We start from the raw sequence: 102,405 nt of genomic DNA on the forward strand, positions 1-102,405 counted from the left end.
ACAACGGTGCGCGTACATCCGGCGTCACCCTCGTCCCGGCATCGTGGCCGCGTCCGATCGAGCGACAGAATCGCGATCGGCATGCTCCTGATATGGGAGCACGATGGTTAACAATCAATGAGCAGCCCCGCCGCCCGATCGTCTCACGGGCCGGCGGAGCGTGTCGTATCGTCCGTCACGGCGCCGGAGCGGCTCTCCGGGCCGACGCGGCGACGGGCGGCGTCACCGCGCCGGGCCGCCGGCGGTCGCACCGTAGTTCGGCACGGCGCGGTCGTTGAGCTCCGCGTTGCCGTCCTTGGCCGAGCGGTCGATGCCGCGACCCCGAACCGGGCCGATCGAACCGGTCGTCAGGTCGTCGTAGGCGTACGGGGCCGGACGCTCGGTGAAGAAGCTCGACGGCTTCTCGCCTCGAACCGACGAGATGTTCTGAGCGAGAGCGGGTGAAGAGATCGCGCCGATTCCCAAGACGATGGCGGCGATGGTGGAACTGATACGAGTGTTCATGGCACAATCCTACTAGGCTTGCGCGGTCTCCGTCGAATGGCGGCTGGCCGTGACTTGTTGGGTGTCCCTGAGTTAGGCTCGCATCTCCTGGAATGACGTGCCATTTCGCACGACCTCATCGAGGATTTCCGCCCTATAGCTTCTGCGACCCGAGCATCGATGAAGGGCGAGGCATTCGGCTGCGCGGCAAGCCTTGCGCACGCGGCCGGGTCCGCCGCCTGAGCGAGTCTCCGGCGCGCAACACCTCGTCTTTTCCTGCGAAACCGGGCGGCGGCGACTCCAAAACCGTCAAGGTTTGGCTATCAGGCTGATCCGGCCACCCCGTGATTGATCATCGTCATGCTGTCCGTCTCCCGCGCCGTCGTTTCGAAGCACCGTGAGATTTCCGCGCTGCTCGCGACCTATGCCATGTTCCTCAGCGGCGTCCTGATCCTCGCCTGGGCGGCCTGAACCTTCGGCCGAGGGCGGCTTAGGGTCTGGGCCGGGCGCGGCCGCCCGACCGCGTCCGGCACCGGATGCGGTCGAGGCAGGATGTGGGGGCGATTCGGAGCGCCGAGGCGATCGGGACGGGTTTCAGCGGCCGCACAGGGCGGCGAAGGCGGCCGGTTGCGGCGCGCCGCCCTCCGACAGGCGGGTCGGCGTGCACAGGCCCGGATTGGCGCCGCAATAGCCGCCGAAGCTGAAGCGGGTCGCGGAGCCGGGCGGGGCGGGGGTCAGGCCGCTGGCGGTCACGACGACGACGGAGCCGGGCTCATCGAGGGTGAGGCAGGCCTGCGGGCTGGCTTGGCGCGTGCAGACCCGGACCTCGCCGTCGACGAGGGTGATGACCGACCGGCCGCCGGTCGTCCAGACATCGAACACCGTCCCCCGGACACCGATCGTCGCGACGGGCGTCTTGATCTCGTAGGCCTTCTTGTCGAGGTCGCCGGTCACGAACCGGTAGCTGCCCTTCAGCAGGTTGAGCGCCACCTTTCCGGCCGGCCGTTCCTCCGAATAGACGTACTGGTTGAGCGCGATGCGCGCGTTCGGCCCGATCGAGAGGTTGGTCTGGTCGAGGAAGACGATCTTGGCGAGGCTGTCCGCGCCGGTCTGCACCGCCTCGTCCCGGAACACCTTCTCGCCCTCGGCGAGGGCATTCTTCTGAGCGCCCTTGAGGCGGGACACGTCGTTCTTCACGACCGTCGTCGCACCGATCTGCTGGGCCGAGGCGGGGCCCGGAAGGCCGAGCGCGAGGCCGCCGGCCAAGCCGGCGAAACAGATCCGTCTGACGAGACTCATCGCGGCGCGGTCCATCGGAAGTCGCGCCATCGTAGACGCGAAACCCGAGGCGGCGGCAACGGTCCCGGCGGCTTTTCCCGCCGGTGTTGCAAATCGACGGCGCGCGTGACCCAGGTTCGAGGTCTCCGCTGAACGTCGCCGGTCTTCGGGGCAGGAGGACCGGAGCATCGTCTTTTTCCGAAAGCCGGCGGCCACCTTTCGGGACGATGCTAAGGCCGGTAGAGGTCGCGCGGATCGGCCCCGATCTGGCGCCGGAGGGTTGCCAGCGCCTCCGGCGGCAGGGCCTCGATCCAGGCCCGGAAGCGGCGGTGATCGGGCCTGTCCCGGGCGCCGGGGGGCGGCGTCTCCCCCAGGGCCTCGTAGGCGGCCGCGTAGGTCGCGGGGCGATTGACCGTCGCCGACCGGGTCCGGCCCCTGGCAAGGCCGCTCGCCCGCGCCCCGAGCCAGAACAGGCGGTCGCCGATCTCGTCCAGCGGCCGGGGCGTCAGCGCCCAGTGGCCGAACAGGGCAAAGGCCGGCGGCAGGAAGAGGTAGCCGCTGGCATCGACGAAGCGGTCGGGATCCTCCTCGGGAAGCGGCAGGACGGTCAGGTCGGGGCGCCGCAGCCGGCGGGCGGCCGTGACGATCCCGCAGCGGTCGAACCCGACCCGGAGCGCCGCCGCGAGGCAGCTCTCGATGTGGTCCGGATCGTACCAGCACCCGGCATCGAGGAAGCCGATCGCCGTGTAGCCCCGCGCCGCCGCGAGCAGGCCGCCGACCGCCCAGGCCGCGCGGGAGCCCGCGCCGGCTCCGCCGAGGCGGATGTGATCGGCGACCAGAGCATCCAACCCGTCCTGCGCCGGGCCGTCGGCGATCAGGATGTGGTCCGCCGCCACGGTCTGGCGCGCCACCGAGGCGATGCAGCGCCGAAGCGCCTCGGGGTCCCGCGTCTCGGGGGCGTCCGAGCGGTAGGCCGTCACCACGGCGATCCGCGGGGCGCGGTCCTTCAGCGTCCCGGTCCAGAGGGAGGCGCGGGCCCGCAACCGGTCGTGGGCGTGGTCGCGGTTGGCGCGCACCCGTTCGCGGGTCGGCGGATCGAGGGTTTCGCGCGACAGGAGGATCGCGCAGGCGACGAGGCAGTCCATGTCGCGGCCCGCCCAGTAGGCGTTGACTGCGAACTCGTCGAGGAGCCCGACCGTGTAGATCCAGGGCTGGAGGAACAGGCCGGCCTCGGGGGGAGGACGCCCGAGCCCGCGCGCCGCGGCGGCGAGGCCGCGGTCCCATTCGCCGCGCTGCCGGCAGATCAGGGCCGCGGCGTGCAGCGCCTCGACGCGCTCCGGCACGGTCGCGCTCGCGCGGTCGAGCAGGGCCAGGACGTCGTCCGTCGGCGCCCCCTGCCGCGCCATCAGCTTGCCGGCATTGAACAGGCTCTCGAACACCTCCTCGTCCCAGAAGCCGAGTTCGGCCCGCGCGCGGTAGGCCTCGATCGCCCGCTCGAACTGCCCGGAATCGCGCAGGCTCTGGGCGAGGTAGAAGGTGTAGCGGGCGCGCAGGAACGGGTCGTCCTCGCCCGCCAGCGCCGCCTCCAGCAGGACGGCGTCCCGGGCGAACTTCTGCGGATCGCGCGAGCGCGCCCCGTCGCCGCCGTAGACGATGGCGAGCTCCGTCGCCACGCCGTGGGACCGCACCGTGCCCGGGATGTCGAGGAACTCGTGCAGGACCGACCGGTAGCGGAAGGCGAGGCGGTTCGAGACGAGCTGCGGCCGGCGGTACACCGCGCCCCCGTGACGGATGTCGAGGTCGTAGACATCCGCAGTCAGGCCGGCCTTGAACGCCGCCGGGTCGAACCCCGCCGCGACGGCGAGCCGGTCGTCGGCGTCGATCACCAGGGCGTAGTCGATCGCCGGATCCTGCCGGAGCATCGCGAGGGCGGCGCTGCGGTTGTGGGCGAAGTCCCGCCACGGCTCCTCGGCCACCGTGCCGGGAATCCCGTGGCGGGCGAGATAGGCCCGCACGATCTCCGGCGTCCCGTCCGTCGAGCCGGTATCGACGACGACGGCGCCGTCGATGAGGGGCCGGACGCTGTCGAGGCAGCGCTCCACGACATGCGCCTCGTCCCTGACAATCATGCACAGGCCGATCGTCGGCATCCGTCCGTTCCCCGACACCCCGTCCCTCGATCGGGCGACGGCGCCCGTGCCGGAACCTGCCCGCGAAGCCGGTGCCGGGCCCGACGAATCACGGCCGGCGACCATCGGCAAGAGCTCCGTCTTCGGCTCCCTCTTCCTGCCGCTGTCCCGAAATCCCTCGCGGCCCTGTTGCGGCCCGCCCACACATCGCGGCCTTCTCGCCGAATTCCCCTGCGGAAGACGGCCGTCGCCGACAATGTTCGGCTTCATGGGAGCGGGGCGGGACGGTAATGTCCGCCCGCAGTCCCTCCGGCAAACCAACAACGATACGATCACGCCGCCGGAAAGGCTGCCTCCGCGCGGGGCTGTTCCGATCAGGAAAAGCTCTTCACCGGAGCGCGCAGGTTCGGGCCCGAGGATGCACGGTCGACGGGTCCGTTTCGTCGGTGGAAGCATCGGCTATGCGTGAGACACATTGAAAAATAAGGCTCGAACCCGGCCCGCGATTGAAGAACGCGGGGTCGGGGCCGGGCGGTTCGGCGTGGAGCCAGGCCGGCAGGCCCGGCGCGCGAGACGGGGTTGGGGGCATGGCTCAGCACAAGCGCGACGCGCTGCTTACGACCGTCTTCGTCGGAAGCGCCGTCTTCGCCCTGTTGCTCCAGGGCGCGCCGGCATGGCCGGCCGGCGGCGGGGCCGGCGGGCGGACGTCGGGCGACGGGCTCAGCAACGGCAGGCCCGGCGCCGACGCGCCCGCCGGCAGCGCCGACCCCGACGGCAGCCTCGGCAATTCCGGGGCCGGCGGCGGCGGCAACGGCGGCGGCCCCGGCCTCGCCGGCGGGGCCGGCGGGAGCGGCTACACCTATCCCGAGGGCGACGGACCGCTGGTCGCGAGCCCGGGCGGCACGGGCGGGGCCGGGGGCACGGACAGTTCACGGAACGGCGGCGACGGCAGCGATGCGCCGTCGTTCTCAACGAGCGGCGCGGGCGGCGGCGGCGGCGGTGCGAGCGGCAACGGCGTCGCCGGCCAGGCGCAGATCGACAATACGGGTGTGCTGACCGGCGGCGACGGCGGCCGGGGCGGCGGGGCGGTCAACTACGACACGGCGCAGCCCGGCAGCTTCCAGGGCGGCGGCGGCGGCAATGGCGGCGGCACGGCGCGGGCCGAGGGCGGGACCGCGGGCGGCGGCGGCGCGGGCGGCATCGGCGTCTTCCTGTCGGGCCGCAGCCCCTTCACCAACGCGGCCGAGGGCACGGTCGCCGGCGGGGCCGGCGGCAGCGGCGGCAGCCTCGGCTTCCCCGGACAGGCGCCGGGCACCGTGCTCGGCGCGGCCGGCGAGGGCGGCGCCGGGTTCTTCGGAGCGGCCGGCGCGAGCCTGACCAATGCCGGCACCATCACCGGCGGCACCGGTGGCGTCGGTGCCGTCGGCGCGCCCGGCCTCGTCGAGATCACGGGACCCTCGGGGGCGCCGGTCGCCACCGGCGGAACCGGTGGGACGGGCGGCATCGGCGGCCGCGGCGGGACGGGCGTGCAGCTCATCGGCGCGGACGGCTTCAGCAACACCGGCACCCTGGCCGGCGGCGCGGGCGGCGTCGGCGGCACGGGCGGCGAGGTCGGCGGCCGCGGTGAAGGGCCGGCCGCCCCGCCCGAGGCCACCGGCGGCACGGGCGGCCTCGGCGGGACGGGGGGAACCGGGCTGCGGATCGTCGGCGGAACCGCCCTCGGCAATGCCGGGACCGTGCGCGGCGGAGAGGGCGGGCAGGGCGGCGACGGCGGCCTGCCGGGCTTCGGCCTGGGAGGTCCGGGCGGGGCCGGCGGTCCGGGCGGCGCGGGGGGCGTCGGGACGCAGGTCACCGGTGCCGACTTTACCAATTCCGGCCTCATCGCCGGCGGCACCGGCGGCACGGGCGGGGCCTTCGGCGCGCAGATCCCCACGGTGGAACCCGACGCGAGCGGCGTCGCCGGGATCGGCGGCACCGGCGGCACCGGTCTCCTGATCGAGGGCGCGACCCGCTTCACCAACGCCGCCACCGGCCGCATCGCGGGCGGCGCGGGCGGGACCGCCGGCGGCGCGGGCGGCACCGGCGCCGCGGGCGGGATCGGCGTGCTCGCCCCCACCGGCGGCACCCTGATCAATGCCGGGACGATCACCGGCGGCGCGGGAGCCTCCGGCGCGAGCGGCGCCGCGGGAAGCGGGGGCTTCGGCGGGACGGCCGTCGTCGGGGCCGGCCTCGCCATCGTCAATTCGGGCGTCATCGCGGTCGGCGCCGGCGCCACCGGGCCCGCCGCGGCGGAGACGGGCCGGGCCATCAGCTTCACCGGCGGGCTCAACAGCCTCACCCTGACCGCGACCGGGCAGATCGACGGGGCGGTCGTCGCCTTCAGCGCCGCCGACCGGCTCATCCTCGGCGGCGCCACCGACGGGACCTTTTCCGCGGCGGCGATCGGTGCGCAGTACCAGAATTTCGGCGTGTTCCAGAAGGTCGATGCGGGCACCTGGACGCTCACCGGGACGACGCCGTCGGCGACGGCGTGGCAGGTGCTGGGCGGGACGCTGGCGATCAGTGCGGACGCCAATCTCGGCGCGCCCTCCGGCGGCGTCCTGCTCGACGGCGGGACGCTCCGGGCCACCGCCGGCCTCGCGACGGCGCGGACGCTCACCCTGGGCGCGGCCGGTGGGGCGATCCAGGCGGATCCGGGCGTGGCTCTGGTCGCAAGCGGGCCGCTCGTCGGCGCGGGCGGGCTGACCAAGACCGGGACCGGCACCCTGACCCTGACCGGCGCCAACACCTATACCGGCGCGACGCGGATCGAGGCCGGGACGCTGGCACTCGCGGGCTCGGGCACGATCGCCCCATCGAGCGGGGTCGCCCTGGCCGGCGGCGCCACCTTCGACCTTGCCGGGCTCACCGGCGGCGGCACCGCCATCCGGAGCCTCGGCGACAGCGAAGCGGGCCAGGCCGGCACGGTGGTGCTCGGGGCCAACCGTCTGACCCTGACGGATGCCTCCGGCACGTTTTCCGGCGGCATCACCGGCTCCGGCGGGCTGACGCTCGCCGGCGGCAGCCAGACGCTGGCGGGGGCGAACACCTTCGGCGGGACGACGATCGTGGCCGGCGGCACGCTGACGCTCGCAGGCACCGGATCGCTCGCCTCCTCCGTGACGACGCAGGCCGGGGGCTCGTTCGCCAACGCCGGGACGGTAGGCGGCGGCCTCACCAATGCCGGCTCCACCACCAACGACGGCACCCTCGCCGGGCCGGTCGCCAACAGTGGCAGCTTCGTCAACCGCGGCACGGCCGGCGCGCTGACGAGCAGCGCGGGCACGGTGACCAACACCGGCACGCTCGACGGCGCGGTGATCATCACCGGCGGCAGCCTCGCCCTCGGTCCCGGCAGCCTCGTCACCGGCGCGCTGACGAACGGCGCCGCGGTGACGGCGCAAGGGCGGATCGCCGGGCCGGTCACGAACGCGGCCGGGGCGAGCTTCACGCTCTCCGGAGCGCTCGCCGACCTTACCGCCCTGAGCAATGCCGGCACGGTCAACCTGGCGGGCAACGGGCTCGGCATCGGCACCCTGACCGGAGAGGGCGGGGTGATCCAGAACGGGGCCGCCGCGGCGGCGACGCTGACGCTGGGCTCGGGCAGCAGCACCGGGACCGTGCTGCAGGACGGGTCGGGCGGCGCGCTGTCCCTGGCGAAGGTCGGGGCCGGAACGCTGACGCTCTCGGGCGCCAACACCTATTCGGGCGGCACGGCGCTCAACGGCGGCACCGTCCGCGTGTCGAGCGACGCCAACCTCGGCGCGGCGACGGGGGGCCTGAGCTTCGGCGGCGGCGCGCTGGCGACGGGGGCCGACTTCACCACCGGCCGCGCGCTGAACCTCGGTCCGTCGGGCGGCGCGCTGGCGCCGGATGCGGGTACGAGCCTCACCCTGACCGGCGTGGTCGGCGGACCCGGCGGGCTCACCGTGGGCGGGGCCGGCCGCGTGGTCCTGACCGGGGCCAACAGCTACGGCGGGGGCACGCTGGTCAATGCCGGCGCCACCCTGCAGCTCGGCGACGGCGGCACGGCCGGCGCGATCACCGGCAACGTCGTGACCAACGGCACGCTCACCCTCAACCGCTCCGACCGGCTGGACTTGGCCGGCGTCATCTCCGGTGCGGGCACCCTGAACCAGTCGGGCGCGGGCGTCACGGTGCTCACCGGCCGCAACGGGCCCGGCGCCCAATTCACCGGCACCGCCGCCGTCAATGCCGGCACGCTGGCGATCAACGGCACCTTCGGCGACACCGCCGGCAACGCCGCGCGCCTCGCCGTCAATGCCGGCGGCACCCTGCAGGGGTCCGGCACGATCGCCGGCTCGGTCGCCGTCAACGGCGGCACCGTCTCGGCCGGCAACTCGCCGGGCACGCTGACGGTCGCCGGCAGCTACACCCTCAATCCCGGCTCGACCTCGCTGTTCGAGTTCGGCTCACCCGGCATCGTCGGGGGGCCAAGCAACGACCTCATCAATGTCGGCGGCAATCTTGGGCTCGGCGGCAGGCTCAGCCTCGTCTCGGCGGCCGGCGCCGCGGCCGCGCCGGTCTCGGGCGCCTACCGGCTGTTCAACTACGGCGGCACGGTCTCGGGCGCCTTCGACGGCGTCACCACGCCGGGGGCCGGCACCAGCGCCCTCGTCTACACCGACATCCCGGCCCAGGTGAACGTGCTCATCACCAACGGCAACCAGTCGGTCCAGCTCTGGGACGGCGCCGACACCACCGGCGCGGCGGCGGGCGGCCAGGGCGGCGCCAGCACCTGGAGCGCGGGCGGCACCAACTGGACGCGCCTGCCCGGCGGGCAGATCAACGACCTCTGGCGCTCCGGCGTCGGCCTGTTCGGCGGCAGCGCCGGCACGGTGACGGTGACCGGCGCGCAGGCCGTGCAGGGCCTGCAATTCACGGTGGACGGCTACCGCCTCGCCGGACCGGGCGCGCTCGTCCTGACCGGCGATCCCTTCACCACGGCGGGCCAGAGCTTCGTCACCGTCGATGCGGGCGTCTCCGCCACCATCGCCACCGGGCTGACCGGAGGGGCGGCGGGGATCGGCCTGCGCAAGCTCGGGTCCGGCACGCTGACGCTCGCGGGCGCCGGCACCTATACCGGCGCGACGACGGTCGAGGCCGGCACGCTGGCCCTCGCGGCAGGCGGCACGCTGACCTCCTCCGTGACGACGCAGGCCGGGGGCAGCTTCGCCAACGCCGGGACGGTGGGCGGCGGCCTGACCAATGCCGGCTCCGCCAGCAACGACGGCACCCTCGCCGGGCCGATCGCCAACACCGGCAGCTTCGTCAACCGCGGCAGGATCGGCGCGCTGACGAGCAGCGCGGGCACCGTGACCAACACCGGCACGCTCGACGGCGCGGTGACGATCACCGGCGGCAGCCTCGCCCTCGGTCCCGGCAGCCTCGTCACCGGCGCGCTGACGAACGGCGCCGCGGTGACGGCGCAGGGCCGGATCGCCGGGCCGGTCACGAACGCGGCCGGGGCGAGCTTCACGCTCTCCGGAGCGCTCGCCGACCTTACCGCCCTGACCAATGCCGGCACGGTCAGCCTGGCCGGCAACGGGCTCGGCATCGGCACCCTGACCGGAGAGGGCGGGGTGATCCAGAACGGGGCCGCCACGGCGGCGACGCTGACGCTGGGCTCGGGCAGCACCACCGGGACCGTGCTGCAGGACGGCGCGGGCGGCGGCGCGCTGTCCCTGGCGAAGGTCGGGGCCGGCACGCTGACCCTGACCGGAACGAGCACCTATGGCGGCGGGACCACGGTGGCGGGCGGCACGCTGGCGCTCGGAGGGCCGGGCGCGGCCGGCGGCGGCGCCGTCGCGCTCGAGACCGGCACGCGGCTCGCCTTCCTCGGCAGCGGCTACACGGTGGAGAACGCCATCCGCCTCGCCGGCCCCGGCCTCGCGACGATCGAGTCCGGCCCGGGAACGGTCGCCCTGTCGGGCCCGATCTCCGGCGCGGGCGCCCTGGAGAAGGCCGGCCTCGGCACGCTGGTCGTGTCCGGCACCGGCACCTATGCCGGCGCCACCGCGGTCACCGCCGGCATCCTCCAGGTCGACGGGGCGCTCACCGGGTCGTCGGCCCTGACGGTCGGGCCCGGCGCGGGCCTGACCGGAACCGGCCGGGTCGGCGCGCTCACGGTCCAGTCCGGCGGGTTCGTGGCGCCCGGCAACGCGGCCAACCCCACCGGCACGCTGACCGCGGAGGGGCCGGTGGTGCTCGGGTCGGGCTCCACCCTGGCGACGACCCTGTCGCTGACGGCGGCGAGCCGGCTCGTCACGCCCTCGACCGCCACGATCGCCTCCGGGGGCATCCTGCAGATCACGCCGTCGACCCTGGCCTACATTACGCCGGTGCGGCTGCCGATCCTGGTGGCGAGCGCGGGGCTGACCGGCCAGTTCACCTCCGTCCGCTTCACCGCACCGGTGCGCGGCCTGCAGCCGGTCGTCGGCTACGATGCGGGCAGCGCCTACATCCAGTTCGGCGAGACGGAGCCCGGCCGGCCGACCGAGCCGGGGCGGGACCTGACGAGCGCGATCGCCTCGGCGCAAGGCCTGGCGCGGGACCGCTTCGGCGCCTTCGTGACGCAGCGCATCCTCGGCAGCGTGCTCACCGGCTTCAACCAGCAGATCAGCTGCGGCGACTGCTTCAGCGGCTTCGGCATGGCCGGGTCCTACAGCGTCGGCGCCCAGGGCCGCAAAGCCCTGACCGAGGAGCTGATCGCCATCGGCGGCTTCGCCTATACCGGCTACGACAGCGGCCGGGTCCGCGTCTCCGGCGGGCCGATCTTCGCCGGCCTGCTGCGCTACGACCCGGCGGGCCTCGGTTCGGCGCGGCCGTTCGTGGATGTCGGCGGCCTGTTCGCGCCGAGCCAGAACACGACCTACAGCCGGGGCTACACCTTCGGGAACATGGCCGGCCAGGGCACCGGGCGGGTCTCGAGCATCGGTGGCTCGGTCTTCGGCCGGGTTGGCGCTGTCGCCCGGCTGTCGCCGCAGGACGAGGTCGCGGCGGCCGTCGAGTACAGCCGCGGCTGGCAGTTTGCCGGCGCCTACAACGAGGGCCTGCTCGCCCCGAACCCCTACGCCCTGGCGAGCCGCGGCGGCACCGACATCATCAACATCGCCAAGATCGGGGGGCAATACACGCACCTGTTCGGCACCGCGATCGAGGCGCAGCTCAATCTCGGCGTCGCCCACGGCTTCGGCCTGAGGAGCGGCCTGCGCGGGACGGTGGCGGACGTGCCCTTCACCACCCCGATCAAGGATCTCACCTGGACGGAATACGGGGCGCGGATCAGCTACCGGCTGCAGCAGGATCTGGCGCTCGACGGCTTCATCCTCGGCACGCTCGGGCCGCAGCCGGTCGGCGACACCATCCACGGCGGCGCCTCGGTGCGCTACGCGTTCTGACGTCTCTTTCGCGCGAGGACCGGCGGACAGGGCCGCGGATGCGGACGAGCGTCCTATCCGCCGGCCGGGCCGCCCTCGGCTGGATCGGCCGGCGCATCGGGCCGGGCCGCCTGCTGGCCGGCGGCCTGCTCCTGCTGATGCTGCTCCTGCGGATCACCGATCCCCCGCCGGTCGAGGCCCTGCGCCTGCGCACCTTCGACGCGCTGCAGGTGCTCTCGCCGCGGGTGCCGCCGGCCGAGCGCCCGGTGGCCATCGTCGATATCGACGAGGCGAGTCTGAAGGAATTCGGCCAGTGGCCGTGGGCGCGCACGCGGCTTGCGGCGATGGCCGGCAAGCTCCAGGAGGCCGGGGCGGCAATCGTCGCCTTCGACATCGTCTTCTCCGAGCCCGACCGCCTGTCGCCGCCGCTCCTCGCCGAGACCCTGCCGGACTTGAGCGAGGCGGCCCGCGCCGACCTGCGGGCGCAGCCCGACAGCGATGGGGTCTTCGCCGACGCGATCGGGCGCATGCCCGTGGTGCTGGGCCAGACCGCCGCGAGCACCCCCATCGCCTGGACGGGGGAGGGGCCGCCGCCGCAGACCGGCACCGCCGTGGTGGGACCGGATTTCGACCCGGCATCGGCGCTCATCGGCTTCCCCGGCCTGATCCGCAACCTGCCGGTGCTGGAGCGGGCCGCCGCGGGGCGGGGCGTCTTCACCATCAGCCCCGAGCGGGACGGCGTGGTGCGGCGGGTGCCGATGGTGCTGCGGGCGGGCGGGACCGTCGTGCCGACGCTGGCGCTCGACATCCTGCGGGTGGCGACCGGGGCCGACACCCTCCTGATCCGCACCGATGAGGCGGGCGTCGTCTCGATCCGCCTGCCCGACCTCACCGTGCCGACCGACCCGCACGGGCAGATCTGGGTGCGCTTCAGCCCGCACGATCCGGGGCTCTATGTCTCGGCCAGGGACGTCCTGAACGGCACGGTCCCGCCCGACCGTGTCCGCGAAAAAATCGTCCTCGTCGGCACCTCGTCCGTCGGCCTGCTCGACAACCGCACCACGCCGCTCGACCGCTCGATGCCGGGCGTCGAGATCCACGCGCAGCTTCTCGAGAACCTGCTGACCGGCACCACCCTCACCGCGCCGAACGAGGCGACCCTGATCGAGGTCGGCGCGACGGCGGCGGTGTCGCTCGCCATCATCCTGTTCGCCCCGATCCTCGGCGCGCTCGGCCTGCTCCTGTTCGGCGGCCTCGTCGCGGCGCAGCTCGCCTTCGTGTCCTGGTACCGGTTCTCGGCGCAGGGCATCCTGTTCGATGCGACCTACCCCCTGCTGACGACCTTCCTCGTCTACCTCACCCTCGTCTTCACCAACTACTTTCGCGAGCAGGCCGGCCGCAAACGGATCCGCACCGCCTTCGGGCGCTACCTGTCGCCGGACCTCGTGGAGCAGCTCGCCCTCTCGCCCGAGCCGCTCCGGCTCGGCGGCGAGGAGCGGCGCCTGACGATCATGTTCTCGGACGTGCGCGGCTTCACCGCCATCGCGGAGTTCTACAAGACCGATCCGGCCGGGCTGACGGCCCTGATGAACCGCTTCCTCACCCCGCTCACCCACGCCATCCTCGACCGGCAGGGGACGATCGACAAGTACATGGGCGACGCGATCATGGCGTTCTGGAACGCGCCGCTGCCCGTCGACGACCACGAGGCCGAAGCCGCCGCGGCCGCCCTCGACATGCTGGCGCGGATGGACGCCCTGAATGCCGCGCGGCGGCGCGAGGCGGAAGCGGGCGGGCATCCGGTCCTGCCGCTGGATATCGGCATCGGCATCAACACCGGGCCCTGCGTCGTCGGCAACATGGGCTCCGACCTGCGCTTCGACTACTCGGTGCTGGGCGACCCCGTGAACGTCGCCTCCCGTCTCGAGGGGCAATCGAAGTTCTACGGGGTGAAGGTCGTCCTCGGCGCGGCGACGGCGGCGGCCATCGCCGACCGCTACCCGGTGCTCGAGATCGATCGCGTCCGGGTGAAGGGCAAGAGCGAGCCCGAGACCCTCTTCACCCTCGTCGGCGACGAGGTCTTTCGGACCTCCGAGCCGTTCGCGACGCTCTCGGCCCGGCACGCGGCGATGATCGGGGCCTACCGCGCCCGGCAGTGGGACGAGACCCACGCGATCGCGCAGGAATGCCGCGCCCTGGCGCAAGGGTTGCGGATCGACGCCCTCTACGCGCTCTACGCCGAGCGCGCCGAGACCTTCGGCCGGGAGCCGCCGCCTGCGGATTGGGACGGCGTCACCATCGCCACCGCGAAGTAGCCGGCGGCACGTCGCTGGGCCGCGGCCTCGGACGACGCGTCCTCGCCCAAAAGCCACGCTGCGCCATATGCTCGTGAAGCGTGGAACGGATGAGGCGATCGTGAGCGTCGGACTGCTAGCCCTCTTGGATGACGTGGTCGCCCTGACGAAGGTCGCGGCCGCCTCGCTGGACGACGTGGCGGCCCAGGCCGCCAAGGCCGGGACCAAGGCGGCCGGCGTCGTGATCGACGACGCCGCGGTCACGCCCCGCTACGTGGTCGGATTCTCGCCGGACCGCGAATTGCCGATCGTCTGGCGCATCGCCCGCGGCTCGCTGATCAACAAGCTGGTGTTCCTGCTGCCGATCGCGCTGCTGCTCAGCGCCTTCGCGCCCTGGGCGATCACGCCGCTCCTGCTGCTCGGCGGCCTCTACCTCGCCTACGAGGGGGCCGAGAAGGTCTACGAGATGATCGTGCCGCACGCCGCCCACGCGCACGAGGCGGAGGCGAAGGCGGGCGCGGCGAACGCGCAGGTGCTGGAGAACCAGCGGGTCTCCGGCGCGATCAAGACCGATTTCATCCTCTCGGCCGAGATCATGGCCATCACCCTGGCGGGCTTGGGCGACGGCACGGTCTGGTCGCGGGCGGTCGTGATGGCCGTCGTCGCCCTCGGCATCACGGTCGCGGTCTACGGGACCGTCGCCCTGATCGTGAAGGCCGACGACATCGGCCTCGCGCTGGCCCGTCGCGGCAGCGGCGTGCTGGCCGCGATCGGCCGCGGGCTGGTGCGCGGCATGCCCGTCTTCCTCAAGGCGCTCGCCGTCCTCGGCACGGCGGCCATGGTGTGGGTCGGCGGCGGCATCATCGTCCACAGCCTCGCGGGCTACGGCTTCGCCGGCCCCGAGCACCTGATCCACGAGGCGGCGGTGGCGGCGGGCCGGGCCGTGCCGGCGATCGGCGGCGCGGTGGAGTGGCTCGTCACCGCGGCGGGCTCGGGCGTGATCGGGCTGATCGCGGGCTTCGCGCTGATCCCGCTGGCCGGCAAGGTTCTGGCACCGGCCTGGCGGGCGGTGATGCGGCTTCTGCCGATGCGCGGGAAGGAGGCCTGACGGACGCCGACGGCGGGGCCGATCCATTCCGCCCCGCTCCGCGCGGAAACGCTCCCGCGCCCGCCGAGTCTTCCCGGACGACCACCGGAACCGCGGAGATCCGACCAACATACGATAACTTTTCCTTAGGTGCCGCCGATTATCCTTTGATGGCTTGAGTGTCCGGCAGCCATGGCTCGGGACAGGCGCGGGGCGGCCGGAACACGATGCGTACAGCACCCGTCACGAAGCTTCTCCCATGAGAAGCGCGCCGGCCGTCCCATCGCCCGGCCCGTCTCCCGCGGAGGGCCGACCGCGCACCGACCGGGCCGCGATCTCGACCAGCCCTGATCCGGCCGCGCAGCCGCCGGTCGAGGACCCGCAGGCGCCCCTGTCCCGGGGAGGACCTGAACGGTGATGCTCGACTTCAACACGCTGCAGGTCGCCAGCATTAGCAGCCGTCTCGCCTTCGTCCTGGTGTTCTTCGTTACCCTGCTGCGGCATCCGCGCGAGATCTATTTCGGGGTCTGGGCCGGCGCGCTGTGCTGCTCGCTGGTGGCCTCACTGATGATGCTGGGCGATCCGCCGAGCGTCCCGCTGAACGCCGTCAAGGGCAGCGTCGTCTACGTCCTGTACGGCGCGAGCCTCGCCACGTCCTGGGCGGGCCTGCGCCTCTTCTACGAGCGGGCGGCCCTCGTTCCGCAGACCCTCGTGCTCGCCCTGGCCTCCGGCCTGCCCTACGGCATCCTGCTGCAGGCCGGGGTGTCGATGTCGTGGTGCCTCACCACGGTGTTCGGCGGCATCGCCCTGAGCACGGGCCTGTGCATCCGGGAGATCCTGAGAACCCCCGCCGCGACGCGCCTGTGGACGCAGTACATCGTCCTCTCGGGCTTCGGCGGGTATTTCGGCGTCTTCGTCCTGTCGATCGGCGTGGTCCATGTCGCGAGCGAGCGCCTCGCCTCGCCCGAGAGCGGCATCTTCTCGCTGCTGTTCGACCTGTGGTGCGGCGTCTTCATCCAGGTCGGCTACCTGGCCATGGTGAGCGAGCGCGCGCATCTGAAGCTCAGCCGCCTGGCCGAAACCGATCCGCTCACCGGGCTGGCGAACCGGCGCGGGCTGTTCGCGGCGATGAGCCGCTGGGCCGGCCGCGCACCGTCCCCGCCGCGCCGCGCGATCCTGCTGGCCGACATCGACCACTTCAAGGCGATCAACGACACCTACGGCCACGATGGCGGCGACGCGGTTCTGATCGGCTTCGCCGAGCGCCTGCGCGGCGTGATGCGCAAGGACGACATCATCGCCCGCTGGGGCGGCGAGGAGTTCCTGGTCGTCCTCGATCAGGCCGACGCCGACGCCACCGCCGCCGCCGCGGTCGCCGAGCGGCTGCGCAGGACGGCGGCCGGTGCGCCCTTCGCGGTGAACGGCGCGGCCGTGACCGTGACCGCCAGCATCGGGGTCTCGATCGTGGCCATCGGCGAGGAGCGGATCGAGCCCGCCCTGTCCCGCGCGGACGCCGCCCTCTACGCCGCCAAGAGGGAGGGCCGCAACCGGGTATGCCTGGACCTGCCGGCCGGCCCGCCCGAGCCGGAGATCGGCGCCGCCCGAGCGGAGCCGCCGTCCGGGCTTCGCGGCGCCATGGACGCCATCCCGATCGTCGGGCCGCCGCGATCCGGGATGGCCTGACAGGATCTCTCACGCCCTCTCGAAACGCAGGCGCCATGTTCGACCGTCTCGTCCCGTCTCCCCCCTGCTCCGGGCGCGCGCCGCGCCGGCGCGTCGCTCTCGCGGCCGCGCTCTGCCTGTTCGCGGCCTCCACCCCCTGTCGGGCGTCGGACACGGCGACCGGGGATGCGTTGACCGGTACGGCGACCGGTGCCGCGACCGGTGCGTTGACCGCCGGGAGCCTCCTCGTCCGCGGCCGGGTCGTCGGCGCCATCCCGGTCGGCCAGTTCTCGCGGGTCGAGCCGATCGGCGGACGCGTCGTCACCCCGGCGCGCCCCCTGCCGGATCTCGACGTGACGTATTTCCTGTCCGATCACGTCGCGGTCGCGGGCCAGGTCGGCGTCGTCTCGACCCGGACCTCGATCCGCGGCTCGCTCATCGGCGACCTGCCGATCGGCACGACCTGGAGCCTCGCCATGACCGGCGCGGTCCAGGTCCATCTCTTCCCCCGCGCCGCCTTCAACCCGTATCTCGGTGCGGGCGCCGGCTACACGCACCCGCTCGCCTACGAGCCTGCGAAGCCGCTCGTCACCGCGATGAAGGCCGACCCGCAACTGGGGCCGATGCTCCAGGCCGGCTTCGACTACCACCTCGTCGGCGAGTGGTACGCCAACATGGAGATCAAGAAGATCTTCCTACCGCCGCAGGTCTCCCGCATCGGCCCCGGCAGCGCGACCGTGCGGCTCGACATGCTGATCATCGGCGCGGGCATCGGCTACCGCTTCTGAGCGGCGGCCGGTCTCAGGCCGGTCCGGCGGGATTCGCCCTCGGGCGCCGGCGGCCGCCAGCCCTGCAGCCAGGAGGTCACGGGATCGACGACGTAGGCCGCGACGGAGGCCGCCCAGGCCCAAGTCCCGGCCCCTGCCCGGATCGACAAGGGGAGGCCGGCCCTCCGCGCGGCCTCGTCCGCGCGGTCCTGTTCGCGCATCGTGGCGGCCACCAGCCGGTCCTCGTGCTCCCGGCACTCGTCGAGGACGTTGCGCTGGGCGCCGGCCCGGCTCTGGCCCGGCGGCTGCCGGGCATAGGCCTCCCGCACGCAGCCGTGCCACGTCTCTTCGAGGGTCTCGAGATCGCGCGTCCCGGCCGCCGCCGGGCCGGCGCCGATCACGGACAAGGCCACGAACGGAGCCAGGAACGGAGCCAGGAACGGAGCAATGAGGAGCTTCGGCGCGTTCATGGCGGCGAGATGCTCCGGAAGCCATCAAGGCCGGCTTAACGGCGTGCCGACCGAGCCGAAGAGTCGATCAAGAAGAGCCGATCAAAAAGCCGTTCGAAGGAACGAGTCCGCCTCACGGTGCTTCCCACCTCCCAACGATCATCGCCGCACCGGGAGACCGCATGGCCCAGGACGTGACCACCTACACCCTCAAACAGGCGCTCGCCGCGCAGGTCGACGACCATATCGAGATCGCGGTCGAGGCGGAGGACGGAACCAAGTTCAAGATCCGCGCGACCTCGGAGCAGCTCGACGCGCTCACCGGCGACCTGGAATCGATCCTCGATGGGGACGACGCGGGGGACGCCGCCTAGAACCGCGACCGACCGGACCGCGTCCGACGGCGCTCTCGATCCGGCCGCCGGTCGGATCGGGGGCGCCGTCGGGCGCGGTCCGCACGAACTTTCCGGGAGAAGCCGGGTTGGGAGACGCAACGCCCCTCGGACAGGACACCCCATGCGGCTCACCACCATCGCCCTGGCTCTGGCGCTGAGCATCCCGACGATCGCCGCGGCCCAGGGCGCCGAGGAAGGGCGGCCCACGCCGCCGAGCCCGAAAGCCTCGGCCACCGGACCGCGGCCGGTGCCCGGCCCGAGCACGGCCGTTCCCCCGGCCGGCACCCCGAACGAGCCGGCGGTCATCGGCGGCACGCCGGGCGCCGTGATCGGCGGCACGCCGACGAGCGGACCGCCCGGCACCGGCGGCACCGCGGGCGGCCCGTCCCTGAGCGGCCAATAGATCCGGACGGCGCGCCGCCGGCACAGCATGGCCGCGCCGCGCATTTGCGATAAGTTCGGGGCATGAGCCCGACCTCGCCCGTTCGCTCCGCCCGCGCGCTCCTCGTCGTCGCGTCCCTGGCCGCATCCTTGGCCGTGCCCTTGGCCGCATCCCTCGCGGCCCCGGCCCGCGCGCAGGCGGTGCCGCCCGCGCCCGAGCCGCCGCCGATCCAGTCGGACGAGGCGCGCCTGCTGCCGGTGCTCGCCAGCCGCGGCATGGTCTCGTCGCAGGACGCGCGCGCCACCCGCGTCGGCGTCGAGATCCTGCGGAAGGGCGGCAACGCCGTGGATGCGGCGGTGGCGGTCGGCTTCGCGCTCGCCGTCACCCTGCCGCGGGCGGGCAATCTCGGCGGCGGCGGCTTCATGATGGTGCACCGGGCCGGGACCAACGAGAATTGGGCGATCGATTACCGCGAGACCGCCCCGGCCGCCGCCACCGCCGACATGTTCCTGAACCCGCAAGGGGAGCCGGACCGCGCCGCCTCCACCCGGACGGGCAAGGCGGTGGGCGTGCCCGGCACGGTGCGGGGCCTCGCCGAGGCCCACCGGCGCTACGGTTCGGGCAAGCTCACCCTGGCCGAGCTGATCGCCCCGGCGGAACGGCTCGCCCGCGACGGCATCCCGGTCGAATCGGGGCTGGCCGATTCCCTGCCGCGGGCTTCGGGGCTCCTCGGGCAATGGCCGTCGAGCCGGGCGGTGTTCTTTGACGGCGACCACGTGCTCCCGCGCGGCGCGATTCTGCGCCAGACCGACCTCGCCGACACCCTGAAGACGATCGCCGAGCGGGGGCCGGACGCCTTCTACGAGGGGCCGATCGCGCAAAAGATCGCGGCGGCGGTGCAGGGCGCGGGCGGGATCATGACGGCGGCCGACCTCGCCGCCTACCGCCCGGAGATCCGCACGCCCGTGCGCGGTCTCTATCGCGGCTACGAGATCGTCTCGATGCCGCCGCCGAGCTCCGGCGGGGTGCATCTGATCGAGATCCTCAACATCCTCGAGGGCTACGACCTCGCCGGCATGGGCGCGGGCAGCGCGGGGGCGCTGCACATCCTCGCCGAGGCGATGAAGCCGGCCTACGCCGACCGCGCCACCTGGCTCGGCGATCCGGCGCGGACCACGGTGCCGGTCGCCGGGCTCACCGCCAAATCCTACGCCGCGACCCTGCGCGAGAAGATCGATCCCGATCGGGCGAAGTCCGCGGCCGAGGTGAGCGCGGGCAACCCGGTTCCGCACGAATCCGACCAGACCACGCATTTCTCGGTGGTGGATGCGGAGGGGAACGCGGTCTCCAACACCTACACCCTGAACTTCTCCTACGGGATCGGGCTCGTCGCCGAGGGGACGGGGGTGCTGCTCAACAACGAGATGGACGATTTCGCCGCCAAGACCGGCGCGCGCAACGCCTACGGCCTCGTCGGCGGCGAGGCCAACGCCGTGGCGCCGGGGGCGCGCCCGCTCTCCTCGATGACGCCCACCTTCGTGTTCCGGGACGGAAGGCTGTTCCTCGTCACCGGCAGCCCCGGCGGCAGCCGCATCATCACGACGGTGCTGCAGGTCATCGTGAACGTGCTCGATTTCCGCATGAACCTCGCCCAGGCCGTCGCGGCGCCGCGCATCCACCACCAGTGGCAGCCCGACGTGCTGATGGTCGAGGAGGGGGTCTCGCCCGACACCCTCGACCTGCTGCGGGCCAAGGGCCACAACGTGAAGGTCGGCGCGACCTCGGGCTCGGCCAATTCGGTCATGGCCGAGGACGGGCTGCTCGCCGGCGCGTCCGATCCGCGCCAGCGGGGGACGCTGGCGGAAGGGCCCTGAAGACGGCGCTTCGGCTATCCGAGACCAGGGCTCTGCCCTGGACCCGCGAAAAGGCTCGCCTTTTCGAAATCCGGACTTTTGCGCGCCAGCCTCTCGATCGCTGCGAGGAGCTCGGCGTCGGTGTCGGAGGGGTGGCCGAACAGGCGTGAGACCGCCACCGGCAGGCGCCACGCCGCGATCGCCTCCCGCGGCAGGCCGCTCGCCGCGCGGTAGCTCGCCACGTACCACGCCGCGATCAGCCGGCGCGCCAGCCGCACGGGGCCGAGTCGGCTGAACCAGGCGGGACCGAACCGGCCGTAGCGCAGCACCAGTTCGGAGCGGGCGACGTCCGCGGCCGGATCACCGGCGGCGGCCTTCTGCCAATCGATCAGCTGCAGCCCCGCGCGGGTCGCGATCACGTTGCCGGGATGCACGTCGCCGTGGCAGAGGCGGTCGCCCGCCGGCAGGCGGTCGAGGGCGGCGAGCGCCGCCTGCCGCAGCGGCTCCGGCACCCGCGCGCCCGCGATCTGCCGACGGAGCAGGGCGTGCAGCGAGGGCAGGCCGGGGGCGGGACAGGCGTGGATCGCGTGCTGGATCCGCGCCACGCGCCGCAGCGCCAGGAGCAGCCCCAACGGATTGCAGGCGTAGCGCGCGGTCATCGGCGGACCGTCGAGGCGCACGAACAGGATGCCGGTGCGCCCGGCCCGGCCGACGAGGCCGAACGCCTCCGGCACCGGCAGGCCGAATCCGTGCGCGAGGCGGCTCGCCGCCAACTCGTTCGCCACCGCCTCCGGCTCGAACGGCTGCCGGTAGAGCTTCACCACCCGGTCCGGCCCCTCGGCGAACACCTCCGAGGAACGGCCGGCCCCGATGCGGTCCGGCCCCGTGCGGGGCGGGCAGGGGACGTGAAGGGACAGGGCGCAGACCATGGATGCCGCTCCGCGCGTGCTCCAAGGAGGGTGCGTTCGCTCGCGAACACCCTCTGCGTCCCCTTGCCCGACAGATACCGATCCGCTCAGCGAGCGTAAACGTCATTTGTTACACAATGTTTCGAGACAAAGCAGCGTATAGATTGCGAGCACCCAGCATAACCCGGGCGGATTATCAGAATTAAATCCTAGAACGGCAGAGAGTATGCTTGGATCACCGCGCGCAGAAACCTGCCGCGCTCCGCCGGTCGTCTTCGCCGGTCTCGAACCGACCTCGGGCGGAAACCCTTGCTGCCGCGGCAGCGTGCCGGGGACGCGCGCGGCGGTCGGTGCGGGATCTCACGTCGGGTGCCGCGGGGAGGCGGCGGGTTTCCGTGCTGCGGCGGTGGGCAAGCGCGGGCACCCGCGATAAAGGAGCGGCATTCTCACGCGGACTAACGATGCTCCTCTTCCGCTCGCTCGCCTTCAACCTCTCGTTCTACGTCGCGACGACCCTGATCGCGGTCTTCGGCATGCCGGCGCTCGCCGCGCGCAGGGGCGTGATCCGGGTGGCGCAGTTCTGGGGCCGCACGGTGATGACCCTGCTGCGGGTCGTCGGCGGGACGCGGGTGGAGTTCCGCGGCCTGGAGAACATCCCGAAGGGTCCGCTGCTGGTGGCGGCCAAGCACCAGTCGGCCCTGGAGACCCTGGCGCTCACCGTGCCGTTCGAGGACTTCGCCTACGTGCTCAAGCGCGAGCTGATGTGGATCCCCGTGATCGGCTGGTATCTCGGCCGGGGCGGCATGGTCCCGATCGACCGCTCCAAGGGCGCCAAGACCATGACCGCGCTGAACGCGGCGGCGGCCGAGGCGATCCGCGACGGGCGCCAGCTCATCATCTTCCCCGAAGGCACCCGCCGCCCGGCCGGGGCGCCGCCGGCCTACAAGCAGGGCGCCTCCCACCTCTACGCCGCGCTGAACGTGCCCTGCCTGCCGGTGGCGCTGAACACCGGCCTCTACTGGCGCCGCCGCGGCTTTCGCCGGATGCCGGGCACGACGGTGATCGAGTTCCTGCCGGTGATCCCGCCGGGCCTGTCCCGCACCGAATTCCTCAACGAGGTCCAGACCCGCATCGAGACCGCCTCCGACGCGCTGCTGGCCGAGGGCCGCGCCGACCTCGCCCGCCACGGCCACCCCGTCGCCGTGGCTATGGGCGGCGCGGCGCCGGCGACGGACACGTCCGGGACGCTGTGAGACCTAGCCGGCGACCGCGTCGCGCAGGGCCGTGCGCAGGGCCGCCAGCGGACGGTGCAGGCGGCCCGTGGCCGGGCGATGGAGCAGCCAGGAGCGGATCACCGGCGCGAAATCCGAGACCGCGACGATCCGCAGGCGGTCGCGCCAGGGGCTGCGGTCGAGCCGCCCCGGGGTGACCAGGGCGAGCCCGAGGCCGCGGGCCGCGAGCGACAGCCGCAGATCCGCGGTCGGCGCCTCGATCCCGACGGTGAAGGGCAGGTTCTCGGCCTCGAACCGGCGGCGCAGGGTGACGCGGTAGCCGCAGCTGTCCTGGCTGAGGATCCAGGGATGGCGTGCGAGGTCGCGCAAAGCCACGCCCTCGGCCACGCCCTCGGGCAGATCGGCCCCGTGCGCGGCCACGACGAGCACCGCCTGCCGGTCGATCGCCTCGGCGGCGAGACCGTCCGGCGGCTCCGCACCGTCCGGCAGGCTGAGGGCGGCGGCATCGATCTGGTTGCGCTGCAGCTGCTCCAGAAGCGGCGCCGACCAGGACATGGTCAGGCGCAGCATCAGTTCGGGAAAGGCCGCCCGCAGGCTGTCGACCGGTGCGGCGAGGAGCGGCTCGGACAGGTCCGGGGTCACGCCCAGCCGCATCTCGCCGCGGACCGCGCCGCCCGGCGCCGCGCCGCTGCGCAGGTCGTCGATCGCCTGGACCACCCGGCGCCCGTGCTCGTAGGCCTCGCGGCCGGCGAGCGTCGGACGCAACGGTTTACCCGGCCGCTCGAACAGGGCGACGCCGAGATGCTCCTCGAGATTCTGCACCCGGCGGGTCACGCCCGGCTGGGTCAGGTTGAGCCGGGTCGCGGCCGCCATGATCGAGCCGGTCTCGACCACGGCGAGGAACGCCTCGATGTCGTGCGTGTTCATGCCGATCTCGCATGATTTTTTGAAATAATATTGATTTGTATCATATTGTCGCCTGCCGCACATCCCCTCCACGGAATTCCCGAGGGAGGGTTCGGATGACACGGCGGATCGATGCGGCGGAGTGGGCCGCCGCGCGGCGGAAGGCGGGGCCGGCACCAATCGCCCTCGGCCAGGGCGTGCCGAGGGCCACGATGTGGCTGATCGCGTTCGCGGTCGGCGTGATCGTCGTCAACGTCACCGCGCCGCAGACTCTCGTCGGAGTGATCGCCCCCGATCTCGGCCTGCCGCCGCGATGGGCGGGCCTCGTCGGCACCGCGCCCCTGCTCGGCTACGCCGCCGGCCTGTTCTTCCTCGTGCCGCTCTCCGACCTGATCGAGAACCGCGGCCTCGTCCTGGCCCTGCTCGCCGCCGCGGTCGCGAGTGCCTTCGCCGCCGCCGTCACCACCGCGGCCCTGCCGTTCCTGGCGCTGCTGTTCCTGCTCGGCGCCGCCTGCTCGTTGATCCAAGTGCTGGTGCCGATCGCCGCCGCCATGGCGCGGGAGGCGGAGCGGGGCCGCGTGGTCGGCGACGTGATGGCCGGCCTGATGGTCGGCATCCTGCTCTCGCGCCCGCTGGCGAGCCTCGTGGCCGACGCGCTCGGCTGGCGCGCCTTCTACCTAATCGCCGGGGCCGCCATGGCGGGGCTCGCGCCGCTGATGCTCTACCGCCTGCCGGTGCGCCGGCCGCAGGTGCGTCTCGGCTACCGCGCCCTCGTCGCCTCCCTGGTCACCCTGGTGCGCACCGAGCCGACCCTGCGCCGGCGGGCGCTGACCGCCGCCCTCGGCATGGCGGCCTTCACCGCCTTCTGGACCGCGGTCGCCCTGCGGCTCGCGCAGGAGCCGTTCGGCTTCGATCATCGCCAGATCGCGCTGTTCGCCCTCGTCGGCGCCAGCGGCGCCGTCGTCACGCCGCTCGCCGGCCGGGCCGGCGACCGCGGCCTCGACCGGCCGCTCCTCGTCGCCGCCCACCTCGCCATCCTCCTCGGCCTCGGCCTCGCCGCCTTGGCCGGAACGCTGGCCTACGGACCGGGCCTGCTGCTTCTCGGCCTCGGTGCGGTGCTGCTCGATATCGGCGTGTTCGTGGACCAGACGCTGGGACGCCGCGCCGTCAACCTGCTCGCCGCCGAGGCGCGGGGGCGGCTCAACGCGCTGTTCGTCGGCATCTTCTTCCTCGGCGGCGCCTGCGGCTCGGCCGTCGCGGGCCTCGCCTGGGCGGCGGGCGGCTGGACTCTCGTCTGCGCCGCCGCCGCCGGCTTCGGCCTGCTGGCCGTGGCCACGGGGTTCCTGCGGACGGGCTTCCTACGTCAGCCGGCCTGACTATCCGCCCCGGTTCGGGCGAAGGCGGCAAGCGCCCTTCGCCCGCATAGGACCAACCGCCGCCGCGGAACGCTCACCCCCGCCCGCCGCGCCGCAACAAAAACACCCCCTGCGCGCCGATCAGGTTCCAGAACCACCACGGCATCGAGAAGCGCATCGGGCGCCCCCGCGCGTCGAGGGCGGTGGCCTTCTCGATGCGGGCGCCGACGTCGCGGCACAGGCCGACGAAGTCGCGGATCGTGCAATGGTGGATGTTGGGGGTCTCGTACCAGGTCTCCGGCATGATCTCGGTGACCGGCATCCGGCCGCGCAAGGCGAGTTCGGCCCGCACCCGCCAATGGCCGAAATTCGGGAACGAGATGATCACCTGCCGCCCGATCCGCAGCAGGTGCTCCAGCACGATGCGCGGGTTGCGGGTCGCTTGGATGGTCTGGGACAGCACCACCACGTCGAAGGCGTCGTCGGGATAGTTGGCGAGATCGGTGTCGGCGTCGCCCTGGATCACCGGCAGGCCGCGGGCGAGGCAGGCGTTGACGCCCTCGCGCGACAGTTCGATGCCGCGGCCGTCGACGCCGCGCCGGTCGCGCAGGAGCGCCAGCAGCGAGCCGTCGCCGCAGCCGATGTCGAGGACGCGCGCGCCCGGCGGCACGAGGCCGAGCACGACGATGTGGTCGATGCGCGCCGCGCCCTCGCCGCGCGGCAGCGCCTCGGCGGCCTCCCACGGCACGCCGGAGGCGGCGTCGGTGAAGCTCTCGCTCATGATCGGAGCCCCCCTCTCAAAGGCCTCTCGCCCGCGCCGCCGCGTCGATGAAGCCTTGGGCCGCGGAGAACATCGCCGGCTCGTCGAGCAGGAAGGCGTCGTGGCCCTTGTCGCTCTCGACCTCCACGAAGGCGACGGGCGCCGCCACCGCGTTCAGCGCGTGGACGATGGCGCGGGAATCGGCGGTCGGGAACAGCCAGTCCGAGGTGAAGGACATCACGCAGAAGCGGGTTTTGGAGCCGCGAAACGCGTGGCCGAGCACGCCGCCATGGTCCTCGGCGAGGTCGAAATAGTCCATCGCCCGCGTGAGATAGAGGTAGGCGTTGGCGTCGAACCGCTCGACGAAGCTGAGGCCCTGGTGGCGCAGGTAGCTCTCGATCTGGAAGTCCGCGTTGAAGGAGAAGGTCGGCGCCGCCCGGTTCTGCAGGCGGCGGCCGAACTTGCGGTGCAGCGCCGGCTCGGAGAGGTAGGTGATGTGCGCGCCCATCCGCGCGACGCCGAGGCCCTTGGCCGGCCGCGTGCCCTCTTCGAGATAGCGCCCGTCGGCCCAGGCGGGGTCGGCCATGATCGCCTGCCGGCCGACCTCGTGGAAGGCGATGTTCTGGGCCGAGTGGCGCGCGCCCGTGGCGATCGGCATCGCGGAGAACACCCGCTCGGGGAAGAGCGAGGCCCATTGCAGCACCTGCATCCCGCCCATCGAGCCGCCGATGCAGAGGAAGAGATCGGGGATGCCGAGCCGGTCGAGCAGCATCGCCTGGGCGCGGACCATGTCGCGGATCGTCACCAGGGGGAAGTCGAGCCCGTAGGGGCGGCCGGTCTCGGGGTTGAGCGAGGCGGGCCCGGTCGAGCCCATGCAGGAGCCGATCACGTTCGAGCAGACGACGAAGTAGCGGTTCGTGTCGACCGGCTTGCCCGGCCCCACCAGCGTCTCCCACCAGCCGGGCTTTCCCGTCACGGGGTGGCGGTGGGCGAAGTGCTGGTCGCCGGTGAGCGCGTGGCAGATCAGCACCGCGTTCGAGCGCTGGGCGTTGAGGGTGCCGGCGGTCTGGTAGGCGATCTGGAACGGCCCGAGGCGCGCGCCGGAATCCATGGCGAGCGGCTCGTCGGCGGAAAACAGCATCACGGGACTGCGCGGGTCGGAGGCCGGCGAGGCCTCGTAGACCGCCCGGCGCGCACCCTCCCGCTGGACGGTCTCGGCGTCGCGCTCGGCGTTCTGGGTGAGGGTGGAATCCATGGCATGTCCCGGGTGCCGGTTCTGGAACCGGTCCCGAGCGGCCCGGCAGACTGGCCCGCCGGTCGAGCGGACGGACCGATGCGCCCGCGCGCGTGTCGTTAAGAGCCTGTCGTTTGGAGCCTGTCTTGGCCGGCTGACAACAGGAGGTAATGTGCGCGTCTCCGAGCGTCAACGCGGCGAGGGGCCGACGCGGAGGGCGGAGAGGGCGGCGGTGCCGCGGCGCACATGCCGTCGCCCTGGTCCTCCGTCGCCGCCGACCGTAAACACGGGTTCGGCTCCCGTCCGGATCCCTCCGCGGACCTTTGGCATGCGCTTCACCACGCGACCCGCCCCGTCCCTCGACAACCTCGCCGAGCTGCGCGCCGAGATCGACCGGATCGACGCCGAGATGCACGCCCTGCTGATCCAGCGCGGCGCGATCATCGACCGGCTGATCGCGGTCAAGCGCCAGCAGGGCTCGGGCTCCGCCTTCCGGCCCGGCCGCGAGGCGGCGATGATGCGCCGCCTCGCCGAGCGCCACCGCGGCCTCTTGCCCCTCGACACGGTGGAGGGGATCTGGCGGGTCATCATCGCCACCTTCACCTGGGTGCAGGCGCCCTTCGCCGTGCATGCCGACATCTCGGCGGGCGATGCCGGGATGCGCGATTCCGCCCGCTTCCATTTCGGCTTCACCGTGCCCTACCGGCCGCATCCGAACTGCGCCGCGGTGATCGAGGCGGTGGCGGGCTCGCGCGGCGACCTCGGCATCTTCCGGCTCGGCAAGGAGACCGGCAAGGAAGCCAAAATCGGCGGCACGGCCCGGCCCTGGTGGGAGAGCCTCGTCGGCGAGGGACGGCCGAAGGTGATCGCCCGGCTGCCCTTCATCGAGCGCCCGTCCCACCCGGCGGGCACGCCGGTCTTCGTCGTCGCCAACCCCCTCGACGACCCGGCGGCGGCGCAGCGCGACTGGGTGCTCCACGCCGTGCGCGCGCCCCGCTTCGCGCCGGAGACGGAGCGGGCGCTGAACGACCTCTACGGCGAGGTGGTCGCGCGCAGCGAGACGGCGGAGGCGGTGAGCCTGCTGCTCGCCGTGCCGGGCGGCGTCGGCGCCCGCCAGCTCGGCGAGGCCCTGGAGCGGGTCGAACCCGGCACCGCGATCCTCGACGAGGTCGGCAGCCACGCCGCCCGGTTCCGGGTGTGAGACCGCGGCGACCCGGACGGATCGCCTGCGGCGGTTCGTCTTCGCGGCGCATCGAGGCATTCCGTGCTATCGATTGCGCGCGACTGATTGTCCCCTGCACGCCGCCCGAGCCTCGGGGGAGCCGTCTCCCTCGGGCGCCAGCGGGCGGCACGGCCCGTCGGAGTTCCCGCGCATGAACCGCCGCCAGACCTTGCGAGCCGGAGCCTCGCTGCTGGGCCTGCTCGCCGCCTCCCGCCTCACCGCCGTGATGGCGGCGCCGGCCTCCGGCGCGGGCTTCGAGGTCCAGAAGTCCGAGGCCGAGTGGCGCGCGATCCTCTCGCCCGCCGCCTACACGGTGCTGCGCGAGCACGGCACCGAGCGGGCCTACACCAGTCCGCTCAACGGCGAGAAGCGTCCGGGCCGGTTTTCCTGCGCCGGCTGCGACCTGCCGCTGTTCTCCTCGAAGACCAAGTTCGACAGCGGCACCGGCTGGCCGAGCTTCTTCGAGCCCCTGCCCGACGCGGTCGGCACGCAGGTCGACACCGCCTACGGCATGCGGCGCACGGAGGTGCATTGCCGCCGCTGCGGCGGCCATCTCGGCCACGTCTTCGACGACGGCCCGAAGCCGACCGGCCTGCGCTACTGCATGAACGGCGTCTCCCTGCGCTTCGAGCCCGCCGCCGGACCGGCCTGACCCGCGGATCACACCTGAGGAGCACGACCATGACGCGCGAACGCTTCCGCCCGCTGACGCCCTACGTCATCGGCGGCCTGGCCGGCCTCGCCCTGCTCGCCGGCGCGGCCCTGCCCCCGGTCTCCGCCGCGGCGGAGGAGGGCGGGCGGCGCCTGCCCGAGGCGGCGATGACGGCCCGGGAGACCGCCAAAGACGCGTCGAAGGGCTCGGGCCTGCGCACGGCGACCTTCGCGGGCGGCTGCTTCTGGGGCGTGCAGGGCGTGTTCCAGCACGTGAAGGGCGTGAAGAGCGCGGTGTCGGGCTATGCCGGCGGCACCCGGGCGAGCGCCCGCTACGACGAGGTCGGCACCGGCCGCACCGGGCACGCGGAAGCGGTGCAGGTCACCTACGACCCGGCGGTAGTCCGCTACGACGAGTTGCTGCAGATCTTCTTCTCGGTGGCGCTCGACCCGACCGAGGTGAACCGGCAGGGGCCGGATACCGGCCGGCAATACCGCTCGGCGCTCTTCCCTGCCGATGCGGAGCAGGCCGAGGTGGCCAAAGCCTACATCGCCCAGATCGATCGCGCGAAGCTGTTCCCGAAGCCGATCGCCACCACGATCGAGTCCGGCGCCTTCTACCCGGCGGAAGCCTACCACCAGGACTACATGACGCTTCACCCGAGCAACAGCTACATCGTCGTCAACGACGCGCCGAAGCTGCGGGACCTGAAGACGCTGTTCCCCGAGCGGGCGAACGCGCAGCCGGTGCTGGTGGGCCGCCCGCCGGCCTGAGCCGATCCTCTCCTCTCTTTGCGGGGAGGAGCTGGAGGTGGGGATGGTGCAGGAGGCACCGCCGAGCCTCGTCCGGAACGACCCCCACCCCTACCCCTCCCCGCAAGGGGGAGGGGCCTCCGAAAAATCACTCCGTCTCGGGCGCGATCTGCTCCAGGCCGCCGACATGGCGCTGGGCGTAGAGCGGCAGGCCGATCTGGCCGATCAGGTCGAGCTGCGTCTCGAGGAAGTCGATATGGCCTTCCTCGTCCTCGGCCAGATCCTCGAACAGCCGCTTGGACACGCGGTCGTTGATCGAATCGCAGTACTTGGCGGCTTCGAGATAGAGCGCGCGCGCCTCGTTCTCGGCGGCGAGATCGCACTCGATGATCTCCTGCACGTTCTGGCCGATCCGCAGCGGGTCGAGCTCCTGCAGGTTCGGGAAGCCGTCGAGGAACAGGATCCGGTCGATGAACCGGTCGGCGTGGTTCATCTCCTCGATCGATTCCTTGCGCCAGAACTTGGCGAGATCGACGTAGCCCCAGTCGTTCAGCAGACGGAAGTGCAGCCAGTACTGGTTGACGGCCGTCAGCTCGCTGCGCAGGCCCCGGTTGAGATACTCGATGACCTTGGCATCGCCCTTCATCCGCCACTCTCCTCGTGAGGCGTCGGGACGAACGACCGCTCGTCTCAGGCTGCGACGCCCTCGGGCTCCCTTGTAGTTTGGAATGATCCCAAACTGCAAGATGCCTCGCAGGCGGTCGAGCAGGCGTGCGCCGGCCCGGCCTCGTCCAGCGCCTTGCGCAGGATCGAGCGGATGGTGCGGGCGCAGCGCCCGCATTTCGGGCTGCAGCCGAGGCAGCCATAGACCTGGGCCGGGGTGCGGGGACAGCTCGGACCCGATTGCAGGCACGCGCGCACCTGTCCGTCGGAGAGGACGTTGCAAGAGCAGACAATCATGCGGGCGATCGCAACCTGTCGTGCCTGTCGAAGGAACCTGCCCGCGAGGGACGGCGGAGCCCGGAGCCTTCCGATCATTCGCGCCGCTCAAGGCCACCGGAAACCGGCCGATTTGAGGCGAGCGCAGATTAGAATGATTGAAAACTTCAAGCTTTTCAGGAATTTAGCGACCGCGGCCGGCTCTGGCAACTCCCGACGGGCACGATTGAATGCGGCGCGAGCCTTCGCCGCGGGACGGCGGGATTCCCGTGAGCCGGCGCATCGACCGGCGCGTCCTAAGCCGAACGTCCTCGCCGACAACGGGAAATCCGATTGCCGGGCGCCGGGCGCGCGGACGGGATCGCTCAGTGCGCCATCAGCACCGGCACGGTCGCGTGCGACAGGATGTGGCTGGTCGGCCCGCCGAAAATCATCTGACGCAGGCGGCTCTGGGTGTAGGCGCCCTTGATCAGGAGGTCGCAGCCGAACGACTCGGCATGGTCGAGGTAGAGTTCGCCGGGGGTGCGGCGGCCGGCGGGCAGGGCCGTGTGGGCGGCCTCGATCCCCTCGCAGGCGAGCGCGCGCGCCACGTCCTCCGCGCTCGGCCCCGGCACCATGCCGCCCTCGGCGCTGAGCACGAGCACGCGCCGGGCCCGGCGCAGGAACGGCATGGCGAAGGCGATCGCCCGCGCCGTCTCGGACGAACCGTTCCAGGCGATCAGGATCGCCTCGCCGAGGCAGGACGGGGCCGTCGGCGGCGCCAGGAGGATCGGGCGCCCGCTCTCGAACAGGGCGGTCTCGAAGGTGGTCATGCGCGGCGCGCCGTCGTCGGCGCCCGGCCGTCCGACCACGGTCGCCGAGAACAGCCGCGCGTACTGGCCGAGGAAGGCGTCGCCCGGCGGCACGTCGGGCTGCCAGCGGTAGCGCGCGCCGGCATTGGCGGCCGCATCCGGGGCGCAGGAGGCGCCGGGTTCGCGCCGGGGCAGGCCGGCCGCCTCCATCGCCGCGACGAAGCGCCGGCCCGCATCCTGCGCCTCGGCCTGGTCGGCCTCCTCGTCGCGCAGCCACGTCATGCCGCCGACCATGTCCACGGGGACGTATTCGGCGAGCGCCGGGCGGAGGGACACGCCCTCGATCAGGCTGCCGAAGCGGCGCGCCACCAGCACCGCCGTGGCGAAGACGGAGGGCAGGGCGTCGTGGAGGGTGACCGGGACGAGCAGGGTCTTCATGGCCGGCCTCCGAGGCGTGCGAGGGGCGTGCGAGGGAGGGAAGGCTAGATCGAAACAGGGCCTGGGAAAACCGCCCCGCACGCGGTCATCCCCGCCCGCGTCGTCGCCCCCTCATCGGCCCGGCGTCACGACGCTTTTCCGCGTCCCGGCGGGGTCGAGCCGGCGGCGGACCAGGCGCGTCAGCGGCCGCTCCACGACTTGATGGGCGAGGAGCGCGGCGGGGAGGGTCAGCGCGACCATCAGGACGAGGCTTTCCCACGGCCCGAGGAGGGACGCGAGACCGGTGCGCAGCAGCCCCTCGCGGACGGCGCGCAGCACGAAGGGGTGCAGCAGGTAGAGGGCGTAGGAGGCATCCCCCAGCCGCTCGGCCGCCGCGAGGACGTAGGCGGTCCAGCCGCCGCGCGCGGCGTCGGTCTGTTCTTCGGGCCGTTCTTCGGGCCGGATTTCGGGCCGATCCCTGCCGAGCACGGCCGCCGCGACGAGGAGGGCGGCGGGCAGGCCCCAGGCGAGGAGGCGCAGGGCCGGCTCGGTGGGGGCCGCGGCGAGCCCGAACAGGCCCGCCGCGGCGAGGGCGGCCCGGGCCGGGGCGGGCAGGCGCAACCCTTCCGCGCGCAGCAGGCCGAGCCCGGCGCCGAGGGCGAATTCGAGGACGATCGGATCGGACCAGAAGGCGAGGGGGACCGGCGGCGCGGGCAGCCACCGCCCGGCGAGGACGACGAGCGCCAGGGCGCCGACGAGCCACGCCACCGCCCCGCGCCGCGAGAGGCCGAGGCCGACGGCGAACAGGGCGTAGAAGGCCATCTCGTAGTTGAGGGTCCAGCCCAGCCCGTAGAGCGGCAGCACCGCCCCGTCGGGCCGGGCCATCGGCCAGAACAGGAAGGAGGCGAGGCTGCGCGCGAGGTCCGGCGCGCCGCCCTCGCCGCTGAGCAGGGCGGGCATCGCCAGACCGAGGGCGAGGTAGAGCCCGGTGACCAGCCAGTAGAGCGGCACGAGGCGGGCGATGCGGTGGGCGACGAAGCGCCCCCGCGCGCCCGGCCGGCCGTAGAGCGGGCCCGCCGCGTGGACGATGATGAAGCCGGAGATGACGAAGAAGATGTCGACCCCCGCCGGCCAGGGCAGCCCGTGGCGCGGGACGAACTCAGTTCCCGTCCGCGCAGCCAGGATCGCGGCCTCGTTCTGCGCGTGATGAACGACGACCATCAGCGCGGCCAGGGCCCGAAGCCCCTGCACGAGGACGAGTTTTCCCCGGATGGGATCGGGACGAAAAAGCCTAGTCAAATTTCGGGAACCAGCCTGGAAGGTCGCCGTTGACGCGTCGAAGTGATCTTCACGGCCTCGACCGGTTCATTCGGTTGTCGAGGCCAGTCCGCATGTCGGTAATCCGATATTTGAGGTTTGATATGCTCAAGAAATACGCTGCCGCGTCCGCTCTCGTCGTCGCCATGGCGACCCCCGCTTTCGCCCAGGTCGGGGGCGATTTCCGCCTGGACGCCATGCAGGCAAATGCCTTCGAGATCCAGTCCGCCCAGATCGCGCTGCAGAAGAGCCGCAACCCGTCGGTGCGGGCCTATGCCCGCGAGGCCCTGCGTGACCATCAGGCCGCCAACGTCGCCCTGGCCGGCGGCGAGCGCAACTACGCCGCCGCCCGTCAGGCCGGCCCCGGCGGTCTCGTCGGCGGCCTGGTCGAGGCGCCGCTCGCCATCGCCGGCGGCGCGGTCGGCGCGGCCACGGGCGTCGCGACCGGCGTGGTCGGCGGCACCCTGCAGGGCGGCCCGGTCGGCGCGATCGAGGGGGCCGGCACCGGCCTGAGCCGCGGCGCGGCCGCCGGCGCCCAGGCCTTCGACGTCGACACCACCGCGGGCACCACCATCGTCCAGCCGAACCCACAGCAGCAGCAGATGCTGGCCGAGCTGAACGCGACCCCGCCCGGCGCCCGCTTCGACCGTCTCTACGGCCGCCAGCAGGTGATGGCGCACCAGATGTCGATCGGCATGACGCAGTCCTACGCCCAGTCCGGCCCGAACCCGGCCCTGCGCAACTACGCCCAGCAGGCCCTGCCGGTGCTCCAGCAGCACTACGCCCAGGCCCAGCGCCTCCCCGGCGCCCGCTGAGGCGCAACGCTCCATCCCGACACGGGTGGGAGGCGGCGGACCGGAAGGTCCGCCGCCTTTTTGTATCGCGGGGGCCAGCCGATACGAGAACGGCGCCTCCGAAAGCCTCGGAGGCGCCTTGCAAGGTGTCCGGCCGTTCGGTCCGGTTACGCCTCGGCGCAGCTGATCAGGGCGGAGGCGGAGAGCGTCTGCCCGTCGCGCTCGACCACCGACCGGAATTCGCCGGTCTTCGGATCGCGGATGCGCAGCTCGCCGGTGACGATGCCGAAATGCGCGCCGTGCAGGTGCAGGCGGCCCGCCTCGACGGCCTCGCGGATGAAATCGAAGGTCATCAGGTTCTCGAGGCTCTGCCCGATCATCGCGTATTCGAGGCGGGTGAGAAAACCCTCCTTGCCCGGGCTGTCGCCGGCCTCCACGAGCTTCGTCTTGGCCGGCTCAACCAGCGAGACCCAGCGGCCGATGAAGTTGCCCGAGGAGAGCGGGTCGGCGCCGAGCCCGGCGGCCTTGATGCCGCCGCAGGTCGCGTGGCCGAGCACGACGATGTGCTTCACCTTCAGGGCCTGGACCGCGAACTCGATCGCCGAGGAGGTGCCGTGATAGGCGTTGTCGCGCTCGGCGGGCGGCACGATGTTGGCCACGTTGCGGATCGTGAAGATCTGGCCGGGCCCGGTGTCGAATATCACCTCCGGGGCGACGCGGCTGTCGCAGCAGCCGATCAGCAGCACCTCGGGCTCCTGGCCCTCCTTGCCGAGCGTCTCGTACTTGCGCCGCTCGCCGGGGAGCCGCTCGCCGAGAAAGCTGCGATACCCATCGGTCAGAACCTGCGGGAACATGGGCGGTTATCCTTTCATCCTTGCTGTCTTGCCACGCGCTAACCGAACGATCCGAACATCGAAACCCATCCCCTCCGGCGGATGCGCCCGCGCACATCCCGTGCAGATCCCGCGCACCCGCGCGATCACCGCGATGTGATCCCGCGGCGCGCCCGGTTCCCGCACGCCGACGCGCTCCACCGCGGATCGCGGCGGAGGGCGGGGGCTCACGCGTCCCGCCACTCGAGGCGGATCGGCTGGTCCGGAACGTCGCCGGAGACGATTCGTTGCGCCAGCGCGGCCAACCCGGCGGGCTCGATCCGCTCGGCCGAGGCGGCGAGTTCGTCGAGCCTCCACCAGCGGGTGCCGCGCACCGGGTTGTCCTCGGTCTCGGCGAGCCGGCTGGTGTCGACGGCGTCGCTCGTGAGCCGGACCACGAAGTAGCGCTCGCGGGCCCAGCGCGGCTTGCGGAACAGGCGGAACGGCCCGTCGCAGACGGCGACGCAGGGGCCGAGTTCCACCTCGGCGACGCCGATCTCCTCCGACAGTTCGCGCCGGCACGCCGCCTCGTGGCTCTCGCCCGGCTCCAGCCCGCCGCCGGGCATGAACCAGAAGCCGCACGCCTCAGGCTTGGCCGGATCGATCGGGCGCACGGCCTCGTACTCGATCAGGAGCAGGCGGTCGGCGGGGTCGAAGACCAAGGCGCGGGCGATGTCGCGCACCGGCAAATCCGCGTCGGGCACATCCGCTGGGCGGTCGGTCACGGGCTTGAACTCCTCACGGCGAAGGGCGGGGCCGGGGCGGATGCGCCGGCGCCCAGATCACGATCGGCAGGCCATAGCTGTCGCGTTCGATCGCGTTGGGAAGCGGCTCGGCCCGGCCCGCGGCGATGTCGCAGGCGGTGACGAGGGCGGCCATGGCGTCGAGATGGTCGTCGGCGCCGACGCCCGGCGGCGGCACCGATCCGACCATCGCCTCCGGCAACCCGGCGGCGATCAGCAGGGCCCGGCGCGCGGACAGACCCTCGGCGCGGGCGGGGCCCTTCTTGCCGGCGCTCAGGCGCCGATCGCCGTTGAGGCGGAAGAAGGCGACCTCCGGATGCACCTCGTGCAGGCGCGCGACGAGATCGGACCGGGCGCGCAGGACTTCGTCGACCGCGCGCACGGCGGGCAGGATGTTCCAGCACTGGATCGAGGGGGCGAAGGGCGGCTCGGATCCCGCTCGCGACAGCGCCTTGGCCGCGTCGTAGCTCGCCGCATAGACCGCCGCGCGGGGCGGCACCGGGAAGACGCTGGCGCGCCCGGCCCCGAGGAGCGCCCGCGCCGCCCGGTCGGCGGAGCGGCCGCCGCCGCCCACCCGGTCGGGCAGGCCGATCGGTACGTCGATGCCGGTGCGGACCGGCGCCTCCGGCCCGTCGAGCAGGTCGATCACCCGCGCGAAGCGGGCGCAGCGCCAGCGCCCTGGATCGTCGAGATCGATCAGGGCCCCCGCCCAGGCGCCGCGGCACCCGTCCAGCCCCGCCACCCAGCGCGCCATCCGCTCGCCCCGATTGCCCCGCGCCCCCGCTTCGGGAATAGCTCTTCCCGCAATCCTTTGCCGCCGTCGAGAGTCACGCGTTGCCCGAAACCGCTCCCAAGGTCGGCCTCCACCTCCTCGATCCGCGGCTGACCGGGTGGGGCTTTCCCCGCTGGGGCAGCGCGGCGGCCGCGGGGCTCGACCTGCATGCCTGCCTCGATGCGCCGCTGCTCCTGGAACCGCAGGCCCCGCCCGCGCTGATCCCGGCCGGCGTCTCGGTGCGGATCGGCGATCCCGGCTGGTGCGGGCTGGTCTTCGCCCGCTCCGGCCTCGGGCACCGGGAGGGCCTCGTCCTCGGCAACGGGACGGGGGTGATCGACGCCGATTACGAGGGGCCGCTCCTGATCTCCGCCTGGAACCGCAACCCGCCCGGCAGCCCGGCCGTGATCCGCATCGAGCCGGGGGAGCGCATCGCGCAGCTCGTCTTCACCCGCGTCCTGCGGCCGGACTTCGAGATCCGCGAGAACGCCGCGGCGCCGGATGCGTCCCCGTCCGGGCGCGGGCAGGGCGGCTTCGGCTCGACCGGCCGGCGCTGAGGCGAGATGTTTTTACCCGGTCTTCGGCTGATCGGTTCGGCCCTCACCCCCGTCATTCCGGGTTCGCTTGTCAGCGCCCCGGAATGACGGGGGAGCCAACATCGAAGGAGGCATCGAAGCCTGGATCAGATCCCGAACATCCGCACCCGGCCATCCGAGAAGCAAGTTCCCCGAAGAGCAAGCTTGGCCATTCCAAGTCTCGCGGACTGATCGGCCAAGCTTCGCCGAAAGAAAGCGCTGCGGGACGATTGAACTCTTCCCATCGTCCTCCGTTGGTTCCTCGCATTCCCCGCGAGACGAACCATGGCCGCTCCCCACGACATCCTCGGCTTCTTCGAGCACCGCACCGACGGCGCCTGGGTCTGCGTGAGGCCGTTCACGCTCAACACCCGCTCCAGCCAGATCGATATCCGGCGCGGCCAGCGCTTCGAGTACGGAAGGCGGGTCGGCGGCCTCGATCTGGCCGAGTATCTCGAACAGCTCGGCTCGCAGTTCGGCTCGTGACCGGAGCACTCCGCGCGCGTCAGGACGGCGGACGTCAGAACCGGTAGGCGGTGCGGCAGGCGCCCCAGTGGCGCCCGAGCACCCGGACCGGCGCATCAACCTCGCGCACCAGGATCGACTGGTGGCCGACCTCGCGCCGGTAGGACTGCACCGTGAACGGCCGGGTCGAGCGTGACGCGGTGATGCCGGTGCGGTCGTCGAAGATGCGCCGGTTGCGGCAGTTGGCGTTGTTCCAGACCGGATCGTCCGGCCGCTGCGGCTGGGACACCTGCGCGTTGTGCACCGGCAGGAAGCCGTTGCGGTCGGTCGGGATGCAGAACAGCATGCGCGAATCGGCCTCCAGCGGGGGCTCGATCAGCGGCGGCAGCAGGCGCTCCAGCGCCGGAACCGCCTGGGTGAGGTATTGCTGCGGGTCGGTGCCGGGGATCGGCCGGTAGGCCGTGTCGAACAGGGCCTCCGGCGTCAGGCGTCCGGCGGCGATCTCCGCCTCCATCACCGCGGCCATGCGCGCGGCCATGCCTTGCGCCGTGGCGATCATCGGCGCGTACTCCGCCTCGATCTCGGCGAGCGCCGCGGCCAGGGCGGCCTCGGCCGAAGGCGCCAATCCCTCGAAGGCGCAGTGCAGGCCCATGGCGCTGACGCCGACGAGCCGGGCCGTCAGCCGTCCGATCCGCTCGATCTCGACCGGGAGCCGCGCTCCGGGCTCGGCGCGCAGCCCCGGCATCGCCGCGATCAGGACGCCGCCGCGGCTCAGATCGATCGTGCGTCCGGTCGCGCCGTCGAGGGTGACGGCGCGCTCGACCGGGTAGCGGTCGAAGCGGCGGCGGTCGCCCATCTCGGTCTGGCGGATCACCGCGACGAAGCGGCGTCCCAGCGCCTCGGTCTGCACCGAGGCCGCCGCGCTCGCGCCCTCGGCCCGCAGGGCGAGGGCATCGACTTCGGTGGCGATCGCCGTCGCGTCGCCCGCGTCGCGGCTCACGCCCGAGACGAAGGCGGCCGCCTGCTGCGCCTCGTCGGCGAGCGCGCCGACCGTCGCGGCCTGGTCCCCGGTCACGCCGCGCACGGTGGCGAAGGCCGGGCGCATGGCATCGACCGCTTCCGCCATCGCGGCGATCGCCGCGCCGGAGGCGTGGGCGCCCTCGCGCAGCCGGGCGATCCGGTTGCGCACGTCCGCGGCGGCGCGGCCGGTCTCGACGGCGAGCGCCTTGACCTCCCCCGCCACCACGGCGAAGCCGCGCCCGGCCTCACCCGCGCGCGCCGCCTCGATCGTCGCGTTGAGCGCCAGCAGGTTGGTCTGCCGCGAGACCGCGGCGATGGTCTCGACGACGCCGGCGATCTCGTCGCCGGCCCGCGCCAGCTCGGCCAGCAGGGCGCGCGCATCGACGGACCAGTCGGCGGCGGTCGTGAGGTGGTGGCCCGCCTCGTCCATGGCGCCGGCGATGCGCGCGGAGGTGGAGGAGAGGATCCGGCTGGTGTCGAGCATGCCCCCCGTCATGCCGGCCGCGCCCTCGGCGGCGGCGGCCAGGCGCTCCATCTGCGCACGGATGCGGCCCACGCCCGCCTGCATGCGGCCGACCTCGTCGCGGGTGGCGGCGATCGCGCCGCCGACCCCGCCGATCGCCCGCATCACGTCGGCCTCGACGACGTCGATCGTGGCGCGATCGGAGGCGCGATCGGAGCGGCGTCCGGTTTCGGCGGGTGCCGATGCGGGTGCCTCGGTCGGACCAATCGAGGACGGCGTGTCCGGGGACACCCGTTCGGATCCGGCGGAGGCGCGCGCGAAGAAACCCATGCGGGTCACGCTGCCGCAACGTCGTTAAAGTTGTCTTGAAGATTTTCGGATCCCGCCGCGCGGCCCGTCGTCTGAACAGGCCGCGCGGCCCTCCCCCGAAATCAGGCGCCGCCCCATTGCATGGTCAGTCCGCCATCGACCACGAGGGTGTGGCCCGTCACGTAATCTGAATCCGCCGACGCGAGATAGAGCGCGGCTCGAGCGATCTCCTCCGGCTGGCCGGCCCGGTGCCACGGGATGCGGTCGAGCGATTGTTCGAGCGTCTCGCTGTGCTCGAACCGGTCGGCGGTCATCGGCGTCTCGATCAGGCCGGGGGCGACGGCGTTGACGTTGATCCGGTCCTCGGCGAGTTCCCGCGACAGGCTGCGGCAGAGCGAGCCGACGCCCGCCTTCGACATGCCGTAGGGCGCGCTGCCCGGCGTCGGCAGGTGCTGGGCGACCGAGGAGACGATCACGATCTTGCCGCCGGCCGGTTTGGCGGCGGCGGCGCGCCGCATCCGGATGAAGGCGCGGGCGCAGAACAGCGGCGCCATCAGGTTGACGCGCAGGATGCGCTCCAGCACCGCGTCGTCCATCTCGGCGACCTCCATGCCGCCCATCGCCTGCCCGGCATTGTTGATCAGGATGTCGAGGGTGCCGAGATCGCGCGCGACGGTCTCGAAGGTCGCGGCGACCGAGGCCGGATCGCCGACATCGTCCCGGATCACGAGCGCCCGGCGGCCGGCCGCCTCGACGCGGGACGCGGTCTCGGCGATGCCCGCCTCGTCGGTGTTGTAGGTGATCGCGACGTCCGCGCCTTCCTGCGCGAACAGGATCGCGGTCGCCCGGCCGATCCCGGAATCGGCGCCGGTGATGAGGGCCCGCTTGCCTTCGAGCTTCATGGGAGATTCCATCTGTGGACGAGCCGCCCTCCGATGGCCGCGCCGGATGGCCGTGCACGGCCGGTCGGGGCATTCCGGAGGTGGCGATTCCGGGGCAATCCGGGCACGGGCGGCCCGGTTCCGAGGCGCAAGCGGAGGCGTTGGAACAGCCTGCCCCTCTGGTGCTTTGTGACCCCAACCGCTCGCGTCAATCCGTTTTGACGCAGGCGGTGTCGAAGCTTAGGTACTGACGACGATGCCCGCCGCCACGGCCCACCTTCTTCCTCCCTCCGACGAGACCGGACCGACGACGCGCGACCGGATCGTGGAGGCGGCGGCCCGCTCGTTCCAGGAGATCGGCTACCAGAAGACGACGGTCGCCGACATCGCCCGCACGCTGAAGATGAGCCCGGCCAACGTCTACCGCTTCTTCGACTCGAAGAAGGCGATCAACGAGGCGGTGGTCGAGAAGCTGACCGGCGAGATCGAGGCGATGATCGCGGCGATCGCCGACGCGCCGAAGCTCGACGCGCCGGAGCGGCTCACCCGGATCATCACCGCGCTCCACGACGATTGCCGCCGCCGGTTCGAGGCGCATCCACGCGTGCACGAGATGGTCGAGGCGGCGATGAGCGAGAGCTGGGGCGTCTGCCAGGCGCATGTCGACCGCATCGGCGCCGTCCTCGCGCGGGTGGTGGCCGACGGCATGCGCGAGGGCGCCTTCGCCGTGGCCGACGCGAAGAGCGCGGCGGCCTGCCTCCAGGCCGGGGTCACCCGCTACTGCCACCCGATGCTGGTCGGCCGCCAGCCCAACACGATCGAGCCGCCGCTGCCGGTGATGATCGCCTTCCTGCTCGGCAGCCTGCGGGCGGCGGGCCGCTGAGGCGGCCGGCCGGGACGCCGCACGGAGACCCGCTACTCCGACGCAGTTCCGGGCGTCGGCGCCGGTTCGGAGAGGACGGGCTGCGGCCCGTCATAGCCCTCGATCACCAGGATGTCGGCCTCGGCGCCGCCCTTCTGCAGGGCGCGGGCCGACTGGTAGAGGTCGGAGTTCCAGCAGGCCAGCGCGTCGTCGTAGCTCGGGAACTCGACGATGACGTTGCGCGCCCGCGCCTGACCCGCCACCGCCTCGAAGGCGCCGCCGCGCACGAGGAAGCGCCCGCCGAAGCGGGCGAAGGCGGCGCCGTTGGCCGCCGCGTAGGCCTTGTAGGCCTCGGCGTCGCTCACATCGACCCGCACGATCCAGTAGCCCTTGGCCATGTCTAAGCGTCCTCCATCTCGGCAACGATTCCTTGGGCGACCGCGCGGGGGTCGTCGGCCCCGGTGATCGGGCGCCCGACCACGACGTGGTCGATCCCCGCCGCCCGCGCCTGACCCGGCGTCATCACCCGCTTCTGGTCGCCGGCCTCCGCGCCCGCCGGGCGGATGCCGGGCGTCACGATCAGCCCCGCCGGCCCGATTCTCTCACGCACCGCGCCCGCCTCGGCCGCCGCGCAGACGATGCCGTCGATGCCGATCGCGGCCGCCTGCTCCGCGCGGCGGGCGACGAGTTCGGCCACGGGAAGCGCATAGCCGGCTTCCGCCGCGTCGGCGTCGTCGTAGGAGGTCAGCACGGTGACCGCGAGGATCTTCAGCCCCGATCCCCGCCCGCGCAGGGCCGCGCGCATGGTCTGCGGATAGGCATGCACCGTCAGGAAGGTCGCCCCCAGGGCGGAGGCCGAGCGCACCCCCTCCTCGACGGTGTTGCCGATGTCATGGAGCTTGAGGTCGAGGAACGTCTTCTTGCCGCTCTTGGCGAGCCGCGCGGCGAAGTCGAGCCCGCCCGCGTAGGCGAGCCGGTAGCCGATCTTGTAGACGGTCGCCGCGTCGCCGATGCGGGCGACGAGCCGCTCGGCCGCCGCCACGTCGGGCAGGTCGAGGGCGACGATCAGGCGGTCGCGGGGGTCTGCACTCTCCGGCATCGGGCTCTCGTCGGTGGGCTGGCCGGGCAGCGATCCTCCCAAGGAGGGCTACCTGTCAACGCCGGAGCCTCCCCAGGAGGCGGGACGGTTTCGCGCGCGAGGAAGGCGGCCGCGCTCCCGACCCCGAGCCGGACGTCGAGGGCGGCCCCTACGACGCTCGGCGGCCGCCGATCGGGATCGGACCGTGCGCGCCCCGCTCGCGGATGGGCGCGCCGATCCGCACGGTCGACGGCAACCGGAACGCGGCGCGTCAGATGTCTTCCCTCCACTCGACCTGACCGTCGGAGAGGCCGTAGCGGGCGCCCACGACCGACACCCTCCCCGCGGTCAGCGCATCCTTGATCACCAGGCTCTGCGTCGTGAGTCGCTTCGCGACGCGGCGCGCGTTGCTCCGCACGGACGCTTCGAGGAGGTCGCCCCCTTGGCTCCTCGCCTCCAGAACCGCCGGCACGATCGGCTGCACCATCTCGCCGATGACGCCGGGGAAGGACGCGTTCTTCTCCACGACATCGACCGCCGCCGCGACCGCGCCGCAGGACTGGTGTCCGAGCACGACGACGAGGGGCACCCCGAGAACGCCGACGGCATACTCGATGCTGCCCAACGCCGCCGTGTCGACCGTGTTGCCGGCGTTGCGCACGATGAACAGCTCGCCGAGCCCGCGCCCGAACAGGATTTCCGGTGAGACCCGGCTGTCGGAGCAGCCGACCAGCACGCAGAACGGGGCTTGGCCGCGGGCCAGTTCGAGACGGCGTTCGCGTCCGTTCGCCGCCAGGGAGGGGGCCTCGTTCCTGAAATTCTCGTTGCCCTCCTTCATGAGCTTGAGCGCGTCGGCGGGGGAAAGCGACGTTCTCGCCGCGGGCGCCGCGGCGCGCACGACGTCGTTCGGCAGGGCCGTCGCGGCGAGGACGCCCACGGCCCCGAGCAGGAGACGTCGGCGGCCGAGATGCGGCGAGGCGGTATCGGCGCAGCAGTCGCAATTGACGTGCATGAAGGCTGGACTCCCCTGGCTCCCGAAGAGCGTTGCCGTCCGCGGGCCGAGTCGGTGGCGCGTCGGACGGCCGAGGCATGTTTTCTATTCCTCGCGACCGCGGCGGCAATCGGCGATCGCTGACAAGTCATCGCGATTGCCAGCGGAAGGATTATCGCGCGCCGCATTCCGCGAACATCTGATTTGCCAGCTTTTCACATCGATGCGGATGGTCGCGACGCCGCTCATCGAGGCGATTCGACGTCCCTCTGACCTGCGGGCCATCGACGATGTCCCTCGCCCTGGCCGCCCATGACCCGCGCCACCTCGGCCCGCAGCACCGGCAGGAGTTCCGCCTCGAACCACGGATTCGTGCGCAGCCAGCCGTTGTTGCGCCAGGAGGGATGCGGCAGCGGCAGCACGCGCGGCCGGGCGGAGGCCGCGAGGATCGCGCGCCAGCCCGCGACCGTCCCGGTGAGGCCGCCCGGCCGCGGCCCGAGATGCCAAGCCTGCGCGTACTGGCCGATCACCAGGATCAGGTCGAGCCGCGGCATCCCGGCGAGGAGGTCGGCCCGCCAGGCCGGCGCGCATTCCCGCCGCGGCGGACGGTCGCCGCCCTTGGCGTCGAGGCCGGGGAAGCAGGCGCCCATCGGCAGGATCGCCACCCGCGTGGGATCGTAGAAGGCCGCCTCGTCGAGCCCGAGCCACGACCGAAGGCGCCGGCCCGACGGGTCGCTGAACGGCACGCCGCTGCGATGCGCCCGGTTGCCCGGCGCCTGGCTCGCGATCAGCAGCCGCGCGGCGGCGCTGCCCTGCACCACCGGCCGCGGCTCGTGCGGCAGAGGGGCGCCGTAGAGAGGCGCGTCGCGGCAGATCCGGCAGGCGCGCAGGCGGGCGGCGGTCGCCTCGAAGGTCTTTTGGCAGGGGGCGGACATCGTCCCGGAAATGGGGCGGGCCGGACACGCGCGCGATGCGTCACCGCGCCCGAGGCGCGTCGGCATGAATCGCGCTGCGTCCTCATACGAGATCCGATTGATCCCTTCGGGAGGGCGGATGTCGGCCTTGCTCAAGCGCCGCGCGGGCTTGCTGATCCGGTTCCCACGCTGATCAAGCGGGAACCGGATCAGAGGTGGCGTTTGAAATCCATCCGCTGGTGGAGGATGCGGATGACCTCGATCACGCCGTCGGCGCCCGTGCGGTAAAACAGGATGTGCGACCCCACGGAGAGCCGACGATAGCCCGCACGGATCTCGTCGGCGGTCCGGCCTCGGGCCGTCCCTTCGGCCAGTCGCGCGAAGCCTTCGGCCAAAAGGCGGACGTAGCGGTCGGCCTGATCCCGACCCCAGCGTTCGGCCGAGTCATCCCAGATCCGGCCGAGATCCGCACGGGCTCTCGGCGAGAGGCGGACGCTCACTCCCGGACCGCGCCTGCACGCTTCTCCCGCAGGAAGGACTCGGTCTCGAAGGGTTCCGGCGGACCGCTCTCCTCACCCTCGATCAGCGCGGCCCGCAGCGTCTCGACGGCGGCCTCCCGCTCTTCGAGGAGGCGAAGCCCGGCACGAACCACCTCGCTCGCGGAGCCGTAGCGCCCCCCCTCGACCTGGCGGTCGATGAACTGCGTGAAGTGCTCGCCGAGCGAGACGGACGTGTTTCGGGTCATCGGCACCCTCCGGGCCGCAAAAGTGTACCCGATCTTGGTATTCCGCAATCCCAATCCGGCCTGCGCTCGGGGTGCCGACCCCGCGACCGCGGCGGCGAACGGCACTCCGAATGGTCGGCGACGAGGGAGCAGGCGGGACGCAGAGTGCGGCGTTCCCCCTCCCGCGTCAGCGGCCAGTCGGGCCATGCGGCGTAGCCGGAGAATCCGAGGCAGGCGTGGCCGGCGCGGTCGCCGGGTGATCCGGCAGCTGACGAGGAAGCTGTCCCGCGGCGCCCCGGCCGCACCGGGGCGGGATCGTCGGCGCAAGCTTGGCACGAATCGCGCGGGCCCTACCTCACCCTCCGCGCGCATCCGGCGCGACCACGGGAGGCTCTCCTTGGCAGGCACGCGCTCGGCACGGTTGGCAGCGGAGGTCGGCCCGAAGACGCCGCAGGTCGTGGTCCTCGTCGGCGCCACCGGCGACCTCTCGCAGCGCAAGCTGCTGCCCGGCCTGTTCCACCTCTACCGGGCCGGCTTCATCCCGGATCTGCGGATCGTCGGCGTGTCGCTCGACGACATCGGCGTCGAGGCGTTCCGCGGGCTCGCCCGCAAGGCCATCGACCAGTTCTTCACCCGTCAGGCCGGCGAGGCGGAATGGACCGCCTTCGCGGAACGGCTCGACTACGTGCCGCTCTCGGCCGGCGCCGGGGCGCTCGCGGCGGCGGTGGCCCGCGCCCGGGACAGCCTGGGCCAGGAGGGTGGGGGCCGGGAGAGTGGGACTCATGAGAGCCGGTGCCTGCACTATCTCAGCGTGCCGCCCGCCGCCGCGCTCACCGTGGTGCGCCTGCTGGCCGAGGCGGATCTGGCGGCGGGCTCGCGCATCATCATGGAGAAGCCGTTCGGCACCGATCTCGCGAGCGCGGTGGCGCTCAACGACCGGCTGCACGCCGTGTTCTCCGAGGATCAGATCTTCCGCATCGACCACTTCCTCGGCAAGGAGCCGGCGCAGAACATCCTCGCCTTCCGCTTCGCCAACGGCCTGTTCGAGCCGATCTGGAACCGCACCTTCATCGACCACGTGCAGATCGACGTGCCGGAGACCCTGGGGCTCGGCACCCGCTCCGCCTTCTACGAGGCGACCGGCGCCTATCGCGACATGGTGGTGACCCACCTGTTCCAGATCCTCGGCTTCATGGCGATGGAGCCGCCGACCTCGCTCGAACCGGGGCCGATCTCGGAAGAGAAGAACAAGGTCTTCCGCTCCATGCTCCCGCTCGATCCGCGGGAGGTGGTGCGCGGGCAATATGCCGGCTACCGGTCCGAGCCCGGCGTCGATCCGCAATCGGACACCGAGACCTTCATCGCCCTCAAGTGCCGCATCGACAACTGGCGCTGGGCCGGGGTGCCGTTCTTCCTGCGCACCGGCAAGCGGATGGCCGAGGGGCAGCGCATCATCTCGATCGCCTTCCGCGAGCCGCCGAAAAGCATGTTCCCGGTCAATTCGGGCGTCGGCGCGCAGGGGCCCGACCACCTCACCTTCGACCTCGCCGACGCCTCGAAGATGTCGCTCTCCTTCTACGGCAAGCGGCCGGGGCCGGGGATGCGGCTCGACAAGCTCTCGCTCCAGTTCAACATGAAGGACACCGGCCTGATGGGCGAGGTGCTGGAGGCCTACGAGCGGCTGATCCTCGACGCCATGCGCGGCGACCACACCCTGTTCACCACGGCCGAGGGCATCGAGCGGCTGTGGGAGGTCTCGACCCCGCTGCTGGAGGCACCGCCGCCGGTGCGACTCTACGCGCCGGGCTCCTGGGGGCCGAAATCGATCCACCAGCTCGTGGCGCCGCAGGCATGGCGCCTGCCCTTCGAGCGGGAATGGCGCAACACCGACGAGCACGGCTGACGGCCGGCCGGCGCACCGCACAGCAACGATTCGCGCGCGCAGGCACCCGATCGGATCCGACGTGATAAACTGGAATAATTCTCAGCTCAGTCTCAGAAAATCCTCCGTCAAGACGGTTGCCGGCTCATCGAAAATGGAGGTCACAAGGAAAACTTGCTCATCGAGCCGATCCGTCTAATCTGGTCCACCAACGATTCGACTGACGGACATCCAGCCGCACGCGCCGCATGAGCCTGACGACTGCCCAGATCCTCGATCTCGCCCCCGACGCGTCGAGCCGCAAGGCCGGGCAGGATCAGGCGAAGCCGCAGAAATGGGCTGGCCTCGGCCGGGCGGGCACGGTGATCTGGGGCGAGATCAAGGGCAGCGGGGCGAGCCCCTACCGCACGGTGGCCGACCTCGCCGGCCCCGCCTCGAAATGCACCTGCCCGAGCCGGAAATTCCCCTGCAAGCACGGTCTCGGCCTGATGCTGGTGGACGCGGCCTCGCCCATCACCGAGGCAGAGCCGCCGGACTGGGCCGCCGCCTGGATGAAGGGGCGCGAGAGCCGCGCCACCGCGGCCGAGACGCGGGCGAAGGAGCCTGCCAAGCCGATCGACGAGAAGGCGCAGGCCAAGCGGCGGCAGGCCCGCGAGGACCGGGTCGCGGCGGCGCTGGACGAGCTCGACCTCTGGCTGCGCGACCTGATGCGGCGCGGGCTCGCCGCCGCGCGCTCCGAGCCCTACGCCTTCTGGGACCGCATGGCCGGACGCCTCGTGGACGGGCAGGCGCCCGGCCTCGCCCGCCGGGTGCGCGCCCTGCCGGGGCTGGTCGCCGCCGCGCCCCAGGCGGGTGCCCCCCGGCCGGAGGCGGCGCTCGGGCTCGGCCTCGGCCGGCTCGCCCTGCTGCTGCGGGCGGCGCGCCGCCTCGACGCGCTCGCCCCCGAGCAGGCGGCGGGCGTGCGCGCCGCGCTCGGCTATCCCGTCACCGCCGAGGAGATGGCGGCCCGGCCGGACCAGGCCGACAGCTGGGCGGTGCTGGCCCACGCGGTCGAGGAGGAGGACCGGCTCACCGCCCGCTCGGTCTGGCTCGTCGGCCGCGCGAGCGGCGCCGTGGCCCAGGTGATCGATTACGGCACCCCCGGTTCGCCCCTGCCGCCGGCGCCGGCCGCCGGCCAGGATTTTTCGGGGGCGCTCGCTTTCCAGCCCGGCGACCCGCCGCTGCGCGCGGTCTTCCGCGAGGGCCGGGCCGGGCCGGCGGCGCAAGCCGTGCTGCCCGGTGCATCGAGCGTCGCGGCGGCGCGGGACGCCTTCGCCGAGGTGCTGGCCCGCGCCCCCTGGTGCGAGCGCTGGCCGGTGCGGCTCGCGCATGTGCGTCTCGGGCGGCTCGCCGCCGCGGGCGGTGGCGCGGGTTTCGCGGCGGGGGACGAGACCGGCTGCCTCGCGCTCGCGGCCGATCCGCGCCTGCCGAGCCTGCTCGCGGTGGCGGCGGGCCGGCCGGTCGACCTGTTCGGCCTCTACGACGGCACCGGCCTCCACCCGCTCGCCCTCGTCGCGCACGGCCGCCTCTACGCCATGCCGGCGCAGGGCGCGCAGCCGGTCCTGCTGCAGGTGGCCTGATGGAGACGGCCGAGTTCCCCGCCGCAACTTCGGCGACCGACGGCTGGGAGCCGACGCTCGCCGCCGCACTCCTCGGGGCCGAGCGCGCCCCGCCCGCTCCCCCGGGACCGCTCGCCGATCTGGTCGCCGAGGCCGATCCCGGCGCCGCCCTGCTGGCGCGGCTCGCCGCGGAGGGCGCGCTTCACCGCGCCGGCACGGGGCTCGGGCCGGAGGCTCTGGCGCCGACCGAGCCGCGCGACGCCTTCGGACCGGAATGCCCGCCCGCCGCCGCGACCCGGCTCTACGGCCTCCTCAGCGAGGGATACAGCGCGCGCGGCCGCGTCGAGGAATGGTTCGCGCTCGCCGCCGCGTCGGGTGTCCGCCCGCCCGCCTGGCTGTTCCAGGCCCTGATGCTCCACCGCGACAGCCTGCCGGCGACCGCCCCCGCCGTCGTCGGCGCCGAGCTCGACTGGCTCGCCCGCGCCTGCGGCGAGGCCCCGGCCCGAGAGGCGGCGGCGGATGGAGCGGAGGCGGCGGACTGGGCGGAGGGGAGCGTGGCCGAGCGCCGCGCCGCCTTCGCCGCCTTCCGCGCCCGCGACCCCGAGGGCGCGCGGGCCGCGCTGGAGCCGGTCTTCCGCAAGGAGAAGGCGGACATCCGCGAGGCCCTGGTCCACGCGCTGGCGACCGGCCTGTCGCCGGCCGACGAGCCCTTCCTCGAAGCCTGCCTCGACGACCGTGCGGGCGGCGTGCGGCTGGCGGCGCAGCACCTGCTGCCGAACCTCGCCGGCTCGCGCTACGCCGCGCGCATGGCGGCCCGCGCCCGCGCCGCGCTGACGATCGAGAGCAAGCGCCGGCTCCTCGGCGGCACCACGCACAGCCTCGTCGTCACCCTGCCGGAGGAGAGCCCGGAGCTCGCCCGCGACGGCGTCGAGGTGAACACCTGGGAGCGGCGCGGCGGCGGCGCCCGCGCCTCCCTGCTGCGGTCGATCCTGGGGCGCGCGCCGCTCGAAGCCTTCGCCGAGCACCCGCCGCGGCTCTGGATCGAGCTGGCCCTGCGCAGCGAGTGGGCCGACCCCGTCTTCCACGGCCTGTTCTCGGCGGCCAAGCGCACCCTCGACCCGGCCTGGTCGGAAGCGATGGCCGACATCACGGCCGAGGCCTACGAGGGCAAGGTCACCGGCGTCCGCCGCACCAACGAGGTGCTCGGGATGTGGGCGGAGGCGCTCGACCTCCTGCCCGACGCCGCCTGGGAGGCCCGCGTCGGCGCGCTGATCCGCGCCCGCAAGATCGAGGTGGTGCTGGCCGTGCTGGCCCAGGGCCCCGAGCACTTTTCGGAGCCCTTCACCGCCACGCTGCTCGACTGGCTCGCCTTCGTCACACGCGGCTCGGACGCCCTGCGGCGCGATCTCGCCAAGCCCTGGGTGATCGCCCGCCTCGGCGACCGGCTCTTTCCGAGCGAGGACGCCGCGGCTGCCGCCGCCGCGATCCTGGCGCGGCTGCCGGAAGAGGACACGGATCGCCTGCGCACGCAGCTCACGGGCTTGACCGGCGTGCTGGACCTGCGCGCCGCGATCCGGCGCGACTTTCGATCGGAGACCACCACAGGGGGGATGGCTCAAGGATGACATCGAGCAACGGAGTCAAGGCCGCGCAGCTGCGTCAGGCCGCCGAGGATGCCTTCGCCGAGGAGATCGCGGCCCTGCGGACCTCCGACGACCGGCCGCGCCCGCCGAACTGGCAGATGTCGCCGCAGGCCGTGGTCACCTATCTCCTGGGGGGCCGGCTCGCCTCCGGTTTCGAGGTGACGCCGAAATATATCGGCGACCGGCGGCTGATGGAGGTCGCGGTGGCCACGCTCGCCACCGACCGGGCGCTGCTGCTCCTCGGCGTGCCGGGCACCGCCAAGAGCTGGGTCAGCGAGCACTTGGCCGCCGCGATCTGCGGCACCTCGCGGCTGATCGTGCAGGGCACCGCCGGCACCAGCGAGGAGGCGATCCGCTACGGCTGGAACTACGCGCTGCTGCTCGCCAAGGGTCCGAGCCGCGAGGCGGTGGTGGGCTCGCCGGTCATGCGGGCGATGTCGGAGGGGCGCATCGCCCGCGTCGAGGAGCTGACCCGCATCCCCTCCGAGACGCAGGACAGCTTCATCACCATCCTCTCGGAAAAGACCCTGCCGATCCCCGAGCTGAACGAGGAGGTGCCGGCGCAGAAGGGCTTCAACCTCATCGCCACCGCCAACAACCGCGACCGCGGCGTCAACGAGCTGTCGAGCGCCCTGAAGCGCCGCTTCAACACCGTGGTTCTGCCGCCGCCGGCCACGATCGAGGCGGAGATCGCCATCGTCGAGAGCCGCGTCGCCTCGCTCGGCCGCGCCTTCGAGATCCCGGCCGAGCCGCCGGGCGCCGAGCAGATCCGCCGCGTCGTCACGATCTTTCGCGAGTTGCGCGAGGGGGTGACCGCGGACGGCAAGAGCAAGGTGAAGCAGCCCTCCGGCACGCTCTCGACCGCGGAGGCGATCAGCGTCGTCGGCAGCGGCCTGGCGCTCGCCGCGCATTTCGGCGACGGCCGCCTCTCGGCCCACGACCTCGTCTCCGGGATCAGCGGCGCCGTGGTGAAGGACCCCGTGCAGGACGCCATCGTCTGGCGCGAGTACCTCGAGACCGTCGTCAAGGAACGCGACGGCTGGAAGGATTTTTACAAGGCCGCCCGCGCGAGCGCGTGAAACTCCCTTGTAACCCTCCCCCCTCTGCGGGGGAGGGTGCCCGCGGAGCGGGCGGGAGAGGGGCAGCGCGACGGTGCCCCTTTCTGCCGGCGTCGGACCAGCGGAAGCGGCGCTCCCCTCTCCCGACCCCCTTCGGGGGTCACCCTCCCCCGCAGAGGGGGGGAGGGAGGACGCGGCGGCTGACGCAGCGCCCGAGCCGCATTCGCCCAACCAACGAGGACGACCATCGCATGAGTCTTCGCGCCGCCACCCCGAGCCGCGATGCCTGACATCCGCCTCTTCGGCATCCGCCATCACGGCCCCGGCTCGGCCCGCTCGCTCCGGGCGGCGCTCGACGCGCTGAACCCCGATTGCCTGCTGATCGAGGGTCCGCCGGACGCCGACGCGCTGATCCCGCTCAGCCTCCAGGAGGGCATGACGCCCCCCGTCGCGCTCCTCGTCTACCGGCCGGACCGGCCGCGGGACTGCGCCTTCTTCCCCTTCGCGGATTTCTCGCCGGAATGGGTGGCGATGCGCCACGGGATCGCGGCGGGCGCGAGCGTCCGCTTCATCGACCTGCCGCACGCGCACCAGCTCGCCGACGGTTTCGGCGTGCCGGAAGACGCTCCGGATGCCGCGCCGATCGACGCGGAGCCGATCGACCCGGAGCCGATCGACCCGGAGCCTCTCGCCGAGGCGACGGACACACCGCCCGAGGACGGGCCGGCCCCGGCGCCCGCCGCGATCCGGCGCGATCCGCTCGGCGAACTCGCCGCCGCCGCGGGCTACCCCGATGGCGAGCGCTGGTGGGACGCCCTGGTCGAGAGCCGCGCGGGCGCCGACGGCGACGTGTTCGCGGCCATCGGCGAGGCGATGACGGCCCTGCGCGAGGGCGCCGAGCCCGACGCGGACGAGGCGTTTCGCGAGGAGGCGCGCGAGGCGCATATGCGCGCGGCGATCCGCAAGGCGGCCAAGGAGGGGTTCGCGCGCATCGCCGTGGTCTGCGGCGCCTGGCACGTGCCGGCGCTCGCCCGCCACGACGCGAAGGGTCAGGCGACGGCCGACGCCGCGACGCTCAAAAACCTGCCCAGGACCAAGGTCGCCGCCGCCTGGGCGCCCTGGTCCTACGAGCGGCTGGCCTTCGCCTCCGGCTACCGCGCCGGGGTGCTCTCGCCGGAATGGTACGACACCCTGTGGCACCACGAGGGGCGCGTCGCCGCCCGCTGGCTCGCCCGCGCCGCCGCCCTGCTGCGGGAGGCCGACCTCGACGCCTCGCCGGCCTCGGTGATCGAGGCGGCCCGCCTCGCCGAGGCGCTCGCGGGCTTCCGCGGCCGGTCCCGGCCCTCCCTCGACGACCTCGACGAGGCGGCCCAGGCCACGCTCTGCTTCGCCGACCCGGCGCCGATGGGGCTGATCCGGCGCAAGCTCGTCATCGGCGAGCGCCTCGGCGCGACCCCGCCGGACAGCCCCGGCACCCCGGTCGAGGCCGATTTCGAGGCGCAGTGCAAGCGCCTGCGCCTCAAGCCCGGCGCGGCGGCGGGCGAGATCACCCTCGACCTGCGGAAGGAAACGGACCTCGCCCGCAGCCATTTCCTCAACCGGCTCGCCCTGATCGGCATCCCCTGGGGCGAGCGGCGCGCGGCGCGGGGCCGCGGCACCTTCAAGGAGGGCTGGTTCCTCTCCTGGCAGCCGGAATGGGTGGTGGAGCTGGTGGCCGCCTCCGCCGAGGGCGGCACCGTCGCCGAGGCCGCCGCCGGCCGGGTCCGGGTCCGGGCCCGCGAGGCGACCCGCGTCGCCGAGCTCTCCGGACTGATCGGCACCCTGCTCGACGCCGACCTCGCCGACGCGAGCGCCGAGGTGATCCGCGCGCTCAACGACCGCGCCGCGGTCTCGGCCGACGTGTTCGACCTGATGGACGCGCTGCCCCCGCTCGCCGAACTCGCCCGCTACGGGTCGGTGCGCTCCTCCGACACCGAGCCGGTGCTCGCCGTCGTGCGGGGCCTCGTGCCCCGGGCCGCCGCCGGGCTGGTCGCCGCCTGCCAGAGCCTCGACGACGACGCGGCGGCGGCGGCCAAGGCGCGCATCGTCGCCGTCTCCGGCGCGGTCGCGCTGATCGAGGAGCCGGAGCTGAGGGCGGTGTGGCAGGAGGCCCTGCGGGCGCTGGCCGACCAGGAGCACGTCCACGGCCGCGTCGTCGGCCGCGCCGTGCGCCTGCTCTTCGACGACCGCGCCATCGCGGCGGACGAGGCCGGCGAGCGCCTGCGCCTCGCCCTGTCGCGCGCCTCGGGCGCGGGGCCGGCCGCCGCCTGGATCGAGGGTTTCCTGGAGGACAGCGGCACGGTGCTGATCCACGGGCGCGAACTGCTCGCGGTGGTCGACGAATGGCTCTGCGGCCTCGACGCGGCGCTGTTCATCGAGCTGCTGCCGCTGGTGCGCCGCACCTTCGCGACCCTGGCGCCGGCCGAGCGCCGGGCGGTCGGCGAGGCCCTGGCCCGACCGGGCGGGGCGGCTTCCGGCGAGGCCGAGAGCGCTCAGGGCTTCGACGCAACGCGTGCGGCAAAAGTGCTGCCGATCCTGCGCCTGCTGCTCGGCCCCGAGCCCTCCGGGGCCGCGGACGAAACCACGGGAGACGCCGCATGAGCGAGGCCGTGAACGGGACCGTGAACGAGACCGAGCGCCTGCGCCGCTGGCGCCTCGTGCTCGGCGGCGGGGCGGCCGAGGGCACCGGCTGCACCCTGACCGAGCGCGACCAGCGCCTCGACCGGGCGATGGGCGCCCTCTACGATTCCGACCGCAAGGGATCTTTAGGCGCCTCCGCCCCCTCCGTGCCGCGCTGGCTCGGCGACATCCGCGACTACTTCCCGGCCTCCGTGGTGCAGGTGATGCAGCGCGACGCCTTCGAGCGGCTCGACCTCAAGCGCATGCTGACCGAGCCGGAGATGCTGGAGGCGGTCCAGCCCGACGTCTCCCTCGTCTCGACCCTGATCTCGATGCGCGGCCTGCTCGGCGGGCGCACGAAGGAGACGGCGCGCCTCGTGGTGCGCAAGGTGGTGGAGGCATTGATGAAGCGGCTGGAGGAGCCGCTGCGGCAGGCGGTGACCGGGGCGATCGACCGCGCCAGCATCAACCGCCGCCCGCGCCACGCCGAGATCGACTGGAACCGCACCATCCGGGCGAACCTGCGCCACTATCAGGCGGAGTACCGCACAATCATCCCGGAAACCCGCCTCGGCCACGGGCGGAAGAGCCGCGGATCGCTCAAGGACGTGATCCTCTGCATCGACCAGTCGGGCTCGATGGCCAATTCCGTGGTCTATTCGAGCATCTTCGGGGCGGTGATGGCCTCGCTGCCCGCGGTCTCGACCCGGCTCGTGGTGTTCGACACCGAGGCGGTCGATCTCTCCGACGAGATGGACGATCCGGTCGAGGTGCTGTTCTCGGTCCAGCTCGGCGGCGGCACCGACATCAACCGGGCGGTCGGCTACTGCGCCTCGCGCATCACCCGGCCCGAGGACACGGTGCTGGTCCTGATCTCCGACCTCTACGAGGGCGGGGTCGAGGCGGGCCTGCTCGCCCAGGCGCAGCGCCTCGTCGGGGCGGGCGTGCAGGTGGTGGCCTTGCTCGCCCTCTCCGACGAGGGCGCACCGGCCTACGACCGGGGGCTCGCCGCGCGGCTCGCGGCGCTCGGCGTGCCCGCCTTCGCCTGCACGCCCGACCTCTTCCCCGACATGATGGCGGCGGCGATCCGCAAGCAGGATCTCAACGCCTGGGCCGCGGGCGCCGGCATCGCCGCGGTCCCGGCCGCCGCCCGCGACGGCTGACCCGGCCCGGTACTCCCGGAAACCGCGTCCCCGAAACCCGCATCCGGGAGTCTCGTCTGCCCCTCGTCCCCGCCCTCTCCGGCCGCCCGCCCCTTCCGGACGCGCCGCTCACCTTCGCGGCGCCGCTCACCTTCGCGCACCGGATCACGGCCAACCTCCACGCGCAGAGGGGGCCGCTCGCGGCGCAAAGGCGGCGCATCCTCACGCTCGGCCTGCCGGTGGTGTGGTTTTGCATCCTGCTCGGCGCGGTCTCGGGCTGGGCGACGGCGGGCGGGCGCCGCACCCTGTCCGCGTTCTGGCGCGACCTGTCCGACTTCGATCCGCTGCCGCTCGCCGCCTATCTCGGGCTGATCACGCTCGCCCTGCTCATCTTCTACGCGCTCCACCCCTGGCTCGCCCGCCGCCGGGTGCGGGCCCTGATGGGGCCGCCGGGCGGCGGCGACGGCCGCGATCCGGGCCACGACCCGGGCCCGGTGCCGGTGCGCTACCGCCTCGACGAGGCCGGGCTGACCCAGACCGCGCCGGATCTCGTCAGCTTCGTGCCCTGGCCGCGCATCGGCGAGCTCGCGGAGGACCGGCACCACCTGTTCCTGCCGACGGAAATCGGCGACGTCCCGATCGTCCTGCCCAAGGCGTCGCTCAGCGCGGAGACCGTCGCGGGCATCCGGCACTGGGTGCGGACCTGCGCCGGCCGGCCCGTCTCCGCTCCGCCGCCGGCCGAACTGGCCGCCGGGCCCGAGGCTTTGCGCGCGACGATGCGCCTGACGGCCGACGAGCGGGTGCCGATCATCCTGCGCAGCCTCGACAACCCTTGGGCCCGCCGCGCCCGGCTCGCCGGCGCCGCCGCGTGGCTCGTCGGCCTGACCCTGCTCTATCTGGCCCTGCTGGCGATGCTCTGGGCGGTCGATCCCTACCGGGTGCCGCTGGCCGACGCGCTGCCGCTCTTCGCCGAGATGGTCGCCGGCGATGTCTGGAAGCCCGCCGCCGTCACCGCGGCGGTCATCGTCCTGTTCTTCGCGGTCCATCCCCGCGCCAGCCGCTGGTTCGCGGGCGATCTCGCCCGTCGGCTCGAGGCCGAGGCGCCGCCCGGCGAGGCCGAGATCGCGGTCAACGAGGCCGGCATCGTCACCGCGAAGGACGGCGCCCATGCCCGCCTCGGCTGGAAGCTGTTCCGCGGGCGCGAACGGGTCGGCGACCTGATGATCCTGCCGATGCGCTGGGACGAGGTGCTGCCCGTGCCGCTGCGGATCTTCGAGCCGGAGGCGCGCGCCCGCGTCGAGGCGCTCGTCGAACGCCACCTCCCGCAGGAGACCCGCGCCCGATGACCGACATCCTCCGCCGTGGCCGCGCGGCTCTTCTCCTGTTCGGCCTGCTCACCATCGTCCCGGCCTGGGCCGAGGAAGCGCCGGAAACCGTCGACGGCGCCGCGACCGAATCGGGCGCGGAGTCGGACGATGGGGACGCCGTTTCCGGTCCGGTCACGCTGCGCCTCGACCAGGGTTTCGTGCTCGACCTTCCGGCGGGCTGGGTGCTGGAGGAGGCGGGCGCGGACCCCGGCGACGGCACCGGGCGACGCGTCGTGCGGATCGTGTGCGAGACCCCGGCCTGCGCCCGCACCAGGGAAGCCTGCACGCTGCGCCTGCGTCCGACAGCGGTCGAGGGCGAGGACGACGCCGCCCGCCTCGCCGGGCTCCACGCCTCCCCGCTCTCCCGCTATGTCCGCCTGCGCGCGGTCCTGAAGAGCACGAGCGCGGGCGCCGCGATCCGCCGCCCGCTCGGGCCGGAGCGATTCGGCCCCCGCGACTGGATCGCGGTCGAGACCGAGGCGGCGCCGCGGTTCAAGTCGGGCCTGTTCGCCGAGACGGTGATCGGCGGCCGCTATTTCGGGGCGATCTGCAAGACCTGCGAGACCGGGGCCGTGCGCCACGAAGCGGCCCGCTCCATCCTCGGAAGCCTGCGGCGGATCGAGCGCTCGGCGGCGCGCTGAGGGTTTTCCCGCATCACGATCAACGGCTTGTCGGCGTCCCGTTTCCGGACCTGCTCGGGAGAGCGGCTGCCCCGCACGCCGCCTGACATTCGGCCGCGACTGTTCAAGGTTTCACGACATGGCAGCCATGTAATCGCCGGGTTGTCGCTCGCCCGCGCCTGCTGTAGCGGACCGCCGGGACCAATAAATTTTTGAGCGGCACGAAAAATAAAATGAACACTGACGATAAACTGCACATTCGTTCCGCCGATATGCAACATAGCGCGCTGCCGATGAACCGGCGGCAAGTCATCGGCGGCGCCCTGGCCGGTCTGGCGGCCACCGCGCTGCCGGGTTCGCCGCTCCTCGCCGCGGGCGAGGCGCGCAAGGTCGATGTCCTGCTGATCGGCGGCGGCATCATGAGCGCGACGCTCGGCGTCTGGCTGCGCGAGCTCGAGCCCGACTGGTCGCTGGAGATGGTCGAGCGGCTCGACGGCGTGGCGCTGGAGAGCTCCAACGGCTGGAACAATGCCGGCACCGGCCACTCGGCGCTGGCCGAGCTGAACTACACGCCGGAGGATTCCAAGGGGAACATCCAGATCGGCAAGGCCGTCGAGATCAACGAGGCCTTCCAGGTCACGCGCCAGTTCATGGCCTGGCAGGTCCGGCAGGGCGTGCTGAAGAACCCGCGCAGCTTCATCAACTCGACCCCGCACATGAGCTTCGTCTGGGGCGACGACAACATCGAATACCTGCGCAAGCGCTACGAGGCGCTCAAGGCGAGCCCGCTCTTTGCCGGGATGGAATTCTCGACCGACCCCGAGCAGCTCAGGAAATGGGTCCCCCTGATGATGGCGGGGCGCGACCCGAAGCAGAAGGTCGCCGCCACTTGGTCGCCCCTCGGCACCGATTGCGAGTGGGGCGAGGTCACCCGCCAGTACATCGCCGCGCTGAAGAGCCGGCCGAAGTTCGACCTGCGCCTCTCGACCGAGGTCGAGAGCTTCGAGCGCAACGGGGACGGCGGCTGGCGCGTCACCTCGAAGAACCTGAAGGACGGCAGCCGGTCCACGGTCGATGCGAAGTTCGTGTTCATCGGCGCGGGCGGCGGCGCGCTGCACCTGCTGCAGGCCTCCGGCATCCCCGAGGCCGACGACTATGCCGGCTTCCCCGTCGGCGGCTCGTTCCTCGTCACCGAGAACCAGGACGTCGCCCTGCGCCACCTCGCCAAGGCCTACGGCAAGGCCTCGGTCGGCTCGCCGCCGATGTCGGTGCCGCACCTCGACACCCGCGTGCTCGACGGCAAGCGCGTGATCCTGTTCGGACCGTTCGCGACCTTCTCGACCAAGTTCCTGAAGGAGGGCTCGTATTTCGACCTGCTGACCTCGACCACCACCAGCAACGTCTGGCCGATGGTCCGCGTCGGCGTCGAGCAGTACCCGCTGATCGAGTACCTCGCCGGCCAGGTGATGCTCTCCGACGAGGACCGCTACCAGGCCCTGCGCGAATACTTCCCCGATGCCAGGAAGGACGAGTGGCGCCTCGTCCAGGCCGGTCAGCGGGTGCAGATCATCAAGCGCGACGCGGAGAAGGGCGGCGTCCTGAAGCTCGGCACCGAGGTGGTGGCGGCCAAGGACGGCAGCATCGCCGCCCTGCTCGGCGCCTCGCCGGGCGCCTCGACCGCCGCGCCGATCATGCTGAACGTGCTCGAAAAAGTGTTCGCCAAGAAGGTCGCGAGCCCGGAATGGCAGGCGAAGATCCGCGAGATCGTGCCGAGCTACGGGACCAAGCTGAACGGCGATCCGCAGCGGGTCTATCAGGAACTCGCCTATACCAGCGAGCACCTGCAGCTCACCCCGCCGCCGCAGATCGGCACCTCGGCCCAGGCTCCCGCCCCGGCCGAGATGGGAACGGTCAAGCCGGTCCCCGACATGGCGCCGTAAGGCGGTCGGGGCCGAAGCGGAACGTGATACGGTTTCCGGCTGATTGGTTCGGTTCAATCCCCACCACCGTCATTCCGGGGCGCTGATAAGCGAACCCGGAATCCACGACTGGGCTCGACGGCCGCTCAGCGACCCATCACGGGTGGATCCCGGGTTCCGCTCCGCGGCCCCGGGATGACGGCAGGCGGCGGTCGAAGGGATCAATCGAACATCGGCTCACGCCTCCGCGTCGGCCCCGTCCTCGATGTAGAGTTCCTCCAGCAGCACCTTGATCACCGCCACCAGCGGCAGGGCGAGGGCCACGCCCCACAGGCCGAACAGCACGCCGAACAGGAGCTGGCCGGCAAAGATCGTCGCCGCCGGCAGGTCGAGGGCGCGGCGCTGGATGAAGGGGGTGAGGCCGTAGCTCTCCGCCGTCTGCACCGCGAGGTAGACGCCGAGCGCCCCGAGCAGCCCGTTCAGCCCCGAGGCGAGGCTGCTCAGCACGATCACCACGCCCGCGATCAGCGGCCCGATGGTCGGCACGAAGGCGAGCAGGCCCGCCTGGAGCCCGAGGATCAGCGCGCCGCCGATGCCGAGGAAGGACAGCCCCGCCCAGGTCAGCAGGAAGATCGCCGCCATGGTCACGAGCTGCCCGAACAGCCAGTGGCGCAGGGTCTCGCCCGACCCGTCGAGGACGCGCGCGCTCTTTTCGCGGTGGCGCGGAGGCACGAGCCGCAGGGCGCCGTCGCGGTAGCTCTTCGGATCGGCGGCGATGGCGATCCCGAGGAAGACGATGACGAGGACGTTGCCGAGCGCGTTGAACAGCGCGATCACCACGGTCGTCGCCGGGCCGAGCACGTTGCCCGCATCCGACAGGAGCGAGCCGGGGCTCTTGAGGGCGCCCGAGGCGAGGCCGGCCAGACCGCCCTCCTTGCGCTCCGATCTGTCCTTGCCCTCGCCGGACTCTTTGCCGGCTTCCTGGCCGGCCCCATGACCGGATCCTTGGCTCGCTCCTTGGCCGGAGCCCTGGGTCGCCGGGGCGGCCTGCGAGAGGTCGATCTCGATGCCGCGCTCCTTCAGCCAGTCGCGCACGGTCTCCGATTGCTGGCGCACCGTGGTGCCGAGGTCACGCGCCTGGCTCGCCAGGGTGGCGCCGCCGAAGGCGGAGAGCCCGATGGCCAGCGCCCCGAGCACGAGGCAGGCGAGCGCGAGGCGCCAGCCCCGCCCGATCGGCAGGACGTGGCCGAGACCGCGGGTCAGCCCGTCGAGGAAGACGGCGAACAGGATGCCGGAGAAGATCAGCAGCAGCGTCGCCGACGCGGTCCAGGCGAGCCAGAGCGCGGCGGCGAAGGCGACGACCGCGATGCCCGCGGCCGCGAGGCGGCGCGCGCCCGGCGGGCTGGATGAGGAAGCCGTCATGAGGTCGGGGTCCGTTCGCGGGTTTCGGGGCCGGCTGGGCCCGGGGCGATCAACGGCCGTCAGGCCCAGGCTTCGGCGGCCGCGGCGTCGGCCTCCGTCGCCTCGACCCAGCCGCCGGTGGTGCCGTCGACGAGGTGCTCGCGCTTCCAGAAGGGGGCGCGGGTCTTGAGGTAGTCCATCAGGAAGTCGGCCGCGGCGAAGGCGGCCTTGCGGTGGGGCGAGGCGGCGACGACGAGGACGATGCCCTCGCCCGGCCGCACCCGTCCGTGGCGGTGGATCACCCGCAGGGCCTGGACCGGCCAGCGGGCGCGCGCCTCCTCCACCACCCGGGCGATCTCGGCCTCGGCCATGCCGGGATAGTGCTCCAGTTCCAGCGCGGCGAGCCGGCCCGCCTCGTCGCGGCACAGGCCGGAGAAGGTCACGACCGCCCCCGCCCGCCCGGCCAGGTCCGCCTCGATCCGGGCGATCTCGGCGGCGGTGTCGAAGGGCTCGGACTGGATGCTGACCGTCATGACCGCCTCGTCGGGAACGCGTACACGGCGTGGACGGACCTGCCCGAGCGTTTTCGCGCAAGCCCGTTACCCCATTTGCCCGTGGGCCTATATGGCTCAAGGATAGGACCGCGCCACCGGCGCCGTTTCGAAGAACAGCGAGCCGCGACGTGACGCCCGACCTGATCCTGCCCTACGAGGGCATCCTGCCCGTCTTCGCCAGCCGCCCCGTCTGGTGCGGGCGCGCCAGCACCGTGATCGGCACCGCCACCCTCGGATCCCAGGCCTGGCTCGGCGACGACAGCGTGATCCGCAGCGACGGCCAGCCGATCACCGCGGGCGACCGCTTCTGGCTCGGCGCGCGCTCCACCGTCCACATCGCCACCGAATCGCTGCCGACCCGGATCGGCGACCGAGTCACGGTCGGCCGCAACGCGGTGGTGCATGCCTGCACCGTCGGCTCGGACGTGGTGATCGAGGACGACGCGATCATCCTCGACGGCGCCACCGTCGGCGACACCGTGCTGATCGAGGCGGGCGCCACGATCTTCCCCCGCTCGACCCTCGAGAGCGGCTTCGCCTATGGCGGCAACCCGGCCAAGCGCCTGCGCCCGGTGACGCCGGAGGAACTGGCCGAGCGGGCCGAGCGCCTGCGCGAGGCCGCCGGCGAGACGGCGAGCCCGCCCGCGCCGGCCGAGCCGCCGGAGACCGACGAGAGCGTGTTCGTGGCCCGCACCGCCCGGCTCTCCGGGCGCATCGCGCTGGGTGCGGGCGTGACGGTGCTGTTCTCCTGCGAACTCTCGGCGGACGTCGGGCCGATCGTGGTCGGCGCCGACACCAACATCCAGGACAACACCGTGATCCGCAGCCGCGGCGAGGGCGTGGTGATCGGGCGCGACACCACCATCGGCCACAACGTGCGCATGGCCGATTGCCGGATCGGCGCCCGCTCCCTCATCGGCATCGGCTCGGTGCTGGCGCCGGGCACGGTGGTGGCCGACGACGTGATGCTGGCCGGCGGCTCGACCACCGATCCGGGCCAGCTCCTGGAGGGCGGCCATCTCTGGGGCGGTCGGCCCGCGCGCATCCTCGGCACGCTCGATCCGAAGAAGCGCGCGCTGATGGCGCATATCGTGGAGGGCTATTGCCGGCACGGGCGCGAGTACCGGCTGCTGCAGGCGCAGGAGGGGTGAGGCGACCCACCCCCTTGGCCACGCACTTGGCCACGCACTTGGCCAACCCCTTGGCCACGCACCATCCCCGGAGATCGACGTCACGATGATGAGCCGTCTCTCGATGCTGACGCTGGGCGGCCGGCGGCGGTTCGACGATCTCAGCGAGCAGGAGATCCTGGCGCTGGCGATCGGGTCGGAGGAGGAGGACGGCCAGATCTACCGCGCCTACGCGGCACGCCTGCGCGCCGACTATCCCCATTCGGCCGCCCTGTTCGACGCGATGGCGGGGGCCGAGGACGAGCACCGCCGCCGCCTGATCGCGCGCTACCAGCAGCGCTTCGGCGATTTCGTCATCCCGATCCGGCGCGAGCACATCGCCGGCTACTACACCCGCAAGCCGGTCTGGCTGATGCGCCATCTCGGGCTCGACCGCGTCCGCGAGGAGGCCGCCGCGATGGAGCGGCAGGCGCGCGACTTCTACCTCGCCGCCGCCCGGCGCTCGACCGACGCCGACACCCGCCGCCTGCTCGGCGACCTCGCCGCGGCGGAGAGCGCGCACGAGCGGACGGCCGAGGCGCTGAGCGAGGAGCATCTCGGCGGACCCGTCCGCGACGAGGAGGACGCGGTCGCCCACCGCCAGTTCGTCCTGACCTGGGTCCAGCCGGGGCTCGCCGGGCTGATGGACGGCTCGGTCTCGACGCTCGCGCCGATCTTCGCCACCGCCTTCGCCACCCAGAACCCGTGGACGACCTTCCTCGTCGGCCTCTCGGCCTCGCTCGGCGCCGGCATCTCGATGGGCTTCACCGAGGCCGCCCACGACGACGGCAAGATCTCCGGGCGCGGCTCGCCGCTCAAGCGCGGCCTCGCCTCCGGCGTGATGACGGCGGTGGGCGGCCTCGGCCACGCGCTGCCCTACCTGATCCCGAACTTCTGGCTGGCGACGAGCATCGCCTTCGCCGTGGTCTTCGTCGAGCTCTGGGCCATCGTCTGGATCCAGAACCGCTACATGGAGACGCCCTTCCTGCGGGCCGCCTTCCAGATCGTGCTCGGCGGCTCCCTCGTGCTGGCGACCGGCATCCTCATCGGCGGCGCCTGAGGCACCGGCCGGCCTACCCGCAGGCGATCTGGTCGCAGCGCCGCATCGCCCCGATCATCTTCGCCAGCGACTTCACGCCGGGATGGCCGAGCACGCCGGTGTTGCCGAGCACGTAGGAGGGCGTCGCGGTGAGCCCGAGATTGGCCGCGACGGTCATGTGCGCGCGCATCGCCTCACGCACGGCGTCGCTGTCGGCGATCTGTTCGAGCTCGGCCCGCGGCACGCCGGTCTTGGCGCCGATCTCGAGGGCCTTGAGCCCGTCGATCTGGCCCTTGGTCGCCAGCAGCTGGCCGTAGAAGGCGAAGGCCGCCGCCGAGCCGAGCTTGCGCTGGACCGCCAGCGAGACCTTGGCGGCCTGGGCCGACATCGGCGACAGGATCGGGTTGTGGACGAGGCCGATCCGCAAGGCCGGATCGCTGGCCGCGAGCGCGGTGACGTCGGCGGCGGCCTTGCGGCACCAGGGACAGTTGTAGTCGAAGAACTCGTAGAGGGTCACCTCGGCCTCGCGCGGCCCGACATAGGTGACGCCCCGCAGTTCCTGGATCTGCCCGGTGATCTCGCCGGGCAGCCGCATGTTGGCGACCGGCCGGCCCTCGTCGTTCTCGACCTTGAAGGTCTGGCCGTAGCTCTGCGCGGCGGCGGGGCCGGCGATCGCGAGGCCGAGCGAGGAGGCGAGGAAGCGGCGGCGGGAGAGGGACATCGGCAACGGACCAGCGGAGGGTGAGGCGGGCCGAGGATAGGGTCAAGAATGGTTTAAGTTCGACTTCCGGCGACGCGATCCGATGGACAGGCACGAGGTCTTGCGTTGGACTATTCGGCGGTCCAGATTTGCTTCAACCTCGTCGCGTGAGGGACTCGGGCGATGCACGTCTCGGTGACGGACGCCAAGGGACAGCTGACCGACTTGGTCCGGCGCGCCGAAGCGGGCGAGGAAATCATCCCGACGCGGCACGGCCATGCCGCCGTCCGCCTTGAGCCGGTCAGGACCGTGCCGGATCGAGCGGCACGCCGGGCCATACTGGACGCGATCAGGACGTCCGTGGCGGCAAAGCCGTCGGCGGGACCGAGCGCGGAGCGCAGTCAGGATTTCCTCTACGGCGCCCCGGAATGACGGTGCAGGCTGTACCGAACCAATCAACCGGAATCCGCATGACAGGCATCCAGATCGGTTCGTGGACGGCAGCCTGCGGCCGGGTTCCTTGCGCCTTGCGAGGCGCATGCATGCTCAGGTGAGCACGTCCAGGCCGTGCTTTCGCACCACCGTCAGGAGCTTCAGGGCCATGCCGCTCGGGCGCTTGGCACCGGTCTCCCACTTCTCGATCGTGCTCTCGCTGGTGTTGAGATAGCGGGCGAAGACCGGCTGGCTGACCTTGTTGGCCTCGCGGATCTGCTTGATCTGGGCCGGCTCGATCGCGTCCGGCACGACCAAGTGGCGCGCATCGAAGTCGCGCATGGTGGCCTTGTCCAGCGCTCCGACCTTGTGCAGCATGACCGCCGAGGCGTGAATCGCCTCGGAGACGTCACTCCTGTACTTACGCTTTGCCGTCATTGCAGATTTCCAGCAGATCCTTGTCAGACACGAGCCTGTCGATTTGCGCTCGATTCAGAGAGGCGTAAGCTTTCGCGAGCAGCTTGAAATCCCTTAGCTCATCGTCATCGATATTATCGCGATCCTTCTTGGCGAAGAGGTATTCGTACACCCAGTGTCGTCCGCTTGGCCCGCCATGACCTCACGAAGAGCCTGACAAAGCTCAGCATCTCCTATGCGTGCCTTGCGGGCGGACCGGGCAAAGACGGCGGTCTTGAAGGCTCGCAGGCGTGTCTCGTCAGAAGGCGGCATCCAAACGACAAGATAGCACCTGGTGCCATCCCCACAAGGGGCGTTCCTGTCTTCGGATCTCTCAAACGGCTTCCGGTTGATCACCTCGGGTTTCGCGCCACCCCGTCATCGCGAGGCGGAGCCGAAGCGATCCAGGGCGCGACGTCTCCGGAAGGGTCGCGCCCTGGATTGCCACGGCTTCGCCTCGCAAGGACGCAGGAGAGACCGAAGCAATCAAGCGGAAACCGGTATCATGCGTAGGGGGCGGTGCCCCTCGTCCTGGGGTGGCGGCCTCGAAGGATCCTCCGAGGCCGTTCGCGCGGCATCTCAGGATGAGAAGCGATTTGGGATCACCTCCGCATCCCGATCCTCACGCGGCCTCCGCCGTCGCCGCCCGCTCCCGCGCGAGCTTCGTCACGCTCACCTGATCGATCTTGCCGGTGCCGAGCATCGGCAGCGCCTCGACGACGACGACCTCGGCGGGGATGGCGACATCGGCCGCGCCCCGGCCCTTGGCGTGGCTCTGGTAGGCGGCCCGGGTCGCGCCCTGGGCTTGCGTGAACAGGATCAGGCGCTCGCCCTTGCGGGCATCGGGCACGGCGGCCACCGCGCTCGGGGCGTCGGGCCAGAGTTCGGCGGCCAAAGCCTCGACGCTCGCCAGCGAGACCATCTCGCCCGCGATCTTGGCGAAGCGCTTGGCCCGGCCCTTGATCGTCACGAAGCCGTCGGCGTCGAGGGCGACGATGTCGCCGGTGTCGTACCAGCCGTCCGCGGGCGGCTCGAGCACGCCGGGATTCTCCGCCCGCAGGTAGCCGAGCATGATGTTGGGGCCGCGCACCACGAGGCGCCCGCCCTCCTCGATGCCGGGCACCGGGTCGAGGCGCGATTCGATCCCCGGCAGCAGCCGGCCGACCGTGCCGAAGCGGTTGAACATCGGCGTGTTGAGGGCGAGCACCGGGCCGCACTCGGTGACGCCGTAGCCCTCCAGGATGCGCAGGCCGAACTTTTCCGCCCAGGTCTTGCGGGTCGCCTGCTTCACCGGCTCGGCCCCGGCCACGACGTAGCGGAGGCTCCGCAGGTCGTAGGAATGCGCCATCTTCGCGTAGCCGGTGAGGAAGGTGTCGGTGCCGAACAGGACCGTGGCGTTGGTGCCGTAGATGAGTTCGGGCACGATCCGGTAGTGCAGCGGCGAGGGGTAGAGGTAGACCGGCACGCCCGAGATCAGCGGCAGCACCAGCCCCGCCGTCAGCCCGAAGGCGTGGAACACGGGCAGCACGTTGAACACCCTGTCGCGCGGCCCGAAATCGATGCGGGCGGCGACCTGCGCGGTGTTGGCGAGCATCGCCCGGTTGGGGAGCACCACGCCCTTCGGCGTGCCCTCGCTGCCCGAGGTGAACAGGATCGCCGCCGGGTCGCCGCCCTGACGCGCGACGAGCGGCCGGCGGGGGCTCAACAAGCCGCGGACCTTGTCGCCGGTGGTGACGCCGGCCCGCACGTCCTCCAGGTAGATCAGGCGGATCGTCGCCTGAATGCCCTCGATCAGGGTGCCGAGGCGTCCCTTCTCGATGAAGGCGCGGGAGGTGAGGATGGTGTCGACCTGTGCCGCCCGGCAGGCCGAGAGCACCGCGGCGGGGCCGGCGGAGAAGTTGATCATCGCCGGCACCCGGCCGGCGCTGGCGAGCGCGAAGAACGTCACCGCCGCGCCGTTGGCGTTGGGCAGCATCAGCCCGACCGGCTTCGCCGGATCCGGCAGCAGCGCCTGGAGCTTCCGGCCCAGGATGTTGGCGCCCATCACGAGGCGCGCATAGCTCATCGTGCCGGTCACCGGGTCTTCGAGGGCCGTGCGCCGCCAGCCGTGGAGCCGGCCCGCCTCGATCAGCGCGGAGAAGACGCCGCGCTCGATGTCGGCGGTCTCGAAGACGAGGTCCGACATGATGTCGTAGAGCGCCGCGCCCGCGGCCCGGCGGCGGTTCTTGCCCTTGAGCTCCGGATCGACGTGGAGGCGGACCGGCGGCATGATCGTCACCGTCACCTTCGGCCACCACGCCCGGCGCACCTGATCGCGCTTCAGGCGCGAGAACACCGTGCGCTCGGGCCCGTCGATCTTCACCGGCACGACCATGGCGCCGGACTTGTCGGCGATGAGGCCCGCCCCGTCATAGACCTTCATCAGGCTGCCCGTGACGGTGAGCCGGCCCTCGGGGAAGATGATCAGCGTCTCGCCGCTCCTGACCGCGTTGATCAGGGTGCGGGTGGCCAGCGGCCGCGTCGGGTCGAGCGGCATCGCCTTCGTCACCTTGAGGAACGGCTTCACCCACCAGCGCTGGGCGATGCCGTGGTCGATGGCGAAGACCGGCTCCTTGTCGAGGAGCGAGAGCGCCAGCGGCGCGTCGAGGAAGGAGACGTGGTTGAGGGCGACGATGGCGTTCGGGCCGGCCTTCTCGACGTTCTCCAGGCCCTTCACCTCCAGGCGGTAGAAGGCGCGGAACAGGATCGAGAGGGCGTCGCGGAGGGGGTTGGTCGGCAGGGTCACGAGGATCACCGCGCCGACGATCAGGTTGAGCACCGCCACGAGGCCGAGGAGCTGGGCCATGCTGAGCCCCAGGCCCTGCAGCACGGCGAGCGCGAGCGTCCCGCCGACCATGAAGGCGGCGGTGAGCACGTTGACCGCGCCGATGACCCGGGCGCGCTTGGCCTTCTCGGTCCAGGCCTGCACCGCGGCGAACGAGGGCACGACGTAGAGGCCGCCGGCGACCGCCAGACCGAAGAAGTCGGCGGCGATGCGCAGGCCGTGGCCGCTGGCGATGAAATCGAAGGCGCCGACGGGCTCGCCCGCGGGCGGGGGCAGGTGCGAGACGGTCCAGGCGAGGTCGAGGCCGAACAGGCCCATCAGCACCGCGCCGACGGGGGTGGGCAGCAGCACGATGCGCCCGCTCGCCAGCCACGAGGCGAGGCCGGAGCCGACCGCGATGCCGACGGAGAAGATCGCGAGCAGGGTGGTGGCGACGATCTCGGTGCCGTTGAGCGTCTGGCGCACGAGCACGGGCAGCAGCGAGAGGACGACGACGCCCACGAGCCAGAACCAGCTCACGATCACCGAGCCGCGCCACAGCCGCGTGTCGGACCACAGGTCGCGCAGGAGCGCGGCGGTGGAGCGGGCGACGTTGCGGTCGACGTGGAGCTCCGGCGCGCCCTCGCCGGTGGCCGGGATCATCCGGGCGGCGAGCCAGCACAGGACCGCCATGCCCATCAGCCCGGCGCTCAAGCCCAGCGCGTGGCCGCCCATCGCCATGGCGAGCCCCGCGGTGATGGTGCCGAGCAGGATGGCGAGGAAGGTCGCGGCCTCGACCAGCGCGTTGCCGGCGGTCAGCTCCTCGCGCTTCAGGTGGTCGGGCAGGATGCCGTACTTGATCGGCCCGAACAGCGCCGCGATGATCCCGAACAGGCCGAGCGCCCCGAACAGCAGCGGCACCGAGTGCAGCCAGAAGCCGAGCACCGAGAGCAGGGCCGCGAAGATCTCCGCGAATTTCAGCCGCTTGGCCAGCAGCGCCTTGTCGTAGCGGTCGGCGAGCTGCCCGCCGAGGCCCGACAGGATGAAGAACGGGCCGATGAACACGGCGCTGGCCAGCGTCACCAGCACCCCGCCCGAACTCTCGCCCCGGGCGCTCACCTGGAACAGGATCAGCAGGGCGAGCGCGTTCTTGAGGAAATTGTCGTTGAAGGCGGAGAAGAACTGGCACCAGAACAGCGGCGCGAAGCGTCGCGTCGTCATCAATGTGCGGAACATCGTGGTCTCTCCCGGCTCCCGGCATGACTGCCTGCCGACGGCGTAGGCGTCAAATCCGTGTTTTGCACGATGTTCAAATTAGACCGGGCCGAACACCGTACAAGCCCTATTTTGAACGTCGTGCAATTGACCCCGATGCCGGGTGCGGGCACGCACGCCGACGGGCGACATCGACAGGTGAGGAGCGGCCTTGGCAGGCAACATGGCGGGCAAGTCGCGCGGCAGCGGCCCGAGGGGCGAGCACGACCGCGAGGGCTTCATCGCTCTCGTCGCGGGCACGGCGGAGAGCCTCGTGCGCAACGAGGGGTTTCGCGCGCTCGGCATGCGGCGGCTGGCGGCGGCGATCGGCTACGCGCCGAACTCGATCTACAACGCGGTGGGCGACCTCGATCAGGTGGTGCTGCGGGTCAATGCCCGCACGCTGGCCCGGCTGCACGCGGCTCTGCGCGCCGTGATCGACCCGGACCGGCCGCCGCGGGAGAACGCCCTGGCGCTCGCCGACGCCTACCTCGTCTTCGTCGCCGCCGACCCGCGGGTCTGGAGCCTGCTGTTCGAGCACCTCGCCGCGCCGGACCAGCCGTTTCCCGACTGGTACGCCGCCGCCCTGGCCGAGCCGGTCGGCCTCGTCGATGCGGCGCTGGCGCCGCTGATCGCCGAACCGGACGAGCGCCGCCGGGCGGTCGCCGCCCTCTGGGCCGCCCTGCACGGGCTCGCCTCGCTCTCGACCTCGCGCAAGCTCGCCGTGCTCACCCCCGACCCGCCGCGGGACCTGGCGCGGCTGCTGGTGGGACGGTTTTTGGGGTGAGCTGCTTTCCAACCCTCTCCCGCAGAGGGGAGAGGGAGAAGCGCACACCATTCGCCTCCAGCAGTCCGAAAACCCCGCTATAGAGCCCGCAACCGTCACCGCCGCCCGGACTCTTCGATGACCCACCCCTCCGTCCCGACCCTGCGCCATTTCGAAGAGGTGGCCGAGCGCTACGACCTGATCCTGTGCGACGTCTGGGGCGTGCTGCACGACGGGACCCGCGGCCACGCCGCGGCGGGCGAGGCGCTGATCCGCTTCCGCGGGCTGCCGGGCCCGCGCCCGCGCCGGGTGATCCTGGTCTCGAACGCGCCCCGACCCTGGCAGGGCGTGCAGAAGATCCTCGACGGCTACGGCGTCCCGCGGGAGGCCTACGACGCGATCCTCACCTCCGGCGACCTGACCCGGCGGCTGATCGCCGAGCATCCGGGCGAGCGCGTGTACCATCTCGGCCCCGAGCGCGATGCGCCGGTCTTCGATGGGCTCGACCTCACCCTGGCCCCGGCGGAGGAGGCGCAGCGCGTCGTCTGCACCGGCCTGTTCGACGACTATACCGAGACGGCGGAGGATTACCGCGACGCGCTGGCCGCGTTCCGCGCCCGCGACGTGCCGATGATCTGCGCCAATCCCGATCTCGTGGTCGAGCGCGACAGGAAGCTGATCCCCTGCGCCGGCCTGATCGCCCAGGCCTACGAGGCCCTCGGCGGCGCGGTCGTCTACGCGGGCAAGCCCTACCGGCCGGTCTACGAGACGGCGCTCGCCATGGCCGGCGAACTCGATCGCGGGCCGGCGCCGGAGGTGAGCCGCACGGTGGCGGTCGGCGACGCGATCCGCACCGACATCGCCGGCGCCGCCGGCTACGGCATCCCCTCGATCCTGGTAGCCCGCGGCATCCACGCGGAGGAACTCGGCGTGACGGCCGAGCACCACAGCCTCGGCGACATCGCGGAATGGCTCGCGGCGCAGCCGGTCCGGCCCGACGCGGTGATCGAGCGGCTGGTCTGGTAGGCGCGGGCGGCGCGGCCGTTACGCAATCCGATCCGCCGGGAAATACCTCTCCAATGCCTCTCCCCGGTCGCCAACCGGTGACGCGATTGCTATGGGGGCCGAAACCAAGCTGGATCCGAAACGATGACGAGACCGGAGGCAGGGGGCCCGAGCGGGGCGGAGGCGTTGCGCCATGTGCGGCTGTCGGCGCATTTTTCCGCCTGCGGATACGTGCCCGCCTCGCCCCCCGTGCTGCAGCCGGTCGAGCCTTTCCTCGAACTCTCGGGCGAGGACATCCGGCGGCGCATCTTCGTGACGCAGGACGCGGCCGGGGCCGAATTGTGCCTGCGGCCGGAATTCACCATCCCGGTCTGCCGCCTGCACCAGGCGACGCGGCCGGGCGAGCGCGCCGATTACAGCTATCTCGGCCCCGTCTTTCGCGTGGCCGCGGGCGAGCCCGACGAGTTCGTCCAGGGCGGCATCGAGTCGATCGGGCGCACCGACACCCCGGCGGCGGATGCCGAGGTGCTGGGCCTCGCCCTTGAAGGGCTCGACCTGCTCGGGCGCGCCGACGTCGCGGTGCGGCTCGGCGATATGGGCCTGACCCACGCCTTCCTCGACGCCCTTCAGGTGCCGCCGGTCGCCAAGCGGAGGACCCTGCGGGCGATCGCCGCCGGGCGCTCCCTCGACGAGGTCGCCAACGCCGCGCAGACGGAAGACCGCCATGCCGGCCTGCTCGCCGCGATCCAGGGCCAGGATGCCGGCGCCGTGCGCGCCTTCGTCGAGGACGTGCTGTCGATCGCCGGGATCTCGCAGGTCGGCGGGCGCAGCGCCGGCGCCATCGCCGAGCGCTTCCTCGCCAAGGCCTCGGCCCAGGCGCAGGGCGGCGCCGGCCTCAACGCGGGCAACCGCGACCTGATCGAGCGCTACTGCGCGATCTCCGGCGATCCCGACGCGGCGGCGGCCGCGGTGCGGGCGCTCGCCCGCGAGGCGGGCCTGACCCACGAGGGATTGGCGGCGGCGCTCGCCCTGTTCGAGGAGCGCACCGGCTTCATGGCGGCGCGGGGCCTGGCCGTGGAGCGCTTCCGCTTCAGCGGCGGGTTCGCCCGCAACCTCGACTACTATACCGGCTTCATCTTCGAGGTGACGGGCTCGGCCGGCGGCCCGACGCTGGTCGGCGGCGGGCGCTACGACGGGCTGTTGCAGCAGCTCGGCAGCCCGGTGCCGCTGCCGGCGGTGGGCTGCGCGTTCTGGCTGTCGCGCTGCGCCGACGGAAGCGCGGACCGAAACGCCGGAGGAGTTGTCGCGTGACCGATTCACCCCTCGTTCTCGCCGTCCCCTCCAAGGGCCGGCTGCAGGAGAATGCCAGCGCCTTCTTCTCCCGCGCCGGGCTGAAGCTGGTGCAGAAGGCGGGCGGGCGCGAGTATCGCGGCACGCTCGCGGGGCTCCCCGGCGTCGAGGTGCGCTACCTCTCGGCCTCCGAGATCGCCGGCCAGCTCGCCAGCGGCGCCGCCCATCTCGGCGTCACCGGCGAGGATCTGATCCGCGAGATGCTGCCCGACCCCGGGGCAAGCGTCGAACTGCTCACGCCGCTCGGCTTCGGCCATGCCAGCGTGGTGGTCGCCGTGCCCCAGGCCTGGATCGATGTCCGCGCCATGAGCGACCTCGACGAGGTGGCGAGCGAGATGCGCCTGCGCCAGGGCCGGCGGATGCGCATCGCCACCAAGTACGTGAACCTGACCCGCCGCTTCTTCGCGGAAGCCGGGATCGCCGATTACCGCATCGTCGAGAGCCTGGGCGCCACCGAGGGGGCGCCGGCGGCGGGCTCGGCGGAGATCATCGTCGACATCACCACCACCGGCACCACGCTCGCGGCCAACGCCCTGAAGGTTCTGGACGACGGGGTGATGCTGCGCTCGGAGGCCAACCTCGTCGCCTCACTGAAGGCGCCCTGGGGCGAGACGGCCCGCGCCGGCCTGCGCACCGTGCTCGGCCGCATCGCCGCCGAGGAGCGCGCCCGCACCAGCCGCGAGGTCCGCGCGGCGCTGCCCGAGACGGGCGAGATCGATCTCGCCACCCTCGCCGGCCTGCACGAGGCGGAGCTGCCCTACGGCGCCCCGCGCGGCGCCGACGGCGAGATCGTGATGCGCTGCCCCGTGGACGCGGTGTTCGACCTCTCCGACGCCCTGGTGCAGGCCGGGGCGCGGGCGGTCACGGTGCGGCGGATCGACTACGCCTTCGCCGCGGAGAACCCGCTGGCGGAGCGGCTGCTGGCGCGGTTGTAAGAGACCGCGTCGCGAGAGACGGTCCGGTCATGGGATTTCCGAAGGGATCATCCCTTCGGCGGGTGTCGGGCAGAGCCCGACGGTTCTTCCCAGGGCTCCGCCCTGGACCCGCGAAGGGCTCGCCCTTCGAACCCCGGATTCCCGAGGTCCTACTGCCCGCCCTGCTTGGCGAATTCCGACAGGACACCCCGCAGCACCTTGAGCCGGCCCTCGTAGGCCGCGGTGAGGCAGGCGACGTCGGTGCCGCAGGCGCGGCGGTCCTTGAGCCACGCTTCCTGATCGTCCTGCATCTTGGTGCGGTTGCCCATCGGCAGCAGGTCCTTGAGGATGTCGAAGCGCACCGCCATCTCGACATCGAGGTCGTTGAGGGCGCGGGTGTCGCAGACCGTCTTCTCGTCCGGCGTCTCGGCCTTGGCGCAGGGAAAGCTCGCGGCCGCCGCCGGCAGGCTCAGGACGACGCTCAGGGCGAGGGCGAGGAAGGGCGTACGCATCGGACAGGCTCCATCGCGGGCAACGGCCACGCTTTGCCCTTCCAACGGCCTGCCCCCGCCCCGGTGCCGGCCGCGCAAGAAAGAATCAGCTCCAGGGCTTCACGATCGCGAGGATGACGATGCCGATCATCAGCAGCGTCGGCACCTCGTTGATCACCCGGTAGAAGCGCTGGCCGCGGGTGTTGCGGTCGGCGGCGAAGTCCTTGACCGTGCGCGAGAGGAAGCCGTGCATGCCGCTCATCGCCAGCACCAGGGCGAACTTCGCCTGGAGCCAGGGCGCGGCGTAGTAGCCGCTCTGCCACGCGAGCCAGAGCCCGAGGAGCCAGGTCACGATCATGGCCGGGGTCATGATCGCCTTGAGCAGGCGCCGCTCCATGACCTTGAAGGTCTCGGACTGCACCCGCGAGCCGGCGGGCAGGGCCGCGTGGTAGACGAACAGGCGCGGCAGGTAGAGCATCGCCGCCATCCAGGCGATCACCGCGATGACGTGGAACGCCTTGATCCAGGGGTACAGGGTCTCAAGCACCGGGTGAGGCACTCCGTATGGGGGATGCGGCGCGCAGGCGCGCCAGGACATGTCCGGTCAGAAGCGGGGCGAGGGGCAGCGCCGCATCGTCCGTCGTGCCGGCAAGCGGGAGCCAGCGGATCTCCTCGATCTCCGCCGCGCAGACCGGGATCAGGCCGGGGGCGGCCTCCTGCCGATAGACGATCGCCTCGACGATATGGCCGGGCTCGTTGGCGGCCTCCGCCTCGAACCGGCCGAGCCAAGCCGCCGTGCGGGGCTCGAAAGCGAGGGCAAGTTCCTCCTGGACTTCGCGGGCGAGGCAGGCGGCGTCGGTCTCGCCCGCCTCGAACTTGCCGCCGGGGAGCATGAAGCGGAGGCTGCCGCGCTTGCGCACCAGCAGCAACGCCTCGCCCGCCTCGTCCCGGCGGATCAGGGCCAGGGCCGCGACGCGGATGCGGCTCACCGGCCGGCCCTGAGCCGGGCCAGCATCCGCTCGACATGGGCGATCGGCGTCTGCGGGGTGATGCCGTGGCCGAGATTGAAGATGTGCGGCGTGCCGTCCGTCGCCGCCAGGATGGCGTCCACGGCCGCGTCCAGGGCCCGCCCGCCCTCGATCAGCGTCTCGGGGTGGAGGTTGCCCTGGGTGACCGTCGCGGCCGGCACACGGGCCCGCAGGGCGGCGAGATCGACCCCCCAATCGACGCCGACGGCGTCGGCCCCGGTCTCGGGAACGACGCGGGCATGGCCCTCGAGCCCTGAACCGCGGGCGAAGACGATGATTTTTGCGCCCGGCACCTGCGCCCGGATGCCCTCGATCATCCGGGCGATCGGCCTGAGGGAGAAGCGCGCGAGCGCGTCGCCGTCGGCGGTATCCGGCAGCACGCCGGCATGGGACTCGAAGATCTGCACCGCGTCGGCGCCGGCGCGGAGCTGGCGCACGAGGTACTCGGTCTGCACCGTCACCAGCCGGTCGAGCAGCGCGTCGAGCAGCGCCGGATCGGAGACCGCCAGCGCCCGCGCCGGGGCGAGGTCCGGCGTGCCGCGCCCGCCGATCATGTAGCTCGCCACCGTCCAGGGCGCGCCGCAGAAGCCGAGCAGCGTGGTCTCGTGCGGCAACGCCCCGCGGATCCGCTCCACCGCCTCGAAGACCGGGGCCAGATGCGAAAAGATCGCCGGGTCGCCGGCCTCGCGCAGGCGCTCGAACTGCGCCCGGCCCTCCAGCGCGTCGAGGCGCGGACCCTCGCCCTCGACGAAGCGCACGTCCTGGCCCAGCGCGTGGGGCACCACGAGGATGTCGGAGAACAGGATCGACGCCTCGAAGCCGAAGCGGCGGATCGGCTGGAGCGTCACCTCGGTGGCGAAGGCCGGGTTGTAGCAGAGGTCGAGGAAGGAGCCGGCCTCCGCCCGCGTCGCCCGGTATTCCGGCAGGTAGCGGCCGGCCTGGCGCATCATCCAGGCCGGGGGCGGGGCGATCGCCTCGCCCGACAGGACCCGCAGCACCGGCCTGTTGGCCGTCCTTGCCTCCGCCATTCGTCGAACCCGCTTCCTGCCCGGTTGCCTTCCGTGGCGAGGCCGGAGAGGTCGCGACCTCGCCATCCCCACCCCGGCCCTCTTCAAAGAAAGAGAGATTCTAGAATCTCTGTTTTTTCTCTTGGACGTTGGATCGTGATGCCGCAAGCGCGTCCACAGGCCCTCCCCACAGCCGCGGCGTTAATCACCTCTTAACGGATTGGCTCTAATCTCCACGATAGGCCAAGCTCAGCAGAGGCTTGCGTGGGGGTGCGTGCCCCGACGGCCCCCGCGGTCCCGGATTCTCCCATCCGGGCGAGTCCGGCGTCCGCGAAAGCACGTCATGTTGAGGGAGGAGTCGACGGTTTTCGGGACAACCCGCCGCCGTGCGGATTCCGAGCCGGCTTTTCCCCACTTGTCGACTCCCCGGACGCGGGCTGGGGACAAAGCGGCCGCAAACGTCGCGTCGAGCCCTGCAAGCCACTGAGATATCGCGTGATTCCGGGCGAAGGCGACAGAGTCCCTGCCGGCCGCGTCGCGGCCCGGACGGCTCCGACCCCGGCTCGCCCCGACGGGGAGGGGGCCGGGACCGTCATCGCGAGCGGCGGCCGAAGCGATCCGGACGCGCGACGGCGCCCTGTTCCAGCGTCCTGATCGCCTCCGACCCTGCGGCGATCGGCAATTCGCCATCGCCTTCGCGCGAAAACATGCTCTAAGCATCCCCGTGGGGCGGCTCGGCCGCTCGCAAGACCGATGCGTCACCGTAGAGACGGGCCGACGATGAGCCGCAGCTACTTCCATCTCCACCTCGTCTCGGATTCCACCGGCGAGACCCTGATCAATGTCGGACGCGCGGCGGCGGTGCAGTACGAGGGGATCTCGGCGATCGAGCACGTCTACCCGCTGGTGCGCTCCGGCGCGCAGCTCGAACGGGTGATCTCCGAGATCAAGGCGGCGCCGGGCCTCGTGCTCTACACCCTGGTCGGCCACGACCTCATCGAGCGCCTGGAGGAGGCCTGCCGCGAGACCGGCTCGCCGACGCTCAACGTGCTCCAGCCGGTCCACGCGCTGCTGCGCTCCTATCTCGGCGCGACCTCGACCGAGCGGCCCGGCGCCCAGCACATGCTCAACGCCGAGTACTTCAAGCGCATCGACGCGATGAACTTCACGCTCGCCCACGACGACGGCAACCTGCCGGACGACCTCGACGAGGCCGACGTGGTGCTGGTCGGCGTCAGCCGCACCTCGAAGACGCCGACCTCGATCTATCTCGCCAATCGCGGCCTCAAGACCGCCAACCTCCCCCTCGTGCCGTCGATGCCGCTGCCGCCGAGCTTCGACCGGGTCCGGAAGGCGCTGATCGTCGGGCTGATCGCCAGCCCCGAGCGGATCGTGCAGATCCGCCAGAACCGCCTGCTCAGCCTCAAGGCCGACGACAACTCCTCCTACGTCGATCGGGAATCGGTGGCCGACGAGATCGCCGCCTCGCGCCGGCTCTGCGCCAAGTACCGCTGGCCGACCATCGACGTGACCCGCCGCTCGATCGAGGAGACGGCGGCCGCGATCCTCGACCTCTACCGCGAGCACCGCCTCAAGTTCATCGCGACCTGAGGACGGGAGGATGGAAGACGCCGCCCTCGCCGCGGCCGACCTGCGCGAGACCGTTCAGGCCGGGCGGGGGCGCTGCACCGATCTCAGCCTGTCCTACCGGGACTGGGCGCAGCCGCCCGACCTCATGATCGGCGCGGTGACGCCGACGCTGCTGCGCGTCTACCACGAGCAGACCACCGTCCTCGGCACCAGCCTCTACGAGCTGCCGGGGGCGGAGGTGACGGCGGAGGGGGTCGTCCTCCTCGACGGCGTGTTCCAGTACGCCGCCCAGCTCAACATCTTCCCCGTCAATTTCGAGGGGCATTTCCGCGCCATCGCCGCGCGGCTGCCGGAGCTGCGCCGGGTGACGGTCGAGGAGCCCGCCGTGCTGCTGACCGGGATGGGCCACCAGATGTACGGCCACTGGCTGGTCGATTTCCTGCCCAAACTCTTCCTGCTTGACCGGGCCGGCCACGACATCGCCCGGCTCCGTTACCTCCTGCCCGCCGACACGCCGGATTTCGCCCGCGTCTGGCTCGGCCTCCTCGGGATCGGCGAGGACCGCCTCGTCGTCTACGATCCGGGAAGCGAATGCGTCGTCTGCCGCTCGCTCCTCGTGCCGACGGCTTTGCGCTTCGTCAGCCGCGCCTCGCCGCTGATGCGGCAGGCCCGCCGCTTCCTGCTCGACCGCGCGGCGCCCGGCCGGCGCTGGCGGCCCCGCTGGCGGATCGGCCGTCGCCGCGAGAAACCGGGGACGGAAAAGATCCTGATCGCCCGCTCGGACAATGCCGACACGCGCAACCGGCGCTCGCTCGCCGAGCGGGCGGCGTTCGAGGAGACGGCGCGTCTCCGCGGCTTCACCCGCGTCCGGCCGGAGCGTCTGAGCATCCCTGAGCAGATCGCCCTGTTCCGCTCCGCCGGCACGATCGTCGGGGAATACGGTTCGGGGCTGCACGGCTCGCTGTTCGCGGCCCCCGGCACCACCGTCGTGGCCCTGCGCGACAACGGGCTCGAACTCGGCTTCCTGCAGAGCTCGATCGACCACAGCCTCGGCCATGCCAGCGGCTACGTGATCGGCTCGGAGCGCTCGGAGGAGGGGTTCTTCTCCGTCGCGCCTCAGGATATCGACTTCCTGTTCGACTGGCTCGACTGGCGCGGCCTGCGCTGACGGAATTTTTTTCGACGTGACCGCTTCTGCCCTCTGGCTCGCCCCTGAGCCGCTCCTTCTCGCCTCGGCGAGCACCACCCGGCGCGATCTCCTGACCGGCGCGGGCCTGCCGGTGGAGACGGCGCCGGCGCGGATCGACGAGCGCGCCCTCGAAGCCGAGGGCGGCGCCCTGGCTCCGGCGGAGCTGGCGCGGCGTCTCGCCCGGGCCAAGGCGGCGGAGGTGGCGGCCCGCCATCCCGGCCGGATCGTGATCGGCGCCGACCAGGTGCTTGAATGCGAGGGCCGGATCTTCCACAAGCCCGCCGACCGCGCGGCGGCGCAGGCCCAGCTCGCCCGGCTTCAGGGCCGGACCCACGCGCTGCATTCGGCGGTCGCGATCCGGCGCGACGGAGCGGCCGAGGCCTTGGTCGAGCGGGATTTCGTCGAGCAGGATTTCGCGGAGCAGGATTTCGTGGAGACCGCGCGGCTGACCATGCGGCCCCTCGATGCCGGGGCCATCGACGCCTATCTGCGGCTCGCGGGCGCGGCGGTGACGACGTCGGTCGGCGCCTACCAGCTCGAGGGGCTCGGCATCCACCTGTTCGCGCGGGTCGAGGGCGACCATGCGACGATCCTCGGCCTGCCGCTGACGCCCCTTCTCGCACGGCTGCGGGGCATGGGCCTGCTGGCGTTCTGATACGGCGAGGGGCGATGGACGACCATCGGGGGCACGACCACGACCACGATCACGCCGGGCATGGGCACAGCCATGGTCACGGTCACGCACATGGGGGACACGGCCATGTCCACGCCCCCAAGGATTTCGGGCCGGCCTTCGCAATCGGCATCGCGCTGAATCTCGGCTTCGTCGTCGTCGAGGCGCTCTACGGCTGGCTGTCCAATTCCATGGCCCTGGTGGCCGATGCCGGCCACAACCTCTCCGACGTGCTCGGGCTCGTCGCTGCCTGGATCGCCGCGGTGCTGGTCAGGCGGGCGCCCTCGGCCCGCTTCACCTACGGCCTGCGCGGCTCCTCGATCCTCGCCGCCCTGTTCAACGCGGTGGTGCTTCTCGTGGCCACCGGCGGCATCATCGCCGAGGCGGTGCAGCGCGTCCTCGAACCGGCGCCGGTCGCCGGCACGACGGTGATGGTGGTGGCCGGGATCGGCATCCTCATCAACGGCTTCACCGCCTGGCTGTTCGCCTCGGGAGCGAAGGGCGACATCAACATCCGCGGCGCCTACCTGCACATGATGGCCGACGCGGCGGTCTCGGCCGGCGTGGTGCTCGTGGGCCTCGTCATCCTCACCACCGGCCTCGACTGGCTCGACCCGCTGGTGAGCCTCGTCATCGCCGTGCTCATCATCGTCGCCACCTGGGGCCTGCTGCGCGACAGCGTGGCGATGTCGCTCGCCGCGGTGCCGCCCGGCATCGACCCGGAGGCGGTGCGCGCCTGTCTGGCCGCCCGCCCCGGCGTGCGCGGGCTGCACGACCTGCACATCTGGCCGATGAGCACCACCGAGCCGGCGCTCACCGCCCACCTCGTCGTGGCGGACGGGGCGAACCACCGCCACTTCCTCAAGGAGACGGCGGACGAGCTGCGCGAGCGCTTCGGCATCGGCCACGCCACCCTCCAGATCGAGATCGAGGGGCAGACCGCCTGCACGCTGCCGAAGGGCTGCGTCGCGTGATGTCCCCCGACGTTTCAGGCGCAGCCGCCGGCAGGATTCCATGACAGCCAGGGCCTTCGTCGTCGGCCACCCGATCCGGCATTCCCGCTCGCCGCTGATCCACGGCCACTGGCTCGCCGAGCACGGGCTCGACGGCACCTACGAGCGCATCGACGTGGCGCCGGACGCGTTCGAGGCTTTCTTCCGCGGGTTGCCGGCTTCGGGCTTTGCCGGCGGCAACGTCACCATCCCGCACAAGGAGGCGGCGTTCCGCCTCGCCGACTCCCTGACCCCGCGGGCGAAGAAGATCGGGGCGGTGAACACGCTGATCGTCGAGGGCACCCATGTGCGCGGCGACAACACCGACGCGCCGGGCTTCATCGCCCATCTCGACCACAGTCTCGGCGAGGGTTGGCCCGAGCGGACCGGCGGGTCCGCCCTGGTGCTCGGCGCGGGCGGCGCGGCGCGGGCCATCGTCGTCGGGCTGGTGGAGCGCGGGCTCTCGGTCCGCGTCGCCAACCGCAGCCCCGAGCGGGCGCGGGCGCTCGCCGGACTCGATCCCGGCCGCGTCGCGGCGCTGGCCTGGGAGGACGTGCCGGGGGCACTGTCCGACACGGGGCTCCTCGTCAACACCACCTCGCTCGGCATGGCCGGACACCCGCCGCTCGACCTCGACCTCGCCCCGCTCCCGGACCGCGCGGCGGTGGCCGACATCGTCTACGTGCCGCTGGAGACGCCGCTGCTCGCCGCCGCGCGGGCGCGCGGGCTCGCGGCGGTCGACGGGCTCGGCATGCTGCTGCACCAGGCGGTGCCGGGCTTCGAGGCGTGGTTCGGCCTGCGCCCGCAGGTGACGCCGGCCCTGCGCGAAACAATCGTCGCGGACCTTCCCGCGACATGAGCGCGACGGACCAGCCCCGCCGCCCCGTGGTGCTCGGCCTCACCGGCTCGATCGGCATGGGCAAGTCGGCCACCGCCGCGATGTTCTCCGCCCGTGGCGTGCCGGTCCACGATTCGGACGCGGCGGTCCACGCCCTCTACGGGCCGGGGGGCGCGGCGGCGCGGGCGATCGGCGAAGCCTTTCCCGGCACCCTGACGCCGGAGGGCGGCGTCGACCGCCCGGCCCTGCGCGCGGCGGTGCTCGGGTATCCGGAACAACTCGCCCGCCTCGAAGCGATCGTGCACCCGCTGGTCCGCGACGAGAGCCGCGCCTTCCTCGCCCGCCACGCGGGGGCGGCGCTGGTCGTCCTCGACATCCCGCTCCTGTTCGAGACCGGCGCCGAGGCCCGCTGCGACGCCGTCCTCGTCGTCACCGCCCCGCCCGAGGTGCAGCGCGCCCGCGTGCTCGCCCGCCCCGGCATGACCGAGGAGGCGTTCGAGGCGATCCGCGCCAAGCAGATGCCGGATGCCGAGAAGCGCGCGCGGGCGGACTTTCTGATCGACACCAGCCGCGGGTTCGCGCACGCGGAAGGCGAGGTGGAGCGGATCGTCGAGGAACTGGTTCGCCGAGGCCCGTGAGGGAGCCATCATGTGAGGGAGCCATCATGGACGAGCTCACCTACCCGATCCTGGTCACGCCGCTCACTGCGGATGACGGGGGCGGGTTTGCCGCCACGGTGCCTGACCTGCCCGGATGCATGTCCGATGGCGAGACACCTGAGGAAGCACTTCGGAACGTCCGCGAGGTGATCGATGCCTGGATCGCGATGGCGCGCAAATTCAGCCACGCCGTTCCATAGATCACGTCAGGGGTTGGACTGCTCTGAAGGAGCCGCTGGTTTTTCACTCGCACGGGCCTGTCGGATGCGGAGGCCGCCGCCGTCGCTCTGATCTGACAAGCCGGAGCGCCTCTCCTTCCCCCGCAAGGGGGGAGGGGACAGGCGGATGACCTTTTCGGACGTTCGCATGGGGTCGGACTGACCGTCCCTTCCACGGGGCCGGTTAACGCATCCTTCGCTGTCCGGTAGGAGGCTGTGCCTTCGCTTGGAACCCAAAAAATGCTGCGCGAGATCGTCCTCGATACCGAGACCACCGGCACGGACGCGAGGAACGGCGACCGGCTGATCGAGATCGGCTGCGTCGAGCTGATCAACCACGTCCAGACCGGCAAATTCTACCACCAGCTCATCAACCCGCAGCGGGCGGTGTCCGAGGGGGCGTTCGCGGTCCACGGCATTTCGGACGCGATGCTCGCCGACAAGCCGGTCTTCGCCGACGTGGTCGATGCCTTCGTCGCCTTCTGCGGCGATGCGCGGCTGGTGATCCACAACGCGCCCTTCGACGTCGGCTTCCTCAACATGGAGTTCGCCCGGCTCGGGCCCGCCGCCCCGAAGGCGATCCCGCTGGAGGACGTGGTCGACACCCTGCTCCTCGCCCGCCGCAAGCATCCGGGCGCGGCCAACAACCTCGACGCCCTGTGCAACCGCTACGGCGTCGACACGACCCGCCGCGTCAAGCACGGCGCGCTGCTCGACGCGCAGATCCTGGCCGAGGTCTATGTCGAGCTGCTGGGCGGCAAGCAGACCAGCCTGGGGCTCAGCATCGCCGAGCCGGTCGAGAGCGTGGCGCGCGCGGCGGCGGCCGATTCGGGTCCGGCCGGGCCCCGGCCGATGCGCAGCCGGCTCACCGAGGCGGAGCGCCTGCGGCATGGCAGCTTTGTCGAGAGCCTCGGAACAAACGCCGTCTGGCGGGAATACCTGGAACCGTGAGCCGGCGGCCGTATCGGCCGTTCCGGTTAAGTCCCTCTCCGGACGCCCTCTTCGGCGGCGCATGACCCGCTGCGCCGGCTCAGGCGCCGGCCGACATCCATCGGAGCCAAGTCGCGTTATTGCTGCAATGCAAAAAGTTTCATCTTGCGGCGCAGCATGAGCGTTCCCATACCATCCCCATGGATGGCGCAGGGATGGGCGCGATGATGGATCTGATGGAGGAGAGCCGCCCGGACACCCCGCTCGCGCTGCGCGGCGGGACGCGGTCCGGCGACCACGAGAAGATCACGGTCAATCTCGGCTTCGTCGATCTCGGGCATGTCGATCTGCTCGTCTCGGAGGGCGTCTACGCCAACCGCAGCGACTTCATCCGCACGGCGATCCGCAACCAGATCGAGCGGCACGCCGACATCACCCGCCAATCGGTCGCCCGCAACCCGATCGAGGTCGGCCTGCGCCGCTACGGCCGGGCCGAGCTGGAATCGGCGCGGGCGGCGGGCACCCGGCTCGACATCCGCGTCCTCGGCCTCGCCGTGATCGCCGACGACGTTCCCGCCGACCTCGCCAGCGCCGCGATCGCCTCGATCGAAGTGCTCGGCAGCCTCCAGGCGAGCCCCGCCGTGAAGCGGGTGCTGGCCGACCGCCTGCTCTGAACCCCCGAAGACATCCCCTCCCTCGTGACCCGCGGCGCGCGCCCGCGCCCGTCGCCGACCCGGAAAGCGAGACCCGCATGACCGACCGTCCCAACGCCTTCTTCACCGACATGACCGAGGCGACCCGCCTGACCCGGGCCGGACGGCTCGGCGAGGCGACCGCCCTGATCCAGCGCAGCCTCGGTGCGGCGGGCCTGTCCCCCGGCGGGCCGCAGAAGGCCGACGCCGCGGCCGCCCCGCACGGGACGCCGCGGCTCGAGGGTCCGGCGGCCCGGCTCGACGCCGAGACGGATCGCGAGGCGGGCCACACGGCGCTGATCCCGGAGCGGCTTCGCGAGAACATCGACCAGATGATGCAGGGCCTGCGCACGCTCGCCCCCTCTCTCCGGGGGCTGGTGAACGGGGGCCTGCACGCGCCGGGACCCGGTCACATCGGACCCGAGGGCGTCGAGCCGGAGGACGGCCAGTTCGTCGCCCGGAGCTTCTCCAACGCGGCCGGCGCGCGGGACTACAAGCTGTTCATCCCGAGCCCCCGGAGCGGGCGCCGCCCGCTCCTCGTGATGCTGCACGGCTGCACGCAGACGCCCGACGACTTCGCCGCGGGCACGCGCATGAACGCGCTGGCCGAGGAGGAGGGGCTCTACGTCGTCTATCCCCGCCAATCGAGCCGGGCCAACGCGCAACGGTGCTGGAACTGGTTCGAGCCCGGCGACCAGGGCCGGGAGATGGGCGAGGCCGGCATCATCGCGGGGCTCGTCCGCGCGGTCTGCGCCGAGCACCCGATCGACCGCTCGCGCATCTACATCGCCGGGCTCTCGGCGGGCGGGGCGGCGGCGGCCAACATCGCCCGGGCCTATCCCGACCTGTTCGCGGGGCTCGGCGTGCATTCGGGCCTCGCCGCGGGCTGCGCCCGCGACCTACCCTCGGCGCTCTCGGCGATGCGCGTCGGCGCGCCCGGCGCGGCGGAGCCCGGCGGCGCGGCCGGCTTCGGCGCCGGATCGGTGACGCAGCGCCTGCGGGTGCCGACCATCGTCTTCCACGGCGAGGGCGACGGCACCGTCCACCCCCGCAACGCCGAGGCCGTGCTGGCGCAGGCCGGCGTCGAGGCGCTGACGCCGCGGCGGGAGAGCGGGACCGGGGGCGGCCACAGCTACACCCGCACCCGCTACGCCGACGAGGCGGGCCGGGTGCAGGTCGAGGCGTGGTCGGTGCAGGGCGCGGGCCACGCCTGGTCCGGCGGCAGCCCGGAGGGCAGCTACACCGACGCGAGCGGGCCGGACGCCTCGCGGGCGATGCTCGACTTCTTCCTCGGCCACAGCCTGCCGGGTTCGCGGGGCTGACACGGCTTCCGCCTGATCAGAGCGGAAGCCGGATCAGCGAGCCCGCACGGCGCTTGAGCGAAGCCGACCTCCGCCATCCCGCAGGGATCGATCGGATGTCGATGACTCCTCAGCGCGGGGCCAGGGCCGCCGCGAGGCCGTCGGGATAGAGGGCGACGCCGTCCGGCAGGGCATCCGGACGGCGCCAGCGCGCGGTGCAGGCCGTGCCGTCGTCCTCGCTGAACCGGATCACGTCGCGGTCGTAGAGGACCGCGTCGTGCAGGCGGATGTCGGCGGCGAACACGATCTCGTGGCCGAGCGCGCCCTCGTGGCGGTAGATGTTCTCGAACACCGTCCAGGGGCCGGTGATCGCCACGCCGCAGCCCAGCTCTTCCCGGAACTCCCGCTCCAGGGCCTGCTCGCGGGTCTCGCCGAAGGCGACGCTGCCGCCCGGCGGTCGCACGCCCTTGATCCGGCCGCGATCGTCGAGGACATCGACCGCCAGCACCGCGTCCCCGCGCCAGGCCAGCCCGATCACCTTGAAGCGGATCGTTTGGGGTGGGCGCCAGGTCGTCACGGCTTCCTCGTCATCCCGATCGTTTCCGTCGATGCGCCCGGAGCGCTACGCGTCCGCTCCCCGCGCCGCGGCCTCGGTCAGGGCGCGGCGAAAATCCTCCCAGGCCGCCGCATCGGGCGCAAGCGTCACCGCCGGCGGGCGCGGCAGCACCAGCGCGGCGGCGAGATCGCCCGCGGCGAGGCTCAGGCCCCGGTACTGCGCGAAATTCGCGAAGGTGACGCCGAGCCCCGGCGGCCCCGCCTCGGCGCTCCCGACCGCGAGCAGTTCGAGCGGCACGGTCAGCCCGCAGCGCAGGGCCTTGGAGAGGGCCTCCTTCAGGCACCACAGCCGCGTCAGCCGCTCGGCCTCCGGCGCGTCGAGGCGGGCGGCGACGAGGCGCCGCTCCGCCGCGTTGGTCTGGCGCGTCAGCAGCGCGACGTTGGCTGGCCGGATCCGCTCCAGATCAATCCCCATCGGGCAGGCCTCGGGATAGGCGACCGCCACGGCGACCGGGCCGGCATGCGACAGGCTGATGCCGAGATTTTCACCGCCCGCGCCGGAGAGAACCGGCTGCTCCAGCACGCCGGGCCGGATCGCCAGGGCCCGCGGATCGAGATCGGGCCGGAGCGCGGCGAGCGCGCATTTGGCCGCGTAGCGCCCGATCAGCAGGCCGTGGCGGCGGCGGGCGTGGAGGCGGTCGGTGAGGAGGGCTTCCTCGTCCCCGTGGAGGAAGCCACCGCGATGGGCGTCGAGCCAGTCGAGCGGCGCGCTCGCGAGCGCCAGGACGGCCTGCATCGATCCGGTCCGGGGGGCGTCGAGGGCGAGGCGCAGGCGCCGCACCAGCGGGCTCGCGGCCTCCGGTCCTGCCGCGCTTTCGGCGCTTTCCTCACACGTCATGACCGCCCGCTCCGTTCGCCCGAGCCAAGAAGGAAACGCGCCATTTCCGCAATGCGAAAGCTCGGGTTCTTCGCCCTCGCGCTGGGCGGCCTGTTCTGCGGCCCGCTCTCCGGCTCCGGTCCCGCTGCGGCGGAAGGCTTGGCCGAAGGCGCGTCCGCGCGGATCGCCGAGGTCGTGGAACGCGCCTACCGCCCGCTCCTGAAGGACTACGACGTGCCCGGCCTCGCCGTCGCCGTGACGCGGAACGGGCAATCCGCCGTCTTCACCTTCGGTCTCGCCGACCGGGAGGGGCGGCGGCCGGTGACGCGGGACACGCTGTTCGAGATCGGCTCGGTCAGCAAGACCTTCACGGCGACGCTCGCCGCCGAGGCGCAGGCGCTCGGCCGGCTCTCCCTCGCCGACGCGCCGGGCCGGTTCCTGCCCTGGCTGCGGGGCAGCGCCCTCGATCGCGTCAGCCTGCGCGACCTCGGTACCTACACGGCGGGCGGCCTGCCGCTGCAATTTCCCGACGCCGTCACCGACGAGGCGGCGATGAGGGCCTATGTCCGGCAATGGCAGCCCTCCGCGCCCGCCGGAACGCGGCGGGTCTACTCCAATCCGAGCCTCGGCCTGTTCGGCGCCGCCGCCGCGGCGGCGCTCGGCGGCGATTTCTCGGAGCTGATGCAGGACCGGCTGTTTCCGGGGCTCGGCCTCGCGCACAGCTTCATCCGCGTTCCCGCGTCCGACATGGCGCGCTACGCCTGGGGCTACGGCAAGGAGGGCCGGCCGATCCGGGTGAACCGGGGCGTGCTCGACGCGCAGGCCTACGGCGTCAAGTCGAGCGCCGCCGACATGATCCGCTTCGTCGAGGCCAACCTCGATCCCGGCCGCCTCGATCCGCCGCTGCGGCAGGCGGTTGAGGGCACCCATATCGGGTATTCCCGCGTCGGCGCGATGGTGCAGGGGCTCGGCTGGGAGCTGCTGCCCTATCCGCTCTCGCTGGAGCGCCTCCAGGCCGCCAACGCCGATGCCGTGCGGTTCGAGGCGCAGCCCGCCGAACCGCTCGACCCGCCGCGGGCGCCGACGGGGGCCACGCTGTTCAACAAGACCGGCTCCACCAACGGCTTCGGCGCCTACGTCGCCTTCGTGCCGGAGAAACGCATCGGCCTCGTCATGCTGGCCAACCGCGCTGTTCCGATCCCGGCGCGGATCGCGGCGGCGCACGCCGTGCTGGAGGCGCTGGCGGCGAAGGATCCCTGATCCCGCTCAGCGCTCCCGGTCGGTGCGGAAGGCGTTGGTCAGGCGCGGCATGCCGATCGCCTCGTAATAGCCCTCGACGCCGGGCGCGGCGGTGAGCAGGAGGGAGGTCTCGGGACCCGCGGCCCTGCGGGTCTCCTCGATCAGCCCGCGGCCGATGCCGCGGCCCTGGCAGTCGCGGGCGACGGCGAGGTCGGAGAGGTAGGCGCAGAAGGCGAAGTCGGTGAGCGTGCGCGCCACGCCGACGAGGCGCCGGTCGAGCCGGGCGGTGACGATCAGGTCGGAGGCCCGCAGCATCCGATCGAGCCGCGCGCGGTCTCCGGCCGGCCGCCGCGGCGCGAGGCCGGACTCGACGAGGACCGCCTGAAAGCTCTCCGCGTCGAGATCCGGTTCCAGCCCGTAGACGAGCGCGCCGCTCACCGGAGGACGCTCACGCCTCGGCGGCGAAGCGGCCGTGGCAGTGCTTGTACTTCTTGCCGGAGCCGCAGGGGCAGGGCTCGTTGCGGCCGACCTTGCCCCAGGTCGAGGCGTCGTCGGGCTTGCGCTCCAGCACCGCCGTCTCCGCCGAGAGCTCGCGCGCGGCGAAGCCGTAGGCGCCGCCCGCTCCGCCGTCGCTGCCGCCATAGGCGAACTCGTTCTCGCCGGTGACCGGGTCGCGGTGCTCGGGGAACATCGGCGGAAGCTGCGGCTCGCCGAATCCCGCCTGCTCGAACCCGCCCTCGGCGAAGCCGTCGGGCTGCTGCTGCATGATCTCGACATGGGCGAGCTGGGCGGTGACCTGCTCGCGCAGGGCCGCCACGAGGCCGTTGAACAGCTCGAACGCCTCCGACTTGTACTCGTTGAGCGGATCGCGCTGGGCGAAGCCGCGCCAGCCGACCACCTGCCGCAGGTGGTCGAGGGAGACGAGGTGCTCGCGCCAGAGGTGGTCGAACACCTGCAGCACCACCTGCTTCTCGACATAGGCCATCACCTCCGCGCCGTTGCGCTCGACGCGGGCGGCGTAGGACTCGTCGGAGGCCTTGCGCAGGCGCTCGCGGATCTCCTCGTCGGCGATGCCCTCCTCCTTGACCCATTCCTCGACCGGAAGATCGAGGTTGAGCAGGTCGAGGGCGCGGGCCTTCAGCCCCTCCGCGTCCCACTGCTCGGCATAGGCGTTCTCGGGGATGTGGACGGCGACGAGGTCGTCGATCACGCCGTGGCGCATCTCGTCGATGGTGTCGCGCACGCTGTCCTGGCCCATCAGGTCGCGGCGCTGCTCGAACACGACCTTGCGCTGGTCGTTCATGACGTTGTCGTACTTGAGCACGTTCTTGCGCATGTCGAAGTTGCGCGCCTCGACCTTCTGCTGCGCCTTCTCGATCGCCTTGTTGATCCAGGGATGGATGATCGCCTCGCCCTGCTCCAGGCCGAGCCGCTGCAGCATCCCGTCCATGCGGTCGGACCCGAAGATGCGCATCAGGTCGTCCTTGAGGGACAGGTAGAATTTCGAGCGGCCGGGATCGCCCTGGCGGCCGGAGCGGCCGCGGAGCTGGTTGTCGATGCGCCTGCTCTCGTGGCGCTCGGTGCCGATGATGTAGAGCCCGCCCGGCAGGTCCTTCTTGCGGCCGGCCTCCGGGTCGGCCTTCTCGCCCGAGGCCAGCACCTTGGCGCGGTTCTCGGCGATCTCGGCTTTCAGCGCCTCGATCGCCGCCTCGCGCTCCGGCCCCTCGGCGAGGTGGCCGAGCTCCTTCTCGATGCGCATCTCGAGGTTGCCGCCGAGTTTGATGTCGGTGCCGCGGCCGGCCATGTTGGTGGCGATGGTGATGGCGCCCGGCACGCCGGCCTCGGCCACGATGTAGGCTTCCTGCTCGTGGAAGCGGGCGTTGAGCACGGCGAACCGCTTGGTCACCCGGTTCTCGCGGGCGGCGGCGTAGACGTCGGTCAGGGCGTTCGGGTCGGAATAGTCGAGCAGCGTGTAGCCGGCTTTCTTCAGGAGCTCGCCGATCAGCTCCGACTTCTCGATCGAGCCGGTGCCGACCAGCACCGGCTGCAGGCGGCTATGCGCCTTGTCGATCTCCTTGATGATCGCCTCGTACTTCTCCTCGACGGTGCGGTAGACCTCGTCGTCCTCGTCGACGCGCTCGATCTCCTTGTTGGTCGGGATGTCGACCACGTCGAGCTTGTAGATCTCGGCGAACTCGTCGGCTTCCGTCGACGCCGTGCCGGTCATGCCGGCGAGCTTCTTGTAGAGCCTGAAATAGTTCTGGAAGGTGATCGAGGCGAGCGTCTGGTTCTCGGGCTGGATCGTCACCCGCTCCTTGGCCTCCAGCGCCTGATGGAGCCCCTCCGAGTAGCGCCGGCCCTGCATCATGCGGCCGGTGAACTCGTCGATGATGACGACCTCGTCGTTCTTGACGATGTAGTCCTTGTCGAGGGTGAACAGCGTGTGGGCGCGCAACGCCTGGTTCACGTGGTGGACGAGGGTGACGTTGTGGGCGTCGTAGAGGTCGCCCTCCTTGAGGATGCCGGCCTCGCGTAAGGCGCCCTCGATGAACTCGTTGCCGGCCTCCGTCAGCGAGACCTGGCGCTGCTTCTCGTCGAGGTCGTAGTGCTCCGGCAGGAGCTGCGGCATGATCCCGTCGACCGCGACGTAGAGTTCCGAGCGGTCGTCCACCGGCCCCGAGATGATGAGCGGCGTGCGCGCCTCGTCGATGAGGATCGAGTCGACCTCGTCGACGATGGCGTAGTGGTGCCCCCGCTGCGTCATCTGCGAGAGCTCGTACTTCATGTTGTCGCGAAGATAGTCGAAGCCGAACTCGTTGTTGGTGCCGTAGGTGATGTCGCAGGCGTAAGCCTCCTTGCGCTGCGCGTCGTCGAGCCCGTGCACGATGGTGCCGACGGTGAGCCCCAGGAAGCGGTAGACCCGGCCCATCCACTCCGCGTCGCGGGAGGCGAGGTAGTCGTTGACGGTGACGACGTGGACGCCCTTGCCCTCGAGCGCGTTGAGGTAGACCGGCAGGGTCGCGACCAGGGTCTTGCCCTCGCCGGTCTTCATCTCCGAGATGCCGCTCTCGTGCAGCACCATGCCGCCGATCATCTGCACGTCGAAATGGCGCTGGCCGAGCACGCGCTTGGCCGCCTCGCGCACGGTCGCGAAGGCGGGCACCAGCAGGTCGTCGAGGCGGGTGCCGGCGGCGAGCTGATCGCGGAAGCTTTGCGTGCGGGCGCGCAGCTGCTCGTCGGACAGCGCGCTGATTTCCGGTTCGAGCGCGTTGATCGCCGCCACGCGCGGGCGAAAGCCCTTGACGCGGCGGTCGTTGGACGAGCCGAAAATCTTCTTGGCGAGGGCACCGAGCATCGTGAACCTGCGGTCGTGAGGTCGTCGCGGGCGGCATCGAGGGCGCCGCCGGCCTGCATTGGGCGGGCTTATAGAGGTAAATATCGGCAGGCGCATCCGGTAGTGCCGAGGCGCCCTCACGAGCGCGCGCGGCGATCCAAGGCCACGCTTGCCTTTGCCCCGAAGAGGTTCCACCTGTGTCGCGCTTCGCGGCACCTGCCGCATCCCGACGAGCCCCGCGGGACGAAGCCGGACGGCGAACAGACCGGCCCGGCGGGGACGACGCCCAAGGAACGACGCTTCCGATGCCGATTCCGTTCTCCCTCCGGCGCGCGAGCGCCCTCGCGCTGATCCTCGCCGCGCCGTGCCTGTCGGGCGCCGCCCTCGCGCAGACGCCCGCCCCGACAGCGCCGGCCCCCGCCACGGCCCCTGCCCCCGCCTCGCCCGACACGGTGGTGGCCCGGGTCAACGGCCAGCCGATCACCGGCGCCGACCTCGCGATCGCGGGCGAGGATCCGGCTTTGTCGCTGCCCGGCGTCGACGAGGCGGCCAAGCAGAACCTGCTCGTGGATTACATGGTCGACCTCAAGGTCGGCGCGCAGGCGGCGGAGGCCGCCAAGGTCGGCGACAGCCCCGACTTCAAGCGCAAGCTCGCTTACTTTCGCGACAAGCTCCTGCTCGACGAATACCTCGAGCGCGAGGCCAAGAAGGCGGTGTCGCCGGAGGCCGCCAAGGCGCTCTACGACCAGACCGTGAAATCGATGAAGCCCGAGGAGGAGGTGCGGGCCCGCCACATCCTCGTGGAGAGCGAGGACGAGGCGAAGAAGATCGCCGCGCGCATCAAGGGCGGCGAGGATTTCGCCAAGGTCGCGGGCGAGGTCTCGAAGGATCCGGGCTCCAAGACGGAAGGCGGCGATCTCGGCTGGTTCACCCAGGAGCGGATGGTGAAGCCGTTCGCCGACGCCGCCTTCAAGCTCGCCCCCGGTCAGGTCTCCGACCCGGTCAAGACCCAGTTCGGCTGGCACGTCCTGCGCGTCGAGGAGAAGCGGACCAAGCCGGTCCCGACCTTCGACGAGATGAAGGAGCAGATCGACCAGTATCTGACCCGCAAGGCGCAGCAGGACACGATCGTCAAGCTGCGGGAGGCGGCCAAGGTCGAGCGCACCGGCAGCGGCGCGACGCCTGCGTCGGGCGACGCAAAGAAGCCGTAAATCCGGGTTTCGGCGCCGAGTTATGCTATGGCCGCATGTCTGAGCAGCGGTATCTGGTATACCAGATACCAGTGTGCGGTGCGATATACGCTGCATCGCAACGCACCAACGGACCTGCCCGCCATGATCGCCCTCGTCATTCTCGCCACCGCCGCCGCCAACGTGATCCTCGTCGCGCTGCTGGCCGAGCGCTTCGGCATCGAGGGAAGCGCTCATGCCTCGGCCGGCGAGCTGGCCAGCCTCCAGGCCGCCGACCGCGCTCCCGCCTCGGCCGTCACCTATACGCTGGCCAACGAGAACACCGTCGCCGCGGCCAAGATCGCCGCCTGACATCGTCCCTCCGGACGATCAGAGCCGCCCCCGCGCCGCCCGGCCGGGGGCGGCTTCTTTTCTGGGCGACGTACCGCCATGCGAGCGACCGTGTCTTCTCGCATCGAATTTGACCATTTCATACCGTTTCCGGTTGATCGCTTCGGTTCAGCCCAACCCCGTCATTCCGGGTTCGCCTTCGGCGTCCCGGAATGACGGGAAGTGGCACCGAAGGAAGCAACCGGAAACCGTATCAGCCGGCCGGAGGGTTGCTGAAAGTGGAAAGCGGTCATTTACACGCAGGCTGAAGATCAGGCTTTTTCACCAGTCTCATGCGCACGCGCTCTCGTCGGGGCAGATCCCCTGGATTATTGATCCAGATCAGGGTTCCCGTGAGCTGCGGGCCTGAAATCCTTCCCATGAACGAGACTGGACGGCCATTGGCATCAGCTCTGAAGCGCACTGCTCCCGAACGGCGATCATACGATGCCTTCGATGCTATTACCGGCTCCATAAGCCCACCTTCGCTCCAATCGAAGCTGATAGACGGAGGTGATGCGGACCTGTCCACTACTATCTGGTAACCCGCAGTGTCACCGCTTTCGGCTTCAGTGCAGAGGCTGGAATAGATCGCCCGATGACGTTCGCTGCCCGCCAGAGCAACGCTTGTAGCCGCACTCGACAGCGCCATGGCAATGCAAGCGGCGGCTGGCCTATAGATCACGTCTGTTCCTCAGTGGCTCTGCACAAGCTCGACCTTAGAACCCCTCGCCAAATCCGCAATGGGTCGCGCACAGGCCCTCGACGTGCCGAGCTGATGCGATTCAGCCCTCACCCAGCCGCCAGTCGATCGGCGCGCGGCCCTGCGCTTCGAGCCACGCATTCGCCCGGTCGAACGGCCGCGAGCCCGGAAAGTCGCGGGCGCGGTTGAGCGGAGAGGGGTGGCCGGAGGCGACGATGCCGTGGCGGCGCGTGTCGATCAACGCCTCGCGGGCCCGGGCCTGGGCGCCCCAGAGCAGGAACACCGCCGGCGCGGCGTGTTCGGAGACGGCGGCCACCGCCTCGTCGGTGAGCTGGGCCCAGCCGAACCGCAGATGCGCGCCGGCCTTGCCCGCTTCCACGGTGAGCGCCGAATTCAGCAGCAGTACCCCGCGCTCGGCCCAGGGCGTGAGGTCGCCGGTGGAGAGGTCGGGCTTGCCGCCCTCGGGGGCGAGCTCGGCCAGGATCACCTTGAGCGAGGCCGGCAGGCGGCGTCCGCCCACGTAGGAGAAGGCGAGCCCGTTGGCGTCGCCCGGCGTGGGGTAGGGGTCCTGGCCGAGGATCACCGCCTTCACCGCGGGCAGGGGCGTCAGCGTCAGCGCCCGGAAGATCGCCGCGGGCTCCGGCAGCACCGTCGCCCCGGCGGCGACGCGGTCATCGACCCGCTTCGCGACCCGGTCCGCGGCGCCCTCCCGGAAGAAGGGCAGGTCGAGCCAGGGGGAGCCGCCGGCGCGAAACGCGGCGAGCGCGGCCTCGACGGGTCCGGTCATCGGCGGTTCCCTCTCACGGCAGCACCCGGATCCGCCCCCCGGTCTCCGCCGGGAGCGGCGAGCGGGCGCGGATATAGGCCATCACCTCGTTGGCCAGCAGCCGTCCGTCGGTGCCGCCGATCAGGACCCGGCCCCTGGCCAGCATCCCGTAATCGTTGCCGCCGTCCAGCATGAAGTTGTTGGCCGCGACGCGATAGGTGCGGGCCGGGTCGAGGGCCGCGCCGCCGACGGTCGCGGACGCGACGCGCCGGCCGGGCGGCGCGGTCGGGTCCAGCGTCACTTCGATTCCGGAGATCTGCAGGAAGCGGCCGGAGGGGCGGCCGAGATCGCGATACCCGTTCTCCAGCGCCGCGCCCAAGGTCGCCCCGTCGATCGCCACGAGCACGGTGGTGTTGCCGAAGGGCAATTCCGAGAGAATGTCGCGCCGGGTGAGCGCGGTGCCGGCCGGGTAGAGCCGGTCGCCGCGGATGCCGCCGCCGTTCATCAGGCCGATCTCGGCGCCGGTCCCCGCCCGCACCGCGTCGGCGACGAGATCGCCGAAGCTCGCTTCCCGCGCCCGCACCATCCCGATCCGGCTGTCGAGGGCGCCGTCCGTCGTGCCGATCACGACGTCGAGCTCCCGCGACAGCTCGCCCCCGAGGCGCCGCACCACCGCCGACGTCTCCGGGTCGGGCGTCACCTCCGCGGTGTCGTGGATGCGGAAGGCGGCGCGCCAGCGCACGCCGCCGGCCTTCGACAGATCCTTCGACGGATCCTTTGACAGATCCTTGGGCGTGACGAAGACGTCGATCGCCGTGACGTAGTGGGCGTCGTGGCTCGACTCGACCAGGACCGTCTGCCCGTCGTCGTGGACGAGGAGATCGTGGTCGTGGCCGGAGAGGAGGATGTCGACGAGGCGCGCCCGCACGATCGTGTCGTCGGTGGGCCGTGCCGTGTGGGCGACGCCGACGATCATCTGCGCGCCGGCCCGGCGCAGGGCGTCCGCCTCGCGGGCAAGCGTCTCGATCTCGGGGCCGAAGCGTAGGTGCCCAGACTGCGATTTCTCCGGCGTCGATTGCAGGGCGATGCCGACGAGGCCGACGCGGACGCCGCCGAGGGTGATCAGCCGCGCATCCTCGATGCCGGGAAGCTGTTGGCCGTCTCCCCCGCGCAGGTTGGCGGCGAGGAACGGGAAGCGCGCCTCCCGCCGGCGCTCGGCGAAGACGGCCGGGCCGAAATCGAATTCATGGTTGCCCGGCACGAACACGTCCGGCGGCGCCAGGTTCAGGAGCTCGACGATATGCGCGCCCCGGTCGAAGCCCGACATCAGCGAGGGCGAGAAGCAGTCGCCGGCATGGGCGTAGAGCAGCGGCACGCCGCGGGCGCGCTCGGCTTTGACCACCGCGTTGAGCCGGGCGAAGCCGCCGCGCCCCTCCGCCTCGTCCATCGCGTAGATGTCGTTGACGAGGAGCAGGGTGAAGGTCGGCGTCGCCGTGAGCGCCGCCCCGGTGCCGGCCGCGAGAAGACCCGCGCCGAGACCGGCGACGGTTTGCCGACGGGTCGGACGCATCGCCGGCTCAGCGCTTGGTGGGCCCGTCCTTGGATATTCCATCCTTGGCGAGGCCGTCCCGCACCGCCTTGGCGTTGCGCCGGAGCGCCGGCAGGATCCAGGCGCCCGAGGCGAAGTAGAGCCCCGCCGACATCGGCTTCAGGTCGACGGCGAGCCGGTCGGCGAGCCCGGGATTCCTCAGCGGCACGGCGGGCGCGTCGGTCTTGCGGTAGACCACCGTGGTGTCCTCGCGCCAGTACTCGGCATGCGGCACCAGCCCGGCGCGGCGGGCGAGCAGGTCGAAGGTCTCGCGCACGTAGCCGTGGACATGGGCGAAGTGGAAGCGCTCGTGCGGCGGCTTGCCGGTGGCGGCCATGTTCGGCACCGCGGCGTAGAGGATGCCGTCGGGCTTCAGCCAGCGGGCCAGCCGCTCCATCGTCTCGGCCGGGTTGCGCAGGTGCTCCAGCACGTGGTGCGTCGAGATCACATCGAAATGGCCGGCGGGGAAGCGATCCGGCGCCTCGGCCTCGTCGAGCACCTCGACGCCGTGATGCGCGCGGGCATAGGCCGCGTAGTCGCGCCCCGGCTCGACGCCGATCACCTCGCAGCCGCGGCTCTTGGCTTCCGCCAGGAACTCGCCGGACCCGGAGCCGAAATCGAGCAGCTGCGCCCCGGCCTTCAGCTTCGGCGCCAGCAGGTCGGCGCGGAACTTGGCCTCGCGGGCGGAGCGGTTGAGGTGGTGGCGCGGCGGCCCGCCGGCGAAGGCGAGCTGGTAGTCGGCCCGGTAGGCGCTCGCGTAATACGCGGCCAGCTCGTCCGGCGTCGGCATCGGATCGGTGCGGATCAGGCCGCACTGGGTGCAGGCGATCGAGCGCAGGGTCTTGAGCCGCCGGTCGGTCTCGGCCACGGTGACGGCGTCGCGGCATCCGCACAGGTTGCACGCGGCCGGCGCTCCCTCGTAGGGGTAGCCGGTGAACGGCACGAAGTGCTTCAGGAAGTAGCGGGGGGACGGCATGTCGCGCTGGCCTCCGGAGCGATTTCGGGCAAAGGGTTTGCGTGAGATACGGGCCGCCCTCTCGGATGAGAGTCTTGGCCTTGGAAAGCCGCCTGCTCTAGATCGAACGGCCGGCCCGCACAACCGGATCGCTTGCCGCCGTGAGCTTGCCGCCATGAGGCCGCGTTGAGGAAGGCGGGACGCCCGTGACCGGAAACCCGATGAACGAACGCGTCGAACCTGACACCCTCCTGCGCGATCCCTTGCGCGATCCCTTGCGCAATCCCGTGCCCGTCGCGCCCACCGCCCTGCCGCCCGACCACCCCGCGGTGAGGACGGGCCGCGTCGGCGTGCTGCTGATGAATCTCGGCACCCCCGAGGGCACCAGCTACTGGCCGATGCGCCGCTACCTCAAGGAGTTCCTCTCCGATCGCCGGGTGATCGAGGTGCCGCGGCTGATCTGGTGGCCGCTGCTCAACCTGATCATCCTGACCAAGCGCCCGGGGCCGAAGGGCCGCGACTACGCCAGCATCTGGAACAACGCGCTCGACGAGGGACCGCTCAAGACCATCACCCGCGGCCAGTGCGAGAAGCTGCAGGCAGCGATGGGCGATTCCGTCGTGGTCGATTGGGCCATGCGCTACGGCAAGCCGGAGGTGAGCCTGCGCATCCAGGCGCTTCTGGACCAGGGCTGCGACCGCATCCTCCTGGTGCCGCTCTACCCGCAATACGCGGCGGCGACCTCCGCCACCGCCTGCGATCAGGCCTTCAAGGCGCTGATGCAGATGCGCTGGCAGCCGTCCGTCCGGGTCTCGCCGCCCTACCACGACGATCCCGTCTACATCGAGGCGATGGCCCGATCGATCCGCGAGGGTCTGGCCAAGCTCGACTTCGAGCCGGAGGTGATCCTCACCTCGTTCCACGGCGTGCCGAAGAGCTACCTGCTCAAGGGCGATCCCTACCATTGCCAGTGCCTCAAGACCGGCCGGCTGATCCGCGAGGCGATGGGCTACACCCCCGAGCAGATGCGGGTGACCTTCCAATCGCGCTTCGGCAACGAGGAATGGCTCAAGCCCTATACCGACGAGACGGTGCAGGCTCTGGCCAAGTCCGGCGTCAAGCGCATGGCGATCGTGGCGCCGGGCTTCACCGCCGACTGCCTGGAGACGCTGGAGGAACTCGACGGCGAGAACCGCCACTATTTCGAGGAGAACGGCGGCGAGCAGTTCGCCTACATCCCCTGCCTCAACGACACCGACCTCGGCATGCGCGTGATCGAGCACGTGGTGCGGCGGGAATTGCAGGGCTGGGTCTGATCCGATGACGCCGCGCGCGCTCCTTGTGGCGATCCTGCCCTGCCGGGATCTCGACGTGTCGGAGAGCTTCTACGCTCGGCTCGACTTCACCCGCGATGCCGGGCAGGAGGCGTGGCAGGACACGTACCGCATGCTGAGCCGGTCCGACGGGTCTCGCCTGCATCTCCGGCAGGCGGAGGACGGCTGGATCAGCCCTGAGCGCAACCCCTTCGGTCTCTACCTCTACGCCGATGGCGTGGAGGCCCTGGCCGCTGCCTTCGCCCGCGAGGTCATCGGTGCCGAAGGTGCGCAGGCGACGGCCTGGGGGATGCTGGAATTCGCGGTGTCCGATCCGGACGGCGCCCTGGTGCGTGTCGGTAGACCGCTCCAGGGATGAGCCCTGCGCTCGGAGAAGAGTGCCCTGGACCCGCCCGTTCCAGGCCCTAACGTTGCCTTGCGCCCCCTCGGAACCCATGCTAGGCGACAGCCGCGCCGCGGGGAGACCGTTCAAGGCCTTCCGTGCCCGGTGCAATTCCAATCCCCACGGACTTTGAGTCGCCGCCGTCACGAGGCGGGCGCAAGGGACCGGCGGGCAAGGATAAGAGAGAGCGACGGGTGGCGCAGAACGGTTCCGAGGGTCCCCTGCTGGCCGGTGTGGCGGGTCGCTACGCGTTGGCCCTGTACGAGCTGGCCCGCGACGAGGGTCAGGTCGACGACGTCGCCAAGAACCTCGACGCGTTCGACGCGCTTTACAAGGAAAGCGCGGATCTCCGCCGCCTCGTGAAGAGCCCGGCCTTCTCGGCCGAGGAGCAGACGGCCGCCGTCGGCGCCCTGCTCGACCGCGCCGGCATCGCGGGGCTCGCCGCCAACTTCATCAAGCTCGCGGCCGCCAACCGCCGCCTCTTCGCCCTGCCGGACATGATCCGCGCCTATCGCGAGAAGGTGCGCGAGGCCAAGGGCATCGTCCGCGCCGAGGTCCGCGTCGCCGAAAAGCCCTCGGACGCGGTGATCGAGGAGATCAAGGCCTCGCTGCGCGACGTCGCCAAGAGCGAGGTCGACATCGACCTCCACATCGACCCGAGCCTGATCGGCGGCATCGTCGTCAAGATGGGCTCGCGCATGGTCGACGCCTCGCTCCGGACCAAGCTCAACAGCATCCGTCTCGCCATGCGGGAAGCCCGCTGAGGGTTTTGAAAACCCTCGCGGAACCGACCCGACACCCGAACAGACACGCACCCGACCTTTAAAGAGGCCCGACGATGGACATCCGCGCCGCCGAGATCTCCGCGATCCTGAAAGAGCAGATCAAGAATTTCGGCCAGGAGGCCGAAGTCACGGAAGTCGGGCAGGTGCTCGCGGTCGGCGACGGCATCGCCCGCGTCTACGGCCTCGACAACGTCCAGGCCGGTGAGATGGTCGAGTTCGAGTCGGGCGTGCGCGGCATGGCCCTCAACCTCGAGCAGGACAATGTCGGCGTCGTGATCTTCGGCTCCGACCGCGAGATCAAGGAAGGCCAGACCGTCAAGCGCACCGGCGCCATCGTGGACGTGCCGGTCGGCAAGGGCCTGCTCGGCCGCGTGGTCGACGGCCTCGGCAACCCGATCGACGGCAAGGGTCCGATCCAGTCGACCGAGCGCCGCCGCGTCGACGTGAAGGCCCCGGGCATCATCCCGCGCAAGTCCGTGCACGAGCCGATGGCCACCGGCCTCAAGGCGATCGACGCCCTGATCCCCGTCGGCCGCGGCCAGCGCGAGCTGATCATCGGCGACCGCCAGACCGGCAAGACCGCCATCGCCCTCGACACCATCCTGAACCAGAAGCCGGCCCATTCGGGCACCGACGAGAACGCCAAGCTCTACTGCGTCTACGTCGCCATCGGCCAGAAGCGCTCCACCGTCGCCCAGTTCGTGAAGGTGCTGGAGGACCAGGGCGCGATGGAATACTCCATCGTCATCGCCGCCACCGCCTCGGACGCCGCGCCGATGCAGTTCATCGCGCCGTTCGCCGGCTGCGCCATGGGCGAGTACTTTCGCGATAACGGCATGCACGCCGTGATCGTCTACGACGACCTGTCGAAGCAGGCGGTGGCCTACCGCCAGATGTCGCTGCTGCTGCGTCGCCCGCCGGGCCGCGAGGCCTATCCGGGCGACGTGTTCTACCTCCACTCGCGCCTGCTCGAGCGCGCCGCCAAGATGGGCGACGCCGCCGGCAAGGGCTCGCTCACCGCGCTTCCCGTGATCGAGACCCAGGCCAACGACGTCTCGGCCTACATCCCGACCAACGTGATCTCGATCACCGACGGCCAGATCTTCCTCGAGACCGACCTGTTCTACCAGGGCGTCCGCCCGGCGGTGAATGTCGGCCTCTCGGTCTCGCGGGTGGGCTCCTCGGCCCAGACCAAGGCGATGAAGAAGGTCGCCGGCAAGATCAAGGGCGAGCTGGCGCAGTACCGCGAGATGGCGGCCTTCGCCCAGTTCGGCTCCGACCTCGACGCCTCGACCCAGCGCCTGCTGAACCGCGGCGCCCGCCTCACCGAGCTCCTGAAGCAGCCGCAATTCTCGCCGCTGAAGATGGAAGAGCAGGTCGCGGTGATCTACGCCGGCGTCAACGGCTACCTCGACAAGCTACCGGTCAATCAGGTCCGTCCCTTCGAGGACCAGCTCCTGAGCACGCTGCGCTCGAAGCACCAGGACTGGCTCGACTCGGTGCGCGACTCCAAGGACCTCTCGGACGCCAACGCCAACACGCTCAAGGGCGTGATCGAGACCATCGCCAAGTCCTTCGCGTAAGTGTCGGTCGCGTAAGACGCACTGTCCCTCCCCTTGCGGGGAGGGGTAGGGGTGGGGGTCGGGCAGAAGGCACCGCCGCGCCCCATCCCGCACCACCTCCGGCTCCTCCCCACAGGGGGGAGGAGAGGCTCTCTCGAACGGATCCGGACGCCCGCCGATGCCGAGTTTGAAGGATCTGCGCAACCGCATCACCTCGGTGAAGGCGACGCAGAAGATCACCAAGGCGATGCAGATGGTCGCCGCCGCCAAGCTGCGGCGCGCCCAGACCGCCGCCGAGAACGGCCGCCCCTACGCCGAGAAGATGGCCCAGGTGCTCGGCAACCTCGCCGGCAACCTCATCGGCGGCGTCGGCGCCCCGCGCCTGCTCTCCGGCACCGGCCGGGACCAGACCCATCTGCTCGTGGTCTGCACCGGTGACCGCGGCCTCGCCGGCGCCTTCAACTCCTCGATCGCGCGTCTCGCCCGCGACCACGCCAACCGGCTGACGGCCGAGGGCAAGACCGTCAAGATCATCACCGTCGGCAAGAAGGGTCTCGACATCCTGCGCCGCCAGTTCCGCGAGCAGATCATCGCCTCGCGCGACATCCGCGGCAACAAGCCGGTCGACTACCCCTTCGCCGCCGAGATCGCCGACGACATCCTCAACCGCTTCGAGGCCGGCGAGTTCGACGTGGCGACCCTGTTCTACTCCGAGTTCCGCTCGGTGATCTCGCAGATCCCGACGGCGCAGCGGATCATCCCGGCCGAGCTGCCCGAGGCCGACGCGACCAAGGGCAATGGCAAGGCGGCCGGCGCCGACGCGGCGATGGAGTTCGAGCCGAACGAGGAGACCATCCTCGAAACCCTGCTGCCGAAGAACCTCACCGTCCAGATCTTCCGGGCGCTCCTCGAGAACGCCGCCTCGGAGCAGGGCGCGCGCATGAGCGCCATGGATTCCGCGACCCGCAACGCGGGCGAGATGATCAAGAAGCAGACGCTGGTCTACAACCGCACGCGTCAGGCGATGATCACCAAGGAACTCATCGAGATCATTTCGGGCGCGGAAGCGCTCTGACCGCCGCATAAAGGATCTATCGCAATGGCGAACACCGCTTCCCCCTCCACGGCGTCCAACGCCAAGGGCCGCATCACCCAGGTCATCGGCCCGGTCGTGGACGTGCAGTTCGACGGCTACCTGCCGGAGATCCTGAACGCGCTCGAGACCAAGAACCAGGGCAACCGCCTCGTGCTCGAGGTGGCGCAGCAGCTCGGCGAGAACACCGTCCGCTGCATCGCCATGGACACCTCGGAAGGTCTCGTGCGCGGCCAGGAGGTCTCCGACACCGGCGCGCCGATCAAGGTGCCGGTCGGCCACAACACGCTCGGCCGCATCATGAACGTCATCGGCGAGCCGATCGACGAGGCCGGCCCGATCGAGGCCGACACCTTCCGCGCCATCCACCAGCCGGCGCCGTCCTACGACGAGCAGTCGACCGAGGCGCAGATCCTGGTGACCGGCATCAAGGTCGTGGACCTGCTCGCCCCCTACGCCAAGGGCGGCAAGATCGGCCTGTTCGGCGGCGCGGGCGTCGGCAAGACCGTGCTGATCATGGAGCTGATCAACAACATCGCCAAGGCCCACTCGGGCTACTCGGTCTTCGCCGGCGTCGGCGAGCGGACGCGTGAGGGCAACGATCTCTACCACGAGATGATCGAGTCCAACGTCAACAAGAACCCCAAGGAGAACAACGGCTCGGCCGAGGGCTCCAAGTGCGCGCTGGTCTACGGCCAGATGAACGAGTCGCCCGGCGCCCGCTCCCGCGTGGCCCTGACCGGCCTGACCATCGCCGAGCAGTTCCGCGACGAGGGCCAGGACGTGCTGTTCTTCGTCGACAACATCTTCCGCTTCACGCAGGCGGGTTCGGAAGTGTCGGCGCTTCTCGGCCGCATCCCCTCGGCGGTGGGCTACCAGCCGACGCTCGCCACCGACATGGGCGCCCTGCAGGAGCGCATCACGACGACGACCAAGGGCTCGATCACCTCGGTGCAGGCGATCTACGTGCCGGCGGACGACCTGACCGACCCGGCGCCCGCCACCTCCTTCGCCCACCTCGACGCCACGACCGTGCTCTCGCGCTCGATCGCCGAGAAGGGCATCTACCCGGCCGTCGACCCGCTCGACTCCACCTCGCGCATGCTCTCGCCGGCGATCCTCGGCGAGGAGCACTACGACGTCGCCCGCCGCGTCCAGCAGACCCTGCAGCGCTACAAGTCGCTCCAGGACATCATCGCGATCCTGGGCATGGACGAGCTCTCGGAAGAGGACAAGCTGACGGTGGCCCGCGCCCGCAAGATCGAGCGCTTCCTGTCCCAGCCGTTCCACGTCGCCGAGGTGTTCACCGGCTCGCCGGGCAAGCTCGTGGCGCTGGAAGACACGATCAAGGGCTTCAAGGGCCTGGTCGAGGGCAAGTACGACGACCTGCCGGAGGCCGCCTTCTACATGGTCGGCTCCATCGAGGAGGCCCAGGAGAAGGCCAAGAAGCTCGCGGCCTGAGGCCGGCCGACGCTTCCAACCCGGCGCGCGGGACGGGCACGACCCGCGCGCCGCTCATCCTCTCGCGGACACCTGACGCATGGCCACCTTCCATTTCGATTTCGTCGGCCCCGAGCGGACGCTGTATTCCGGTGAGGTCGAGGCGGTGCAGCTTCCCGGCGCCGAGGGCGAGATGACCGTGCTGCCGGGCCACGCCCCGGTGCTGACCGCCCTCAAGGTCGGCGTCATCACGGTCACGGAGACCGCCGGCAACGGCAAGCGCATCTACGTCCAGGGCGGCTTCGCCGATATCGGCCCGACCAGCGTGACGGTGCTCGCCGAGCGCGCCGCGCCGATCGAGGAAGTCACCCCCGCCATGATCGACAAGGAGATCGAGGCGGCGGAACTCGCCCGCGACGCGACCCAGGACTACGCCAAGCGCGAGGCCCTGAACGCCCAGATCGTCCAGATGCAGGAAGCCAAGCACACGCTGAGCCTCTGATTTTTTTGGAGTTTCGGGTTCTGGGAAGGCGTCGGGAAACCGGCGCCTTTTGTTTTTGGCGGAAGACACGCGCCCGCGGACCCGGCCGGGGAAGCCGTCCTGTACGGCCTCCGGTCGATCACTTCAGCCGCCGCTTCTCTCCTCCCCCTTGTGGGGAGGAGGCAGGAGGTGGGGGTGGTTCAGAACGCGGCGGTGCGGTGCCTTCTGCACCACCCCCACCCCGAACC

Annotated in this window: 92 protein-coding genes and 1 pseudogene; 53 read left to right on the forward strand and 40 right to left on the reverse strand. The window is 71.9% G+C overall.

The features are described from left to right. Positions 1-222: 222 nt before the first annotated feature. From ABS772_RS13210 to ABS772_RS13220, 3 genes are all read right to left on the reverse strand, one after another. Entirely contained in the window at positions 223-504 is a 282-nt protein-coding gene (locus ABS772_RS13210) for a hypothetical protein (RefSeq protein ID WP_350395168.1), read from the reverse strand. 573 nt (positions 505-1,077) lie between these two features. Continuing rightward, on the reverse strand, positions 1,078-1,782 hold the full coding sequence (locus ABS772_RS13215) for a FecR family protein (RefSeq protein ID WP_350395170.1): 705 nt from the start codon (positions 1,780-1,782) through the stop codon (positions 1,078-1,080). Between the two features lie 209 nt (positions 1,783-1,991). Next, on the reverse strand, positions 1,992-3,911 hold the full coding sequence (locus ABS772_RS13220) for a glycosyltransferase (RefSeq protein ID WP_350395172.1): 1,920 nt from the start codon (positions 3,909-3,911) through the stop codon (positions 1,992-1,994). A 566-nt stretch (positions 3,912-4,477) separates the two neighbouring features. On the opposite strand from ABS772_RS13220, the gene ABS772_RS13225 reads away from it, so the two are divergent. The 5 genes from ABS772_RS13225 to ABS772_RS13245 all read left to right on the forward strand — a co-directional run bounded on the left by ABS772_RS13225 (position 4,478) and on the right by ABS772_RS13245 (position 17,160). Continuing rightward, entirely contained in the window at positions 4,478-11,350 is a 6,873-nt protein-coding gene (locus ABS772_RS13225) for a beta strand repeat-containing protein (protein ID WP_350395175.1), read from the forward strand. A gap of 38 nt (positions 11,351-11,388) precedes the next feature. Then, positions 11,389-13,644, forward strand: coding sequence for a CHASE2 domain-containing protein (locus tag ABS772_RS13230; RefSeq protein WP_350395178.1), 2,256 nt, complete (start codon positions 11,389-11,391; stop codon positions 13,642-13,644). A gap of 100 nt (positions 13,645-13,744) precedes the next feature. Next, positions 13,745-14,731, forward strand: a complete 987-nt coding sequence (locus ABS772_RS13235; protein ID WP_238256302.1) for a DUF808 domain-containing protein — start codon at positions 13,745-13,747, stop codon at positions 14,729-14,731. 396 nt (positions 14,732-15,127) lie between these two features. Then, the gene (locus tag ABS772_RS13240) at positions 15,128-16,393 is read left to right on the forward strand and encodes a GGDEF domain-containing protein (protein ID WP_350395181.1); all 1,266 of its coding nucleotides are present in this window, start codon (positions 15,128-15,130) and stop codon (positions 16,391-16,393) included. Positions 16,394-16,428: 35 nt separating this feature from the next. Next, complete coding sequence (locus ABS772_RS13245) at positions 16,429-17,160, forward strand: OmpW/AlkL family protein (RefSeq protein ID WP_350395184.1); 732 nt, start codon at positions 16,429-16,431, stop codon at positions 17,158-17,160. On the opposite strand, the gene ABS772_RS13250 is transcribed toward ABS772_RS13245, so the two are convergent. After that, on the reverse strand, positions 17,148-17,609 hold the full coding sequence (locus tag ABS772_RS13250; RefSeq protein ID WP_238256299.1) for a hypothetical protein: 462 nt from the start codon (positions 17,607-17,609) through the stop codon (positions 17,148-17,150). The genes ABS772_RS13245 and ABS772_RS13250 overlap by 13 nt on opposite strands. A 161-nt stretch (positions 17,610-17,770) precedes the next feature. Here ABS772_RS13250 and ABS772_RS13255 point away from each other — a divergent pair, with 161 nt between their 5' ends. The 3 genes from ABS772_RS13255 (at position 17,771) to ggt (ending at position 20,239) form a co-directional block, all read left to right on the forward strand. Further along, on the forward strand, positions 17,771-17,962 hold the full coding sequence (locus ABS772_RS13255) for a hypothetical protein (protein WP_238256298.1): 192 nt from the start codon (positions 17,771-17,773) through the stop codon (positions 17,960-17,962). A 142-nt stretch (positions 17,963-18,104) separates the two neighbouring features. Next, complete coding sequence (locus ABS772_RS13260) at positions 18,105-18,386, forward strand: hypothetical protein (protein WP_350395186.1); 282 nt, start codon at positions 18,105-18,107, stop codon at positions 18,384-18,386. Positions 18,387-18,448: 62 nt separating this feature from the next. After that, a complete protein-coding gene (gene ggt, locus ABS772_RS13265) occupies positions 18,449-20,239 on the forward strand; it encodes a gamma-glutamyltransferase (protein ID WP_350395189.1) in 1,791 nt (596 codons plus the stop codon). A 14-nt stretch (positions 20,240-20,253) separates the two neighbouring features. Here the strand turns inward: ggt and ABS772_RS13270 are convergent, their stop codons facing one another. Continuing rightward, entirely contained in the window at positions 20,254-21,147 is an 894-nt protein-coding gene (locus ABS772_RS13270; RefSeq protein WP_350395191.1) for a phosphotransferase family protein, read from the reverse strand. A gap of 440 nt (positions 21,148-21,587) precedes the next feature. On the opposite strand from ABS772_RS13270, the gene ABS772_RS13275 reads away from it, so the two are divergent. Next, positions 21,588-22,379, forward strand: coding sequence for a lysophospholipid acyltransferase family protein (locus ABS772_RS13275; protein WP_350395194.1), 792 nt, complete (start codon positions 21,588-21,590; stop codon positions 22,377-22,379). A 3-nt stretch (positions 22,380-22,382) separates the two neighbouring features. Here ABS772_RS13275 and ABS772_RS13280 read toward each other — a convergent pair whose 3' ends face one another. After that, the gene (locus tag ABS772_RS13280; protein ID WP_350395196.1) at positions 22,383-23,285 is read right to left on the reverse strand and encodes a LysR family transcriptional regulator; all 903 of its coding nucleotides are present in this window, start codon (positions 23,283-23,285) and stop codon (positions 22,383-22,385) included. A gap of 95 nt (positions 23,286-23,380) precedes the next feature. On the opposite strand from ABS772_RS13280, the gene ABS772_RS13285 reads away from it, so the two are divergent. Continuing rightward, positions 23,381-24,640, forward strand: a complete 1,260-nt coding sequence (locus tag ABS772_RS13285; RefSeq protein ID WP_407942988.1) for an MFS transporter — start codon at positions 23,381-23,383, stop codon at positions 24,638-24,640. A 73-nt stretch (positions 24,641-24,713) separates the two neighbouring features. Here ABS772_RS13285 and metW read toward each other — a convergent pair whose 3' ends face one another. Together metW and metX are read right to left on the reverse strand one after the other, a co-directional pair. Continuing rightward, positions 24,714-25,400, reverse strand: a complete 687-nt coding sequence (gene metW, locus ABS772_RS13290) for a methionine biosynthesis protein MetW (protein ID WP_350395198.1) — start codon at positions 25,398-25,400, stop codon at positions 24,714-24,716. Between the two features lie 16 nt (positions 25,401-25,416). Next, positions 25,417-26,634 (reverse strand): homoserine O-acetyltransferase MetX, encoded by a 1,218-nt coding sequence (gene metX, locus ABS772_RS13295; RefSeq protein ID WP_238256288.1) that lies wholly within the window; start codon positions 26,632-26,634, stop codon positions 25,417-25,419. Positions 26,635-26,941: 307 nt separating this feature from the next. Here metX and ABS772_RS13300 point away from each other — a divergent pair, with 307 nt between their 5' ends. From ABS772_RS13300 to msrA, 3 genes are all read left to right on the forward strand, one after another. Further along, a complete protein-coding gene (locus tag ABS772_RS13300; RefSeq protein WP_350395201.1) occupies positions 26,942-27,814 on the forward strand; it encodes a chorismate mutase in 873 nt (290 codons plus the stop codon). A 172-nt stretch (positions 27,815-27,986) separates the two neighbouring features. Beyond that, on the forward strand, positions 27,987-28,487 hold the full coding sequence (gene msrB / locus ABS772_RS13305) for a peptide-methionine (R)-S-oxide reductase MsrB (protein WP_350395203.1): 501 nt from the start codon (positions 27,987-27,989) through the stop codon (positions 28,485-28,487). A 29-nt stretch (positions 28,488-28,516) separates the two neighbouring features. Further along, a complete protein-coding gene (msrA, locus tag ABS772_RS13310; RefSeq protein WP_350395206.1) occupies positions 28,517-29,260 on the forward strand; it encodes a peptide-methionine (S)-S-oxide reductase MsrA in 744 nt (247 codons plus the stop codon). Positions 29,261-29,387: 127 nt separating this feature from the next. On the opposite strand, the gene bfr is transcribed toward msrA, so the two are convergent. From bfr to ABS772_RS13330, 4 genes are all read right to left on the reverse strand, one after another. Beyond that, the gene (gene bfr, locus ABS772_RS13315; protein WP_017484938.1) at positions 29,388-29,885 is read right to left on the reverse strand and encodes a bacterioferritin; all 498 of its coding nucleotides are present in this window, start codon (positions 29,883-29,885) and stop codon (positions 29,388-29,390) included. A gap of 44 nt (positions 29,886-29,929) precedes the next feature. After that, positions 29,930-30,199, reverse strand: a complete 270-nt coding sequence (locus tag ABS772_RS13320; RefSeq protein ID WP_350395209.1) for a (2Fe-2S)-binding protein — start codon at positions 30,197-30,199, stop codon at positions 29,930-29,932. 344 nt (positions 30,200-30,543) lie between these two features. After that, positions 30,544-31,407, reverse strand: a complete 864-nt coding sequence (locus ABS772_RS13325) for a universal stress protein (RefSeq protein WP_350395211.1) — start codon at positions 31,405-31,407, stop codon at positions 30,544-30,546. Between the two features lie 111 nt (positions 31,408-31,518). Continuing rightward, positions 31,519-32,637: an acyltransferase family protein gene (locus ABS772_RS13330; RefSeq protein ID WP_350395214.1), complete on the reverse strand. Its 1,119-nt coding sequence runs from the start codon at positions 32,635-32,637 to the stop codon at positions 31,519-31,521. 170 nt (positions 32,638-32,807) lie between these two features. On the opposite strand from ABS772_RS13330, the gene ABS772_RS13335 reads away from it, so the two are divergent. Further along, entirely contained in the window at positions 32,808-33,518 is a 711-nt protein-coding gene (locus ABS772_RS13335) for a DUF4142 domain-containing protein (RefSeq protein ID WP_238254456.1), read from the forward strand. Positions 33,519-33,664: 146 nt separating this feature from the next. On the opposite strand, the gene ABS772_RS13340 is transcribed toward ABS772_RS13335, so the two are convergent. From ABS772_RS13340 to ABS772_RS13350, 3 genes are all read right to left on the reverse strand, one after another. Further along, on the reverse strand, positions 33,665-34,351 hold the full coding sequence (locus ABS772_RS13340; RefSeq protein ID WP_350395216.1) for a carbonic anhydrase: 687 nt from the start codon (positions 34,349-34,351) through the stop codon (positions 33,665-33,667). A 206-nt stretch (positions 34,352-34,557) separates the two neighbouring features. After that, positions 34,558-35,094, reverse strand: a complete 537-nt coding sequence (locus ABS772_RS13345) for an NUDIX hydrolase (protein WP_350395219.1) — start codon at positions 35,092-35,094, stop codon at positions 34,558-34,560. 13 nt (positions 35,095-35,107) lie between these two features. Beyond that, positions 35,108-35,866, reverse strand: a complete 759-nt coding sequence (locus ABS772_RS13350) for a DUF429 domain-containing protein (RefSeq protein WP_350395222.1) — start codon at positions 35,864-35,866, stop codon at positions 35,108-35,110. 80 nt (positions 35,867-35,946) lie between these two features. Between ABS772_RS13350 and dut the strand changes: the two genes are divergently transcribed. Both dut and ABS772_RS13360 read left to right on the forward strand, forming a co-directional pair. Next, positions 35,947-36,441, forward strand: coding sequence for a dUTP diphosphatase (gene dut, locus ABS772_RS13355; protein ID WP_238254452.1), 495 nt, complete (start codon positions 35,947-35,949; stop codon positions 36,439-36,441). A gap of 303 nt (positions 36,442-36,744) precedes the next feature. Then, positions 36,745-36,945 carry a hypothetical protein gene (locus ABS772_RS13360; RefSeq protein ID WP_350395225.1) on the forward strand — a complete coding sequence of 67 codons (201 nt, stop codon included), beginning with the start codon at positions 36,745-36,747 and terminating at the stop codon, positions 36,943-36,945. A 34-nt stretch (positions 36,946-36,979) separates the two neighbouring features. Here the strand turns inward: ABS772_RS13360 and ABS772_RS13365 are convergent, their stop codons facing one another. Together ABS772_RS13365 and ABS772_RS13370 are read right to left on the reverse strand one after the other, a co-directional pair. Next, entirely contained in the window at positions 36,980-38,698 is a 1,719-nt protein-coding gene (locus ABS772_RS13365; protein WP_350395227.1) for a methyl-accepting chemotaxis protein, read from the reverse strand. 140 nt (positions 38,699-38,838) lie between these two features. Further along, positions 38,839-39,618, reverse strand: a complete 780-nt coding sequence (locus tag ABS772_RS13370; RefSeq protein WP_350395230.1) for an SDR family NAD(P)-dependent oxidoreductase — start codon at positions 39,616-39,618, stop codon at positions 38,839-38,841. Positions 39,619-39,853: 235 nt separating this feature from the next. Here ABS772_RS13370 and ABS772_RS13375 point away from each other — a divergent pair, with 235 nt between their 5' ends. Further along, complete coding sequence (locus ABS772_RS13375) at positions 39,854-40,480, forward strand: TetR/AcrR family transcriptional regulator (RefSeq protein WP_238256566.1); 627 nt, start codon at positions 39,854-39,856, stop codon at positions 40,478-40,480. 32 nt (positions 40,481-40,512) lie between these two features. Here the strand turns inward: ABS772_RS13375 and ABS772_RS13380 are convergent, their stop codons facing one another. The 6 genes from ABS772_RS13380 to ABS772_RS13405 all read right to left on the reverse strand — a co-directional run bounded on the left by ABS772_RS13380 (position 40,513) and on the right by ABS772_RS13405 (position 44,187). Continuing rightward, positions 40,513-40,857 (reverse strand): DUF1330 domain-containing protein, encoded by a 345-nt coding sequence (locus ABS772_RS13380; protein WP_238256567.1) that lies wholly within the window; start codon positions 40,855-40,857, stop codon positions 40,513-40,515. A 2-nt stretch (positions 40,858-40,859) separates the two neighbouring features. Next, the gene (gene pyrF, locus ABS772_RS13385; protein ID WP_350395233.1) at positions 40,860-41,558 is read right to left on the reverse strand and encodes an orotidine-5'-phosphate decarboxylase; all 699 of its coding nucleotides are present in this window, start codon (positions 41,556-41,558) and stop codon (positions 40,860-40,862) included. A gap of 250 nt (positions 41,559-41,808) precedes the next feature. Further along, complete coding sequence (locus tag ABS772_RS13390; protein ID WP_350395236.1) at positions 41,809-42,549, reverse strand: carbonic anhydrase; 741 nt, start codon at positions 42,547-42,549, stop codon at positions 41,809-41,811. Positions 42,550-42,773: 224 nt separating this feature from the next. Then, the gene (locus ABS772_RS13395; protein WP_350395240.1) at positions 42,774-43,463 is read right to left on the reverse strand and encodes a uracil-DNA glycosylase family protein; all 690 of its coding nucleotides are present in this window, start codon (positions 43,461-43,463) and stop codon (positions 42,774-42,776) included. Between the two features lie 188 nt (positions 43,464-43,651). Continuing rightward, positions 43,652-43,942, reverse strand: a complete 291-nt coding sequence (locus ABS772_RS13400; protein WP_350395242.1) for a type II toxin-antitoxin system RelE/ParE family toxin — start codon at positions 43,940-43,942, stop codon at positions 43,652-43,654. Continuing rightward, positions 43,939-44,187: a type II toxin-antitoxin system ParD family antitoxin gene (locus ABS772_RS13405; RefSeq protein ID WP_238256573.1), complete on the reverse strand. Its 249-nt coding sequence runs from the start codon at positions 44,185-44,187 to the stop codon at positions 43,939-43,941. The genes ABS772_RS13400 and ABS772_RS13405 overlap by 4 nt, the downstream gene beginning before the upstream one ends. Before the next feature lie 376 nt (positions 44,188-44,563). Between ABS772_RS13405 and zwf the strand changes: the two genes are divergently transcribed. From zwf to mqo, 9 genes are all read left to right on the forward strand, one after another. Continuing rightward, positions 44,564-46,069: a glucose-6-phosphate dehydrogenase gene (gene zwf, locus ABS772_RS13410; protein WP_350395245.1), complete on the forward strand. Its 1,506-nt coding sequence runs from the start codon at positions 44,564-44,566 to the stop codon at positions 46,067-46,069. 227 nt (positions 46,070-46,296) lie between these two features. Beyond that, positions 46,297-47,667, forward strand: a complete 1,371-nt coding sequence (locus ABS772_RS13415) for an SWIM zinc finger family protein (RefSeq protein WP_350395247.1) — start codon at positions 46,297-46,299, stop codon at positions 47,665-47,667. Beyond that, positions 47,667-49,271 carry a DUF5691 domain-containing protein gene (locus tag ABS772_RS13420; protein ID WP_350395250.1) on the forward strand — a complete coding sequence of 535 codons (1,605 nt, stop codon included), beginning with the start codon at positions 47,667-47,669 and terminating at the stop codon, positions 49,269-49,271. Before ABS772_RS13415 ends, ABS772_RS13420 begins: the two co-directional genes overlap by 1 nt. Then, on the forward strand, positions 49,268-50,368 hold the full coding sequence (locus ABS772_RS13425; protein WP_350395252.1) for an ATP-binding protein: 1,101 nt from the start codon (positions 49,268-49,270) through the stop codon (positions 50,366-50,368). The genes ABS772_RS13420 and ABS772_RS13425 overlap by 4 nt, the downstream gene beginning before the upstream one ends. Before the next feature lie 261 nt (positions 50,369-50,629). Beyond that, a complete protein-coding gene (locus tag ABS772_RS13430; protein ID WP_350395256.1) occupies positions 50,630-52,987 on the forward strand; it encodes a DUF5682 family protein in 2,358 nt (785 codons plus the stop codon). Then, the gene (locus tag ABS772_RS13435; protein ID WP_350395258.1) at positions 52,984-54,168 is read left to right on the forward strand and encodes a VWA domain-containing protein; all 1,185 of its coding nucleotides are present in this window, start codon (positions 52,984-52,986) and stop codon (positions 54,166-54,168) included. Before ABS772_RS13430 ends, ABS772_RS13435 begins: the two co-directional genes overlap by 4 nt. 218 nt (positions 54,169-54,386) lie before the next feature. Next, complete coding sequence (locus ABS772_RS13440; protein WP_350395261.1) at positions 54,387-55,493, forward strand: YcxB family protein; 1,107 nt, start codon at positions 54,387-54,389, stop codon at positions 55,491-55,493. Then, positions 55,490-56,155, forward strand: a complete 666-nt coding sequence (locus ABS772_RS13445) for a hypothetical protein (protein WP_350395264.1) — start codon at positions 55,490-55,492, stop codon at positions 56,153-56,155. Before ABS772_RS13440 ends, ABS772_RS13445 begins: the two co-directional genes overlap by 4 nt. A gap of 212 nt (positions 56,156-56,367) precedes the next feature. Then, positions 56,368-58,074 (forward strand): malate dehydrogenase (quinone), encoded by a 1,707-nt coding sequence (gene mqo / locus ABS772_RS13450; protein WP_350395266.1) that lies wholly within the window; start codon positions 56,368-56,370, stop codon positions 58,072-58,074. 216 nt (positions 58,075-58,290) lie between these two features. Here the strand turns inward: mqo and ABS772_RS13455 are convergent, their stop codons facing one another. Together ABS772_RS13455 and ABS772_RS13460 are read right to left on the reverse strand one after the other, a co-directional pair. Next, positions 58,291-59,475: an AI-2E family transporter gene (locus ABS772_RS13455; protein ID WP_350395269.1), complete on the reverse strand. Its 1,185-nt coding sequence runs from the start codon at positions 59,473-59,475 to the stop codon at positions 58,291-58,293. A 59-nt stretch (positions 59,476-59,534) separates the two neighbouring features. After that, positions 59,535-59,987, reverse strand: a complete 453-nt coding sequence (locus ABS772_RS13460) for a molybdenum cofactor biosynthesis protein MoaE (RefSeq protein WP_350395272.1) — start codon at positions 59,985-59,987, stop codon at positions 59,535-59,537. 149 nt (positions 59,988-60,136) lie between these two features. On the opposite strand from ABS772_RS13460, the gene ABS772_RS13465 reads away from it, so the two are divergent. Together ABS772_RS13465 and mbfA are read left to right on the forward strand one after the other, a co-directional pair. Then, positions 60,137-61,159, forward strand: coding sequence for a gamma carbonic anhydrase family protein (locus ABS772_RS13465; protein WP_350395274.1), 1,023 nt, complete (start codon positions 60,137-60,139; stop codon positions 61,157-61,159). Between the two features lie 85 nt (positions 61,160-61,244). Beyond that, the gene (gene mbfA / locus ABS772_RS13470) at positions 61,245-62,237 is read left to right on the forward strand and encodes an iron exporter MbfA (protein ID WP_350395277.1); all 993 of its coding nucleotides are present in this window, start codon (positions 61,245-61,247) and stop codon (positions 62,235-62,237) included. A 13-nt stretch (positions 62,238-62,250) separates the two neighbouring features. Here the strand turns inward: mbfA and ABS772_RS13475 are convergent, their stop codons facing one another. Then, the gene (locus tag ABS772_RS13475) at positions 62,251-62,937 is read right to left on the reverse strand and encodes a DsbA family protein (protein WP_238254407.1); all 687 of its coding nucleotides are present in this window, start codon (positions 62,935-62,937) and stop codon (positions 62,251-62,253) included. A 162-nt stretch (positions 62,938-63,099) separates the two neighbouring features. Between ABS772_RS13475 and ABS772_RS13480 the strand changes: the two genes are divergently transcribed. Continuing rightward, the gene (locus tag ABS772_RS13480; RefSeq protein ID WP_350395280.1) at positions 63,100-63,348 is read left to right on the forward strand and encodes a type II toxin-antitoxin system Phd/YefM family antitoxin; all 249 of its coding nucleotides are present in this window, start codon (positions 63,100-63,102) and stop codon (positions 63,346-63,348) included. Positions 63,349-63,462: 114 nt separating this feature from the next. On the opposite strand, the gene ABS772_RS13485 is transcribed toward ABS772_RS13480, so the two are convergent. The 3 genes and pseudogenes from ABS772_RS13485 to ABS772_RS13495 form a co-directional block, all read right to left on the reverse strand. Then, positions 63,463-63,786, reverse strand: coding sequence for a helix-turn-helix domain-containing protein (locus tag ABS772_RS13485; protein WP_238254405.1), 324 nt, complete (start codon positions 63,784-63,786; stop codon positions 63,463-63,465). Continuing rightward, positions 63,770-64,077 (reverse strand): annotated as a pseudogene (locus ABS772_RS13490) (type II toxin-antitoxin system RelE/ParE family toxin). Before ABS772_RS13490 ends, ABS772_RS13485 begins: the two are co-directional and overlap by 17 nt. Positions 64,078-64,426: 349 nt before the next feature. Next, a complete protein-coding gene (locus ABS772_RS13495) occupies positions 64,427-67,843 on the reverse strand; it encodes an acyl-[ACP]--phospholipid O-acyltransferase (RefSeq protein ID WP_350395283.1) in 3,417 nt (1,138 codons plus the stop codon). A 202-nt stretch (positions 67,844-68,045) separates the two neighbouring features. Between ABS772_RS13495 and ABS772_RS13500 the strand changes: the two genes are divergently transcribed. From ABS772_RS13500 to hisG, 4 genes are all read left to right on the forward strand, one after another. Further along, entirely contained in the window at positions 68,046-68,648 is a 603-nt protein-coding gene (locus ABS772_RS13500; protein ID WP_238254417.1) for a TetR/AcrR family transcriptional regulator, read from the forward strand. A 117-nt stretch (positions 68,649-68,765) separates the two neighbouring features. After that, positions 68,766-69,653 carry a TIGR01459 family HAD-type hydrolase gene (locus tag ABS772_RS13505; RefSeq protein WP_350395286.1) on the forward strand — a complete coding sequence of 296 codons (888 nt, stop codon included), beginning with the start codon at positions 68,766-68,768 and terminating at the stop codon, positions 69,651-69,653. 123 nt (positions 69,654-69,776) lie between these two features. Next, a complete protein-coding gene (locus ABS772_RS13510; protein ID WP_350395288.1) occupies positions 69,777-70,943 on the forward strand; it encodes an ATP phosphoribosyltransferase regulatory subunit in 1,167 nt (388 codons plus the stop codon). Beyond that, complete coding sequence (gene hisG, locus ABS772_RS13515) at positions 70,940-71,917, forward strand: ATP phosphoribosyltransferase (protein WP_238254401.1); 978 nt, start codon at positions 70,940-70,942, stop codon at positions 71,915-71,917. The genes ABS772_RS13510 and hisG overlap by 4 nt, the downstream gene beginning before the upstream one ends. A gap of 149 nt (positions 71,918-72,066) precedes the next feature. Here hisG and ABS772_RS13520 read toward each other — a convergent pair whose 3' ends face one another. The 4 genes from ABS772_RS13520 to hemE all read right to left on the reverse strand — a co-directional run bounded on the left by ABS772_RS13520 (position 72,067) and on the right by hemE (position 74,443). After that, a complete protein-coding gene (locus ABS772_RS13520) occupies positions 72,067-72,408 on the reverse strand; it encodes a lysozyme inhibitor LprI family protein (RefSeq protein WP_350395291.1) in 342 nt (113 codons plus the stop codon). 85 nt (positions 72,409-72,493) lie between these two features. Then, positions 72,494-72,934, reverse strand: a complete 441-nt coding sequence (gene hemJ / locus ABS772_RS13525; protein ID WP_238254399.1) for a protoporphyrinogen oxidase HemJ — start codon at positions 72,932-72,934, stop codon at positions 72,494-72,496. Further along, entirely contained in the window at positions 72,927-73,376 is a 450-nt protein-coding gene (locus ABS772_RS13530) for an NUDIX hydrolase (RefSeq protein ID WP_350395294.1), read from the reverse strand. The genes hemJ and ABS772_RS13530 overlap by 8 nt, the downstream gene beginning before the upstream one ends. After that, positions 73,373-74,443, reverse strand: coding sequence for a uroporphyrinogen decarboxylase (hemE, locus tag ABS772_RS13535; RefSeq protein ID WP_350395296.1), 1,071 nt, complete (start codon positions 74,441-74,443; stop codon positions 73,373-73,375). The genes ABS772_RS13530 and hemE overlap by 4 nt, the downstream gene beginning before the upstream one ends. Before the next feature lie 759 nt (positions 74,444-75,202). On the opposite strand from hemE, the gene ABS772_RS13540 reads away from it, so the two are divergent. The 10 genes from ABS772_RS13540 to ABS772_RS13585 all read left to right on the forward strand — a co-directional run bounded on the left by ABS772_RS13540 (position 75,203) and on the right by ABS772_RS13585 (position 83,525). After that, positions 75,203-76,033, forward strand: coding sequence for a pyruvate, water dikinase regulatory protein (locus ABS772_RS13540; RefSeq protein WP_238254416.1), 831 nt, complete (start codon positions 75,203-75,205; stop codon positions 76,031-76,033). A gap of 10 nt (positions 76,034-76,043) precedes the next feature. Then, entirely contained in the window at positions 76,044-77,180 is a 1,137-nt protein-coding gene (locus tag ABS772_RS13545) for a glycosyltransferase family 61 protein (protein ID WP_350395298.1), read from the forward strand. 16 nt (positions 77,181-77,196) lie between these two features. After that, positions 77,197-77,856 carry a Maf family protein gene (locus tag ABS772_RS13550; RefSeq protein WP_350395301.1) on the forward strand — a complete coding sequence of 220 codons (660 nt, stop codon included), beginning with the start codon at positions 77,197-77,199 and terminating at the stop codon, positions 77,854-77,856. Positions 77,857-77,870: 14 nt separating this feature from the next. Beyond that, the gene (locus tag ABS772_RS13555) at positions 77,871-78,848 is read left to right on the forward strand and encodes a cation diffusion facilitator family transporter (protein WP_350395303.1); all 978 of its coding nucleotides are present in this window, start codon (positions 77,871-77,873) and stop codon (positions 78,846-78,848) included. 40 nt (positions 78,849-78,888) lie between these two features. Then, complete coding sequence (locus tag ABS772_RS13560) at positions 78,889-79,725, forward strand: shikimate dehydrogenase (RefSeq protein ID WP_350395305.1); 837 nt, start codon at positions 78,889-78,891, stop codon at positions 79,723-79,725. After that, entirely contained in the window at positions 79,722-80,342 is a 621-nt protein-coding gene (gene coaE, locus ABS772_RS13565) for a dephospho-CoA kinase (RefSeq protein ID WP_350395308.1), read from the forward strand. The genes ABS772_RS13560 and coaE overlap by 4 nt, the downstream gene beginning before the upstream one ends. A 26-nt stretch (positions 80,343-80,368) precedes the next feature. Then, a complete protein-coding gene (locus ABS772_RS13570) occupies positions 80,369-80,563 on the forward strand; it encodes a type II toxin-antitoxin system HicB family antitoxin (RefSeq protein WP_350395311.1) in 195 nt (64 codons plus the stop codon). Between the two features lie 258 nt (positions 80,564-80,821). Beyond that, entirely contained in the window at positions 80,822-81,532 is a 711-nt protein-coding gene (gene dnaQ, locus ABS772_RS13575) for a DNA polymerase III subunit epsilon (RefSeq protein ID WP_238254394.1), read from the forward strand. A gap of 203 nt (positions 81,533-81,735) precedes the next feature. Further along, positions 81,736-82,185, forward strand: coding sequence for a CopG family transcriptional regulator (locus tag ABS772_RS13580; protein ID WP_350395314.1), 450 nt, complete (start codon positions 81,736-81,738; stop codon positions 82,183-82,185). A gap of 77 nt (positions 82,186-82,262) precedes the next feature. Further along, a complete protein-coding gene (locus ABS772_RS13585; RefSeq protein ID WP_350395316.1) occupies positions 82,263-83,525 on the forward strand; it encodes an extracellular catalytic domain type 1 short-chain-length polyhydroxyalkanoate depolymerase in 1,263 nt (420 codons plus the stop codon). Positions 83,526-83,634: 109 nt separating this feature from the next. Here ABS772_RS13585 and ABS772_RS13590 read toward each other — a convergent pair whose 3' ends face one another. Beyond that, on the reverse strand, positions 83,635-84,081 hold the full coding sequence (locus ABS772_RS13590) for an NUDIX hydrolase (RefSeq protein ID WP_350395319.1): 447 nt from the start codon (positions 84,079-84,081) through the stop codon (positions 83,635-83,637). A 45-nt stretch (positions 84,082-84,126) separates the two neighbouring features. After that, positions 84,127-84,957: a 4'-phosphopantetheinyl transferase family protein gene (locus ABS772_RS13595; protein WP_350395321.1), complete on the reverse strand. Its 831-nt coding sequence runs from the start codon at positions 84,955-84,957 to the stop codon at positions 84,127-84,129. Positions 84,958-85,008: 51 nt separating this feature from the next. Here ABS772_RS13595 and ampC point away from each other — a divergent pair, with 51 nt between their 5' ends. Next, positions 85,009-86,196, forward strand: a complete 1,188-nt coding sequence (gene ampC / locus ABS772_RS13600; protein ID WP_350395324.1) for a class C beta-lactamase — start codon at positions 85,009-85,011, stop codon at positions 86,194-86,196. A 6-nt stretch (positions 86,197-86,202) separates the two neighbouring features. On the opposite strand, the gene ABS772_RS13605 is transcribed toward ampC, so the two are convergent. Continuing rightward, positions 86,203-86,613: a GNAT family N-acetyltransferase gene (locus tag ABS772_RS13605; RefSeq protein ID WP_350395327.1), complete on the reverse strand. Its 411-nt coding sequence runs from the start codon at positions 86,611-86,613 to the stop codon at positions 86,203-86,205. Between the two features lie 10 nt (positions 86,614-86,623). Beyond that, positions 86,624-89,530: a preprotein translocase subunit SecA gene (gene secA, locus ABS772_RS13610; RefSeq protein ID WP_238254384.1), complete on the reverse strand. Its 2,907-nt coding sequence runs from the start codon at positions 89,528-89,530 to the stop codon at positions 86,624-86,626. 284 nt (positions 89,531-89,814) lie between these two features. On the opposite strand from secA, the gene ABS772_RS13615 reads away from it, so the two are divergent. Both ABS772_RS13615 and ABS772_RS13620 read left to right on the forward strand, forming a co-directional pair. Beyond that, positions 89,815-90,720 carry a peptidylprolyl isomerase gene (locus ABS772_RS13615; RefSeq protein WP_350395329.1) on the forward strand — a complete coding sequence of 302 codons (906 nt, stop codon included), beginning with the start codon at positions 89,815-89,817 and terminating at the stop codon, positions 90,718-90,720. A 123-nt stretch (positions 90,721-90,843) separates the two neighbouring features. Beyond that, a complete protein-coding gene (locus tag ABS772_RS13620; RefSeq protein ID WP_350395332.1) occupies positions 90,844-91,050 on the forward strand; it encodes a hypothetical protein in 207 nt (68 codons plus the stop codon). Positions 91,051-91,853: 803 nt separating this feature from the next. Here the strand turns inward: ABS772_RS13620 and ABS772_RS13625 are convergent. From ABS772_RS13625 to ABS772_RS13635, 3 genes are read right to left on the reverse strand one after another with little or no spacing between them, the layout of a single operon-like run. Continuing rightward, on the reverse strand, positions 91,854-92,558 hold the full coding sequence (locus tag ABS772_RS13625; protein ID WP_350395335.1) for a uracil-DNA glycosylase: 705 nt from the start codon (positions 92,556-92,558) through the stop codon (positions 91,854-91,856). A gap of 13 nt (positions 92,559-92,571) precedes the next feature. Next, complete coding sequence (locus ABS772_RS13630) at positions 92,572-94,107, reverse strand: bifunctional metallophosphatase/5'-nucleotidase (RefSeq protein WP_350395337.1); 1,536 nt, start codon at positions 94,105-94,107, stop codon at positions 92,572-92,574. A 7-nt stretch (positions 94,108-94,114) separates the two neighbouring features. Then, a complete protein-coding gene (locus tag ABS772_RS13635) occupies positions 94,115-95,101 on the reverse strand; it encodes a class I SAM-dependent methyltransferase (RefSeq protein ID WP_350395340.1) in 987 nt (328 codons plus the stop codon). Positions 95,102-95,301: 200 nt separating this feature from the next. On the opposite strand from ABS772_RS13635, the gene hemH reads away from it, so the two are divergent. The 7 genes from hemH (at position 95,302) to ABS772_RS13670 (ending at position 102,178) form a co-directional block, all read left to right on the forward strand. Next, a complete protein-coding gene (gene hemH / locus ABS772_RS13640) occupies positions 95,302-96,396 on the forward strand; it encodes a ferrochelatase (RefSeq protein ID WP_350395342.1) in 1,095 nt (364 codons plus the stop codon). A 4-nt stretch (positions 96,397-96,400) separates the two neighbouring features. Further along, positions 96,401-96,772: a VOC family protein gene (locus ABS772_RS13645; RefSeq protein ID WP_350395344.1), complete on the forward strand. Its 372-nt coding sequence runs from the start codon at positions 96,401-96,403 to the stop codon at positions 96,770-96,772. Positions 96,773-96,990: 218 nt separating this feature from the next. Then, positions 96,991-97,560, forward strand: coding sequence for a F0F1 ATP synthase subunit delta (locus ABS772_RS13650; RefSeq protein WP_350395347.1), 570 nt, complete (start codon positions 96,991-96,993; stop codon positions 97,558-97,560). 74 nt (positions 97,561-97,634) lie between these two features. Beyond that, complete coding sequence (gene atpA / locus ABS772_RS13655; RefSeq protein ID WP_238255731.1) at positions 97,635-99,164, forward strand: F0F1 ATP synthase subunit alpha; 1,530 nt, start codon at positions 97,635-97,637, stop codon at positions 99,162-99,164. A gap of 157 nt (positions 99,165-99,321) precedes the next feature. Then, a complete protein-coding gene (locus ABS772_RS13660; RefSeq protein WP_350395351.1) occupies positions 99,322-100,218 on the forward strand; it encodes a F0F1 ATP synthase subunit gamma in 897 nt (298 codons plus the stop codon). A gap of 24 nt (positions 100,219-100,242) precedes the next feature. Continuing rightward, entirely contained in the window at positions 100,243-101,697 is a 1,455-nt protein-coding gene (gene atpD, locus ABS772_RS13665) for a F0F1 ATP synthase subunit beta (protein WP_238255733.1), read from the forward strand. A gap of 79 nt (positions 101,698-101,776) precedes the next feature. Next, positions 101,777-102,178, forward strand: coding sequence for a F0F1 ATP synthase subunit epsilon (locus tag ABS772_RS13670; RefSeq protein ID WP_238255734.1), 402 nt, complete (start codon positions 101,777-101,779; stop codon positions 102,176-102,178). Positions 102,179-102,405: the final 227 nt, after the last annotated feature.

Origin of the sequence: Methylorubrum podarium (genome assembly GCF_040270385.1) — a bacterium.
GTDB classification, from domain to species: domain Bacteria; phylum Pseudomonadota; class Alphaproteobacteria; order Rhizobiales; family Beijerinckiaceae; genus Methylobacterium; species Methylobacterium podarium.

Bases quoted from the DNA above. Each gene is read 5' to 3' on its own strand.
- atpD (WP_238255733.1), top strand. From the start codon at position 100,243: ATGGCGAACACCGCTTCCCCCTCCACGGCGTCCAACGCCAAGGGCCGC.
- mqo (WP_350395266.1), top strand. From the start codon at position 56,368: ATGAACACTGACGATAAACTGCACATTCGTTCCGCCGATATGCAACAT.
- ABS772_RS13615 (WP_350395329.1), top strand. From the start codon at position 89,815: ATGCCGATTCCGTTCTCCCTCCGGCGCGCGAGCGCCCTCGCGCTGATC.
- ABS772_RS13215 (WP_350395170.1), bottom strand. From the start codon at position 1,782: ATGAGTCTCGTCAGACGGATCTGTTTCGCCGGCTTGGCCGGCGGCCTC.
- ABS772_RS13585 (WP_350395316.1), top strand. From the start codon at position 82,263: ATGACCGACCGTCCCAACGCCTTCTTCACCGACATGACCGAGGCGACC.
- ABS772_RS13425 (WP_350395252.1), top strand. From the start codon at position 49,268: ATGACATCGAGCAACGGAGTCAAGGCCGCGCAGCTGCGTCAGGCCGCC.
- ABS772_RS13495 (WP_350395283.1), bottom strand. From the start codon at position 67,843: ATGTTCCGCACATTGATGACGACGCGACGCTTCGCGCCGCTGTTCTGG.
- ABS772_RS13280 (WP_350395196.1), bottom strand. From the start codon at position 23,285: ATGAACACGCACGACATCGAGGCGTTCCTCGCCGTGGTCGAGACCGGC.
- ABS772_RS13240 (WP_350395181.1), top strand. From the start codon at position 15,128: ATGCTCGACTTCAACACGCTGCAGGTCGCCAGCATTAGCAGCCGTCTC.
- ABS772_RS13520 (WP_350395291.1), bottom strand. From the start codon at position 72,408: ATGCGTACGCCCTTCCTCGCCCTCGCCCTGAGCGTCGTCCTGAGCCTG.
- bfr (WP_017484938.1), bottom strand. From the start codon at position 29,885: ATGAAGGGCGATGCCAAGGTCATCGAGTATCTCAACCGGGGCCTGCGC.
- ABS772_RS13455 (WP_350395269.1), bottom strand. From the start codon at position 59,475: ATGACGGCTTCCTCATCCAGCCCGCCGGGCGCGCGCCGCCTCGCGGCC.
- ABS772_RS13570 (WP_350395311.1), top strand. From the start codon at position 80,369: ATGGACGAGCTCACCTACCCGATCCTGGTCACGCCGCTCACTGCGGAT.
- ABS772_RS13505 (WP_350395286.1), top strand. From the start codon at position 68,766: ATGACCCACCCCTCCGTCCCGACCCTGCGCCATTTCGAAGAGGTGGCC.
- ABS772_RS13245 (WP_350395184.1), top strand. From the start codon at position 16,429: ATGTTCGACCGTCTCGTCCCGTCTCCCCCCTGCTCCGGGCGCGCGCCG.
- ABS772_RS13225 (WP_350395175.1), top strand. From the start codon at position 4,478: ATGGCTCAGCACAAGCGCGACGCGCTGCTTACGACCGTCTTCGTCGGA.
- ABS772_RS13485 (WP_238254405.1), bottom strand. From the start codon at position 63,786: ATGACGGCAAAGCGTAAGTACAGGAGTGACGTCTCCGAGGCGATTCAC.
- ABS772_RS13405 (WP_238256573.1), bottom strand. From the start codon at position 44,187: ATGACCCGAAACACGTCCGTCTCGCTCGGCGAGCACTTCACGCAGTTC.
- ABS772_RS13460 (WP_350395272.1), bottom strand. From the start codon at position 59,987: ATGACGGTCAGCATCCAGTCCGAGCCCTTCGACACCGCCGCCGAGATC.
- ABS772_RS13500 (WP_238254417.1), top strand. From the start codon at position 68,046: ATGGCGGGCAAGTCGCGCGGCAGCGGCCCGAGGGGCGAGCACGACCGC.
- ABS772_RS13360 (WP_350395225.1), top strand. From the start codon at position 36,745: ATGGCCGCTCCCCACGACATCCTCGGCTTCTTCGAGCACCGCACCGAC.
- ABS772_RS13420 (WP_350395250.1), top strand. From the start codon at position 47,667: ATGGAGACGGCCGAGTTCCCCGCCGCAACTTCGGCGACCGACGGCTGG.
- msrA (WP_350395206.1), top strand. From the start codon at position 28,517: ATGACGCGCGAACGCTTCCGCCCGCTGACGCCCTACGTCATCGGCGGC.
- ABS772_RS13370 (WP_350395230.1), bottom strand. From the start codon at position 39,618: ATGAAGCTCGAAGGCAAGCGGGCCCTCATCACCGGCGCCGATTCCGGG.
- ABS772_RS13325 (WP_350395211.1), bottom strand. From the start codon at position 31,407: ATGAAGACCCTGCTCGTCCCGGTCACCCTCCACGACGCCCTGCCCTCC.
- msrB (WP_350395203.1), top strand. From the start codon at position 27,987: ATGAACCGCCGCCAGACCTTGCGAGCCGGAGCCTCGCTGCTGGGCCTG.
- ABS772_RS13595 (WP_350395321.1), bottom strand. From the start codon at position 84,957: ATGACGTGTGAGGAAAGCGCCGAAAGCGCGGCAGGACCGGAGGCCGCG.
- ABS772_RS13480 (WP_350395280.1), top strand. From the start codon at position 63,100: ATGCACGTCTCGGTGACGGACGCCAAGGGACAGCTGACCGACTTGGTC.
- metW (WP_350395198.1), bottom strand. From the start codon at position 25,400: ATGAGCGAGAGCTTCACCGACGCCGCCTCCGGCGTGCCGTGGGAGGCC.
- ABS772_RS13630 (WP_350395337.1), bottom strand. From the start codon at position 94,107: ATGCGTCCGACCCGTCGGCAAACCGTCGCCGGTCTCGGCGCGGGTCTT.
- ABS772_RS13350 (WP_350395222.1), bottom strand. From the start codon at position 35,866: ATGGCGCGCTGGGTGGCGGGGCTGGACGGGTGCCGCGGCGCCTGGGCG.
- ABS772_RS13220 (WP_350395172.1), bottom strand. From the start codon at position 3,911: ATGCCGACGATCGGCCTGTGCATGATTGTCAGGGACGAGGCGCATGTC.
- ampC (WP_350395324.1), top strand. From the start codon at position 85,009: ATGCGAAAGCTCGGGTTCTTCGCCCTCGCGCTGGGCGGCCTGTTCTGC.
- ABS772_RS13620 (WP_350395332.1), top strand. From the start codon at position 90,844: ATGATCGCCCTCGTCATTCTCGCCACCGCCGCCGCCAACGTGATCCTC.
- dnaQ (WP_238254394.1), top strand. From the start codon at position 80,822: ATGCTGCGCGAGATCGTCCTCGATACCGAGACCACCGGCACGGACGCG.
- atpA (WP_238255731.1), top strand. From the start codon at position 97,635: ATGGACATCCGCGCCGCCGAGATCTCCGCGATCCTGAAAGAGCAGATC.
- ABS772_RS13390 (WP_350395236.1), bottom strand. From the start codon at position 42,549: ATGCACGTCAATTGCGACTGCTGCGCCGATACCGCCTCGCCGCATCTC.
- metX (WP_238256288.1), bottom strand. From the start codon at position 26,634: ATGGATTCCACCCTCACCCAGAACGCCGAGCGCGACGCCGAGACCGTC.
- ABS772_RS13375 (WP_238256566.1), top strand. From the start codon at position 39,854: ATGCCCGCCGCCACGGCCCACCTTCTTCCTCCCTCCGACGAGACCGGA.
- ABS772_RS13415 (WP_350395247.1), top strand. From the start codon at position 46,297: ATGAGCCTGACGACTGCCCAGATCCTCGATCTCGCCCCCGACGCGTCG.
- coaE (WP_350395308.1), top strand. From the start codon at position 79,722: ATGAGCGCGACGGACCAGCCCCGCCGCCCCGTGGTGCTCGGCCTCACC.
- ABS772_RS13445 (WP_350395264.1), top strand. From the start codon at position 55,490: ATGACCGACATCCTCCGCCGTGGCCGCGCGGCTCTTCTCCTGTTCGGC.
- ABS772_RS13560 (WP_350395305.1), top strand. From the start codon at position 78,889: ATGACAGCCAGGGCCTTCGTCGTCGGCCACCCGATCCGGCATTCCCGC.
- ABS772_RS13260 (WP_350395186.1), top strand. From the start codon at position 18,105: ATGCGGCTCACCACCATCGCCCTGGCTCTGGCGCTGAGCATCCCGACG.
- ABS772_RS13275 (WP_350395194.1), top strand. From the start codon at position 21,588: ATGCTCCTCTTCCGCTCGCTCGCCTTCAACCTCTCGTTCTACGTCGCG.
- ABS772_RS13580 (WP_350395314.1), top strand. From the start codon at position 81,736: ATGATGGATCTGATGGAGGAGAGCCGCCCGGACACCCCGCTCGCGCTG.
- ABS772_RS13435 (WP_350395258.1), top strand. From the start codon at position 52,984: ATGAGCGAGGCCGTGAACGGGACCGTGAACGAGACCGAGCGCCTGCGC.
- hemE (WP_350395296.1), bottom strand. From the start codon at position 74,443: ATGGCGGAGGCAAGGACGGCCAACAGGCCGGTGCTGCGGGTCCTGTCG.
- ABS772_RS13230 (WP_350395178.1), top strand. From the start codon at position 11,389: ATGCGGACGAGCGTCCTATCCGCCGGCCGGGCCGCCCTCGGCTGGATC.
- ABS772_RS13625 (WP_350395335.1), bottom strand. From the start codon at position 92,558: ATGACCGGACCCGTCGAGGCCGCGCTCGCCGCGTTTCGCGCCGGCGGC.
- mbfA (WP_350395277.1), top strand. From the start codon at position 61,245: ATGATGAGCCGTCTCTCGATGCTGACGCTGGGCGGCCGGCGGCGGTTC.
- ABS772_RS13540 (WP_238254416.1), top strand. From the start codon at position 75,203: ATGAGCCGCAGCTACTTCCATCTCCACCTCGTCTCGGATTCCACCGGC.
- ABS772_RS13670 (WP_238255734.1), top strand. From the start codon at position 101,777: ATGGCCACCTTCCATTTCGATTTCGTCGGCCCCGAGCGGACGCTGTAT.
- ABS772_RS13270 (WP_350395191.1), bottom strand. From the start codon at position 21,147: ATGGTCTGCGCCCTGTCCCTTCACGTCCCCTGCCCGCCCCGCACGGGG.
- ABS772_RS13335 (WP_238254456.1), top strand. From the start codon at position 32,808: ATGCTCAAGAAATACGCTGCCGCGTCCGCTCTCGTCGTCGCCATGGCG.
- ABS772_RS13300 (WP_350395201.1), top strand. From the start codon at position 26,942: ATGCGCTTCACCACGCGACCCGCCCCGTCCCTCGACAACCTCGCCGAG.
- ABS772_RS13545 (WP_350395298.1), top strand. From the start codon at position 76,044: ATGGAAGACGCCGCCCTCGCCGCGGCCGACCTGCGCGAGACCGTTCAG.
- ABS772_RS13395 (WP_350395240.1), bottom strand. From the start codon at position 43,463: ATGTCCGCCCCCTGCCAAAAGACCTTCGAGGCGACCGCCGCCCGCCTG.
- ABS772_RS13210 (WP_350395168.1), bottom strand. From the start codon at position 504: ATGAACACTCGTATCAGTTCCACCATCGCCGCCATCGTCTTGGGAATC.
- hemH (WP_350395342.1), top strand. From the start codon at position 95,302: ATGAACGAACGCGTCGAACCTGACACCCTCCTGCGCGATCCCTTGCGC.
- ABS772_RS13510 (WP_350395288.1), top strand. From the start codon at position 69,777: ATGACGAGACCGGAGGCAGGGGGCCCGAGCGGGGCGGAGGCGTTGCGC.
- ggt (WP_350395189.1), top strand. From the start codon at position 18,449: ATGAGCCCGACCTCGCCCGTTCGCTCCGCCCGCGCGCTCCTCGTCGTC.
- ABS772_RS13660 (WP_350395351.1), top strand. From the start codon at position 99,322: ATGCCGAGTTTGAAGGATCTGCGCAACCGCATCACCTCGGTGAAGGCG.
- secA (WP_238254384.1), bottom strand. From the start codon at position 89,530: ATGCTCGGTGCCCTCGCCAAGAAGATTTTCGGCTCGTCCAACGACCGC.
- ABS772_RS13285 (WP_407942988.1), top strand. From the start codon at position 23,381: ATGACACGGCGGATCGATGCGGCGGAGTGGGCCGCCGCGCGGCGGAAG.
- ABS772_RS13255 (WP_238256298.1), top strand. From the start codon at position 17,771: ATGGCCCAGGACGTGACCACCTACACCCTCAAACAGGCGCTCGCCGCG.
- ABS772_RS13635 (WP_350395340.1), bottom strand. From the start codon at position 95,101: ATGCCGTCCCCCCGCTACTTCCTGAAGCACTTCGTGCCGTTCACCGGC.
- ABS772_RS13250 (WP_238256299.1), bottom strand. From the start codon at position 17,609: ATGAACGCGCCGAAGCTCCTCATTGCTCCGTTCCTGGCTCCGTTCCTG.
- pyrF (WP_350395233.1), bottom strand. From the start codon at position 41,558: ATGCCGGAGAGTGCAGACCCCCGCGACCGCCTGATCGTCGCCCTCGAC.
- ABS772_RS13320 (WP_350395209.1), bottom strand. From the start codon at position 30,199: ATGATTGTCTGCTCTTGCAACGTCCTCTCCGACGGACAGGTGCGCGCG.
- ABS772_RS13555 (WP_350395303.1), top strand. From the start codon at position 77,871: ATGGACGACCATCGGGGGCACGACCACGACCACGATCACGCCGGGCAT.
- ABS772_RS13340 (WP_350395216.1), bottom strand. From the start codon at position 34,351: ATGTTCCCGCAGGTTCTGACCGATGGGTATCGCAGCTTTCTCGGCGAG.
- ABS772_RS13430 (WP_350395256.1), top strand. From the start codon at position 50,630: ATGCCTGACATCCGCCTCTTCGGCATCCGCCATCACGGCCCCGGCTCG.
- ABS772_RS13645 (WP_350395344.1), top strand. From the start codon at position 96,401: ATGACGCCGCGCGCGCTCCTTGTGGCGATCCTGCCCTGCCGGGATCTC.
- ABS772_RS13475 (WP_238254407.1), bottom strand. From the start codon at position 62,937: ATGTCCCTCTCCCGCCGCCGCTTCCTCGCCTCCTCGCTCGGCCTCGCG.
- ABS772_RS13380 (WP_238256567.1), bottom strand. From the start codon at position 40,857: ATGGCCAAGGGCTACTGGATCGTGCGGGTCGATGTGAGCGACGCCGAG.